The organism is Cereibacter ovatus (genome assembly GCF_900207575.1).
In the GTDB taxonomy this organism is placed as follows: Bacteria; Pseudomonadota; Alphaproteobacteria; order Rhodobacterales; family Rhodobacteraceae; genus Cereibacter_A; species Cereibacter_A ovatus.
On record NZ_OAOQ01000007.1, the window covers coordinates 1 to 110,345 of the forward strand.

At 67.5% G+C, this 110,345-nt stretch carries 107 protein-coding genes and 1 pseudogene (1 of these 108 running past the window's edge); 59 read left to right on the forward strand and 49 right to left on the reverse strand.

Going from position 1 to position 110,345, the window contains the following annotated elements; translation table 11 throughout:
- Positions 1 to 130: 130 nt before the first annotated feature.
- Positions 131 to 211 (forward strand): annotated as a pseudogene (locus tag CRO07_RS18900) (ATP-binding protein); the annotation flags it as partial.
- 20 nt (positions 212 to 231) lie between these two features.
- On the opposite strand, the gene CRO07_RS09370 reads toward CRO07_RS18900, so the two are convergent.
- The 4 genes from CRO07_RS09370 to CRO07_RS09385 form a co-directional block, all read right to left on the reverse strand.
- The gene (locus CRO07_RS09370) at positions 232 to 729 is read right to left on the reverse strand and encodes a hypothetical protein (RefSeq protein ID WP_097030435.1); all 498 of its coding nucleotides are present in this window, start codon (positions 727 to 729) and stop codon (positions 232 to 234) included.
- 411 nt (positions 730 to 1,140) lie between these two features.
- Positions 1,141 to 2,580 (reverse strand): heme biosynthesis protein HemY, encoded by a 1,440-nt coding sequence (locus CRO07_RS09375; RefSeq protein ID WP_097030436.1) that lies wholly within the window; start codon positions 2,578 to 2,580, stop codon positions 1,141 to 1,143.
- 9 nt (positions 2,581 to 2,589) lie between these two features.
- Positions 2,590 to 3,840, reverse strand: coding sequence for a hypothetical protein (locus CRO07_RS09380; RefSeq protein WP_097030437.1), 1,251 nt, complete (start codon positions 3,838 to 3,840; stop codon positions 2,590 to 2,592).
- A gap of 76 nt (positions 3,841 to 3,916) precedes the next feature.
- Positions 3,917 to 4,648: a uroporphyrinogen-III synthase gene (locus tag CRO07_RS09385; RefSeq protein WP_097030438.1), complete on the reverse strand. Its 732-nt coding sequence runs from the start codon at positions 4,646 to 4,648 to the stop codon at positions 3,917 to 3,919.
- A 45-nt stretch (positions 4,649 to 4,693) separates the two neighbouring features.
- Here CRO07_RS09385 and tsaD point away from each other — a divergent pair, with 45 nt between their 5' ends.
- The 6 genes from tsaD to CRO07_RS09415 all read left to right on the forward strand — a co-directional run bounded on the left by tsaD (position 4,694) and on the right by CRO07_RS09415 (position 10,139).
- Positions 4,694 to 5,788, forward strand: a complete 1,095-nt coding sequence (gene tsaD, locus CRO07_RS09390) for a tRNA (adenosine(37)-N6)-threonylcarbamoyltransferase complex transferase subunit TsaD (RefSeq protein WP_097030439.1) — start codon at positions 4,694 to 4,696, stop codon at positions 5,786 to 5,788.
- Positions 5,785 to 6,702 (forward strand): NAD(P)H-dependent glycerol-3-phosphate dehydrogenase, encoded by a 918-nt coding sequence (locus CRO07_RS09395; protein WP_097030440.1) that lies wholly within the window; start codon positions 5,785 to 5,787, stop codon positions 6,700 to 6,702. The genes tsaD and CRO07_RS09395 overlap by 4 nt, the downstream gene beginning before the upstream one ends.
- 3 nt (positions 6,703 to 6,705) lie before the next feature.
- Positions 6,706 to 6,978: a YciI family protein gene (locus tag CRO07_RS09400; RefSeq protein WP_097030441.1), complete on the forward strand. Its 273-nt coding sequence runs from the start codon at positions 6,706 to 6,708 to the stop codon at positions 6,976 to 6,978.
- Positions 6,978 to 7,403: an EVE domain-containing protein gene (locus CRO07_RS09405; RefSeq protein ID WP_097030442.1), complete on the forward strand. Its 426-nt coding sequence runs from the start codon at positions 6,978 to 6,980 to the stop codon at positions 7,401 to 7,403. The genes CRO07_RS09400 and CRO07_RS09405 overlap by 1 nt, the downstream gene beginning before the upstream one ends.
- A 543-nt stretch (positions 7,404 to 7,946) precedes the next feature.
- Positions 7,947 to 9,152 (forward strand): tryptophan synthase subunit beta, encoded by a 1,206-nt coding sequence (gene trpB / locus CRO07_RS09410; protein WP_097030443.1) that lies wholly within the window; start codon positions 7,947 to 7,949, stop codon positions 9,150 to 9,152.
- Positions 9,153 to 9,212: 60 nt separating this feature from the next.
- Positions 9,213 to 10,139 (forward strand): hypothetical protein, encoded by a 927-nt coding sequence (locus CRO07_RS09415; RefSeq protein ID WP_141400048.1) that lies wholly within the window; start codon positions 9,213 to 9,215, stop codon positions 10,137 to 10,139.
- Here the strand turns inward: CRO07_RS09415 and ahcY are convergent.
- Positions 10,133 to 11,524 (reverse strand): adenosylhomocysteinase, encoded by a 1,392-nt coding sequence (gene ahcY / locus CRO07_RS09420; protein WP_097030581.1) that lies wholly within the window; start codon positions 11,522 to 11,524, stop codon positions 10,133 to 10,135. The genes CRO07_RS09415 and ahcY overlap by 7 nt on opposite strands.
- Before the next feature lie 116 nt (positions 11,525 to 11,640).
- Here ahcY and CRO07_RS09425 point away from each other — a divergent pair, with 116 nt between their 5' ends.
- Both CRO07_RS09425 and CRO07_RS09430 read left to right on the forward strand, forming a co-directional pair.
- Positions 11,641 to 12,600: a glycosyltransferase family 8 protein gene (locus tag CRO07_RS09425; RefSeq protein WP_097030445.1), complete on the forward strand. Its 960-nt coding sequence runs from the start codon at positions 11,641 to 11,643 to the stop codon at positions 12,598 to 12,600.
- Between the two features lie 17 nt (positions 12,601 to 12,617).
- Positions 12,618 to 13,190 carry an HD domain-containing protein gene (locus tag CRO07_RS09430; RefSeq protein WP_176504542.1) on the forward strand — a complete coding sequence of 191 codons (573 nt, stop codon included), beginning with the start codon at positions 12,618 to 12,620 and terminating at the stop codon, positions 13,188 to 13,190.
- A gap of 2 nt (positions 13,191 to 13,192) precedes the next feature.
- Here CRO07_RS09430 and CRO07_RS09435 read toward each other — a convergent pair whose 3' ends face one another.
- The 3 genes from CRO07_RS09435 to CRO07_RS09445 form a co-directional block, all read right to left on the reverse strand.
- Positions 13,193 to 13,507 carry an H-NS histone family protein gene (locus CRO07_RS09435; RefSeq protein ID WP_097030447.1) on the reverse strand — a complete coding sequence of 105 codons (315 nt, stop codon included), beginning with the start codon at positions 13,505 to 13,507 and terminating at the stop codon, positions 13,193 to 13,195.
- A gap of 247 nt (positions 13,508 to 13,754) precedes the next feature.
- Complete coding sequence (locus tag CRO07_RS09440; protein ID WP_097030448.1) at positions 13,755 to 14,309, reverse strand: ActR/PrrA/RegA family redox response regulator transcription factor; 555 nt, start codon at positions 14,307 to 14,309, stop codon at positions 13,755 to 13,757.
- Between the two features lie 42 nt (positions 14,310 to 14,351).
- Positions 14,352 to 14,996: an SCO family protein gene (locus CRO07_RS09445; RefSeq protein ID WP_097030449.1), complete on the reverse strand. Its 645-nt coding sequence runs from the start codon at positions 14,994 to 14,996 to the stop codon at positions 14,352 to 14,354.
- 98 nt (positions 14,997 to 15,094) lie between these two features.
- Between CRO07_RS09445 and regB the strand changes: the two genes are divergently transcribed.
- From regB to trxA, 8 genes are all read left to right on the forward strand, one after another.
- Positions 15,095 to 16,483 carry a sensor histidine kinase RegB gene (gene regB / locus CRO07_RS09450; protein ID WP_097030450.1) on the forward strand — a complete coding sequence of 463 codons (1,389 nt, stop codon included), beginning with the start codon at positions 15,095 to 15,097 and terminating at the stop codon, positions 16,481 to 16,483.
- A 93-nt stretch (positions 16,484 to 16,576) separates the two neighbouring features.
- Positions 16,577 to 18,142, forward strand: coding sequence for a PAS-domain containing protein (locus CRO07_RS09455; RefSeq protein WP_097030451.1), 1,566 nt, complete (start codon positions 16,577 to 16,579; stop codon positions 18,140 to 18,142).
- A 71-nt stretch (positions 18,143 to 18,213) separates the two neighbouring features.
- Positions 18,214 to 18,696: a tRNA (adenosine(37)-N6)-threonylcarbamoyltransferase complex ATPase subunit type 1 TsaE gene (gene tsaE, locus CRO07_RS09460; RefSeq protein WP_176504537.1), complete on the forward strand. Its 483-nt coding sequence runs from the start codon at positions 18,214 to 18,216 to the stop codon at positions 18,694 to 18,696.
- Positions 18,689 to 19,693 (forward strand): aminoglycoside phosphotransferase family protein, encoded by a 1,005-nt coding sequence (locus CRO07_RS09465; RefSeq protein ID WP_097030453.1) that lies wholly within the window; start codon positions 18,689 to 18,691, stop codon positions 19,691 to 19,693. Before tsaE ends, CRO07_RS09465 begins: the two co-directional genes overlap by 8 nt.
- Positions 19,675 to 20,346, forward strand: a complete 672-nt coding sequence (locus CRO07_RS09470; protein ID WP_097030454.1) for a nucleotidyltransferase family protein — start codon at positions 19,675 to 19,677, stop codon at positions 20,344 to 20,346. Before CRO07_RS09465 ends, CRO07_RS09470 begins: the two co-directional genes overlap by 19 nt.
- On the forward strand, positions 20,339 to 23,296 hold the full coding sequence (addB, locus tag CRO07_RS09475; protein ID WP_097030455.1) for a double-strand break repair protein AddB: 2,958 nt from the start codon (positions 20,339 to 20,341) through the stop codon (positions 23,294 to 23,296). The genes CRO07_RS09470 and addB overlap by 8 nt, the downstream gene beginning before the upstream one ends.
- Entirely contained in the window at positions 23,293 to 26,607 is a 3,315-nt protein-coding gene (addA, locus tag CRO07_RS09480) for a double-strand break repair helicase AddA (protein WP_097030456.1), read from the forward strand. Before addB ends, addA begins: the two co-directional genes overlap by 4 nt.
- A gap of 59 nt (positions 26,608 to 26,666) precedes the next feature.
- Positions 26,667 to 26,987: a thioredoxin gene (trxA, locus tag CRO07_RS09485; RefSeq protein ID WP_097030457.1), complete on the forward strand. Its 321-nt coding sequence runs from the start codon at positions 26,667 to 26,669 to the stop codon at positions 26,985 to 26,987.
- Positions 26,988 to 27,464: 477 nt separating this feature from the next.
- Here the strand turns inward: trxA and CRO07_RS09490 are convergent, their stop codons facing one another.
- Positions 27,465 to 28,373: a hypothetical protein gene (locus CRO07_RS09490; protein ID WP_097030458.1), complete on the reverse strand. Its 909-nt coding sequence runs from the start codon at positions 28,371 to 28,373 to the stop codon at positions 27,465 to 27,467.
- A 124-nt stretch (positions 28,374 to 28,497) separates the two neighbouring features.
- Here CRO07_RS09490 and hslV point away from each other — a divergent pair, with 124 nt between their 5' ends.
- The 3 genes from hslV to hslU are packed head-to-tail and all read left to right on the forward strand — an operon-like array spanning position 28,498 to position 30,688.
- Positions 28,498 to 29,055 carry an ATP-dependent protease subunit HslV gene (gene hslV, locus CRO07_RS09495; RefSeq protein WP_097030459.1) on the forward strand — a complete coding sequence of 186 codons (558 nt, stop codon included), beginning with the start codon at positions 28,498 to 28,500 and terminating at the stop codon, positions 29,053 to 29,055.
- Positions 29,052 to 29,390, forward strand: a complete 339-nt coding sequence (locus CRO07_RS18400; protein ID WP_141400049.1) for a hypothetical protein — start codon at positions 29,052 to 29,054, stop codon at positions 29,388 to 29,390. Before hslV ends, CRO07_RS18400 begins: the two co-directional genes overlap by 4 nt.
- A complete protein-coding gene (hslU, locus tag CRO07_RS09500; RefSeq protein WP_097030460.1) occupies positions 29,387 to 30,688 on the forward strand; it encodes an ATP-dependent protease ATPase subunit HslU in 1,302 nt (433 codons plus the stop codon). Before CRO07_RS18400 ends, hslU begins: the two co-directional genes overlap by 4 nt.
- A 231-nt stretch (positions 30,689 to 30,919) precedes the next feature.
- On the opposite strand, the gene CRO07_RS18670 is transcribed toward hslU, so the two are convergent.
- Positions 30,920 to 31,114, reverse strand: a complete 195-nt coding sequence (locus CRO07_RS18670) for a hypothetical protein (protein ID WP_204840003.1) — start codon at positions 31,112 to 31,114, stop codon at positions 30,920 to 30,922.
- A gap of 910 nt (positions 31,115 to 32,024) precedes the next feature.
- Between CRO07_RS18670 and CRO07_RS19325 the strand changes: the two genes are divergently transcribed.
- Both CRO07_RS19325 and CRO07_RS18675 read left to right on the forward strand, forming a co-directional pair.
- Positions 32,025 to 32,159, forward strand: coding sequence for a hypothetical protein (locus tag CRO07_RS19325; RefSeq protein ID WP_268876234.1), 135 nt, complete (start codon positions 32,025 to 32,027; stop codon positions 32,157 to 32,159).
- Between the two features lie 157 nt (positions 32,160 to 32,316).
- Positions 32,317 to 32,472: a hypothetical protein gene (locus CRO07_RS18675; protein WP_176504536.1), complete on the forward strand. Its 156-nt coding sequence runs from the start codon at positions 32,317 to 32,319 to the stop codon at positions 32,470 to 32,472.
- Between the two features lie 131 nt (positions 32,473 to 32,603).
- Here CRO07_RS18675 and purU read toward each other — a convergent pair whose 3' ends face one another.
- The 3 genes from purU to CRO07_RS09525 all read right to left on the reverse strand — a co-directional run bounded on the left by purU (position 32,604) and on the right by CRO07_RS09525 (position 36,138).
- Complete coding sequence (gene purU, locus CRO07_RS09515) at positions 32,604 to 33,488, reverse strand: formyltetrahydrofolate deformylase (protein ID WP_097030462.1); 885 nt, start codon at positions 33,486 to 33,488, stop codon at positions 32,604 to 32,606.
- Between the two features lie 177 nt (positions 33,489 to 33,665).
- Positions 33,666 to 35,045 carry a hypotaurine--pyruvate aminotransferase Tpa gene (tpa, locus tag CRO07_RS09520; RefSeq protein ID WP_097030463.1) on the reverse strand — a complete coding sequence of 460 codons (1,380 nt, stop codon included), beginning with the start codon at positions 35,043 to 35,045 and terminating at the stop codon, positions 33,666 to 33,668.
- Positions 35,046 to 35,232: 187 nt separating this feature from the next.
- A complete protein-coding gene (locus CRO07_RS09525) occupies positions 35,233 to 36,138 on the reverse strand; it encodes a porin (RefSeq protein ID WP_097030464.1) in 906 nt (301 codons plus the stop codon).
- A 302-nt stretch (positions 36,139 to 36,440) separates the two neighbouring features.
- Between CRO07_RS09525 and CRO07_RS09530 the strand changes: the two genes are divergently transcribed.
- Positions 36,441 to 37,439: a helix-turn-helix transcriptional regulator gene (locus CRO07_RS09530; protein ID WP_097030465.1), complete on the forward strand. Its 999-nt coding sequence runs from the start codon at positions 36,441 to 36,443 to the stop codon at positions 37,437 to 37,439.
- 12 nt (positions 37,440 to 37,451) lie between these two features.
- On the opposite strand, the gene CRO07_RS09535 is transcribed toward CRO07_RS09530, so the two are convergent.
- Positions 37,452 to 38,369: a choline/ethanolamine kinase family protein gene (locus CRO07_RS09535; RefSeq protein WP_097030466.1), complete on the reverse strand. Its 918-nt coding sequence runs from the start codon at positions 38,367 to 38,369 to the stop codon at positions 37,452 to 37,454.
- Positions 38,370 to 38,454: 85 nt separating this feature from the next.
- On the opposite strand from CRO07_RS09535, the gene CRO07_RS09540 reads away from it, so the two are divergent.
- Positions 38,455 to 39,084, forward strand: coding sequence for a class I SAM-dependent DNA methyltransferase (locus CRO07_RS09540; protein WP_097030467.1), 630 nt, complete (start codon positions 38,455 to 38,457; stop codon positions 39,082 to 39,084).
- On the opposite strand, the gene CRO07_RS09545 is transcribed toward CRO07_RS09540, so the two are convergent.
- The 5 genes from CRO07_RS09545 to CRO07_RS09565 all read right to left on the reverse strand — a co-directional run bounded on the left by CRO07_RS09545 (position 39,074) and on the right by CRO07_RS09565 (position 46,386).
- A complete protein-coding gene (locus tag CRO07_RS09545; protein WP_097030468.1) occupies positions 39,074 to 41,497 on the reverse strand; it encodes a GcvT family protein in 2,424 nt (807 codons plus the stop codon). The two genes, CRO07_RS09540 and CRO07_RS09545, sit on opposite strands and share 11 nt — an antisense overlap.
- Complete coding sequence (locus tag CRO07_RS09550; protein WP_097030469.1) at positions 41,494 to 42,378, reverse strand: phosphotransferase; 885 nt, start codon at positions 42,376 to 42,378, stop codon at positions 41,494 to 41,496. The genes CRO07_RS09545 and CRO07_RS09550 overlap by 4 nt, the downstream gene beginning before the upstream one ends.
- On the reverse strand, positions 42,375 to 44,318 hold the full coding sequence (locus CRO07_RS09555; RefSeq protein ID WP_097030470.1) for an ABC transporter permease: 1,944 nt from the start codon (positions 44,316 to 44,318) through the stop codon (positions 42,375 to 42,377). The genes CRO07_RS09550 and CRO07_RS09555 overlap by 4 nt, the downstream gene beginning before the upstream one ends.
- Position 44,319: 1 nt before the next feature.
- Complete coding sequence (locus CRO07_RS09560; protein ID WP_097030471.1) at positions 44,320 to 45,366, reverse strand: quaternary amine ABC transporter ATP-binding protein; 1,047 nt, start codon at positions 45,364 to 45,366, stop codon at positions 44,320 to 44,322.
- A gap of 63 nt (positions 45,367 to 45,429) precedes the next feature.
- Positions 45,430 to 46,386, reverse strand: a complete 957-nt coding sequence (locus CRO07_RS09565; protein WP_097030472.1) for an ABC transporter substrate-binding protein — start codon at positions 46,384 to 46,386, stop codon at positions 45,430 to 45,432.
- A gap of 144 nt (positions 46,387 to 46,530) precedes the next feature.
- On the opposite strand from CRO07_RS09565, the gene CRO07_RS09570 reads away from it, so the two are divergent.
- Entirely contained in the window at positions 46,531 to 47,286 is a 756-nt protein-coding gene (locus CRO07_RS09570; protein ID WP_097030473.1) for a DeoR/GlpR family DNA-binding transcription regulator, read from the forward strand.
- Between the two features lie 4 nt (positions 47,287 to 47,290).
- Here the strand turns inward: CRO07_RS09570 and CRO07_RS09575 are convergent, their stop codons facing one another.
- On the reverse strand, positions 47,291 to 48,223 hold the full coding sequence (locus CRO07_RS09575) for a DMT family transporter (protein WP_097030474.1): 933 nt from the start codon (positions 48,221 to 48,223) through the stop codon (positions 47,291 to 47,293).
- 99 nt (positions 48,224 to 48,322) lie between these two features.
- Between CRO07_RS09575 and CRO07_RS09580 the strand changes: the two genes are divergently transcribed.
- Positions 48,323 to 49,984, forward strand: coding sequence for an acyl--CoA ligase family protein (locus tag CRO07_RS09580; RefSeq protein WP_097030475.1), 1,662 nt, complete (start codon positions 48,323 to 48,325; stop codon positions 49,982 to 49,984).
- A 135-nt stretch (positions 49,985 to 50,119) separates the two neighbouring features.
- Entirely contained in the window at positions 50,120 to 51,139 is a 1,020-nt protein-coding gene (locus tag CRO07_RS09585; protein ID WP_097030476.1) for a hypothetical protein, read from the forward strand.
- A gap of 223 nt (positions 51,140 to 51,362) precedes the next feature.
- Here CRO07_RS09585 and CRO07_RS09590 read toward each other — a convergent pair whose 3' ends face one another.
- From CRO07_RS09590 to CRO07_RS09615, 6 genes are all read right to left on the reverse strand, one after another.
- Entirely contained in the window at positions 51,363 to 52,412 is a 1,050-nt protein-coding gene (locus CRO07_RS09590; protein ID WP_097030582.1) for an SPOR domain-containing protein, read from the reverse strand.
- A 64-nt stretch (positions 52,413 to 52,476) separates the two neighbouring features.
- Positions 52,477 to 53,109 carry a uracil phosphoribosyltransferase gene (gene upp / locus CRO07_RS09595; protein ID WP_097030477.1) on the reverse strand — a complete coding sequence of 211 codons (633 nt, stop codon included), beginning with the start codon at positions 53,107 to 53,109 and terminating at the stop codon, positions 52,477 to 52,479.
- Positions 53,102 to 54,085 carry an adenosine deaminase gene (locus CRO07_RS09600; RefSeq protein WP_097030478.1) on the reverse strand — a complete coding sequence of 328 codons (984 nt, stop codon included), beginning with the start codon at positions 54,083 to 54,085 and terminating at the stop codon, positions 53,102 to 53,104. The genes upp and CRO07_RS09600 overlap by 8 nt, the downstream gene beginning before the upstream one ends.
- Positions 54,082 to 55,278 (reverse strand): phosphopentomutase, encoded by a 1,197-nt coding sequence (locus CRO07_RS09605; protein WP_097030479.1) that lies wholly within the window; start codon positions 55,276 to 55,278, stop codon positions 54,082 to 54,084. Before CRO07_RS09605 ends, CRO07_RS09600 begins: the two co-directional genes overlap by 4 nt.
- Positions 55,278 to 56,585 carry a thymidine phosphorylase gene (locus CRO07_RS09610; RefSeq protein WP_097030480.1) on the reverse strand — a complete coding sequence of 436 codons (1,308 nt, stop codon included), beginning with the start codon at positions 56,583 to 56,585 and terminating at the stop codon, positions 55,278 to 55,280. Before CRO07_RS09610 ends, CRO07_RS09605 begins: the two co-directional genes overlap by 1 nt.
- Positions 56,585 to 56,977 (reverse strand): cytidine deaminase, encoded by a 393-nt coding sequence (locus CRO07_RS09615; protein WP_097030481.1) that lies wholly within the window; start codon positions 56,975 to 56,977, stop codon positions 56,585 to 56,587. The genes CRO07_RS09610 and CRO07_RS09615 overlap by 1 nt, the downstream gene beginning before the upstream one ends.
- Before the next feature lie 200 nt (positions 56,978 to 57,177).
- On the opposite strand from CRO07_RS09615, the gene CRO07_RS09620 reads away from it, so the two are divergent.
- The 4 genes from CRO07_RS09620 to CRO07_RS09635 all read left to right on the forward strand — a co-directional run bounded on the left by CRO07_RS09620 (position 57,178) and on the right by CRO07_RS09635 (position 63,701).
- Positions 57,178 to 59,457, forward strand: coding sequence for an NADP-dependent malic enzyme (locus CRO07_RS09620; RefSeq protein WP_097030482.1), 2,280 nt, complete (start codon positions 57,178 to 57,180; stop codon positions 59,455 to 59,457).
- Positions 59,458 to 59,616: 159 nt separating this feature from the next.
- Positions 59,617 to 61,509 carry a propionyl-CoA synthetase gene (locus CRO07_RS09625; RefSeq protein ID WP_097030583.1) on the forward strand — a complete coding sequence of 631 codons (1,893 nt, stop codon included), beginning with the start codon at positions 59,617 to 59,619 and terminating at the stop codon, positions 61,507 to 61,509.
- Between the two features lie 129 nt (positions 61,510 to 61,638).
- Positions 61,639 to 62,250, forward strand: a complete 612-nt coding sequence (locus tag CRO07_RS09630; RefSeq protein ID WP_097030483.1) for an Hpt domain-containing protein — start codon at positions 61,639 to 61,641, stop codon at positions 62,248 to 62,250.
- Entirely contained in the window at positions 62,247 to 63,701 is a 1,455-nt protein-coding gene (locus CRO07_RS09635) for a sigma-54-dependent transcriptional regulator (protein WP_097030484.1), read from the forward strand. The genes CRO07_RS09630 and CRO07_RS09635 overlap by 4 nt, the downstream gene beginning before the upstream one ends.
- Before the next feature lie 257 nt (positions 63,702 to 63,958).
- Here the strand turns inward: CRO07_RS09635 and CRO07_RS09640 are convergent, their stop codons facing one another.
- The 9 genes from CRO07_RS09640 to CRO07_RS09680 form a co-directional block, all read right to left on the reverse strand.
- The gene (locus CRO07_RS09640) at positions 63,959 to 65,686 is read right to left on the reverse strand and encodes a transducer, TlpC (protein WP_235840965.1); all 1,728 of its coding nucleotides are present in this window, start codon (positions 65,684 to 65,686) and stop codon (positions 63,959 to 63,961) included.
- The gene (locus tag CRO07_RS09645) at positions 65,683 to 66,798 is read right to left on the reverse strand and encodes a protein-glutamate methylesterase/protein-glutamine glutaminase (protein WP_097030485.1); all 1,116 of its coding nucleotides are present in this window, start codon (positions 66,796 to 66,798) and stop codon (positions 65,683 to 65,685) included. Before CRO07_RS09645 ends, CRO07_RS09640 begins: the two co-directional genes overlap by 4 nt.
- A gap of 2 nt (positions 66,799 to 66,800) precedes the next feature.
- Entirely contained in the window at positions 66,801 to 67,637 is an 837-nt protein-coding gene (locus CRO07_RS09650) for a protein-glutamate O-methyltransferase (protein ID WP_097030486.1), read from the reverse strand.
- Positions 67,634 to 68,176, reverse strand: coding sequence for a chemotaxis protein CheW (locus tag CRO07_RS09655; protein WP_097030487.1), 543 nt, complete (start codon positions 68,174 to 68,176; stop codon positions 67,634 to 67,636). The genes CRO07_RS09650 and CRO07_RS09655 overlap by 4 nt, the downstream gene beginning before the upstream one ends.
- A gap of 215 nt (positions 68,177 to 68,391) precedes the next feature.
- Positions 68,392 to 68,886, reverse strand: a complete 495-nt coding sequence (locus CRO07_RS09660; RefSeq protein ID WP_097030488.1) for a chemotaxis protein CheW — start codon at positions 68,884 to 68,886, stop codon at positions 68,392 to 68,394.
- A complete protein-coding gene (locus tag CRO07_RS09665) occupies positions 68,883 to 70,856 on the reverse strand; it encodes a chemotaxis protein CheA (protein ID WP_176504538.1) in 1,974 nt (657 codons plus the stop codon). The genes CRO07_RS09660 and CRO07_RS09665 overlap by 4 nt, the downstream gene beginning before the upstream one ends.
- A complete protein-coding gene (locus CRO07_RS09670; protein ID WP_097030489.1) occupies positions 70,853 to 71,218 on the reverse strand; it encodes a response regulator in 366 nt (121 codons plus the stop codon). Before CRO07_RS09670 ends, CRO07_RS09665 begins: the two co-directional genes overlap by 4 nt.
- Positions 71,215 to 71,508, reverse strand: a complete 294-nt coding sequence (locus CRO07_RS09675) for an STAS domain-containing protein (protein WP_097030490.1) — start codon at positions 71,506 to 71,508, stop codon at positions 71,215 to 71,217. The genes CRO07_RS09670 and CRO07_RS09675 overlap by 4 nt, the downstream gene beginning before the upstream one ends.
- A 271-nt stretch (positions 71,509 to 71,779) precedes the next feature.
- A complete protein-coding gene (locus tag CRO07_RS09680) occupies positions 71,780 to 72,028 on the reverse strand; it encodes an accessory factor UbiK family protein (protein WP_097030491.1) in 249 nt (82 codons plus the stop codon).
- Positions 72,029 to 72,132: 104 nt separating this feature from the next.
- On the opposite strand from CRO07_RS09680, the gene lgt reads away from it, so the two are divergent.
- Genes lgt through pgeF form a run of 3 tightly spaced genes read left to right on the forward strand, consistent with a single transcriptional unit; the run spans position 72,133 to position 74,818 of the window.
- Positions 72,133 to 73,011, forward strand: coding sequence for a prolipoprotein diacylglyceryl transferase (lgt, locus tag CRO07_RS09685; protein ID WP_097030492.1), 879 nt, complete (start codon positions 72,133 to 72,135; stop codon positions 73,009 to 73,011).
- Entirely contained in the window at positions 73,008 to 74,069 is a 1,062-nt protein-coding gene (locus CRO07_RS09690) for a class I SAM-dependent methyltransferase (protein ID WP_097030493.1), read from the forward strand. The genes lgt and CRO07_RS09690 overlap by 4 nt, the downstream gene beginning before the upstream one ends.
- A complete protein-coding gene (pgeF, locus tag CRO07_RS09695) occupies positions 74,066 to 74,818 on the forward strand; it encodes a peptidoglycan editing factor PgeF (protein ID WP_097030494.1) in 753 nt (250 codons plus the stop codon). The genes CRO07_RS09690 and pgeF overlap by 4 nt, the downstream gene beginning before the upstream one ends.
- 95 nt (positions 74,819 to 74,913) lie before the next feature.
- Here pgeF and CRO07_RS09700 read toward each other — a convergent pair whose 3' ends face one another.
- On the reverse strand, positions 74,914 to 75,414 hold the full coding sequence (locus tag CRO07_RS09700; RefSeq protein WP_097030495.1) for an Lrp/AsnC family transcriptional regulator: 501 nt from the start codon (positions 75,412 to 75,414) through the stop codon (positions 74,914 to 74,916).
- A gap of 192 nt (positions 75,415 to 75,606) precedes the next feature.
- Here CRO07_RS09700 and trxB point away from each other — a divergent pair, with 192 nt between their 5' ends.
- The 5 genes from trxB to CRO07_RS09720 all read left to right on the forward strand — a co-directional run bounded on the left by trxB (position 75,607) and on the right by CRO07_RS09720 (position 80,346).
- Entirely contained in the window at positions 75,607 to 76,548 is a 942-nt protein-coding gene (trxB, locus tag CRO07_RS09705) for a thioredoxin-disulfide reductase (RefSeq protein WP_097030496.1), read from the forward strand.
- Between the two features lie 187 nt (positions 76,549 to 76,735).
- Positions 76,736 to 78,442 (forward strand): bifunctional sulfate adenylyltransferase/adenylylsulfate kinase, encoded by a 1,707-nt coding sequence (locus CRO07_RS09710; RefSeq protein ID WP_097030497.1) that lies wholly within the window; start codon positions 76,736 to 76,738, stop codon positions 78,440 to 78,442.
- Between the two features lie 415 nt (positions 78,443 to 78,857).
- A complete protein-coding gene (locus CRO07_RS18680) occupies positions 78,858 to 79,244 on the forward strand; it encodes a helix-turn-helix domain-containing protein (protein WP_176504539.1) in 387 nt (128 codons plus the stop codon).
- Between the two features lie 128 nt (positions 79,245 to 79,372).
- On the forward strand, positions 79,373 to 79,594 hold the full coding sequence (locus CRO07_RS18905; RefSeq protein WP_204840001.1) for an acyl-CoA dehydrogenase family protein: 222 nt from the start codon (positions 79,373 to 79,375) through the stop codon (positions 79,592 to 79,594).
- On the forward strand, positions 79,531 to 80,346 hold the full coding sequence (locus tag CRO07_RS09720) for an acyl-CoA dehydrogenase family protein (RefSeq protein ID WP_204840002.1): 816 nt from the start codon (positions 79,531 to 79,533) through the stop codon (positions 80,344 to 80,346). Before CRO07_RS18905 ends, CRO07_RS09720 begins: the two co-directional genes overlap by 64 nt.
- A gap of 31 nt (positions 80,347 to 80,377) precedes the next feature.
- Here the strand turns inward: CRO07_RS09720 and CRO07_RS09725 are convergent, their stop codons facing one another.
- From CRO07_RS09725 to CRO07_RS09735, 3 genes are all read right to left on the reverse strand, one after another.
- On the reverse strand, positions 80,378 to 80,854 hold the full coding sequence (locus CRO07_RS09725) for a cytochrome b (RefSeq protein WP_097030499.1): 477 nt from the start codon (positions 80,852 to 80,854) through the stop codon (positions 80,378 to 80,380).
- Between the two features lie 301 nt (positions 80,855 to 81,155).
- On the reverse strand, positions 81,156 to 81,380 hold the full coding sequence (locus CRO07_RS09730) for a DUF1150 family protein (RefSeq protein WP_097030500.1): 225 nt from the start codon (positions 81,378 to 81,380) through the stop codon (positions 81,156 to 81,158).
- Complete coding sequence (locus CRO07_RS09735; RefSeq protein WP_176504540.1) at positions 81,377 to 81,844, reverse strand: Hsp20 family protein; 468 nt, start codon at positions 81,842 to 81,844, stop codon at positions 81,377 to 81,379. The genes CRO07_RS09730 and CRO07_RS09735 overlap by 4 nt, the downstream gene beginning before the upstream one ends.
- Positions 81,845 to 82,059: 215 nt before the next feature.
- Between CRO07_RS09735 and CRO07_RS09740 the strand changes: the two genes are divergently transcribed.
- From CRO07_RS09740 to CRO07_RS09765, 6 genes are all read left to right on the forward strand, one after another.
- Positions 82,060 to 82,278: a YdcH family protein gene (locus CRO07_RS09740; RefSeq protein WP_097030502.1), complete on the forward strand. Its 219-nt coding sequence runs from the start codon at positions 82,060 to 82,062 to the stop codon at positions 82,276 to 82,278.
- Between the two features lie 72 nt (positions 82,279 to 82,350).
- Entirely contained in the window at positions 82,351 to 82,836 is a 486-nt protein-coding gene (gene purE / locus CRO07_RS09745) for a 5-(carboxyamino)imidazole ribonucleotide mutase (protein WP_097030503.1), read from the forward strand.
- Positions 82,829 to 83,911 (forward strand): 5-(carboxyamino)imidazole ribonucleotide synthase, encoded by a 1,083-nt coding sequence (locus CRO07_RS09750; protein WP_097030504.1) that lies wholly within the window; start codon positions 82,829 to 82,831, stop codon positions 83,909 to 83,911. Before purE ends, CRO07_RS09750 begins: the two co-directional genes overlap by 8 nt.
- Entirely contained in the window at positions 83,908 to 85,260 is a 1,353-nt protein-coding gene (locus tag CRO07_RS09755; RefSeq protein WP_097030505.1) for an aspartate aminotransferase family protein, read from the forward strand. Before CRO07_RS09750 ends, CRO07_RS09755 begins: the two co-directional genes overlap by 4 nt.
- A 5-nt stretch (positions 85,261 to 85,265) precedes the next feature.
- Positions 85,266 to 86,660 (forward strand): glutamine synthetase family protein, encoded by a 1,395-nt coding sequence (locus CRO07_RS09760; RefSeq protein ID WP_097030506.1) that lies wholly within the window; start codon positions 85,266 to 85,268, stop codon positions 86,658 to 86,660.
- 72 nt (positions 86,661 to 86,732) lie between these two features.
- On the forward strand, positions 86,733 to 89,324 hold the full coding sequence (locus CRO07_RS09765) for a hybrid sensor histidine kinase/response regulator (RefSeq protein ID WP_235840966.1): 2,592 nt from the start codon (positions 86,733 to 86,735) through the stop codon (positions 89,322 to 89,324).
- Positions 89,325 to 89,349: 25 nt separating this feature from the next.
- Here CRO07_RS09765 and CRO07_RS09770 read toward each other — a convergent pair whose 3' ends face one another.
- A complete protein-coding gene (locus tag CRO07_RS09770) occupies positions 89,350 to 90,045 on the reverse strand; it encodes a CbiX/SirB N-terminal domain-containing protein (protein ID WP_097030508.1) in 696 nt (231 codons plus the stop codon).
- A 512-nt stretch (positions 90,046 to 90,557) separates the two neighbouring features.
- On the opposite strand from CRO07_RS09770, the gene CRO07_RS09775 reads away from it, so the two are divergent.
- From CRO07_RS09775 to CRO07_RS09790, 4 genes are all read left to right on the forward strand, one after another.
- On the forward strand, positions 90,558 to 91,910 hold the full coding sequence (locus CRO07_RS09775) for a BLUF domain-containing protein (protein ID WP_097030509.1): 1,353 nt from the start codon (positions 90,558 to 90,560) through the stop codon (positions 91,908 to 91,910).
- 109 nt (positions 91,911 to 92,019) lie between these two features.
- Complete coding sequence (locus CRO07_RS09780) at positions 92,020 to 93,198, forward strand: AI-2E family transporter (RefSeq protein ID WP_097030510.1); 1,179 nt, start codon at positions 92,020 to 92,022, stop codon at positions 93,196 to 93,198.
- 172 nt (positions 93,199 to 93,370) lie between these two features.
- Positions 93,371 to 94,906 carry an acyl--CoA ligase gene (locus CRO07_RS09785; protein WP_097030511.1) on the forward strand — a complete coding sequence of 512 codons (1,536 nt, stop codon included), beginning with the start codon at positions 93,371 to 93,373 and terminating at the stop codon, positions 94,904 to 94,906.
- Between the two features lies 1 nt (position 94,907).
- The gene (locus CRO07_RS09790; RefSeq protein ID WP_097030512.1) at positions 94,908 to 95,882 is read left to right on the forward strand and encodes a 2-dehydropantoate 2-reductase; all 975 of its coding nucleotides are present in this window, start codon (positions 94,908 to 94,910) and stop codon (positions 95,880 to 95,882) included.
- Positions 95,883 to 96,112: 230 nt separating this feature from the next.
- On the opposite strand, the gene CRO07_RS09795 is transcribed toward CRO07_RS09790, so the two are convergent.
- From CRO07_RS09795 to uraH, 3 genes are all read right to left on the reverse strand, one after another.
- The gene (locus CRO07_RS09795; protein ID WP_097030513.1) at positions 96,113 to 96,886 is read right to left on the reverse strand and encodes a light-harvesting protein; all 774 of its coding nucleotides are present in this window, start codon (positions 96,884 to 96,886) and stop codon (positions 96,113 to 96,115) included.
- Between the two features lie 13 nt (positions 96,887 to 96,899).
- The gene (locus CRO07_RS09800) at positions 96,900 to 97,055 is read right to left on the reverse strand and encodes a light-harvesting protein (RefSeq protein ID WP_096786656.1); all 156 of its coding nucleotides are present in this window, start codon (positions 97,053 to 97,055) and stop codon (positions 96,900 to 96,902) included.
- A gap of 221 nt (positions 97,056 to 97,276) precedes the next feature.
- On the reverse strand, positions 97,277 to 97,615 hold the full coding sequence (gene uraH, locus CRO07_RS09805; protein WP_097030514.1) for a hydroxyisourate hydrolase: 339 nt from the start codon (positions 97,613 to 97,615) through the stop codon (positions 97,277 to 97,279).
- A gap of 113 nt (positions 97,616 to 97,728) precedes the next feature.
- Between uraH and puuE the strand changes: the two genes are divergently transcribed.
- From puuE to CRO07_RS09820, 3 genes are all read left to right on the forward strand, one after another.
- Positions 97,729 to 99,144 (forward strand): allantoinase PuuE, encoded by a 1,416-nt coding sequence (gene puuE / locus CRO07_RS09810; protein ID WP_097030515.1) that lies wholly within the window; start codon positions 97,729 to 97,731, stop codon positions 99,142 to 99,144.
- Positions 99,141 to 99,983 (forward strand): bifunctional allantoicase/(S)-ureidoglycine aminohydrolase, encoded by an 843-nt coding sequence (locus tag CRO07_RS09815; protein ID WP_097030516.1) that lies wholly within the window; start codon positions 99,141 to 99,143, stop codon positions 99,981 to 99,983. The genes puuE and CRO07_RS09815 overlap by 4 nt, the downstream gene beginning before the upstream one ends.
- A 150-nt stretch (positions 99,984 to 100,133) precedes the next feature.
- Complete coding sequence (locus CRO07_RS09820; protein ID WP_097030517.1) at positions 100,134 to 100,613, forward strand: ureidoglycolate lyase; 480 nt, start codon at positions 100,134 to 100,136, stop codon at positions 100,611 to 100,613.
- A gap of 135 nt (positions 100,614 to 100,748) precedes the next feature.
- Here CRO07_RS09820 and CRO07_RS09825 read toward each other — a convergent pair whose 3' ends face one another.
- Positions 100,749 to 101,069 (reverse strand): VOC family protein, encoded by a 321-nt coding sequence (locus CRO07_RS09825; protein WP_235840967.1) that lies wholly within the window; start codon positions 101,067 to 101,069, stop codon positions 100,749 to 100,751.
- A 7-nt stretch (positions 101,070 to 101,076) separates the two neighbouring features.
- Positions 101,077 to 101,298: a hypothetical protein gene (locus CRO07_RS09830; protein ID WP_097030518.1), complete on the reverse strand. Its 222-nt coding sequence runs from the start codon at positions 101,296 to 101,298 to the stop codon at positions 101,077 to 101,079.
- 52 nt (positions 101,299 to 101,350) lie between these two features.
- On the opposite strand from CRO07_RS09830, the gene bhcR reads away from it, so the two are divergent.
- Complete coding sequence (bhcR, locus tag CRO07_RS09835; protein WP_097030519.1) at positions 101,351 to 102,181, forward strand: HTH-type transcriptional regulator BhcR; 831 nt, start codon at positions 101,351 to 101,353, stop codon at positions 102,179 to 102,181.
- Positions 102,182 to 102,231: 50 nt separating this feature from the next.
- On the opposite strand, the gene CRO07_RS09840 is transcribed toward bhcR, so the two are convergent.
- Complete coding sequence (locus CRO07_RS09840; RefSeq protein ID WP_097030520.1) at positions 102,232 to 102,957, reverse strand: tellurite resistance TerB family protein; 726 nt, start codon at positions 102,955 to 102,957, stop codon at positions 102,232 to 102,234.
- 308 nt (positions 102,958 to 103,265) lie between these two features.
- On the opposite strand from CRO07_RS09840, the gene hemP reads away from it, so the two are divergent.
- From hemP to CRO07_RS09875, 6 genes are all read left to right on the forward strand, one after another.
- Positions 103,266 to 103,427, forward strand: coding sequence for a hemin uptake protein HemP (hemP, locus tag CRO07_RS09850; RefSeq protein ID WP_097030522.1), 162 nt, complete (start codon positions 103,266 to 103,268; stop codon positions 103,425 to 103,427).
- A 246-nt stretch (positions 103,428 to 103,673) separates the two neighbouring features.
- Positions 103,674 to 103,928, forward strand: coding sequence for a (2Fe-2S)-binding protein (locus tag CRO07_RS09855; RefSeq protein ID WP_097030523.1), 255 nt, complete (start codon positions 103,674 to 103,676; stop codon positions 103,926 to 103,928).
- Entirely contained in the window at positions 103,918 to 104,403 is a 486-nt protein-coding gene (gene bfr / locus CRO07_RS09860; protein ID WP_097030524.1) for a bacterioferritin, read from the forward strand. The genes CRO07_RS09855 and bfr overlap by 11 nt, the downstream gene beginning before the upstream one ends.
- Before the next feature lie 194 nt (positions 104,404 to 104,597).
- Positions 104,598 to 105,272: an ABC transporter ATP-binding protein gene (locus tag CRO07_RS09865; RefSeq protein ID WP_097030525.1), complete on the forward strand. Its 675-nt coding sequence runs from the start codon at positions 104,598 to 104,600 to the stop codon at positions 105,270 to 105,272.
- Entirely contained in the window at positions 105,272 to 107,665 is a 2,394-nt protein-coding gene (locus CRO07_RS09870; protein ID WP_097030586.1) for an FtsX-like permease family protein, read from the forward strand. The genes CRO07_RS09865 and CRO07_RS09870 overlap by 1 nt, the downstream gene beginning before the upstream one ends.
- Complete coding sequence (locus tag CRO07_RS09875; RefSeq protein WP_097030526.1) at positions 107,655 to 108,704, forward strand: lipocalin-like domain-containing protein; 1,050 nt, start codon at positions 107,655 to 107,657, stop codon at positions 108,702 to 108,704. Before CRO07_RS09870 ends, CRO07_RS09875 begins: the two co-directional genes overlap by 11 nt.
- 56 nt (positions 108,705 to 108,760) lie before the next feature.
- Here the strand turns inward: CRO07_RS09875 and CRO07_RS09880 are convergent, their stop codons facing one another.
- The 3 genes in view from CRO07_RS09880 to CRO07_RS09890 are tightly spaced (at most 57 nt apart) and all read right to left on the reverse strand, a layout consistent with a single transcriptional unit that may run on beyond the window.
- Entirely contained in the window at positions 108,761 to 109,162 is a 402-nt protein-coding gene (locus CRO07_RS09880; RefSeq protein ID WP_235840968.1) for a DUF1127 domain-containing protein, read from the reverse strand.
- Positions 109,163 to 109,219: 57 nt separating this feature from the next.
- Positions 109,220 to 109,870 (reverse strand): GntR family transcriptional regulator AgkR, encoded by a 651-nt coding sequence (gene agkR / locus CRO07_RS09885; protein WP_097030528.1) that lies wholly within the window; start codon positions 109,868 to 109,870, stop codon positions 109,220 to 109,222.
- Between the two features lie 33 nt (positions 109,871 to 109,903).
- Positions 109,904 to 110,345, reverse strand: partial view of a M48 family metallopeptidase gene (locus tag CRO07_RS09890; protein WP_097030529.1) — the 3' portion only. Its footprint extends 245 nt past the window's final position; 442 of the gene's 687 nt are visible here — the last part of the coding sequence; the start codon falls outside the window, past its right edge; it ends in the stop codon at positions 109,904 to 109,906.

Genomic DNA, 110,345 nt, shown 5'->3' on the forward strand with positions numbered 1-110,345 from the left:
TCTCCCGACGCGTCAGGCCGCTGCTCAGCGCAAGCCGCACCGCTTCACGCCGAAACTCCGGCGTCGGTCTGTTCCCGTTCCCCATAGAACACCTCCTGGTTCCTCAGATGGTGCTCTCCACATTTCCCGGGCAAGTCCAGACCGGCTCACGCACCACTGCGAGATCATCGAGACCGGCAACGAGAGCTGGCGCTTCAAGAACCGCGCCTGACCCTCAGCATGCGAGCCCGATCAGGGCCTGTGGCGCCGGAAAACCACGGCCAGCGCGTCAGATGCCTCGATCAACACCGTGGATCGCGGTTCCATCGGCCCGTCCTGCATCGCCTCGACTGTCTCGCCCGCTTCCGCCGCTTGGCAAACGCCTTCGGACTGGCTTGGTTGCGCGAACGATGCTTGGCGACGTGCATGCTCGTGGCGCGCGTGACGACCTATCCCATCGTTCCTGCTTCCAGTCCTGCGAAAGGGGCACCTTCGATCCGTGGGAGCCGCCACATCATCGCCCGGATCTGACGCAGCATCTTGTGGGCCGAACCGCATGGCGGCAGGCATTGCCGCCGCGGCGATCGGCTCTGCCTCGGCGGTGTCGTTCTTCTGGCGCGTGGCATAGCGGGCGACGCCATGCGGTTTGATCGACCACACCGCATGGCCCGCGCGCAGAAGATTGTGCGCGCCGAACGGCCCGTCCGGACGGGCCTTGATGGCCGGCTGACATGGCGGATACGCCGCCATGACCCGGTTGCAATGCGGGCGCGACCGCGTCTTGCCAAAACTGCCGCCGCGCCATGCAACTGGAGCACGGCTTTGCCGGAGCGTCCCCAGGGGAAAAGAGCATCCTTCAAGGATGCCCTCTGCATTCCGTTGCAAGTGCGGCACCACAAGCGTGGCACATCCTGACGCCGTCGGAAGAAGCGGCATCCGCCCCGTCTTCCTCTCGGCCATCGCGATCGCCGCAACGGTGCGGTTCCGGCCTTGAAACGCCTTCAGGCTGGGGCCTGGCGTCGGTCAGGCTCGGCCGCAGGGCTGGGGCTGGAAAGAATGATCAGGGCCGGACAGGAAGAATCCCGTCCGGCCCCGACTGTTGCATCCGTGGTTCGCACGGGCCTGTGCGCGCCCGCGCTTTGGATGGTGGCAAAGCTGCGCCTATCTCCGGCCCGGCTCGACCGCCGTTTCGTCGATCACCTCACCCTCCGGCCCGCCCGAAGCCGCCTGCGCGCCGACCAGCAGCGGAAGAAGCTCGCTTCCGGATGCGGGGGCAGACTTCTGAACCGGCTCGCGCCAGCTGAGCGTGTCAAACCCGCCGCAGTTGTCGCAGATCGGACCCCAGCTTGCGTGGACGGTCTGACAGTTGTCACAGCACCACTGCGGCCCACGCGGCGCCGACAGCGCCCGCGCCAGCCAACCGCGGACCAGCGCCTCGTCCGACCCTTCGCCACGTTCCACCGCGGCCATGATCGTCAGCGCCCGCTGCGTCGGATGGCGCGTCACCACATCGCCAAGGGCGCGCCGGGCGCCGGGGAAATCCTCGGCCGCCAGCGACAATTCGGCCACCAGCATCCGGGTCTCGTCGTCGTCGGGCCGGATCGCGGTCAGGGTGCGGAACCGCTTCAACCGCTCGGACGGCGTCTCATGCGGTTCGATCTCGGCGAAGGCCGCGGCGAGATCCGGATGGGGCTGGGCCTCCCATGCCTTTTTCAGCACGCGCACGGCGTATTTCTTGTTGCCCTGCGCCAGATAGCTTCGCGCCGCCATCGCCGCGGCCGGGATCAGGTCGGGCGATTTCTTGTTGGCGAGAATGGCCGCCTCGCGCATCTCGATCGAGGACGCTTCGTCGAACACCTCTTTCGCGGTCTGAAGCGCCAGAACCGCATCGCGGCGCTTGTAGACCGCCTTCGGCAGCGCACCGGATTTCACCTTTGCACTCAGCGTGTTGCGTGCGCCGGTCCAGTCGTGGCGATCCGCCTGAAGCTTCAGCAGGATGTCCTGCGTCTCGGAATGCTTCGGGTTGATCTCGAACGCCTTCTGCGCCAGCGCCAGCGCGGTGTCGGCATCGCCTTCGTCCAGCTTCTGCTTCAGCAGGCCGCGGACGCCGACGAACTTGGTTTTCTCATCCAGAAGCAACAGCTTGTAGGATTCGGTCGCCCGCCGTGCATCGCCCGATTGCTGCGCCGCCTGTGCGTTCAGCAGGATCGTCATCGGGTTCTGGCCCAGATATTTACGCGCCCGCGCCGCGCGCGACACCGCCATCCGCGGATCGCCAGCCGCCAGCGCCATCATGCCTTCCGACAGCGCGCGCAGGCCCTTCTGCTCGCGCGAGCGGTCGAAATAGCGCGACACGGCCGTTTCATCCCCGTTCAGGAAATGCAGCACCGCAACGACAAAGCCGATCAGCTTGAAGAACAGCCAGACGGCAAAGATCACCAGCAGCGCCGCGATCACCGCCTGAAGCGGGCCAAGGTTGAACTCCCACGCGCCGACGGCGATGCGCAAGCCGCCGCCGGTGTCCATCAGCAGGCCGGCACCGAAGGTCAGCGCGCCCACAAGCGCCACGAAAATCAGGATCTTGAGCAATGACCAGAGCATGATTTCGACTCACTTCCCTTCTGCGGCTGCGGCAAGGGCCGCCACGGCGTCGGTTGCCTCGATGCGTTGCGCCGCCCGCGCCGTCCAGCCGGCCATCGCCTCTTGCCCCTCGGCGGGCAGGCTGGCGATCTCGGCCAGCGCCTTTTGCAGATCGCCGGCCTGAACAGCGGCATCGGCGCGCGACAGGATCGCGTCGGGGTCGGTGCCTTCACGCGGTTTCAGCGACCTGATCCCCGCTTCGGTCATCAGGAACGCCTTGGCCCGCGATGTCCAGCTGTCGCCCATCGTGGCCCGACGCGACACTGCCAGCGCGGCCCGCGCGGCATCGCCAAAGTCATCTTCCAGCGCCGCAAGGGTCGAAACCCCGCCCTGCGCCCCTTCGATCAGCTTCACCGGAATCTCGACGCCCTTGGCCGCCAGTTCTTCCAGCGGCTCGACATAGGCGATGCCCGCGTCGATCGCCGCCTGAACCTGCCCCACCGATGCGGCGGTGACGGCGGCCCGCGCCGCGGCCTCGACCTCGGCCTTCAGTTGCGCGGCCTGACGTTCGGCCTCGGCCACACGGGCGGCGGCATCGGTCTGGGCCTCGGTCACCGCCGAGCCGGTCGCCTGCGCGATCTGCGCCCGCAGCGCCGCAATCTCGGCCTCAAGCGTGCCTGCGTCGGGCACGTCAGCCGCGGCGGGCTGACTGGCGGCGGCCGCCAGTTGCGATTCGAGTTCGGCCACCCGTGCCTCGGCCGCAGCCGCGCGATCCGCGGCGGCCTTCAGGTCGGCCGCGCTGGCGGCGTCCGCCTTGGGTCGGGCCGAAAGTTCGCCGCGCAGCGCGTCAATCTCGGCCTGAAGCGCGGCGGCCTGTTGGGTCTGACCATAGTTGGCCAGCGGCCAGTCGGACTGGGCGTGGCGGGAATAGGCAAAGCCTCCGGCGGCGCCGGCAATGCCGCCCACCAGAAGCAGGAAAAAGCCCGGAGGCCCGCTGCGCCGGGGCGGTTCGGGTTTGCGCGACGGCGGAACGGCCGCCATCGGCGCGGGATCGGCCTCACCCTCGGATGCGGGGGGCGTTTCAGAGATGACCTCGGCTTCGTCGGGAAGCGCGCGGTCGTCGTTCTGCCGTTCGGCGGACCTGATGTCGTCGGAAGACGTGCCGTCCTCGGCCGGTGCCGTCGCAGCCTCGACGGGCTCGGGCTGGGAAAGGGTCAGCGGCTCGGGCGAATCGTCCTCCCGTTTCTTCACATCAGGTTCGCGGGACTCCGGTTCTGCCATCGCCGTGCCTTCCAGTTTGACGGGTATTGTGACCGTGTCACCCTATCCGCTGCGGCGGGATGCCTCAAGCATCAGACTATGCGTCAAGTAGCGCTTTGATGCTTTCCAGCAGCGATTCGGCATCGGGCCGGGCCGCGGTCCGCATCCGTTCCGCGCCAAGGGTCTCGGCCGCGCCCGCCACGGCGGGGCTGAGCGCCGCAATCCACAGCCGCGCGCCGGGGGCCACCCGCGCCACTTCGGCCGCCAGCAGCCGGGCGGTTCGGGGCGAAAACAGCGGCGCCACGACCGGCGCGCCTTCCTGCAACAGCGCCACCGCCTCGGGCGACAACGGCCGGGGGCGCTGGTCGTAAACGGTGGCCTCGGCGGCGGGGATGCCCGCGGCGGCCAGACGCGGCGCCACCTCGCCGCGCGATTCCGCGCCGCGCAGATGCAGCAGCGGGCCGGCATCGCCCGCGGCCAGAATCGCGGCGATCAGCGACTCGGCATCGCCTTCGGCCGAACGGGCGAAGAGCCCCGCCGCCTCGGCCGCCCGCGCGGTGCGGTTGCCCACGCACCACGCCCGCCCCACCCCCGCCAGCGCCGGCGCGGACAGCCGGCGCCAGCCCTCGACCCCGGTTTCCGAGGTGAAGATCAGCGCGGCCGGGGTCTGGTCGATGGCGGGCGACAGGAACTCGGGCATCATCAAGGGCGCGGTCACGATGCGCAGATCGCCAAGGCCCGCCCGGAGCGATGCGGCAAAGCGTGCGCCCTGTGCCTCGGGGCGGGTCAGAAGAAAGGCCGGACGGGGGGCGCGGGATTGTGGGGCCATGAGCAAGGTGTTACCTGCGGTCAGACCCTTCCGCAACGGCGCCCCATGTCTCACCCGCTGACCTTCCTTGGCATCGAAAGCAGCTGCGACGATACCGCGGCCGCGGTGGTGCGTGCGGTTGGCGACCGGGCAGAGATCCTGTCGTCGGTGGTCGAAGGCCAGACCACGCTGCACGCGGCCTTTGGCGGCGTCGTGCCCGAGATCGCCGCCCGCGCCCATGCCGAGCGGCTGGACCTGTGCGTGGAACGCGCCCTGTCGGACGCCGGCCTGCGGCTGGCCGAACTGGACGGGATCGCGGTGACGGCGGGGCCCGGGCTGATCGGCGGCGTCTTGTCGGGGGTGATGCTGGCCAAGGGGCTGGCCACGGGCAGCGGCCTGCCGCTGGTGGGGGTGAACCATCTGGCGGGCCATGCGCTGACGCCGCGGCTGACCGATGCGCTGGCCTTTCCCTATCTGATGCTGCTGGTGTCAGGCGGGCACTGCCAGTTTCTGATCGCGCGGGGCGCCGACGACTTCTCGAGGCTGGGCGGCTCGATCGACGATGCCCCGGGCGAGGCGTTCGACAAGACCGCGAAACTTCTGGGCTTGCCACAACCGGGCGGCCCCGCGGTCGAGACCGAAGCGGCAAAGGGCGACCCGCGCCGCTTTGCCTTTCCGCGGCCGATGCTGGACCGGCCCGGCTGCGACATGTCGTTTTCAGGGTTGAAAACCGCACTTTTGCGGGCGCGCGATGCGGTGGTGGCGGAAAAGGCCGGGATCACGCTGCAAGACCGCGCCGATCTGTGCGCGGGATTTCAGGCTGCGGTGGTGGATGTGCTGGCCGAAAAGACCCGCCGCGCGCTGGCGCTGTATCTGGCCGGAACGCCCCCCGCGCCTGCGCTGGCGGTGGCCGGCGGCGTGGCCGCCAACGGCCCGGTGCGCGAGGCGCTGATGCGGGTGGCGGCCGTGGCCGGGGTGCGCTTCGTGGCGCCTCCGCTGCGGCTTTGCACCGACAACGCCGCGATGATCGCATGGGCCGGGATCGAGCGGTTCCGCACTGGCGCCCGCGACGGCATGGACCTTCAGGCCCGGCCGCGCTGGCCGCTGGACCGAACAGCACCCGCCCTTCTGGGCTTCGGAAAGAAAGGGGCCAAGGCATGATCGGAATCCTTGGCGCGGGCGCCTTCGGCACGGCGCTGGCGGTGACGCTGGGACGGGAACAGCCGGTGATGCTGTGGGGCCGGCGCGGCGTGGCGGGGCTGGATGTGGCGCTGTCCGAACAGGTCCGGCTGACCGCCGATCTGGCCGAGGTCGAGGCCGAAACCGTGCTGCTGGCCGTGCCGATGCAGGCACTGGGCGGGCTGTTGGGCGCGAATGGGGGCCGGCTGGATGGCCGGGCGCTGGTCGCCTGCTGCAAGGGCGTGGATCTGGCCACCGGGCTGGGCCCGACGGCGCTGATCGCCGCCGCCTGCCCGGCCGCCACCCCAGCCATCCTGACCGGCCCCAGCTTTGCCGCCGACATCGCCCGCGGCCTGCCGACCGCGCTGACACTCGCCTGCACCGATGATGCCGCCGGCGAGGCGTTGCAGCGCCGCCTGTCCACCGCGGCGCTGCGGCTTTACCGCACCACCGACACGGTGGGCGCGGAACTGGGCGGCGCGCTGAAGAACGTGATCGCCATTGCCGCCGGCGTGGTGATCGGCGCGGGGCTTGGCCATTCGGCCCGCGCCGCGCTGATGACGCGCGGCTACGCCGAGATGCAACGCCTTGCGCTGGCCCTTGGCGCACGCCCCGAGACACTGGCCGGCCTGTCGGGCCTTGGCGATCTGGTGCTGACGTGCACCTCGGATCAATCGCGCAATTTCCGCTTCGGTCAGGCGCTTGGCGCCGGTGCGGGTTTTGATGCCCATGTCACCGTCGAGGGGCGCGCCACCGCCACCGCCGTGGTGCGCCTTGCCGCCGCCCACGGGATCGACATGCCGATCACCGCCATGGTCGATGCGCTGGCCGGTGGCCGCGTGACCCTGCCGCAGGCGATCCAGTCGCTTTTGTCCCGCCCCCTGAAACAGGAGTAGCCCATGCGCGTGGCCCTTATCTGCACCGACAAGCAAGGTGCGCTTCAGACCCGGCTCGACACTCGCGCCGCACATCTGGCCTATATCGCCGAAACCGGCGTGGTCGAGATGGCCGGCCCGTTCCTGAACGCCGACGGCCAGATGACCGGATCGCTTGTGGTGCTGACCGTTGACACCCTGGCCGAGGCACAGGCCTGGGCCGCGGGCGATCCCTATGCCAAGGCGGGGCTTTTTGACAGCGTGACCATCACCGAATGGAAGAAGGTGATCGGCTGATGGCCTTCTGGCTGTTCAAGTCCGAACCCGACGCATGGAGCTGGGACCAACAGGTGGCCCGCGGACCCGCGGGCGAGGAATGGACCGGCGTGCGCAACTATCAGGCGCGCAACCACATGCGGGCGATGAAGCTGGGCGACCGCGGCTTCTTCTATCACTCCAACATCGGCAAACAGGTGGTGGGCATCGTCGAGGTCTGCGGCCTGTCCGCGCCCGATTCCACCACCGACGATCCGCGCTGGGACTGCGTGACGCTGCGTGCGGTCGCCCCCCTGCCCCGCCCCGTGACGCTGGAAGCGATCAAGGCAGAGCCTCGACTGAAGGACATGGTTCTGGTCACGAACTCACGCCTGTCGGTTCAGCCGGTGGGCGATGCGGACTGGCAGGTGATCTGCGAAATGGGCGGGCTTTCGACACCGCCGTGACGGCTGCCGCAGGCGACGGATCGCAACCGGGCAACGTGGCGTCGCAGGCGACACGGGACAGCCCGGCGCAGAACCCAGCCAAACAGCAGCGCGGCACAAGGGGCGGCGTAGCGCAGCACCGGCGCAACACAGCCTGAAGCGACACCACAAAATGGCAGAACCCGGCACAGGGGGCGATACGACACCACGGCGCCGCACAGCATCGGGCGAAACGGCAGCCAGAAACGGGGCGCCCCTGACGTCAGCAAACCGTGATCTGTCAGCGGAAATAAAAAATGGAGGGCCCCCACCCCAGAAGGGACCCTCCATCCACCCCACGTGCTCCCGTTGCACCACACGTGTCTCTGAAAAGGTCCCGGGCGTCCTGCCCTGATGATCTGAAGCTAGCCCATGGCGGGATGGCACGCAAATCCCAAGCGCACGGCCTTTGATTAGAATGCTTCAGGCCCGCCCCCCGACGGGCTGCGACCACACCCGGCCTTGGCCCCGCCCGCGGCCGCGGCCATAGTGCGCGCCAAATCAGTCCAGCAAAGGAGGGGCGGAATGAGCGCCTACCTGAAATCCCATCCCACGCGCGAAGGCTTCTTCGGCCCCTATGGCGGCGCCATGCTGCCGCCGCCGCTTGTCCCTCATTTCAACGAAATCCGAGACGCCTACGACAGGATCTCGAAATCGGCCGATTTCATCGCGGAACTGCGCTTCATCCGGAAGCACTTTCAGGGCCGACCCACCCCGGTTTCGTATCTGAAGAACCTTTCGGCGCTGTGCGGCGGCGCGCAGCTTTACGCCAAGCGCGAGGATCTGAACCACACCGGCGCCCACAAGCTGAACCATTGCATGGCCGAGGGGCTTCTGGCCCGCTTCATGGGCAAGAAGAAGCTGATGGCCGAAACCGGCGCCGGCCAGCATGGCGTGGCGCTGGCCACCGCCGCCGCCTATTTCGGCATGGAATGCGAAATCCACATGGGCGAGATCGACATCGCCAAGGAAGCGCCGAACGTCACCCGGATGAAGCTTTTGGGCGCGACGGTGGTGCCCGTGGGCTTCGGCGGCCGGTCGCTGAAAGAGGCGGTGGATTCGTGCTTCCAAAGCTATATCGCGCAGGCCGACACCGCGCTCTTCGCCATCGGCTCGGTCGTGGGTCCGCATCCGTTCCCGATGATGGTGCGCGATTTCCAGCATGTCGTGGGCGTCGAGGCGCGCGAACAGTTCCTTGAACTGACCGGAGAGTTGCCCGACATGGTGACCGCCTGCGTCGGCGGCGGCTCGAATGCGATGGGGATCTTTTCCGGCTTCATCGACGATGACGTGGCGCTTTACGGGGTGGAACCCTGCGGAACCTCGTCCAAGCTGGGCGACCATGCCGCGACCATCGCCTATGGCGAGGATGGCGACATCCACGGCTTCCGCACCATGGTGCTGAAGGACGCCGAGGGGAACCCGGCGCCGGTCCATACCGTGGCCTCGGGGCTCGACTATCCGGGCATCGGGCCGGAACACGCCTATCTGCACCGCTCGGGCCGGGTGACCTATACCGGGGCCGACGACAAAGAGGCGCTGGCCGCCTTCTTCGCCCTCTCGCGGCACGAAGGCATCATCCCGGCACTGGAAAGCGCACATGCCGTTGCCTTCGCCATGCGCGAGGCGAAGGCCCATCCGGGCAAGTCGATCCTTGTCAACCTGTCCGGCCGCGGTGACAAGGATATCGACTACGTCACCCAGACCTTCGGCTTCGGCGAGGGCCGATAACCGCCCCGGCCAGGCAGGGACCGCCCGGACAGGGCGGTCCGACAGAGGAAGCGACCGCCCGTGCAGATGTTCGAGCCCTCGCAGGACGATGCCGCCGGCTTGTCCGACCCCTTCGCCGACGTTGCGGCGCAAGCCCGGGCCACCGGCGGCTTCTTCCATGACCTCGGCCATCATGCCGTGGCGCATCTGCCGATCGGTGCGCCGCGCCTGGTCCTGAGCTTCGACAACCTCGCCTCGCGGCGCGAGGCGGGCAGCCGCTTCCCGTGGGGTCATGCGGCGCTGGCGGCGATGGGCTGGGACGTGCTGGGCATCATGGTCCGGCGCCCGGACTGGTTCCGGGAAGCCGCCCTGTGGGACCTGATGGACAGCCTGCGCGACGAAGGCTTCTTCGCCCGCTACGGCGCGGTTGCCACCTACGGCGCGTCGATGGGCGGCTACGGCGCGGCGGTCTTTGCCCCGATGGCTCCGGGCTGCACGGTCCTGGCCTTCGCGCCGCAAAGCACGCTGAACCCGGCGCTGGCGCCGTTCGAGACCCGCTACCGCTATGGCCGGGGCCTTGGCGACTGGGACGACCCCCGGTCCGACGCCGCCGAGGCCATCCGCGCGGCCGGGCGGGCCTATGTCGCCGCCGATCCGCTGGTGCCCGAGGACGCCTGCCACCTGCGCCGCCTGGACGGAGCGAACGTCCTGCGGCTGGAGATGCCGGGCCTTGGCCACAAGATGCCGCCCGCGCTGCGCAAGATGAATATCCTGAAGCCGCTCGTCGCGGCGGCGCTGTCGGGCGATCTGGACGCGGCCCGGTTCCACAGCCTGTACCGGGCGCGGCGGCAGTCCGTTCCCTGGCTGGTCAGCATGCTGGAGCGCGCGCGGCAGAAGGGCCATGTGGCGCTGGCCCTGCGCGCGGCGGAGCGGGAATACGCCGCCCGGCCGCACTGGAGATTGCGGGCGCAGCGCAATGCGCTGCGCACCGCCGCCGCAGATCAGTAGCGGTAGTGTTCGGCCTTGAACGGGCCTTCGACCTTCACGCCGATATAGTCGGCCTGATCGGGGCGCAGCTCGGTCAGCTTCACGCCGATCTTCTTCAGATGCAGGCGGGCCACCTTTTCATCCAGCGCCTTGGGCAGAATGTAGACACCCGGCTGATACTCGCTGCCGCGGGTCCAAAGCTCGATCTGCGCCAGAACCTGGTTGGTGAAGCTGGCCGACATCACGAAGGACGGGTGGCCGGTGGCATTGCCAAGGTTCAAAAGACGCCCCTCGGACAGCAGGATGATCCGGGCGCCCGAGGGCATCTCGATCATGTCCACCTGATCCTTGATATTCGTCCACTTGTGGTTCTTCAGCGCGGCGACCTGAATTTCATTGTCGAAATGGCCAATGTTACCGACGATGGCCATGTCCTTCATCTCGCGCATGTGCTCGATGCGGATCACGTCCTTGTTGCCGGTGGTGGTGATGAAGATGTCGGCGTCCTTCACCACGTCTTCCAGCACCACGACCTCGAACCCGTCCATCGCGGCTTGCAGCGCGCAGATCGGGTCGATCTCGGTCACCTTCACGCGGGCGCCCGCGCCCCGCAACGAGGCGGCCGAGCCCTTGCCCACATCGCCATAGCCGCAGACCACGGCGACCTTGCCCGCCATCATCGTGTCGGTCGCGCGGCGGATGCCATCCACCAGCGATTCCTTGCAGCCATACTTGTTGTCGAACTTCGACTTGGTGACGCTGTCGTTCACGTTGATCGCCGGGAAGGGCAGCAGGCCCTTCTTGTGCAGGTCGTAAAGACGATGGACGCCGGTGGTGGTTTCCTCGGACACGCCGCGGATCGCATCGCGCTGTTTCGTGAACCAGCCGGGGGTCTCGGCCATGCGCTTTTTGATCTGGTTGAACAGGCAGACTTCCTCATCGCTGGTGGGCACGGCGATCAGGTCGGTCTCGCCCGCTTCGACCCGGGCACCCAGCAGGATGTAAAGCGTGGCGTCCCCGCCATCGTCGAGGATCATGTTGCAGGTGCCTTCCGCGAACTGGAAGATCCGGTCAGTATAGGCCCAGTAGTCTTCCAGCGTCTCGCCCTTGATGGCAAAGACCGGCACGCCCGAGGCGGCGATGGCCGCCGCCGCATGGTCCTGGGTCGAGAAGATGTTGCACGAGGCCCAGCGCACTTCGGCGCCCAGCGCCACCAGCGTCTCGATCAGCACCGCCGTCTGGATCGTCATGTGGAGCGAACCGGCGATCCGCGCGCCCTTCAGCGGCTTTGCGGCGCCGAATTCTTCGCGCAGCGCCATCAGGCCCGGCATCTCGGTTTCGGCAATGTCCAGTTCCTTGCGCCCGAAGTCGGCGAGCGATAGATCCTTGACGATGAAATCGGCCATGGGCATGCGGCTCCTGATGGAAAAATCGGCTCTGCCATAGCATCGACGCGGCACCGGGGCAATGCACGCCCCCTGCGGCTTTCGCGGCACGGGGCCATAAGGGACAAGGGGACACCATGGGGCTAAGCATCGACGCATCCCGCCCGGCGCGGTTTCGTCAGGCGGTGATCTTCTGTTGCGACGAGACCTACCTGCCCTACGCGCTTTTCGCGGCCCATCAGATCGCAGCCCATCACCCGGACCGCACCTTCGATCTGTGTCTTTGCTCGACCCGGCCACTTGCCATTCCTGCGACGTTGCAGAACCTAGACCTTCGGTGTTGCGTCATCCCGCTTGACGAACTGGCCTCCGGCGTCGAAGGCGATGCCCGCCGATCACTTGCGGCTTACCTGCGCATCGTGTTGCCCGAGGTCTTTGCCAAGGATTATCAGCGCATCCTTTATCTCGACTCGGACATTTCCGTGCGACGGGCGGGCCTTGATCGCTTGTTGCAGATCGATCTGGGCACGGCCCCCATCGCGGCCGTCCGTGACAACAGCCAATGGCGCACGCCAACACGGCCGGCCGGTGATCTTGCGCACCTTGGGCTGCCGCAGGGGGCCTATTTCAACTCAGGGGTCATTCTGTTCGACACGCGGAACTGCGACAGGTATCGGCTTGTGGACAAGGCATTGGATCTTGGCCGCCGCTTCGGGACACAGTTGAAGCGCAACGATCAGACGCTTCTGAATGGCATCCTGCACGGCAACTGGGCAGAGATCAGCCCGACCTGGAACTGGCAATTCACATGGGCGTCGCGACTGTTCGCGCCATATGCCGACCCGCACATTGTGCATTTCATCGGCCCCCGGAAACCATGGAACGATTGCACCGGGGATTTCCCCCCGATCTTCGCACGCGAGCTTGACGACTTTCTTGCGCGATATATCCCTGCGCGACAGACCTCTGGCCAACGATCCCACCTTGCCCCCAACCATCCGCTGATGAGGAAGATGCTGGTGAAGCAGTTTCTTTCGGGACGCGCGCTTGCCCGCTATCTGGCGCGCTTTCCCTCTGACATGACGGTGATCCGGTGAAACGGGCGTGGCAAAGGATGTTGTCGGGGCGCAGGCTGGATCTGCTGGACCCCACCCCTTTCGATATCGAGGTCGAGGATATTGCCCACGGGCTGGCCTTTGTGGCGCGCTGGAACGGGCAGACGCGCGGCGATTTCGCCTTTTCCGTGGCCGAACATTCGCTGCTGGTCGAAGAGATCCTTGGCCGGCTGCACCCGCAGACCCCCGCGCGCTGGCGGTTGGCCGCCCTTCTGCATGACGCGCCCGAATATGTGATCGGCGACATGATCAGCCCGGTCAAGGCCGCCATCGGCGCGCAGTATGGCGATCTGGATGCAAGGCTGGCGGTGGCGATCCACATCCGCTTCGGATTGCCGGCGCAATTGCCCGCACAGGTCAAGCGCGACATCAAGAAGGCAGACCGGATTTCGGCCTGGTTCGAGGCGGTTCAGATTGCCGGTTTTACCGTCAGTGAGGCGGATCGTTTCTTCGGCCATCCGCCGCAGTCGGCGCTTGACGGGTTGCAGATCCGTCTTCGCCCGCCGGTCGAGGTGCGGGCGGCTTTCACCGCCCGCCACACTGAGTTGATCGCCGCACTGGACGGGATCTGATTTCAGACCGCCATGCTTTCGGCAGGCTCGCCGGCCTTGATCGCCGCTTCGAACCACCGCGGTTTGCGACCGCGTCCCGACCATGTTTCAGCCGGATTGGCGGGGTTGGCATATTTGGGCACAGCAGCCGAGCGTTTGCGGGCAGCGGTGGTCCCGGTCAGTTCCGCAAGCGAAAAGCCCAATTCGCGGGCCTTTTCTTCCAGTTCCGCAAGGGCGTCCCGCTTCCGTCGGTCCTCGTAGGTCGCGATCGCCTTTGCGACCTGCGTTTGAAGGGATTTCAGTTCCTTGAGGCTGAGGGATTCGAGATCCATGTCCACGATATTCTTCCTACAGTAAGAGATGGCTTATTCATTTTCTCAATTGAACCCCACGTCAATGGAAATGATGTGAAGAATTGGGCAGGACACGTCTGGCTTTTGAATATCGCGGCCAAAGACTGCACTTTTGGCCAAGTCCGCATTGTCAAAAGTCAGGCGACATGGCACCGCCGCGACCGTAACAGACCCCGCAAATGGAAACGGCGGCCCGGTGAAGGGCCGCCATTTCCGATAGCGTTGACAAGGATCAGCGCGGGCTGCGTTTGGCCAGTATCCGTTGCAGCGTGCGGCGATGCATGTTCAGGCGCCGTGCGGTCTCGGACACGTTGCGGTCGCACATCTCGTAGATGCGCTGGATATGCTCCCACCGCACGCGATCGGCCGACATCGGATTTTCCGGCGGCGGCGGCAGGCTTTCGCCCTTGGCCAGCAGCGCGTGGGTCACCTCGTTCGCGTCGGCGGGCTTGGACAGATAGTCGGTCGCACCAATTTTCACCGCGGCGACCGCAGTCGCAATCGCGCCATATCCGGTCAGCACCACGATGCGGCAGTCGGGCCGACGCTCGCGCAGAACCTCGACCACATCCAGCCCGTTTCCGTCTTCAAGCCGAAGGTCCACGACGGCATAGGCCGGCGGCCGGGCCTGCGCGATGGCCTTGCCCTCGGACACGCTCTGCGCCGTTTCGAGAACGAACCCGCGCTTCTCCATGGCCTTCGCAAGCCGCTTCAGAAACGGCTCGTCGTCATCCACAAGAAGCAGGGACCGATCAGCCCCGAGTTCGAATACCAGATCCTCAGCCATGTGTATTGCCCATCTGCTTTCCCTTGACGCTTGATAGGACGTCTAGGGCCGAGCGTCAAAGGAAGTTGACACATGGCTGTCATTCACGAAGCACGAAACGCGCGTGGCCATCGTCTCGGCGGTGTCGTCGCGGTTGAAGAAGTCCACGAACCCCACCCCCGGCAGCATGAGGTAGGTGTAAGTGGAATGATCGATCAGATAATATTCATCCTCGGCATCCTGCACCCGGTAGAAGGTCCGATAGGCCTGCGAGGCCGCCTTGACCTGTTCCGGCGTGCCGGTCAGGGCGATGGTGTCGGGGTGGATCGCCTCGGCGAAGAAGGCCAGCTGGTCCGGCGTGTCGCGCTGCGGATCGATCGAGATGAACACCGGCGTGACCTCGACGCCCCATTCCGACAGGATGTCCACGGCTTCGGCGTTGCGCGCCATGTCGAACGGGCAGACATCGGGGCAGAAGGTGTAGCCGAAATAGACCAGCGACGGCTTTGCCAGAACCTCGCGGTCGGTCACGGTCTGGCCGTGCTGGTTCACCAGCGTGAACGGCCCGCCGATGGCGCCGCCCGCGATGCGGTTGCCGCCACATTCGGCAAAGCGGCCCTCGGGCTGTTTCAGCCAGACCCATGCCGCAGAGCCCGCAAGCAGCGCCACGACCGCAAGTGCTGCCGCCCCCGCATATAGCTTCGTCACAACAACCTTCCTTCTTCCGTCGGATGCGGTTGCCGATTGATCCCGAACCCGTGGCAACCTAACAAGATCGGGATACAGGCAAAACGGCATGTGCTGCAATGATCCTAGGCCCTGACGGAGTTCTCAATCGTGACACCCGCGGCGACTGGGTGCGCCTGCGGACACTGATCCTTTTGCGCTGGATGGCGGTGGCCGGGCAGTTGGCCGCGATCATCGTGACAGACTGGTATCTGGGCGTGCGGCTGCCTATGGGGCTGTGCTTCATGGCGGTGGGCGCCTCGGTCATCGCCAACGTCATCGCGACCTTCGTCTTTCCGCAGAACCGCCGCCTGACCGAGTTTCAGGCGCTGATGATCCTGCTGTTCGACCTGACGCAGCTTTCGTTCCTGCTGTTCCTGACCGGGGGACTGAACAACCCCTTCGCACTGCTGATCCTTGCGCCGGTGACGATCTCGGCGCTGGCGCTGGAGTTGCGCACGACGGTGATCCTTGGCGCCATCGCCATCGGGCTTTTGACCTTCACCGCCTATTTCAACCTGCCGCTGATCCTGTCGGATGGCAGCCGCCTTGCCGTGCCACGCATGTTCGAGTTCGGCTTCTGGCTGGCGATCGTGGTCGGCCTGCTGTTCCTTGGGCTTTATTCGCGCCGGGTGGCGATCGAGATCCGGTCGATGTCGGACGCGCTTCTGGCGACGCAGATGGCGCTGGACCGCGAACAGAAGCTGACCGACCTTGGCGGCGTGGTGGCCGCCGCGGCCCATGAACTGGGCACACCGCTGGCCACGATCAAGCTGGTCAGTTCCGAACTGGCCGAGGAACTGTCGGACCGGCCGGCGCTGAAGGATGATGCCGAACTGATCCGCGCGCAGGCCGACCGCTGCCGCGACATCCTGCGTTCGATGGGCCGGGCGGGGAAGGACGACCTTCAGATGCGGCAGGCCCCACTGGGAGAGGTTCTGCGCGAGGCCGCCGAGCCGCATGTCGGCCGCGGCAAAAGGGTCGAGTTCGACCTTTTCCCCTCGCGCGATGGCGAGGAACGCCAGCCGGTGATCCTGCGCCGCCCCGAGGTGATCCACGGCCTGCGCAACCTGATCCAGAACGCGGTGGATTTCGCCCGTTCGACGGTCTGGATCGACGGCGAATGGACAGGCGACCGGATCACCGTGCGGATCGTCGACGATGGCGAAGGCTACCCGCCCGCGATCATCGGCCGGATCGGCGATCCCTTCGTGCGCCAGCGCCGGGCCGAGGAAAGCCAGTCGCGCCGTCCGGGCTATGAAGGCATGGGTCTGGGTCTGTTCATCGCCAAGACGCTGCTGGAACGGTCTGGCGCGGAACTCAGCTTTGCCAATGCCGCAGATCCGTTCCTGCGCAGCGACGAACGCCCCGAACGCTGCGGCGCCATCGTCGAGGTGGTCTGGTCGGTCGACCGTCTGGTGGTTCTGCACAATGCTCCGCTGGGCGAAAATCTTCCCATACAGGGCTAGGCCATTCGTCTCACACGATCAAAGGGTTAACCATCTGTTAACCTCTGCGCCCCATGGTCGAACCGTTTGACGGAAGGCCGGGAGAGTGGCGGAATGGAATTCGACCTGGGACTTGCGCTGGGGCTTGTCCTGACGGCGCTGGGGGCGGCAGCAGGGGCGGTGCTGCTGTCCGGCGTGCTGCGATCACGAGCAGACCGGCGCGACGGCGCGATCTTTCTGGACCCGCAGGGCGAGACGGTGTTCCTGTTCGATGGCGAAACGCTTCTGGATGCAACGCCGGGGGCACGCGCGCTTCTGGCGCTGTCGCCGGCACGGGGCGGGGCGTGGCTGCGCCTGCTGGCCTATCTCGGCCCAAGGTTTCCGGGGGTCGAGGCGCGAATCACCGAACTTGCCGGCCATGGCCGGTTGACGCTGGCCTCGTCGGACGAAAACGAGCCGTTGCTGCTTCAGGCGGAACTGCGGGGCGGCGTGACCCGGATCACGATCGAGGCGCCATCGGGCACGCAGCGGCCACGGCTGGACCATCTGTCGCAACGCGCCCTTGCCGAGGAACTGGACCAGCTTCGCAACACCGTCGCAAACGCGCCCCTGATGATGTGGCGCGAAAACGCTTCCGGCGATGTGGTCTGGGCCAATGCCGCCTATCTGAAGGAAGCCGCCGACCGGCTGCCCCCCGGCGAGGATCTGAGCTGGCCGCTGCCGCGCCTGTTCGAACGCGCCGCCGCGGCGCAAGGCGCCTCGGGACAGCGCCAGACGCTTGACCGGGCCGAGGTGACGCGCTGGTTCGATCTGGTGGGTTTCCCCGAGGGCGAGGGCCGGCTGCTGTTCGCGCTGCCGGCGGATTCGGCCGTGCAGGCCGAGGCCTCGTTGCGCGACTTCATGCAGACGCTGGCCAAGACCTTCGCGCATCTGCCCACCGGCCTTGCGATCTTCGACCAGCACCGCAAGCTGGCCCTGTTCAACCCGGCGCTGCTGGATCTGACCGCCCTGCCGCCCGACATGCTGGCGCTGAAGCCCACGCTGTTCAGCTTTCTCGATGCGCTGCGCGAGCGACAGATGATCCCGGAACAGAAGGACTATCCCAGTTGGCGCCGCAAGATGCTGGCGCTGGAAAAGGCCGCATCCAGCGGGCTTTACGAAGAAACGTGGTCTCTTCCGGGTGGCCAGACCTACCGCGTCATCGGCCGCCCGCACCCGAATGGCGCGCTGGCCCTGATGTTCGAGGACATCTCGACCGAAATGAGCCGCACCCGCCGGTATCGCGCCGATCTTGAACTGGGTCAGGCGGTGATCGATGCGATGGACGAGGCGATCGCCGTCTTTTCGCAGGCGGGTCAGCTGGTGATGACGAACACCGCCTATGCCGCGCTTTGGGGACACGATCCGGTCGAAACGGTCGAGGCGGGCGGCATCGGCCAGCTTTGCACCCATTGGAGCGAGCGCACGGCCCCCTCGCCGATCTGGGCCGAGGCCGAGCGGTTCGTAACATCGCTGGGCGAGCGTCCCCCATGGAACGCCGAGGCCCGACTGACCGATGGCCGCCTGATCGCCTGCCACTTTTCGTCGCTGACCGGGGGCGCGACGCTGGCGCTGTTCCGCGCAACCCGCCCAGACGAGGCGCCCGCGCGTGACGTCAGCCCGGCGCTGCGCTCGGCCTGAAACGCGCGCGGCGGATCGGCCCCGCTTCGGCGCCCCGCCGATCCATCTTGCGGCCCGCCGCGGCAGTCGGCATGGTCGCGGCCATGCCGATGGATGTCCTTGCCCTGCCCCTGCCCTCCGAGACCGACACCGCCCGCCTTGGCGCGATGCTGGCAGGCCTGTTGCGGCCGGGCGATACGCTGCTGCTGCACGGCCCGATCGGCGCCGGCAAGACCCATCTGGCACGGGCGCTGATCCGGGCCTCGCTGGGCCATGACGAGGACGTGCCCTCGCCCACCTTCACGCTGGTCCAGACCTATGAGGCCCCCGGACACGAGATCTGGCACGCCGACCTTTACCGTCTGTCCCACCCCGACGAGGTCACCGAACTGGGGCTTGAGGCCGCTTTCGCCACCGCGGTCTGCCTTGTGGAATGGCCCGACCGACTGGCCGGGCTGGCCCCGCCCGACGCGCTGCACCTGCGCCTGTCCGCCGAGGGCGAGGGCCGCCGCGCGGATCTGACCGGCGGCCGCCCCGGTCTGCTGGCCGAACTGGATCGGCGCTGGCATGACTGACCGGGCGGCGCTGTCGCGCGCCTTTCTTCAGCAGGCAGGCTGGGGCGCGGCCACGCGGCGGTTTCTGGCGGGCGACGCGTCGGACCGCAGCTATGACCGGCTGACCCTTGGGGACAGGACCGCCGTGCTGATGGACGCGCCGCCGGGCGGCGACGATCCCGCCGCCTTCACCGCCATGGCCACCCATCTGCGCAGCCTTGGCCTGTCGGCCCCCGCGGTGCTGGCGCAGGATCTGGCCAACGGCTTTCTGCTGCTGGAAGATCTGGGCGACGCGCTGTTCGCCCGCCTGCTGCCCGACCCCGCGCAAGAGCCGGCCCTTTACGCCGCCGCCACCGATGTGCTGGTGCATCTTCAGCGGGCGCCTGCGCCGCCGGGCCTGCCCGACCTGTCGGCCGATGACTGGGCCGAGGCCGCAGGCTTTGCCACCGACTGGTATGCCTTTGCCGCGACCGGCGTGCGGCCCGACCGCACCGGCCTGACCGCACGGATGGCACAGGCGCTGCACCGCCATGCCGATGGGCCGCGCGTGCTGATCCTGCGCGACTATCACGCGGAAAACCTGCTGTGGCTGCCCGCACGATCCGGGCTGGCGCGGGTGGGCCTGCTGGATTTCCAGCTGGGGCAGATGGGGCAGCCGGGCTATGATCTGGTCTCGTTGGTGCAGGACGCGCGGCGCGACGTGCCAATGGCGATTGAGTCCGCAATGATCCGCCGCTTTGCCACCGCAACCGGCGCGAATGAGGCCGAGTTCGCCACCGCCGTAGCGGTGCTGGGCGCACAGCGGGCCTTGCGGATTCTGGGCGTCTTTGCAAGGCTTTGCCTTGTGGCGGGCAAGCAGGGCTATGTCGCACTGATCCCGCGTGTCTGGAGCCGGCTTTGGCACAACCTGCGCCATCCGGCGCTGGCGCCGCTGGCCGCCGAATGTCGGGAGCTGCTGCCCGACCCCTCGCCGGCTGTTCTGGAAAGGATCGTGGGGCAATGCGGCCGGATGCGGTGATGATCTTCGCGGCGGGGTTCGGCACCCGGATGGGCGCGCTGACCGCGACCCGCCCGAAACCGATGATCCCTGTCGCCGGCCGGCCGCTGATCGACCATGCGATGGCCGTTGCCGAAGGCGCGGGGATCGCGCGCGTGGTGGCCAACACCCACTACCTGCCCGACAGCCTGCACGCCCATCTGGCCGGCCGCGCGCGGATTTCGCATGAACCCGAGATCCTTGAAACCGGCGGCGGGCTGCGCGCGGCGCTGCCGCTGCTGGGGCCGGGGCCGGTGTTCACGCTGAACAGCGACGCGATCTGGACCGGCGAGAACCCGCTGCACCAGTTGCGCAGCGCATGGCGCGACGGGATGGAGGCGCTGCTGCTGCTGGCGCCCTCGGCCAGCATCGGCGCCCCGCGCGGCGATTTCGTGATGGACGACGCCGGCGGCCTTGCCCGGGCGAACGGGGGCGCGGGCTTCACCTATCTGGGGGCGCAGATCCTGCGAACCGACCGACTGGCAGAGATAACAGCCCGGAAATTCTCGTTGAATCAGGTCTGGGATGCGATGATCGCCGCCGGCACCGCTTTTGGCCTGCTGCATCGGGGCGGCTGGTGCGACGTGGGCCAGCCCGAGGGCATCGCCCGCGCCGAGGCGATGCTGCATGTTTGACCGCGCGCCCCTGTTCGGCCTGCCGCCCGGCGTCGATTTCCCCGCGGCCCTTGTCGCGGGCCTGCGCGCCCGCCTTGCCGGCCAGCCGCCCGAGGCGATGGCGCGGGTAGACCTTTACGTCAACACCCAGCGGATGCGCCGCCGCATCACCGAAATCCTGACCGCCGAGGGCGCAGGCTTCCTGCCGCGGCTGCGCCTTGTCACCGAACTTCCGGCCGAGCCGGGCCTGCCCGCGCCGGTGCCGCCGCTGCGCCGCCGGCTGGAGCTTGCGCAACTGGTGGCGCGGCTGATCGAGGCGCAGCCCGATCTGGCCCCGCGTTCGGCGCTGTTCGATCTGGCCGACAGTCTGGCCGAACTGATCGACGAGATGCAGGGCGAGGGCGTGCCCCCCGAGGCAATCTCGCGGCTGGATGTGGCCGACCATTCGGCGCATTGGCAGCGCACACAGGCCTTCATGGCGATCGTCGCGCCGATGTTTGCCGCCGATGCGCCCGACGCGCAGGCCCGGGCGCGGATGACGGTGGAACGGCTGGCCGCCCGCTGGGCCGAAGCGCCGCCGACGCATCCGGTGATCGTCGCAGGCTCGACCGGATCGCGCGGGACGACGGCGCTGTTCATGCGGGCGGTGGCGCGGCTGCCGCAGGGTGCGCTGGTGCTGCCGGGGTTCGATTTCGACCTGCCGCCAGCGATCTGGGCCGGCATGGACGATGCGCTGACCGCCGAGGATCATCCCCAGTTCCGCTTTCTCCGGCTGCTGTCGGCCCTTGGCGCCGACCCGTCAGAGGTGCGGCCATGGGCCGACCTGCCCGCCCCCAGCCCGGCACGCAACCGGCTGATTTCGCTGTCTCTCAGGCCCGCGCCGGTGACCGATCAGTGGCTGTCCGAAGGCCGCCTTCTGACCGATCTGGCCGGCGCCGCCCAAGCCATGACGCTGATCGAGGCCCCCCACCCGCGGGCCGAGGCGCTGGCGGTGGCGCTGGTGATGCGCCGCGCGGCCGAGGACGGACGGCGCGTGGCGCTGATCACCTCGGACCGCGGGCTGACCCGGCAGGTCGAAGCCGCGCTGGATCGCTGGCGGATCACCGCCGACGATTCCGCGGGCAAGCCGCTGGCGCTGTCGGCGCCGGGCCGGTTCCTGCGCCATGTCGCGCGGCTGTTCGGCCGCCGCCTGACCGCCGAGGCGCTGCTGACGCTGCTGAAGCATCCGCTGACCGCGACCGGCGCCGACCGCGGCAACCACCTGCGCTGGACCCGCGATCTGGAACTGCACCTGCGGCGCCGCGGCCCGCCCTTTCCGACCGCGGCCGATCTGGCCGACTGGGCCGAAGCCCGGCCCGCCGATGGCGTGGCCGACTGGGCGGCGTGGTTGGGCGGGCTGTTCGAAGGCGTCGACTCACCCGCCCCCCGCCCGCTGACCGATCACGTCACCGCCCATCTGGCGCTGGCCGAGGCGCTGGCCACCGGCCCCGCCGGCACCGATACCGGCGAGCTGTGGTTGAAAGAGGCCGGCATCGCAGCCCTTGCCGCCGTTGCCGAATTGCGCGCCGAAGCCGCGCATGGCGGCACCCTGACGTCCGCCGATTACACCGACCTGTTCGACGCGATCCTGTCGCGCGGCGAGGTGCGCGAGGCAGCCCAACCCGATCCGCGCCTGATGATCTGGGGCACGCTTGAGGCGCGGGTGCAGGGCGCCGATCTGGTGATACTCGGCGGGCTGAACGATGGCACCTGGCCGCAGCTTCCGCCGCCCGATCCGTGGCTGAACCGGCAGATGCGGCTGAAGGCGGGGCTTCTGCTGCCTGAACGCAGGATCGGTCTGGCCGCGCATGACTATCAACAGGCCGTGGCCGCGCCCGAAGTGGTGCTGACCCGCGCCACCCGCGATGCCGAGGCCGAAACCGTGCCCTCGCGCTGGCTGAACCGACTGATGAACCTGATGAACGGGCTGACGGCGCAGGGCGGCCCCGAGGCGCTGGCCGCGATGCGCGCCCGCGGCCGCGACTGGCTGGACCTTGCCACGGCACTGGAGACGCCCGAGGTGCCGATGCCGCTGACCCCGCGCCCCGCGCCGCGTCCGCCGGTTGGGGCCCGGCCGCGGCAACTGGCCGTGACCGGCATCCGCACCCTGATCCGCGACCCCTATGCGATCTATGCCCGCCATATCCTGCGGCTGCGCCCGCTGGACCCACTGCATCATGCGCCCGATGCGCGGCTGCGCGGCTCGATCCTGCACCGCATTCTGGAAAGCTTCGTCAAAGACCGCCCCCCGGGCGCCGAGCGGAAAGCCGACCGCGCGCGGCTGATGGCCATTGCCGCGGCGGTGCTGGCCGACGACGTGCCATGGCCGGCCGCCCGCGCGCTGTGGCTGGCGCGGCTTGACCGGGCCGCCGATTTCTTTCTGGAAACCGAAGCCACACTTGGCGGCACGCCGCTGGTGGTGGAAACCGAAGGCCGGGTGGATCTGTCCCCCCTGCCCTTCACCCTGACGGCCAAGCCCGACCGGATCGACCTGTTGCCGGACGGGCGGCTGCATATCCTGGACTACAAGACCGGCACGCCGCCGACAAAGAAACAGCAGGAGCAGTTCGACAAGCAGCTTCTGCTGGAAGCCGCGATGGCCGAACGCGGCGCCTTTGCCGGCCTACCCCTGGCCGAGGTGGCGCGGATCAGCTACATCGGCCTTGGCTCATCCCCCAAGGTCGAGGCGCTGGATACCGACGCCGCCCTTCTTGGTCAGGTCTGGGAGGGGCTGTGCGCCCTGATCGGCCGCTATCAGTTGCGCGACCAGGGCTACCCCTCGCGCCGCGCCATGTTCGGCGAGCGGTTCCCCGGCGATTACGACCACCTGGCCCGCTTTGGCGAATGGGACATGAGCGACCGGCCGGAACCGCAGGATGTGGGGCCTCCAGACCCCGAGGGCCGAACCGCACAGGAAGGGTCCGACGCATGAGGGACGACGCCACCGAACGGCAGGTGCAGGCCGCCGACCCGCGCGCCTCGACCTGGCTTTCGGCCAACGCGGGATCGGGCAAGACGCGGGTGCTGACCGACCGGGTGGCGCGGCTGCTGCTGGACGGGGTGGAACCGCAGCGCATCCTGTGCCTGACCTACACCAAGGCCGCCGCATCCGAGATGCAGAACCGCCTGTTCCGCCGACTGGGCGAATGGGCGATGCTGGACGATGCGCCGCTGGGCCTTGCGCTGGCGGCGCTGGGGGTTGCGGCGGTGGGGCATGACACGCTGGCCCGCGCCCGCCGCCTGTTCGCCCGCGCCATCGAAACGCCGGGCGGCCTTCGTATCCAGACCATCCACTCGTTCTGCGCCACCCTGCTGCGGCGCTTCCCGCTTGAGGCCGGGGTCTCGCCGCGCTTCACGGAACTTGATGACCGCACCGCCCGCCTGCTGCGCGACGGGATCGTCGAGGAAATGGCCGACCGGATCGCGCCCGGGATCGTGGCCGATCTGGCCCGCGCCTATACCGGGGAAGACTTCGGCGCCCTGACCGCCGAGATCGCACGCCACCGCGCGGGCCTGCTGCCACCCTTGGACGCGGTGGCCTGCCGCAGGCTTTACGGCCTGCCCGGCGGAATGGACGCCCGCGCGCTGCTGGATCAGGTGTTCCTGGGCGGCGAAGCCGAATGGATGGCAAGGGTGGTGACGATCCTTGACGCCGGGTCCGCCAACGATCGCAAGGCCGCGGCCCGTCTGCGGGCGCTGCCCCTCGACACCCCCACCCTTGGCACGCTGGCCGATCTGGAAGCCATCCTGCTGACCGGCGCCGCGGCGAAAGAGCCCTACACCGCCAAGATCGGCAGCTTTCCCACCAAGGACAGCCGCGCCGCCCTTGGTCCGCTTCTAAACCCGCTGGAGGCGCTGATGGCGCGGGTCGAAGCCGCACGGCCGCTGCGCTGCTGCCTGCTGGCCGCTGAACGGGCGCGGCTGCTTCATGCCTTCGCCGGGGTGTTCCTGCCGCTTTACGACGCGCGCAAGGCCGAACGCGGCTGGCTGGATTTCGACGACCTGATCCAGCGCGCCAAGGCATTGCTGACCGAACCTTCGGTGGCGCAATGGGTGCTGTTCCGGCTGGATGGCGGGATCGACCATATCCTTGTGGACGAAGCGCAGGACACCAGCCCCGACCAGTGGCGGGTGATCGAACTTCTGGCGCAGGAGTTCACCGCCGGTCGCGGCGCCCGCGAGATCGAGCGCACATTGTTTGTCGTCGGTGACAAGAAACAGTCGATCTATTCCTTTCAGGGCGCCGATGTGGCGGCTTTCGACCGGATGCGCAACGAGTTCAGTCGTCGTCTGTCGGGGGCCGCGCGCAGGCTGGAACAGTTGGACCTGCTCCACTCTTTCCGCTCGTCGCCGGCGATCCTGCGGCTGGTGGATCTGACCTTCGACGAACGCCGAAGGCAGGATCTGGGCGGCGAGGTCCGCCATATCGCCTTTCGGTCGGACATGCCGGGGCGGGTCGAACTGTGGCCGCTGGTGCCGGCCGGCAAAGACCCCGAGCCGGAAAACTGGTTCGATCCGGTGGATCTGCTGTCCGACGAACACCACGCCGCGCGCCTTGCGCGACAGGTCGCGCGCCGCATCCGCGCGATGATCGACGACGGCGTGCAGATCCCGCACGAAGGCGGCTTCCGCCCTGTCACGGCGGGCGATGTCCTGATCCTTGTCCAGCGCCGGTCCGACATTTTCGCCGAGATCATCCGCGCCTGCAAGGAAGCCCGCCTGCCCATCGCCGGCGCCGACCGGCTGAAGCTGGGCGGCGAACTGGCGGTGCGCGACCTGTCGGCGCTGCTGGCCTTTCTGGCCACGCCCGAAGACGACCTGTCGCTGGCGGCCGCCCTGCGCTCGCCGCTGTTCGGCTGGACCGAAGGCCAGCTTTACGATCTGGCCCACGGGCGGCCGGGCTATCTGTGGCGGGCGTTGCGCGACCACGAGGCCGACCACCCCGAAACGACAGCCATCCTGCGCGACCTTCGCGATCAGGCCGACTATCTGCGCCCGTTCGACCTGATCGAACGCGCGCTGACCCGCCACGACGGCCGCCGTCGCCTGCTGGCCCGGCTGGGAGATGAGGCCGAGGACGGCATCGACGAGTTGCTGTCGCAGGCGCTGGCCTATGAGCGGACCGATGTGCCCAGCCTGACCGGGTTCCTGACCTGGCTGACCACCGACGAGGTCGAGGTGAAGCGCCAGATGGAAGGCGCGGGCGGGCGCATCCGGGTGATGACGGTGCATGGCGCCAAGGGGCTGGAAGCGCCGGTGGTGATCCTGCCCGACACCGCCGACCGCACCCCCCGCGAACGGGACGAGATCTTTGCACTGGAGGATGGCGCGCTGGTCTGGAAGACGGCCGCCGCCGACAGCCCGCCGCAGATCGCCGCCGCGCGCGAGGCCCGGCGTGCACGGGCGGCGGCCGAGAACCTGCGCCTGTTGTATGTGGCGTTGACCCGCGCGCAATGCTGGCTGATCGCGGCGGCGGCGGGCAAGCTGGACAGTGGCGAGGCATGGCATGACCTGATCCGGCAGGGGATGCAGGCCGCCGGCGCCACGCAGCACCCCGATGGCAGGATGACGCTGACCGACGGCGACTGGCCCGCCCCAACCCCCGGCATGGCCCCGCCCGAAACGCCGCCGCCCGCCCTGCCCGACTGGGCCCGGCGCCCCGCGGCCGAACCGGCACGCGCTGCGCCGCTGCTGTCGCCCTCGGATCTTGGCGGGGCGAAAGCCCTTCCCGGCGAGGGGCTTGCGGCAGATATCGCGATGGCGCGCGGCTCGGTTCTGCATCTGTTGCTGGAACGGCTGCCGCAGCATCCGGCCGATGACTGGGACAGCGTGGCACGCGGCCTCGCCCCAGATCTGGCGGATCTGCCGGACCTTCTGGCCGAGGCGCGGGCCGTGCTGACCGCGCCGCATCTGGCCGGGCTTTGGTCGCAGGACGCGCTGCTGGAAGTGGCGGTGACGGCCGATCTGGCGGGCCGCAGGCTTCTGGGCACGATTGACCGGCTGATCCTTGGCCCCGACCGGGTGCTGGCCATCGACTACAAGTCCAACGTTGAGGTTCCGGCCACCGCCGAAGCCACCCCCGAGGGCATCCTGCGCCAGATGGGCGCCTATGCCGAGGCGCTGGCGCAGATCTATCCCGGCCGACGGATCGAAACCGCGATCCTGTGGACGCGCACCGCCCGACTGATGCCGCTGCCGCCCGAGATCGTGCGGTCGGCGCTGGCCCGGGCCACGACAACTTGACGCGGCCCGGGGCCATCCTTACCTTTCCACCCAAGCCCATCGCATCAGGAGAATTGAATATGTCCACCGTTGCCGTGACGGACGCCACCTTCGACGCCGAAGTGCGCAAGTCCGCGGTGCCCGTCGTCGTCGATTTCTGGGCCGAATGGTGCGGCCCCTGCCGGCAGATCGGGCCGGCGCTGGAGGAACTGGCGAAAGAATATGCCGGCCGCGTCAAGATCGTGAAGATCAACGTGGACGAGAACCCCGAAAGCCCGGCCCAGCTGGGCGTGCGCGGCATCCCGGCGCTGTTCCTGTTCAAGAACGGTCAGGTGATGTCGAACAAGGTCGGCGCCGCGCCGAAGGCGGCACTGGCGAACTGGATTTCGACCGCGCTTTGACCGGCACCCGGCGCCTGACCGCGCGACCCGCGGGTGATCGCGCCATGACCCGGGCGCGGGAAGCAAGCTTCCGGAAATCGCGCGCCACACCCCGCCGCAGATGAGTGAAATCCGCGACAAGTTCCATTTGCGGGCGCCTTCGGGCGCCCGTTGCATGTCTGGCTCAGACGCAGCGCGGGCCGCAGCCACCCCATCGGGCGCGCAGGCCGTTTGTCACCGACGTCTCGGATCACAAGCGGCCCATCCCGACCGCGGCAACCTGTTGCCCGTGACGCGATTGACCAGTTTGCGGACAAGGCAGAGGCACGCCGGCACAGCCCGGCAGCGCATGCCCCCGCGACACGGGCGGCAGCCATCCTCTGCCTGCTTGTGGTAGGGGTTTTGCATGGCGGCATCCCCTGCCCCCATCAGACCCGACCTTCCTGCCGCCGGGAGGCTTTACCCGGCAGGGTCCGCGTGGCGGTCCCCGGCCGCCCATCAGAACTGCCACCCAAGGCGGGTAAAGCGGCCAAGGATCTTCGCCTCGGCATCGGGGGCGGCGCCGTTGATCGTATTGAGATGAAAGAACCAATACAGATAGGCGGCATGGTCTGGCGTGCTGCACTCGGCGCGCTGGAACGCCTTCGCAATCCCCTCACGCGGGACCGATCCCGCGATATGGTGAAAGTCGATCCCTGCAAACAGAACCGCGGGCTTTTTCAGGAAATAGCCGGTCAAGGCCACTGACGAGTTCTGCGTCACCACCAGATCGCAAGCCGCCAGCAACGGCAGCGGATCGGCCCGGCGCACATCCAGCCGGGGATAGCGGCGGATCAGATCCTCCAGCGCGTGAAGATCGGCGGAATTGTAATGCTCAGCCGGGTGCAGCGTGGCAATGATCGGCCGTGCATCCTGTTCCAGCGTGGCATGAACCATCGAGATTGGGCTCATGGCCTGAAAGGGGCGATGCTCACCCAGACGGCCCTGCAACGGCATGAAGATGAACCCATCGCGCGAGGCCGTCCGCTCGCCCACGATGCGGCGGCGCCACCGCTGGAAGAACGGCCGCGCGGCGGCGGGATCGATCCCGCCGGGATCGAACGGCGCCTGCGCCACATCGAACCACCAGCGTTCGTTGGTGCCCTCGATCTGCCAGAAGGGGAAGTGATAGGCCCGTCGCAGGCACAGACAGCGCGGCCCCACGGGTTCCTGCATGTGAAACAGCGACCAGCCGTGCCGCCGTGCCGGGTCGGCCCGTTCGGCTGCCGTATCGGCATGAATGTCAAGGCGAAGCCCCTGCGAAGCCACCGCCGCCTTGATCCGGTTGACGATATTGACCTTCCCCATCAGCGCATCTTCGCGCAGCGGCGAGGGCAGATAGATGTTGAGAACGCGGGTATGCGGCATCTTTCCCCTTCCGGCTTCCACCGAACATGGGTCAAGAAGTCTAAGGCGGGCTTAACGGCGGCGCGGTTTGCGCGGCTTGTGCGCCTGCGGTGCGGGCTCCATATAGGCCCAAACGGAGGGTTTCATGGCAGAAGACAGGTTTCCCGGCTGGCACGGCACGACCATCCTTGCCGTGCGCCGCGGCGGCGAGGTCGTGGTGGCGGGCGACGGACAGGTGAGCCTTGGCCAGACGGTCATCAAGGGCACGGCGCGCAAGGTCCGCCGGCTGAACCCCGGCGGACGCGAGGTGGTGGCAGGCTTTGCCGGATCGACCGCCGATGCCTTCACGCTGCTGGAACGGCTGGAAAAGAAGCTGGAAGCCAGCCCCGGCCAACTGGCCCGCGCCTGCGTGGAACTGGCCAAGGACTGGCGCATGGACAAATACCTGCGCAACCTTGAAGCCATGCTGATCGTGACCGACGGCGAGACGCTGCTGGTCATCACCGGCGCGGGCGACGTGCTCGAGCCGGAACATGACATCGCGGCCATCGGCTCGGGCGGGAATTTTGCGCTGGCCGCGGCGCGCGGGCTGATGGCGACCGACCTGCCCGCCGAGGAGATCGCCCGCCGCGCCATGGCGATCGCGGCCGATATCTGCGTCTACACCAACGGCAACCTGACCGTGGAACAGATTTCAAAATGACGCTACTTCAGGTTGTTACTGCCGTTTTTGGAGGCTCTTTCTTCGGCTCCTTTCTGGCTCCGCTCCTCTTGGAGGTTTTGCGCAAACGTGCCAACGAACGGGAGTGGGTGAAGCCTCGATTGCAGCTTCTTCGTGCCATGTTCTTACGCGTTGAAGCGCCCGTTATTTCTCTCTTTGATCTAGCACGCTGCTGCGGTTGCCACGAAGACAAAACTAGGGAGTTACTCGTGAAATTGGGAGCCACGGGGACCACTATGAGTGATGGACAAGAGGGATGGTGTCTCGACACCAAACGCTGGATCTTTAACTCAACTGACATGGACAAGCTTAAATGACCGACCTGACCCCGCGCGAGATCGTATCAGAGCTTGACCGCTTCATCATCGGCCAGAAGGACGCCAAGCGCGCCGTGGCCGTGGCGCTGCGCAACCGCTGGCGCCGGAAGCAACTGGCCGATGACATCCGCGACGAAGTCTATCCCAAGAACATCCTGATGATCGGCCCCACCGGCGTCGGCAAGACCGAGATTTCGCGCCGGCTGGCCAAGCTGGCCCGCGCGCCGTTCCTGAAGATCGAGGCGACCAAGTTCACCGAAGTCGGCTATGTCGGCCGCGATGTCGACAGCATCATTCGCGATCTGGTCGATGCCGCCATCGTGGAAACCCGCGCCCGCATGCGCGAGGATGTGAAGGCCCGCGCCGCCCGTGCCGCCGAGGATCGCGTGATCGAGGCGATTGCCGGGCGCGACGCCCGCGACCAGACCCGCGAGATGTTCCGCGGAAAGCTGAAACGCGGAGAACTGGACGCCACTGTGATCGAGATCGAGGTGGCCGACACCTCGAACCCGATGCAGATGCTTGATCCCTCCGGACAGGGCCAGATGGGCATGATGAATCTGGGCGAAATCTTTGGCAAGGCCTTTGGCGGGCGCACCACGCGGCGCAAGATGACGGTGGCCGAAAGCCACGACATCCTGATGAACGAAGAAGCCGACAAGCTGCTGGACGACGAGGTGGTGAAGGCCGCGGCACTGGAGGCGGTGCAGGAAAACGGCATCGTCTTCATCGACGAGATCGACAAGGTCTGCGCACGGTCGGACATGCGCGGCGCCGATGTGTCCCGCGAGGGCGTTCAGCGCGACCTGCTGCCGCTGATCGAGGGCACGACGGTCTCGACCAAATACGGCCCGGTCAAGACCGACCACATCCTGTTCATCGCCAGCGGCGCGTTCCATATCGCCAAACCCTCGGATCTGTTGCCGGAATTGCAGGGCCGCCTGCCGATCCGGGTCGAATTGCGCGCCCTGACCGAAGAAGATTTCGTCCGCATCCTGTCCGAAACCGACAACGCGCTGACCCGGCAGTATGTCGCGCTGATGGGGACCGAGAAGGTTCAGGTCACCTTCACCCCCGACGGGATCGCGGCGCTGGCCGGGATCGCGGCCGAGGTCAACCGCGCGGTCGAAAATATCGGCGCACGCCGGCTTTATACCGTGATGGAGCGGGTGTTCGAGGAGCTGTCGTTCCACGCCCCCGACCGCTCGGGCGAGGCGGTGACGGTGGACGCGGCCTATGTCGAGAAGAATCTGGGCGAGTTGGCACGCTCGACCGATCTCAGCCGCTACGTCCTGTAGCGGCTGCCGGCCGCGGGGGGCGGGACACGCGGGCCGATGGTCCTGTCACGCTGCCGCGCCCCGGGCTGCACGCGCAGCGATTCGGTGGCCGGGATAGAGAGAGCCGGGAAAAGAGATACCCGTCACAGGCCCGGGCGTTGCCGGACAAGGCAAGGCGCCGCCCCGCCACCTCTTGCGGCCTGAAAACGCGAAAGGCCCGCGCATCGCGCGGGCCTTCGGGATCGGTCAGGATCAGTCGTTGTTCGGCGTGGCGGCGAAGAAGGCCGCGACGAGGCCACCCACGACAAGGCCGACAAACCAGTGGCCGCCGGCAAAAGCGAACATGATGCCGACGCCGACGAAGATGACGGCCGCCATCATCAGGCGGAATGCGAGTTCAGAGACTTCGGGCACGTTTGCCTCCTTGATGCAGAGCTGCGCTGACACCCACCGTTGCCGCCCCGCGGGCCGTGCGTCAAGCCACGCGGCGCGCCTTATCGCCATGGGCGACATCACGCCGCCCCCTCTGGGGCTGTGATGGCTGCCGTTCGGCCCCTGCCGGGGGCGAATGGCGGTCTTTGCGCCGCAAGGGCGGGGACCGGCCGGGCCGATCCCGCGGGCGACGGAATCAGGTCGCAGGCGCGACTTCGCCCCGCCGGGGCGCGCAGAGCCTGCCCGTGCCAGCGACCGCATCCGCGCGATGCACACATATTCGTGGGGAACCAAAGCCCGCACTTGCGCGTGACCGCCAGATTGCACCGTCTGCCGCAGGTCTCATACGGTCCCACGCCCAGCAAGCCGATATCCATGACGGCACCAGCGCCTTGCGCCGCGCGAAAGTTCCGACGACCGGGCGCTGTTTCTGGATATCGACGGGACGTTGGTGGACATCGCGGACGGCCCCCCGCACGAGGCGCAGCTGGAACCGGGCCTGCCCGACCGGCTTCGCGCGCGGGCCACGCGGCTGGGCGGCGCGATCTGGTGGCGGAGCTTGCGGCATGACCCGGCTGGTGTCAGACTGGATATCCACTGCCGGATGAGACTGGCACCCTGCCGGGCGGCGGGCCTGCGGTCGCAGTCCATGCCGCGCTACGCGAGAAGGGCGGGATCTGGATGGGCTGGTCTGGACGCTCGACCGGCGATGCCGCACCCCAGGGACTGACCATGATGGATCAGGACAGGATCAGCCATGCGCTGACCGATCTTCACAGGCCGATCTGGATGAATGTTATAGCGGCCTTGCCTACCGGGTGCTGTGGCCGGTCTTTCATTGCCGGCTGGATCTGGCGGAATATGACCGGCAGGAAATGGCGGCTATTTCCGGGGAAACCGGCTGTTTGCCGACCGGCCGGGTCTGATGCTGAAGCCCGACGACGTGATCCGGGTGGATGACGATCACCTGATCCCGCTGGCCGTGGACTTTCGCCGCCGCGGGTGCGGAACCGGATCGGCTTTGTCCTGCATCTCTCATGGCCGCCCGTCGATATCCTGACAGCGATTCCGGTCTATGAGACCATCATGCGCGGGTTGGCCGACCACGGCCTTGTGGTGAAGACGGATATCGCCTCGCAGATCCCGGGGTTCGGTGCTGTCGCGCGAGCTGGGTGGGGCGGCGCTTGTCAACCCCTGCGACACCGGGCAGACCGCCCATGCCGTCGGCCGTGCACTTGGCCATGCCGCTGGACGAGCGGCTGGCCCAGTGGGACGGGATGATGACGCATCTGCGCCGCCATGACGTCGGCGGGTGGTGCCCGACGTTCCTTGACCGGCGGCACGAGGCACCGGAAGAGCGCGCCGCAGGCTGAGGGGGCGCGGTCAGGGTGCGGGCCGGGTGGGAGGCGGAGAAGGCCGGGGGCGCTGCCCCCGGACCCCCGGGATATTTGGGCCAGAATGAAGGAGACGGTGGGGGCGTGGCCCCCGTGCCGTCAGGGGCGGGTCAGCCCATCCGTTCCGAGGCATGGGCACCGGGCGAGGCCGGGAAGACCACGGTCTTGTTGCCGTTCAGGAACACGCGGTGGTGGATATGGGCGTGGATCGCGCGGGCCAGCACCGAGGCTTCGACGTCACGGCCGAGGCTGACGTAATCCTCGGGGCTTTGGGCATGGGTGACGCGGATCGTATCCTGTTCGATGATCGGGCCTTCGTCGAGGTCGGCCGTGACGTAATGCGCCGTGGCGCCGATCAGTTTCACGCCGCGCTGGTAGGCCTGCTTGTAGGGGTTGGCGCCCTTGAACGAGGGCAGGAACGAGTGGTGGATGTTGATGATCCGGCCCGACATCTTCGCGCAGAACGCATCCGACAGCACCTGCATGTAGCGGGCGAGCACGACGAGTTCGGCGCCGGTCTCGTCGATCAGTTCCATCAGGCGGGCTTCGGCCTGCGGTTTGTTTTCCTTGGTGACCTTGACGTGGAAGAACGGGATGTCGTGGTTCACCACCACTTTCTGATAGGTCAGGTGGTTCGAGACCACCCCCGCGATCTCGATCGGCAGGGCGCCGATGCGCCAGCGGTAAAGCAGGTCGTTCAGGCAATGGCCGAAGTTCGACACCATCAGCAGCACCTTGATCTTCTGCGCGGTGTCGAAGATCTGCCAGTCGGCTTCCAGCGTGTCGGCGATGGGGGTGAAGGCCCGGTTCAGCGCATCCAGTGTGGCGCCGGTCTCGGACTTGAAGCCCACGCGCATGAAGAACTTTCCGGTTTCCAGATCGTCGAACTGCGCCGAGTCGGTGATGTTGCAGCCGTTGTCTGCCAGAAAGTTGGCGATGGCGGCGACGATGCCCCGGCGGGTCGGGCAGGTGACGGTGAGGACGAACTGCGGCATGGGCTCCCTCGGGTTGGTCTTGTGGAACCGGGCTATAGCGCCTGCGGCACGACGGCACATCACAAAGCGACAGGGGAGGGCGCAATTCTGACATCGCGTCGCAGGCAGGCCGGGGCGGCCGGACAGACAAAGGGCCCGCACCGGGGTGCGGACCCATCGCGTTCGGGGTGGCCGGGATCAGCCGAAGACGCGGGTCAGCGCGCCGTCGATGGCATCGGTGATCTGGTCGATGTCATCGGGGCGCGCGATCAGCGCCGGCGAGAGGCAGAGCGTGTTGTTGAAACCGGGGATCGAGCGGTTCGTCATGCCGATGATGACGCCCTGGGCCATCACATCGGCCACCACGGCGGCCACGCGCTTTTCGTCGGCGGGTTCTTTCGTCGTGCGGTCGGCCACCAGTTCGGCACCGCAGAACAGGCCCTTGCCGCGCACGTCACCGATCACGGGGTGTTTCTCTTGCAGGGCGCGCAGGTTGTCCAGCACGCGGGCGCCCATCTTCAGCGTGTTGTCGAGCAGCCCCTCGTTTTCGATGATGCGCATGTTTTCCAGCGCCGCCACCGGCCCCGCGGTGCAGCCGCCAAAGGTCGAGATGTCGCGGAAATAGCTGAGCGGATCGTCGGGGGCGTCCTTGAACATCTCGAACACCGCTTCGGTGGTCACGGTGCAGGAAATCGCCGCATAGCCCGAGGCCACGCCCTTGGCCATGGTCACGAAATCGGGCTGCACGCCAAAATTCTGATAGCCAAACCAGGTGCCGGTGCGGCCAAGGCCGCAGACCACCTCGTCGATGTGCAGAAGGATGTCGTATTTGCGGCAGATCTCCTGGACGCGGGCCCAGTAGCCTTCGGGCGGAACGATCACGCCGCCGCCGGCGGTCACGGGTTCAAGGCACAGCGCACCGATCGTATCGGGGCCTTCGCGCAGGATCACGTCTTCGATCGCATCGGCGGCGCGCTCGCCGTAATTGGCCACGTCCCACTGCTTGCGGTATTCCAGGCAGTGCGGGACCATCACGAAGCCCGGCGTCAGCGGCCCGTATTGCTCGGCCCGCTGCGGCTGCCCAGAGGTTGCAAGCGCGGTGATCGTGGTGCCGTGGTAGTCGCGTTCGCGGAACAGGATCTTGCCCTTGCGCCCGCCGTGGTGCCGGTGCGAGATCTGCCGCACCATCTTGAAGACTTTCTCGTTCGCCTCTGACCCCGAATTGGAATAGTAGACCCGCGACAGCCCCGGCATCTTTGAAATCAACCGCTTCGAGAACAGCGACGCCGGGATCGAGCCCGCCGAATGGGCGAAATAGTTCATCTTGATCAGTTGATCGCGCACCGCATTGGCGATGCTTTCGCGGCCGTAGCCCACGTTGACCGTCCAGACCCCGCCCGACACCGCGTCAAGATATTCCTTGCCCGCCGCATCCCAGACCCGCATCCCGCGCCCCTCGACGATGATGCGGGGGTCGACCGTCTCATATTGCTTGTGCTGGCTCAGGTGGTGCCACATATGCGCGCGGTCGGCTTCGATGACCTCGGTCAGGTCGTTCGTCTGCGCCAGGCCTTCCATGATCGTTCGCTCCCCGTGATCTTGTGTTGTTGACCGTTCGGTCCAGTTTGAGACCCGTTCCGGGGGAAAGGCAACAGGTCCGGGGTATCATTTCGCGCTTCGTGAACCACCGCCACTGGCGCAGAAACGAAAAACCCGGCAAGCCAGAGGCTGCCGGGTGTTCCGAACGGAAGGCTGCGCGGCCTTCTTAGTAAGCCGACATCATGCTGGTGCTCATCGCGCTGTGGCGCGGGTTCAGCACCGAATCCGCCACGCTGTTCATCGGCACGGCAAAGCCACGGCTGCCCAGCGGGATGCTGAGGCCAAGGCGGACGCTGGTCTCGTCGCCCTCAAGCCCGGAAACTTCGGTCTCGGACCGTGCGACTTCCAGCGACACCGAAGCATTGGCGCGGCTGACCGCGGACAGGTCATAGCTGACGCCAAGACCCAGCGTGGTCACATCCAATTCCAGCTCATCCAGCGAAATATCGCTGAGACCGCCAAACAGGGTCCATGAAGGGGCGACGGCATAAGACCCGGCAATGCCGGCGAAATCGTAGTTCAGTTCGCGGCCGTTGCTGGAAATCTCGGTCCGAAGCGCGCTGGCGCCCACGGTATAGCCCTCTGCACCGGTGTAGCGGAAGGTCACGCCATAATCCTGCACATCCCCCCCGTTCGGCAATGCGGGATCGGTGTCGCTTTCGCCATAAAAGCCGCCGAGTGCGGCGCCCTCGGCTTCATAGCCCAGCATCAGGCCATAAGACGTCAGCGTCAGATCGTCATCGACATCGGCACGTTCGACATAAAGGCCGGCCGAGGTGCCGTTGGCGAAGCCATAGGCGCCGTAAATCCCGACCACGCTTTGGTCCAGATCGTCGGCGGCGCCATCGATATCGACATTTGCGCCAGAGATGTCGGCGCCAAAGCGCAGGCCATTGCCAAGATCGACGCCAAAACGCCCGTCGAGGGTCAGGATGTTGGCATCGGTGTCCGAGTCAGAGACATCGGTGTGGCCATAACCAAGCGTGACGCCGCCGCTGTATTCCTGTGCCGCAGCAACAACCGGGGAAAGGGCCACAAGAGCCGAAGAAACAAGAAGAACTCGAACGCGCATCTGCCGCCTGCCATCAGTGTTTTCGTTGGCCTGAGAAGTGGCCGCGCAAGACAGGGTCGTCAATACTCTCGCCTCGGTAGAGACGCGGCTGTTGCGCGATAAACACGGCCGGTTGGATGCAGGTTTTCCGCCCCACTCCCGGCGGCGAAAAGACCGCCCTGCAAAGCGACCGGGTGCGACCTGCCGAAGTCCCCGTTACTGAAACGATCACTTCATCAAATGCTGCGGGGACGAATCTCCTCGACAGGCCGCATCCTCAGCAATAGCCTTTGATGGTGTCAGTTCCTGTCAGGATGTGCGTCATGTCATTCGCGAAAGCCTCGGATCTGTTACGTCTGGCCGAAATGGCGGCCTCACGGCATCTGGGTGTGGGGTTGCAAGAGATCGAAACCGAATTTTCGGTCGACCGGCGGACGGCACAGCGGATGACGCGGGCGCTTGAGGACTGCTTTCCCAATGTCGAAACGCTGACCGACGACCAGCGGCGCAAGTTCTGGAAGCTGCGGGGCGAAAAGGCGGGGTTGATGCTGTCACGCGGGATCCGCGACAGCGAGCTGGCCGCCGTGGAAATGAGCATCCGCCGCGCCGAGCGTGAAGGCGCGGTGCTGGAAGCCGAGGCGCTGAAATCGCTGCGCGACCGGCTGTTGTCGGTGATGCCGGGGCCGCACGCCCGCCGCGCCGAGGCCGATGCCGAAGCGGTGCTGGAGGCCCATGGCTTTGCCTCGCGGCCGGGGCCGCGGGTGCGGACCGACCCGCAGATCCTGGCCACCATCGCGCAGGCGCTGAAAGGCCCGCACCTGCTGACCGTCAGCTATGCCGGCAGCCGCGACGAAAGCCCGCGCAGCCGCGTGCTGGAACCCTACGGGCTGCTTCTGGGCACGCGGCGCTATCTGGTGGCGAAGGATCGCGGCGGCGATGACAGGCTGCGCCACTTCCGCCTTGACCGGATCATCTCTGCGCAGCTTCAGCCGGATTCCTTCGCCCGCGATCCTGACTTCAACCTTGAGGCCCACGCCGCCCGCGCCTTCGGATCGTTCCACGCCGAGACCGAACAGGGCGAAGTGGTCTGGCGCTTTTCGCCCGCAGCCGCGGCGACAGCGCGTGAATTTCTTTTTCATCCGCAGCAGGAAGCCACGGATGAACCCGATGGCAGCCTGACTGTCCGGTTCAATGCCAGCGGCTGGCTGGAAATGGCGTGGCACCTGTATCAATGGGGCGAGGGCGTCGCGGTGATCGCCCCCGAACCGCTGCGCCGGATGGTCGAGGACTTTCGCAGGGCCGATTTCCCCGCCTTGCCCTGATCCGGGCCGGCATCACACGCGCCGCCCTGCCCCGGCCAGCCACAGCACATCCAGATGCCGCGCGAAATCCGGCTTTGCCATCAACTGCTTGCAGCGGGCAAACCGGCCATCCGCATAGGCACGGAAATCATCGGCGGGATTTCCGTTCGCAAGCTGGATCAACCCCCACAGGGTCCAAAGCAGATCGCACATCGCCTTGTAGATCACCATGCGCGCACGATCCGCGGCCGGAGCCTCGGAATTGAAATAGGCTTTCAGCAGCACCTCGTCCTGTGCCGGGTCGAAATCGGCCTCGACCGACAGATCGCCCAGATCCCACATCGGGTCGTTCATGCCGGAATATTCCCAGTCGACGATCCACATCCGCTGCCCGGTATCCAGAAAGTTCTCGCACAGCGGATCGCAATGGCAGGCAACCGGGGCGACCGGCGCGGCCTGAAGCGCGGCGCGGACGGCCTCAGCCTCGGCCACCACATCGTGATAGCCGGGGGGCAGCGCCACATCCCGCGTGGACAGCAGCCGCAGGTAATCATCGATCATCGCGAACAGCTCGAACCGGAACGGAAACTGCGCGCCCGAGTCGTGAAGCCTGCGAAACGCCTGCCCCGCCCGCGCGACGGCCCCCGGACGCGACCGGAAGCCGTCCGGCGACATGGTGACGGCCCCCGGAACATATTCGGTGACCATCAGACCGCTGGCCGGATCGACGTAAAGCAGCGCCGGGCTGACACCGGCCTTCGCCGCAAGCTCGGCCGCTACGGCTTCGTTGCCGCGGTCGATGTAATCCGCGGTGCCCTCGCCCGGCACGCGCAGGATGTGGGCCCCCAGCCGGTAGACGCGGTTGGTCAGGCCGCCCAGACGCTCGGCCGGGCCGTCATGACCAGCAAGCAGCGGGATGCGGGCGGCGATGGCGCGAAGGTCGTCGGTCATGTGTCATCCTGCTTTGGAAACGGTTTACGCAACGCGGCAGACCGCTATGTTCATGCCCGGTGGGGCGTGGCGCAAGGAGAGTGCGATGGCACAGCATGAGGGGCATCTGGGTGCGGTCTACGGGGCGGAAGGCCCGCAAGAGGTCGCGGCCCTTTACGATCGATGGGCCGACACCTACGAGACCGAGATGGCCCGGGCCGGCTACCGTCACCCGGCGATCGGCGTGGCGCTTTTGGCGCGGCATCTGCCGCGCGGGGCACGGCCGCTGCTGGATGCCGGGGCCGGCACCGGCCTGCTGGGCGAATGGCTGGACATCATGGGCTATCCCGAGGTCGAGGCGCTGGACATCTCGGCCGGGATGCTTGAGATGGCCCGCGCCAAGGGGGTCTATTCCCGGCTGCACAACCTGCCTCTGGGCGGCGAGTTGCCCTTTGCCGATGGTGCCTATGCCGGGGTGATCTCGACCGGGGTGTTCACCACCGGCCATGTCGGCGCCGAGGCGCTGCCGGCGCTGATCCGGATCTGTCGGCCGGGGGGCGTCATCGTGCTGACGGTGAAGGAATCGCTGTGGCAGGGCGGGTTCGGCGTCGCGGTCGAGGCGCTGGTGGCCGAGGGCGGCGCCAGCCTTGCCGAAATGACCGCGCCCTATGTCTCGATGCCGGGTGAGCCGGGAACCACCCCAAGCCGCGCCGTGGTGCTGCGCCTTAAGCCCTGATGCGCGCATTATCAGGATCGAAAAACGGTTTCGTGGAAAGCGTCGCGGGCAGGATGTCACCCGCCACCACCAGTTCGTAACGCCCTGTGGTCAGGAAATCATTGGTGACACCTTCGGCGCAACGGACATAGCCATAACCCAGCGGCGCCCCGACGGTATGGCCGAACCCGCCCGAGGTCAGATAGCCGACCGGCGTGCCGTTGCGCAGGATGGTCTCTCGTCCCAGAAGGACGGCTTCGGGATCGTCCACCCGGAAACCGACGAAAAGTTTTTTCTGCGGTAGGCCGGCCTGCGCCGCCAACGCCTCGCGGCCACGGAAGGAAATGGTGCCGCCCAGTTTCACCGCCCAGCCAAGGCGGGCCTCGAACGGGGTGTCGTTCGGCGTGATATCCGCCGACCACGCGCGATAGCCTTTTTCAAGCCGCAGGCTTTCCAGCGCCCGATAGCCCGCGGGACCCAGGCCAGGCCGGTCCATCAGTGCGTCATGGACCGCAGGCAAACCCGGCATGGGGACATGCAACTCCCATCCCAGTTCGCCGACATAGGTCATGCGCAGCGCCCGCACGCGCTGCCCGGCGATGGTCAGCACCCGCACATGCCCGAACGGAAAGGCCGCATCCGAGACATCCTCGGCCGCCACCGCCGACAGGATGTCGCGGGCGCGCGGCCCCATCAGCGACAGCGTGCCCCAGCACTCGGTCACATCCTCGAACGTCCAGCCATCGGTCCGGGCATCCAGGAAAAGCCCGGCATCATGGGTGCGAAAGCCGGTGCCGGTGACAATGTAGAAATGATCCTCGGCCAGCCGCGCCACCGTCAGGTCGGCCTCGATCCCGCCACGAGAGTTCAGCAGCTGGGTATAGGTGATCCGGCCCGGCGGCTTGCCGACATCGTTGGCGCACAGCCAATCCAGTGCGGCCTGCGCCCCGGGGCCGCGGATCTCGAACTTGGCGAAGGAACTTTGATCGAACAGCCCCGCGCTGGTGCGGACCTGAGCATGTTCGGCAGCCACCGGCCCGAACCAGTTCGGCCGCCCCATCGACGGCAGATCGTGCGGCGCGACACCTTCGGGGGCGAACCAGTTTGGCCGTTCCCACCCGAGTTTCGAGCCGAACACCGCCCGCTGCGCCGCCAGCCGATCATACAGCGGCGAGACAAGCCGCGGCCGGCCGCTTTCATATTCCTCGTGCGGCCAGGCGATGCTGTAATGCTTGCCATAGGCCTCCAGCGTCCGGTCCTTCACCCAGTCGCGATCCCGATGCAGGTCGGAAAAGCGCCGGATATCGACCGCCCACAGATCCAGCGGCGCCTCGCCCGTCATCGCCCATTCCGCCAGAACCCACCCCGCCCCACCGCCAGAGGCGATGCCAAAGGCGTTGAAGCCCGCACCCACGAACATGTTGGCGCATTCATTCGCGCGGCCAAGGATGAAGTTGCCGTCGGGGGTGAAACTTTCCGGGCCGTTGATCATCTGTTTCACGCCGGCCTCGGCCAGCGCGGGCACGCGGGCGACCGCCTGTTCGACATGCTGGGCGAAATGGTCATAGTCGTCGTCGAACAGCTTGAACTCCCAATCCGGCACGTCGCCCGTGACCCAAGGCTGGGGGTTCGGCTCGTAGCCGCCCATGACAAGGCCGCCGACCTCTTCTTTGAAATAGGTGCGCCGGTCGGGGTCGCGCAGTGTGGGCGCGTCGGCGGCAAGGCCCGCAATCCGTTCGGTCACGATATACTGATGCTTTACCGGCTGAAGCGGCACAGAGATGCCGGCCATCGCCCCCACCTGCCGCGCCCACTGACCGGCGCAGTTCAGCACCGTTTCGCAACCGATCCGGCCGGCCGTGGTCTCGACCGCCACGATCCTGTTGCCCTGCATCTGCAAGCCCGTGACCTTGACGCCTTCGAAAAACCGCGCGCCATGCATCCGCGCGCCCTTGGCAAGGCTTTGGGTGATGTCCGAGGGGCTGGCCTGCCCGTCGGTCGGCAACCACGAGGCGCCGACCAGATCGCCCACGTCCATCAGCGGCCACATCCGCTTGACCTCGGCCGGCGAGATCAGGTGCATCTCCATCCCGAAGCTGCGGGCGGTGGTGGCAAGGCGGCGGTATTCCAGCCAGCGGTCGGCATTGGTCGCAAGCCGCAGGCAGCCGGTCATCTTCCAGCCGGTGGCAAGCCCGGTCTCGGCATCCAGCCGCTTGTAAAGATCGACGGAATATTTCAGCACCCGCGTGATCGACGCGGACGAGCGCAACTGCCCCACCAGCCCCGCCGCATGCCATGTCGATCCAGAGGTCAGCCGCCCCTGTTCCAGCACCACCACCTCGGCCTTGTGGTCACGCGCAAGGTGATACGCGGTCGAGCAGCCGATGATGCCGCCCCCGATGACGACGATCTGGGCGTGGCTGGGCAGGCTCATGGCAGGGATACCCCGTGTCTGTCGGTGAAGGCGGCGCAGGCGTCGCGCAAGGCGGAAAGGTTTTCCAGTGCATAGGCGCCATAATCGACGCCCGGTGCGGCAAGGTGAAGTTCAGAGACCATCGCCCACATCGCCTCGCGCAGCAGCGAGGCGCATTGCATGGCATCGAACGCCCGCATCAGCGCGGGCGCAGGCTCGGCCCCGAAATAGGTGCAAAGCAGCGCCCGCGCCTGCGGGGCATCCATGCCCGCATTCGACGCCACCCCCGCCAGATCGAACAGCGCGGTCGAAAAGCCGGCATATTCATAATCGATCAGCCACAGCCTTGTGCCGTCATCCAGAAAATTCGCAGGCAACAGGTCGTTGTGGGCAAAGACGATCGGCAGCGGCACCTGTGCGGCCTCAAGCGCGGCGCCAAGGGCCAGAAAGGCGGCGTTGCGGACGGCAAAGCGGCTGCCGCCTTCGGTCAGCGTGCGGGCGTAATCGCGGATGACATGAAACACCCAGAACAGACTGGCCTCGCCCGAGACAAACAGCGGCATCCGGTGGTGAAAGTCATGCAGCAGCCGTGCGACCCGTTCCGGGCTGGCCGCGACCTCGGCCCGGGTCCAGGTCTGCGAGGTGATGAATTCGGTGACCATCACCCCCGGCTCGGCGTGGCGAACGGCGGGGGCAAACCCCGCCTGATGCGCGGCGCGGGTGGTCATCAGTTCGCGGGCACGGCTGACATGGTGACAGGGGTAATCGGCGCCCAGCCGCACCACATGGCGGCCCGCGGCATCGGTGACCTTCCAGATCTCGTTCGACAGCCCGCCCGACAGTGGCTCGGCCCGCGGTTCGCCCTGCCAGCAGGGCAGCGACAGGATGCGTTCAGGGATCATGGCAAAAGCCCCAGCCGCGCCCGCGCCCGCGCGGCGCCGGCCTGTATCAGCCGATCCGCGATGATGGCGATGAAGGCCACGCACAGCCCCGCGACAAGGCCGCGCCCGGCATCAGCCTTGGTCAGCGCGACATAGACCTCTTGGCCCAGATCGCGGGTGCCGACCAGCGCGGTGATGACCAGCATCGACAGGGCGAACATGATGGTCTGGTTCAGGCCCAGCAGGATCTCGGGCAGGGCCATCCGCAGCTTGATCCGGGTCAGGATCTGCCAGCGCGTGCACCCCATGGCGCGGCCGGCCTCGATCAGCCGCGGATCCACCCCCCGCAGGCCCAGCGCGGTATAGCGGATCGCGGGGGCCACGGCGAAGGCCACGATGGCCAGCATCGCCGTGAAATCGCCCACCCGGAACAGCATCACCGCGGGCATCAGATAGACAAAGCTGGGCAGCGTCTGCGCCGTGTCGATCATCAGCCGGACCACCTGCCACAGCCCGTCCCGCTCGGCCGCAAGGATGCCGATGGGCAGGCCGATCAGCATCGCCACCGCAACCGACAGCCCGCAGAGATAGACGGTGATCATCGCCTGTTCCCACAACCCGGTGGCGGCGATCAGCACCGCAAGCCCCCCCGCCAGCGTGGCCAGCCGCCAGCCGCCAAGGCGCCAGCCCGCCAGCGCCAGAAGCCCCGCCACCCCCAGCCACGGCAGGCCCAGCAGAAAGCGTTTGACCGGCACCAGAACGCCCAGAAGGGCGGCATCCTTCACCGCCTCAAGGCTGTCGTGAAAGGTGACATTGATCCAGCGCATCACATCCGACCAGAACGGCCCGGTCGACAGCCGCCAGCCGTCGGGATAGTCGCGCAACGCCGGCAGCATCAGCGCGGCCAGCGTCACGCCTGCCAGCAGCCAAAGCCCCGGCCCAAGGCGTCCGCCGCCACGGCCCGCGGCGAATGCCTGCGACAGGCGGTCCATCGCCACCGCCAGCACCACGATGGCCAGCCCCGCTTCCAGCCCGGCGCCGAAGTCCAGCCGCCGCAGCGCGCCCAGAACTTCAAAGCCCAGCCCCCCGGCGCCGATCATCGAGGCGATGATGACCATGTTCAGCGACAGCATGATGACCTGATTGACCCCCACCATCAGCCCGTCGCGCGCCGAAGGCACCATCACCCGCCACGTCATCTGCCGCCGCGTGCAGCCGATCATCCGGCCAAGGTCGTGGGTTTCCGCCGGCATCCGCGCCAGTGCAAGCGTGGTCACGCGCGCCATCGGCGGCAGGGCATAGATCACCGTGGCCACCACCGCAGCGGTCGGGCCAAAGCCGAACAGGATCAGGATCGGCACCAGATAGGCAAAGACCGGGATGGTCTGCATCAGGTCCAGCACCGGCACCAGCGCCCGGTCAAGCCACCGCCAGCGCCATGCCGCAACGCCCAGCAGCAGCCCGCCCGCAACGCCCAAGGGCACCGCGATCAGCACCGAGGCCAGCGTCACCATCGCCGCATCCCACTGGCCGAACAGCGCGACGAAACCGAAGCAGGCGGCGACAAGTGCGGCCAGCCCTGCCCCGCCCGCGCGCCAGCCAAGCAGCGCCGCCGCCCCCACCACCGTCACCCATGGCAGCGCCGGCACCGCAAGGCCCGCAGCCTGACCGCCCTCGGACAGAAGCGCCAGAACCAGCCGGTAGGGAAACTCGACCGCGGCGGCGATGGCGCGGGTCGCCTCGCGGAAGGTGAAAAGGCCAAGATCAGCGTGATTCATCAACCACTTGACCGCATCCGAGATCGGCCGCCGCACCGGCAGCACCGCCTTGCGCGGCCAGTCGAAGGCCCATGGCGCCAGATCGCGCCCCCAAAGCGCAAAGGCGGCAAACAGCGCCAGCGCCCCCGCCCACAGGCCGGGGCCCTGCCAGTGCCGCAAGCGCAGGGGGGACAGCGCCGCCATCTCAGCCCGCCAGCATCAGTTCGATCACCGCCTGCCGGTGCAGGTGGCCGGAAATCCGGCCCTCGGCATCGGTCACCGCCACCGCCTCTGCGCCGGCGGCAAACAGCGGGGCGGCCTCGGCCACGGTGCTGCGCGCGGGGATGCACGGCCCGTCGCGACCCGCCCCCGCTTCGGCGGCATGCCCCGCGACCGGCGCCATGACCGATCCCGCCCGCACCACCTTGGCGCGTGGCACCGCGCGGGTGAACTCGCGGACATAATCGGTGGCGGGGGACAGCACAATCTGTTCGGGCGTGCCGACCTGCACCACCGCGCCGTCCTTCATGATGGCGATGCGGTCGGCCAGCCGGATCGCTTCATCGAAATCATGGGTGATGAAGACGATGGTCTTTTTCAGCACCGATTGCAGGCGCAGGAATTCGTCCTGCATCTCGCGCCGGATCAGCGGATCAAGCGCCGAGAACGGTTCGTCCAGAAACCAAAGCTCGGGGTCGGCGGCAAGCGAGCGGGCAATGCCCACCCGCTGCTGCTGGCCACCGGACAACTGACGCGGCAGCGCCTGTTCGCGCCCAGCAAGGCCCACCAGCGCGATCATCCGGCGCGCGGTCGCTTCGCGCTGGTCGCGCGGCTGGCCCTGCACCTCCAGCGGGAAGGCCACGTTCTGCACCACCGTCATGTGCGGCAACAGCGCGAAATGCTGAAACACCATGCCCATGGTGTGCCGGCGCAGGCGGATCATCTCGGATTCCGATGCGGCCAGCAGGTTCTGGCCGTGAAAGATGATCTCGCCCGCCGTGGGTTCGACCAGCCGCGACAGGCACCGCACCAGCGTCGACTTGCCAGAGCCGGAAAGCCCCATGATGACGAAGATCTCGCCCTCGCCAATCTCAAGATCGACCGCGCGGACCGCAGGCACCAGCCCCAGCGCCGCCAGCCTCTCGGCCGAGACGCCATGCCCCAGCCGATCCAGCGCCGCCGCCCCGTGCGGCCCGAAGATCTTCCAGACGTTGCGGCAGACAAGCTTTGGTTCGGGCTTGGGTCGGGGCAAGGAAACCTCGCATGCGCAGGCCCGGCGCCCGGGGTGGCGGGCGCGGGGGGACGATGGGGGCTGCTACTGGCCGATCCAGCCCTGCCAGCGGCTTTCGTTTGCGGCCATCCAGTCCGCGACCACCTGCTCGACGCTTTGGCCGTCCAGATCGACCTTGCCGATCAGGGCGCCCATCTCGACGCTGTCGATGCTGAAGGCGCCGATGATGCCGTGGGCCTTGGGCCATTTCTCTTTCACGCCGGACCATGCGACCTTCCAGATGTCGCCATGGGGCTTGCCGCAATCGTAGCCAAGGTCGGGATTTTCGCCCCAGCCCGGATCGGCGTAACACGCGGCGGTGTATTCGGGAAATTCGACCCATGCGCCGTCGTATTTGGCCGGCGCCCAGTGCGGCGCATAGATCCACAGCAGGATCGGCGCCTTGCGCTGATAGGCGCTTTCCAGTTCGGCAAACAGCGCCGCATCGGTGCCGGCGTGAACGACCTCGAACGGCAGGTCCAGCGCCTCGACCCGTTCCTCGTCAAAGCCGCCCCATGTCACCGGCCCGCCCAGATAGCGGCCCTTGGGCGAGGTTTCGGCGGTGGCGAAAGCCTCGGCGCAGGCGGGTTCGCGCAGGGCTTTCCAGTCGGGCAGGCCCGGGCAGGCCTCCAGCATATAAGAGGGATACCACCATTCCTCTTTGGCCATCATCCCGGTCGGGCCGATCACCTCGACAGTGCCAGTCGCCACCGCCGCATCCATCGCCTCGCGGCCGGTGGTTTCCCAGATCTCCATCGCGACATGCAGATCGCCGGTTTCCAGCCCGGCGAACTGCGCCAGATAGTCGGCCTGCACATAATCCACCGCGATGCCGGCCTTTTCCAGAACCGCGCCCATCAGTTGCGTGGTGATAAGCTGGCCGGTCCAGTCGTGCAGCGTCAGCTTGATCGGGTCGGATGCATCCTGTGCCGCGGCCGGCAGGCCGCTGACAAGGGCCGCGGCGGCGGCGGCCGTCAGTGTCGATCGTAGGCGGGCAGTCATGGCGAGTCCCCCTGTCGTTTCGGCTGTGGGGTCAGTGAACGGCACAGCCAAGCCACGAGTCAATTGCTTCGTGTGGCTGTTTGTGTCTTTGCTGATCGTATCTGACCGATCCGGTCCGGATCTGACCTGACAAAGGCATTGCAGATGATTTCCAAGCGCCATGCCGACATCCTGAAGATTCTTGACAGCAGCGGCACCGTCACGGTGGCCGAGCTTGCAAACCTGCTGGGCGTCTCGACCGAGACGGTGCGCCGCGACCTGCGCCCGCTGGTCGAAGACGGCGCCGTCCACCGGATGCATGGCGCCGTCAGCCTGACCGGCCCCACCGCCGAGGCGCCCTTTCGCCGCCGGATGCGCGAGAATGCGCCCGCCAAACAGGCGATCGCGGCGCGGGTGGCGGCAACGATCCTCGACGGTCAGACGGTGATGCTGGATACCGGCACGACCACCAGTTTCATCGCCCGGGCGCTGACCGGCCACCGCAGATTGCGGGTGGTGACGAATTCGATGGACGTGGCGCGGACGCTGGCGGTGACAGGCGGGAACCGGGTGTTCCTGACCGCGGGCGAGGTGCGGCCAGACTCGGGCGCGGCGCTGGGACCGGCGGCGGTGGCGCATGTGCTTCAGTTCCGGGCCGATGTGGCGGTGATCTCGGCCGGGGGCGTCGATGCGCTGGCCGTCACCGACTATGACCCCGACGAGGCCGAGTTCGCCCGCGCCCTGCTGACCTGCGCCCCGCGCCGGGTAGTGGCGACCGATGCGACCAAATTCGGGCGGCGCGGGCTGGTCGCCGTGGTGGGGTTTGACGGCATGGACGAGCTGGTGACGGATGCCGCCCCCCCCGCCGTGATCGCCAGCGCGATGGCGGCAGGGGGGGCGCGGCTGGTTCTGGCGGGCTGACGCCCTAGCCGGCCGCCGCCGTGGCCGGTGCGCGGCGCCCGCCGAAGGCGATGATCGCCCCGGCCAGTGCGATCAGCCCCATGCCGCCGGCCGCCGCGGGCGTCAGCGTCTCGGACCACAAGATCCAGCCCCACAGCGCCGAGGCCGGCAGGATGACATATTCGAACACCGACACCCGCGTGGCGGTGGCGACCTGATAGGCGCGGATCATCATCCCCACCGCGAGCAGCGATCCCGCCGCCTGCACAAAGGTCCAGAACAGAAAGGCCTGCGACGGCCAGACAAAGCCGCGCATCACGAAGCCGTCCGCCCCCGCGGGCACCGGCAGCGGCATCAGCGCCAGCACCGCCATGCCCAAAGCCCCCAGCAACCCCAGCGCGGTGAAGAACCCGCCCAGCAGCGTGGCGGCACTTTCCTGCGGGCACCAGCGGCGGGTGGCGATATTGCCCATGCCGTAAAGCAGCCCCGCCAGCACCGGCACCGCCGCCGCGACCGAGGCCCCCGCCATCGCCTCGGGGCCCAGCACCAGCACGACGCCGGCAAAGCCCACCGCCACCGCCAGCACCCGCAAGGGCCCGATCCCCTCGCCATAGACAAAGCGCGAAATCAGCAGCACGAAAATCGGCGCCGTGAACAGCCCCGCCGCCACCTGCGCCACCGGCAGAAACGCCAGCGCGCCGAAATAGATCAGCATCGACGTGCCATGAATGGCCGAGCGCGCCACAACCGCGCGCAAGTTCACCGGCCTCAGCCGCAGCCCCAGCGCCAGCCCCGCCACCGCCAGCAACACCAAGGCCATCACCGAACGGGTGGCATGGAACTGCCACAGCCCGCCCTCGGCCGCGATCACGCGCACATAGTTGTCGGTAAAGCCGATCACGACGGCATAGATGATGATGAAACCGGCAGCAGCCAGCGTCCTGTCCTGCGGATTCATCCGCGTCCCTCCTCGTTCGGCCCTTTCCTTCATGCCGATCCCGCGCCAGACTGCGCGCCGGAAAACGACATATCCGGAACAACGAGGGGAGGCGTTGCAATGGGTTGGCTTGCCGACGAACGCGGCTTGGAAAAATGCGCGGCGAACTTTGCCGCCCTTACGCCGCTGTCACATCTGAAACGCGCGGCCGAGGTGTTCACCGACCGCATCGCGCTGGTCCATGGCGCGACCCGGCTGACCTATGGCGAATATCACGCGCGGGTCAGCCGGCTGGCCTCGGCGCTGGCGGGGATGGGCATCCAGCCCGGCGACGTGGTGGCGACGATCCTGCCCAACATCGCCCAGCAGGCCGAAGCGCATTGGGGCGTGCCGGCCGCGGGCGCGATCCTGAACACGATCAACATCCGCCTCGATGTCGAGACGGTGGCCTATATCTTCGACCATGGTGGCGCCAAGCTGGTGCTGTGCGACACCGCCTTCCTGCCACTGGCCCGCGCCGCCTGCGAAAAGATGGAGGGCAAGCCCCCCACCATCATCGAGGTCTGCGACCGCGAAGCCGGCCACTCGGCCACCGGCGAGTTTCTGGAATACGAGGATCTTCTGGCCAAGGGCAGCCCATGGGCGCCATGGGTCATGCCGGAAGACGAATGGGAAAGCCTTGCGCTGAACTATACCTCGGGCACGACGGGGCGGCCGAAGGGCGTGGTCTATCACCACCGCGGCGCCTATCTGGCGACCTATGGCAATGCCATCGCGTGGCGGATGCAGCTTTACCCGGTCTATCTGACCATCGTGCCGCTGTTTCACTGCAACGGCTGGTGTCACACCTGGATGGTGCCAATGCTGGGCGGCACCGTGGTCTGCTGCCGCGACGTGACCGCCAAGGCGATCTACGCCGCCATTGCGGACGAAGGCGTGACCCATTTCGGCGGCGCCCCCATCGTGCTGAACGCCATCATCAACGCAGGCGCCGAAGACCGTCGCGACTTTGGCCATGTGGTCGAGGTGTTCACCGCCGGCGCCCCCCCGCCCGCGGCAACACTGGCCGCAATCGAGCCGCTGGGCTTCAATGTCACGCAGGTCTATGGCCTGACCGAAGTCTACGGCCCGGCGACGGAATGCATCTGGAAACCGGAATGGGATGCCACGACAGGCGACGAGCGCGCGGCGCTGAAGGCGCGCACCGGCGTCGGCATGGCCACGCTGGAAGGCGCCGAGGTGCATGACACCCACGGCCAGCCGATCCCGCGCGACACCGTTCATCTGGGCGAAATCGCGATGCGCGGCAACATGGTGATGAAGGGTTATTACAAGAACCCCGAAGCCACCGCCGAAGCCTTCAAGGACGGCTGGTTCCGCTCGGGCGACATCGCGTTCCAGCATCCTGACGGCTACATCAAGATCACCGACCGGGCCAAGGACATCATCATCTCGGGCGGCGAGAATGTCAGCTCGGTCGAGGTCGAGGGCGTGATCGCCCATCACCCCGCCGTCAGCCTCTGCGCCGTGGTGGCGCGCCCCGATGACCGCTGGGGCGAAGTGCCCTGCGCCTTTGTCGAACTGAAACGCGGCCGGCAGGCGACCGAGGCCGAGATCATCGCCTTCGTGCGCGAACGGCTGGCGGGCTTCAAGACGCCGAAACAGGTGATCTTCTGCGACCTGCCCAAGACCTCGACCGGCAAGATCCAGAAATTCGAACTGCGCGCCGTCGCGCGGCTGGCCCTGACCGAGGCAGAGGCCGGGACGGAAACCGCCCCGTGACCCGGCCAAGGCGCGACGGCGCGGCGGCGTCCGTCCGCGCCGCCGCCTTTCATGCGGGGCGGCGGGTGATTGTGGGCGCCGGCAAGGCGGGCTATCGTGCCGCGTAACAAGTCAGGGCCGAGGCCGAACCCGCGCATGACGGCGCTGAAGAAATACCAGAAACTGGAATGCACCGGCCTTTGGCGTCCCGCGCCCGAGGATCAGCGGCGCGAGGTTCTGGTGAATTTCGGCGAAGCCTCGTTGACCATGGCCGATCCGCGCACCGAACTGGCGTTGTCGCACTGGTCGCTGCCGGCGGTGGAACGGCTGAACCCCGGCGAGATGCCGGCGCTTTACGCCCCCGGGTCCGATGCCGCCGAAACGCTGGAAATCGAGGACCGCGACATGATCGCCGCGCTGGATACGGTGCGCGCGGCGCTGCGTTCGACCCGGCCGCGCCCGGGCCGGCTGCGCAATCCGGTGCTGGGCGGGCTGAGCGTGCTGGTTCTGCTGCTGGGGGTGTTCTGGATGCCGGGGGCGCTGGTCAGACACACCGCCTCGGTCGTGCCGCCCGCGACCCGCGCCGAGATCGGCGCCATCGCGCTTCAGGATCTGATGCGCCTGACCGGCAAGCCCTGCGCCGCGCCCCTTGGCCGGCGCGCCGCCGATCGGCTGTCGCTGCGGGTGTTCGGCTACGACGGCGTTCGGCTTCTGGTGGTGCGCGACGGGGTGCGCCAGCCGGTCCACCTGCCGGGCCATCAGATCGTGTTCGGTCGCACCATGGTCGAAAGCGCCGACGGACCCGAGGCGATCGCCGGCCATGCGCTGGCCGAACGCATGCGGGCGGAACAGCTGGACCCGTTGATCCCGCTGCTGCGCCATGCGGGGATCGCCGCCACCTTCCGGCTGCTGACAACCGGCGTTCTGCCTGCCGATGCGGTCGAGGACTATGGCCAGACGCTGTTGCAGACCCCGCCCACCGACCTGCCCGATGCCGAACTGATGCCCCGGTTCGAGGCCGCAGGCATCCCGGCAAGGCCCTATGCCTTCTCGGTCGATCCGACCGGAGAGTCCATGCTTGGCCTGATCGAAGCCGACGAGCTGCGCCGCGACAGCCCTCGCACAGTGCTGGCCGATGGCGACTGGATCAGCCTGCAAGGCATCTGCGCCGACTAGCCGCCCCATCAGGGCCGCATCGGCAGGGCAACGGTGGCCCCACAGGACCAACAGGCCAGCGTCGGGGCACCCCCCCGCACAGGCACGGTGACACGGCAACGTCTGGCCATCGGCGGGTCAGCCGGCACGGGCATCGGCCCCGGACATAAGAAAACGCCCCGCCGCCAAGGGGGCGGGGGGCGCCAAGGTTTGTTGCTGCCCGAGGTTCAGGTCGCCTTCTATGTCAGGATCGGATGAATGCGTCGGTATAGCCCGCGCTGCGGGCCGCGGTCAGCGCGGCGCGGATCGCCTGCGTATCGGCAAACGGCCCCGCCATCACCACATCAAGCTGCCCGCGCGACACCGCAGCCGGCAGGCCAAGCGATTGCAGCCGGTCCAGCGCACGCTCGGCATTGGCGGGCACCGAAAAGGCGCCGATCTGCACATAGCGCCGCGCCAGCGGAACGGCCGGGGCCACCGCCGGGCCGGACTTCGGCACGACCGCCGCCGCAAGCGCCGTGTCCAGAGGCGGCAAGACCGGCACCCGGGCGCCGTCCAGCCCATGCCCCGGCCGGGTGCAAAGCACAGTCGAGCCGCCATCCATCAACGCCACCCGCCGCGCCTGCGGCGCCGAGACCGGGCAGCCGACCTTGGCCGGCAGATCCGCCGGCGCCACCACCTCGCCCGGTGCAATGGTCAGACGGCGGAAGGCCTGAAGCTCGGCCGCGCCATGGGCATGGATCACCACCGGCAGGCGCGGCGCCTTTGGCCGCAGGGCAACCCGATGCGGCTTGGCCTTGCGCGGCGGGCGGGCGGTGGTATCGGCCCGCTTTGACGCGGCCTGAGCTGCGGCCGGGGGCGCGGCAGCCGGAACGGCCGGGCTGGCTGCGGGGGCAGCACCCGCCATCAGCGGATCCGTCGCGGCGGCGACGTCCGGCGTGGCCGCGGGCTTGTCCTGCGCAAGCGGCGCGGGTGCGGGGGGCACGATCACCGCAGGGGCCGCGGGTGCGGCCACCTCTTCGACCGCGATGGGCTTGCCCGGTTCGACCAGCCCGGCGATGCTGGGCGGATAGCCGCACAGCGGCTTGCGGTCCGGGGTCACGCGCGGCACCCATGTCACCGATCCGTCCATGCCCGCGCGCAAATAGACGCAGCCGCGGCTGTCGACATATTGCGCGCCGGGGAACCCTTCCGGGGGACGCTCGGCCGGGCCTGCGGGCATATCCTGCGCCGAGCCGATACCGGCCCCGACCACAAGCGCCCACATTGCGGTGGAGACGACCCTGAACAGCATGAACATACTCCGTGAGACGGGGCGATCTTGCCCTGCCCCCGGCCGTATGGCAAGCATTTTCCCTTTATTTAGTGCCGAACATACGGTCGCCCGCATCCCCTAGGCCGGGAACAATATATCCATGGTCGTTCAGGCAGTCATCCACAGCCGCTGTGACGATCGGCACGTCGGGATGCGCCTCTTTCATCCGCGCCACCCCTTCCGGCGCGGCCAGAAGGCACAGGAACCGGATGTTCTTCGCGCCCTTCGCCTTCAGCAGATCGATGGCCGCCACGGACGAATTGCCGGTGGCCAGCATCGGATCGACCGCGATCACAAGGCGGTCTTCCAGCATGTCGGGCACCTTGGCGTAATATTGCACCGGCTTCAGCGTCTCGGGGTCGCGGTAAAGGCCGATGAACCCCACCCGCGCCGCCGGCACCAGTTCCAGAATCCCGTCCAGAAGCCCGTTGCCCGCCCGCAGGATCGAGATCAGCGCCAGTTTCTTGCCGTCGAGGATCGGGGCGTCCATCTCGCAGATCGGGGTTTCGATCCGGGTCGTGGTCATGTCCAGTTCGCGCGTGACCTCATAGGCCAGCAGCAGGCTGATTTCGCGCAGAAGCCGCCGGAAGCCCGCGGTCGAGGTGTCCTTTTTCCGCATGATGGTCAGCTTGTGCTGCACAAGCGGATGGGTGACGACGGTCAGATGGTCAAGCATGGTCGGGCTCCAGTAGCGGGGCGATGCGGGCGCGGGTATCGGGGTCACAGAAGGCGGCGTCAAGGCTGGTGCGGGCGATCTGGCGGAACACGCCGTCATCCCAGTCGAACGCCTCGGCCAGACGGTCGTATTCGCGGGCCATGGTGGTGTGGAAGAACGGCGGGTCATCGGTCGAAATCGTGACCTTCACGCCGCGATGAAAAAGTTCTCTGATCGGGTGCCTGCGCCAGCCGGGATAAAGCCCCAGCGCGATGTTCGAGCCGGGACAGACCTCAAGCACCACGCCGCGCTCGGCCAGTTCGTCGACCAGCGCCAGATCCTCGATGGCGCGGACGCCATGGCCGATCCGTTCCACACGCAGATCGCGCAACGCGTCGCGGATGCTGTCGGGGCCGCACCATTCGCCGGCGTGACAGGTCAGGCGCAGCCCCGCCTCGCGCGCCATGTCGAAGGACCAGGCGAAATCCTTCGGGGTCAGCACCGTCTCATCGCCGGCAAGGCCGAAGCCCACGACGAACGGCCCGGCGGTCTCGGCGGCGCACAGGGCCACCTCTTTTGCGCGGGCGGGGCCGAAATGGCGGATCGGCGTCACGATGGCGCGCAAGGTGATGCCCATCGTTCGCTCGGCCTCGGTCGCGGCTTCGGTGATCGCGTGCAGATATTCGCGCCACGCGCCCAGATCGCGGCCGCCGCAGAAATCGGGGCTGACGAAGGCTTCGGTGTAGGCCACGCCGGAAGCGGCGCTTTGTTCAAGGACGGCCAGCGTCAGGCGGTGGTAATCCTCGGGGCGGGTCAGGACGCTGGTGGCGGCCTCGTAGACCTTCAGGAAATGGGCAAAGTCGCGGAAGGCATAACTGCCGTCAGGGGCGAAGATGCCCGAGATGTCGATCTTCTTTTCCCGCGACAGGCCGCGGATGAAGGCGGGCGGGGCCGCGCCTTCCAGATGCAGGTGAAGCTCGATCTTGGGCAGGGTCACAGGAAGCTCCTTCCCGGGCCGGGCGACAGCAGGCCAAGATGCGCCGAAACCGAGGCCGCCACATCGGCAAAGCCGCACAGCCCGATTTCGCCCACCCCGGCACCGGCGACCAGCACCGGCACCCGTTCGCGCGTGTGCTCGGTGCCGCGAAAGGTGGGGTCGTTGCCATGGTCGGCGGTGAAGATCGCGACATCGCCGGTGCGCAGGCGGGCAAGGAAGGCGCCGGCCCGCGCATCGAACCATTCCAGATGCCGGGCATAGCCCGCCACATCGCGGCGGTGGCCGTAAAGGGTGTCGAACTCGACAAAATTGGCGAAGATCAGCGCGCCGTCTTCGGCCGTCTCGGCCAGCGCATCCAGCTGGTCGAACAGGGCGGCATCGTCGCGACCCTTGTGCAAGCGGCCGATGCCGCGATGCGAGAAGATGTCGCCGATCTTGCCGACGGCATGGGTCGCCCGGCCCGCGCCGGCGGCCACATCCAGCAGCGTCGGCGCCGGGGGGACGATGGCGAAATCGCGCCGGTTGGGGGTGCGGGCAAAGGCGCCTTCGGGGCCGGTGAAAGGGCGCGCGATCACCCGGCCCACCCGCATTGCATGAACCGTGGGCGCCAGCGCCGCGCACAGCGCCAGCAGCCGGTCAAGACCGAACCGTTCCTCATGCGCCGCGATCTGAAGCACGCTGTCGGCGGATGTATAGCAGATCGGCCAGCCCGTGCGCAGATGCGCGGCCCCCAGATCCTCGATGATGGCCGTGCCCGAGGCATGGCAGTTGCCAAGGATGCCGTCGGTTCCGGCAAGGCGGCAGATCTCGGCGGTCAGGCTGTCGGGAAAGGCGGGGTGGGTGTCGGGGAAAAAATGCCAATCCCATGGCACCGGAACGCCGGCCAGTTCCCAATGACCCGAGGGCGTGTCCTTGCCCTTCGAGACCTCGGTCGCGGCGCCCCAGCGGCCCTGCGGCGCGGCGCCAAGACCCGGCGCGCGGGCCCCCGAGGCCAGCCGGATCGCGGCACCAAGGCCCAGCCCGTCCAGCGTGGGCAGCCGCAAGGGGCCCGCCCTGCCCTGATCGGCGCGGCCTTCGGCGCAGGCAAGGGCGATATGGCCAAGCGTGTTGGCACCCGCATCGCCAAAGGCCGCGGCATCGGGGGCACCGCCGCAGCCAACCGAATCCATGACGATCAGGAAGGCGCGCGGCATCAGGCGATCCTTTCGTGGATCAGCAGCGGCTCGGCCGGTTCCTGATCGGCGACGGCATAGGCGGCCTGAATCGCGGCAACGGCGGCATCGGCATCCGCTTCGCTGGCGGCATGAACCATGGCAAGGGGAAGATCCTCGCTGACTTCCTCGCCGATGCCGGCGATGTCGGACAGCCCGACCGAGGGGTTCACCCGGTCGCACTCGCGCAGCCGGCCGCCGCCCAGACGCACCACCGCCTGCCCCAGCGCCGCGGTGTCGATGCGCAGAACGAAGCCCGGCCGCAGGGCCGGCACCTCGCGCATCACCGGGGCCGAGGGCAGCCGGTCAGGCCAGCGTTCGACGAAATCGACCGGCCCGCCCTGCGCGGCCACCATGCGGGCGAAATATTCGGCGGCATGGCCGCTTTCCAGCGCCTGTTCGATCCGCGCGGCGCCGTCGTCGGCGTCGGCGGCGATACCGCCCAGCGCCAGCGCCTCGCCGCCCAGCGCCACCGTCACATCCCAAAGCGCCGCGTTGATCGATGTGCCGGTCAGGGTCTCCATCACCTCGATCACCTCCAGCGCGTTGCCGGCCGCGGTGGCCAGCGGCTGGCTCATGTCGGTGATCAGCGCCGCGGTCATGCATCCCGCGCCCTGCGCGGTCGAGACCAGCGCATGGGCCAATGCGCGGGCCTCGTCCATCGTGGGCAGGAACGCGCCCGAGCCGACCTTGACATCCAGCACCAACCCTTCCAGCCCCGCCGCCAGCTTTTTCGACAGGATCGAAGCGGTGATGAGGTCGATCGATTCCACCGTGCCGGTCACGTCGCGGATGGCGTAAAGCCGGCGGTCGGCGGGGGCCATGCTGTCATCGGCGGCGACGATGGCGCAGCGGACATCCTCGATCTGGGCGCGCAGGCGATCCTCGCCCAGAGTGACGCGGAAGCCGGGAATGGCCTCGAGCTTGTCCAGCGTGCCGCCGGTATGGCCAAGGCCGCGGCCCGAGATCATCGGCACGAAGGCCCCGCAGGCCGCCAGCGCCGGCGCCAGCAGCAGCGAGGTGCAATCGCCGATCCCGCCGGTGGAATGTTTGTCCAGCACCGGGCCGGGCAGATCCCATTCCAGCACCTTGCCGGTGTCGCGCATCGCGCGGGTCAGCGCCACGCGGCCATCTTCGCCCAGCCCGCGCAGGCAGACCGCCATGGCAAAGGCACCCGCCTGCGCATCGGTGACATGACCCGAGGCCAGCCCCTGCGCAAACCATTGCAGTTCCGCGGCCGAGGGAGACTCGCCGCGCCGCAGCCGGCTGTTGATCGAGCGCGCGTCCATCACGCGCGGTCCATATGCGACCGGGTGAAGGTGCCGGGCAGCAGATCCGCCACCGTGGTGTACAGGATTTGCCCGTCGGTGGTGCAAAGTGTGACCGCGGCATCCTGCGGCGCGAATTCCGCGATCTTCTGCCGGCAGCCGCCACAGGGCGGGACCGGCGCCGGGCTGTCGGCGATCACGAGAATCTCGGCGATGCGGGTCTCGCCGGCGGCGACCATGGCGGCGATGGCGCCGGCCTCGGCACAGGTGCCCTCGGGGTAGGCCACGTTCTCGACGTTGCAGCCGACATGGATCGCGCCCGATGCGGTGCGCAGCGCGGCCCCCACCTTGAAGCGGGAATACGGGGCATAGGCGTTCTGGCGCACCGCGGTGGCGGCGTTGAGCAGGGACATGGGGGCCTCGCGGGTTCGACGCCCCGACATTGGGGCGCGGGGCTGCGGGATGCAAGCGGGGTGCGGGGGGCATGGCGCCGGGGGCTTCGCGCCCCCGGACCCCCGCGGGATATTTGGGCCAGACTGAAAGCAGGGGCCGGATCGCGGTTGCGTGGCGTGAGGAATGATTTAGTCGTGGGGCGTCTTTCGGGGAGGACGGAATGGACGAGGTCAGGCAGGACAACGCGCGGCATGCGGCACTGGATTATCACGAGTTTCCCAAGCCCGGGAAGCTGGAGATCCGGGCGACGAAGCCGCTTGCGAACGGGCGCGATCTGGCGCGGGCCTATTCGCCGGGGGTGGCCGAGGCCTGTCTGGAGATCAAGGCCGATCCGGGTACGGCAAGCCGCTATACGGCGCGCGGCAACATGGTCGGCGTGGTGACGAACGGGACGGCCGTGTTGGGGCTGGGCAATATCGGTGCGCTGGCGGCCAAGCCGGTGATGGAGGGCAAGGCCGTCCTGTTCAAGAAGTTCGCCGGCATCGACTGTTTCGATATCGAGTTGAACGAGCCCGATCCGGAAAAGCTGGCGGCCATCGTCTGTGCGCTGGAGCCGACCTTTGGCGCGATCAATCTGGAAGACATCAAGGCGCCCGACTGTTTCATCGTCGAAAAGCTGTGTCGCGAGCGGATGAACATTCCGGTGTTTCATGACGATCAGCATGGCACCGCCATCGTGGTGGGGGCGGCCGCCACCAACGCGCTGCATGTGGCGGGCAAGCGGTTTCAGGACATCAAGGTTGTGTCCACGGGGGGCGGCGCGGCGGGCATCGCCTGCCTGAACATGCTGTTGAAGCTGGGGGTGCGGCGCGAGAACGTCTGGCTGTGCGATATTGCCGGGCTGGTCTGGAAAGGCCGCGAGGTCGAGATGACGGCCCAGAAGGCGGATTACGCCCAGGACACCGATCTGCGCACGCTGGATGAGGTGATCGAAGGGGCGGATCTGTTTCTTGGCCTGTCGGGGCCGGGGGTATTGACGCCGGCGATGGTGGCGAAGATGGCCGAGCGTCCGATCGTGTTCGCGCTGGCCAATCCGGCACCGGAGATTTTGCCCGACGCGGTGCGATCCGTCCGCGCCAATGCGATCATCGCCACCGGGCGGTCGGATTATCCCAATCAGGTCAACAACGTCCTGTGTTTCCCCTTCATTTTCCGCGGGGCGTTGGATGTGGGTGCGACCACGATCAACGACGAGATGCAACTGGCCTGCATCGAGGGCATCGCCAGCCTTGCCCGCACCACCACCAGCGCCGAGGCCGCCGCCGCCTACAAGGGCGAGCAGATGAGTTTCGGCCCTGACTATCTGATCCCGAAGCCGTTCGATCCGCGGCTGATCGGGGTTGTGGCGAGTGCCGTTGCCCGCGCCGCGATGGAAACCGGGGTGGCGACGCGGCCCGTGGCCGATCTTGCGGCTTATCGGCAGCGGCTGGATGGCTCGGTTTTCCGGTCGGCGCTGATCATGCGGCCGGTGTTCGAAGCCTCGTCGCGCGAATCGCGGCGGATCGTCTTTGCCGAGGGCGAGGACGAGCGCGTGCTGCGGGCCGCCAATGCGGTGCTGGAGGAGACCGTCCACAAGCCGATCCTGATCGGCCGGCCCGAGGTGGTCGAGGCGCGCTGCGAGCGGGCGGGTCTGCCGATCCGGCCCGGACGCGATTTCCATCTGGTGAACCCCGAGCATGACCCGCGCTATCGCGACTACTGGGAAAGCTATCACGCGCTGATGGCGCGGCGCGGCGTGACGCCCGACACCGCGCGGGCGGTGATGCGCACCAACACCACTGCGATCGGCGCGATCATGGTGCAGCGGGGCGAGGCGGAAAGCCTGATCTGCGGCACCTATGGCCAGTATCTGTGGCACCTGAACTATGTCACCCAGATCCTTGCACGGGGCGGGCTGCGGCCGGTGGGGGCGCTGTCGCTGATGATCATGGAGGACGCGCCGCTGTTCATCGCCGACACCCATGTGCATCACGAACCCACACCCGAGCAGATCGCCGACACGGTGATCGGCGCCGCGCGCCATGTCCGCCGGTTCGGGCTGGCGCCGAAGGTGGCGCTGTGTGCCTCGTCGCAGTTCGGGAACCTTGATTGTTCCACCGGGCGGCGGATGCGCGCGGCGCTGGAGATCCTTGACGCCCGCCGCCCCGATTTCGCCTATGAGGGCGAAATGCACATCGATGCCGCGCTGGATCAGTCGATCCGCGACCGGATCTTCCCCGGCGGGCGGTTCAATGGCGCGGCGAACGTGCTGGTCTTTGCCAATTCGGATGCGGCCTCGGGGGTACGCAACATTCTCAAGGTGAAAGCAAACGGGTTGGAGGTCGGGCCGATCCTGATGGGAATGGGCAACCTTGCCCATATCGTCACGGCTTCGATTACGGCACGCGGGCTGCTGAACATGTCGGCGCTGGCGGGGACGCCGGTCGCGCATTACGGCTGAACATGTCGAAATGATATTTTTACCGCGGGCGGATGCGGCCGATGGTAGCGCAAAACGTGACCAAAGGCCGCGCCAGAGGATCTGAAACACCCTTGAAACATTCTTGCGCCCCGGAAAGGCGCGGCGTAACAGAACATGCAGATCGAGGGAGGGTATACGATGGCATACGCAAGCCTTTACAAGTGGTCTCTGGAAGATCCCAACGGCTTCTGGATGAAGGCGGCCGAAGAGATCGACTGGGTGAGCCCGCCCTCGAAGGCGCTGTTCGAGGACAAGGCGCCGTTCTACGAATGGTTCGCCGACGGGATGGTGAACACCTGCTGGAACGCGGTGGACCGGCATGTGGAAGCCGGCCGCGGCAAGCAGATCGCGATCGTGCACGAAAGCCCGATCACCCATTCGTCGAAGGGCATCACCTATGCCGAGCTTCAGGCCCGCGTGGCCTCGCTTGCCGGTGCGTTGCGCGCCAAGGGCATCGAGAAGGGCGACCGCGTCATCATCTACATGCCGATGATCCCCGAGGCGCTGGAAGCGATGCTGGCCTGCGCCCGTCTGGGCGCGATCCATTCGGTGGTGTTCGGCGGCTTTGCCGCGCATGAGCTGGCCGTGCGGATCGACGACTGCAAGCCCAAGGCGATCATCGCGGCCTCTTGCGGGTTGGAACCCAGCCGCGTGGTCCATTACAAGCCGCTTCTGGATCAGGCGATCGAAGAAGCCACCCACAAGCCCGACTTCTGCGTGATCTTCCAGCGCGAGCAGGAAGTGGCCAAGCTGGTCGAAGGCCGCGACGTCGCGTGGCACACCTTCCAGTATGGCGTCGAGCCTGCGGAATGTGTCCCGGTCGAGGGCAACCACCCCGCCTATATCCTTTACACCTCGGGCACGACCGGCCAGCCGAAGGGCGTGGTGCGGGCAACGGGGGGCCATCTCGTCGCGCTGAAATGGACGATGAAGGCGATCTACGACATCAACGCGGGCGACGTGTTCTGGGCCGCCTCGGATGTGGGCTGGGTCGTAGGCCACAGCTATATCTGCTATGGTCCGCTGATCGCGGGCGCCACCACCATCGTCTATGAAGGCAAACCCGTCGGCACCCCCGACGCCGGCGCCTTCTGGCGCGTGATGCAGAACAACAAGGTCAAGACCTTCTTTACCGCCCCCACCGCGCTGCGCGCCATCAAGCGCGAAGACCCGCAGGGCAAGCTGATCGAGGATTACAACCTGCGCTCGTTGAAGGCGCTGTTCCTTGCCGGCGAACGCGCCGACCCCGATACCGTGGTCTGGGCGCAGCGGAACCTGAACGTGCCGGTGGTTGACAACTGGTGGCAGACCGAAACCGGCTGGGCGATCGCCGCGAACCCGATCGGCATCCAGCAACTGCCGGTGAAGATCGGCAGCCCGACGGTGCCGATGCCGGGCTATGACGTGCGCGTTCTGGACGAAGGCGGCCACCAGCTTGGCGCGGGCGAACTGGGCGCCATCGCGATCAAACTGCCGCTGCCCCCCGGCACGCTGCCCACGCTGTGGAACGCGGAAGAGCGGTTCAAGAAAAGCTATCTGTCGCACTTCCCCGGCTATTACGAAACCGGCGACGCCGGCTATATCGACGAGGATGGCTATGTCTACATCATGGCCCGAACCGACGATGTGATCAACGTGGCCGGACACCGCCTGTCGACCGGCGCGATGGAGGAAATCCTCGCCAGCCACACCGATGTGGCGGAATGTGCGGTGATCGGCGTCTCGGATGCGCTGAAGGGCCAGTCTCCGCTGGGCTTCCTGTGCCTCAACAAGGGTTCTGGCCGCGAACCGGCGGATGTGGTGAAGGAATGTGTGCAACTGGTGCGCGACAAGATCGGCCCGGTGGCCGACTTCAAGCGCGCCTGCGTGGTGGACCGCCTGCCCAAGACGCGCTCGGGCAAGATCCTGCGCGGAACCATGGTCAAGATCGCCGACGGGCAGGATTTCAAGATGCCCGCAACCATCGACGATCCGGCCATCCTGGACGAGATCCGAGAGTCCCTGCTGGAAATGGGCTATCCCAAGGCCTGACCCTTCCTGCGCGCCGCGGCCCTGCCCGCGGCGCGCTTTTGCTCAACCCAGGGATGAACGCCGGGCTGGACTTTGTTGGCCCAAAGGCTAACCTGCACCGGCAATACGACGCTACTCAGGTTCACACCCATGACGGCCCCTCTCAATGCGCCGAACCTCGGCTCGGACACTGTGGTGGTCTGCGGAGACCGCGCCGGAAGGCTTGCGCTTAGCGGCGAGCTGGCCGCCGGCCTGAACGAGACGATGATCTGCCTGGCCCGGCTTGAATCCGATCTGGGCGCCGACATTGCCGCCTTCGCGCGGCCGCTGCGGCAGGCGCTGACCGACCTGTGCGGCCATGTCGACCGCGCGGCAGCCTTTCTGGCCGAGGCCGCAATGGACGAACCCACCCTCACCCCCGGTTGCATCGACGAAGACCGCTTTCAGCGCCTGCTGGACATCGCCGGCCCCGATACGGCGGCCGAACTGCTGCACCGGATGCACCTTGACCTGCGCGGGGTGCGGGATCGGCTGGACCGTGCCCTGTCGGCCGACGACTGGAACGAGATCCGCGCCCAGACCCATGTGCTGGTCAGCCTTGCCGGAACGGTCGGCGCGGTCGAATTGCAGCGGCTGGCCGAGGTGATGAACGCCGCCGCCCACCGTCACGATCACGAAGGCGCGTCGGTGCTGCACCCCGAACTTCTGGCCCGACTTGACACGTTGCTGGGCTATGTCGCGCAGAAAAGGGACGGCAGATGAGTGCGCCGGTCCGACAAGGCGGGGCCGAGGCGAAACCCCGCACGGCCTCGGCACCGGACAATGCGCGGCCGCGACATATCCTGCTGATCGAGGATACACCTTCGCTTCAGATGGTCTATCGCTCGGTGCTGGCCTCTGCCGGGCACCGGGTCGCGGTGGCGGGGACGGCCGCGGAAGGGCTGGCGCGCTTCCACGAGGTGACGCCCTCGGTGGTGCTTCTGGATCTGATGCTGCCGGACCGCGACGGGCTTGACCTGATGCAGGACATGCTGCGCCTGCGCCCCGAGACCAATGTGATCGTGATCACGGCCAACGGCTCGATCAACAAGGCGGTCGAGGCGATGCGTGCCGGCGCGCATGAGTTTCTGGTCAAACCCTTCGACGAACAGCGTTTTCTTGGCGCGGTCGAGAATGCCTCGCAGGCGCGGACACCGCGCCAGCCCCGCCGGGCCGTGCCCGAACCCGAAGCGCCGGTGGTGCTTTCGGGCAGTTTTCTGGGCTCGTCCGATGCGATGGAGCGGATCCAATCCAAGATTCGCTCGGCTGCGCGGTCGATGGCGACGGTGTTCATCACCGGCGAAAGCGGCACCGGGAAAGAGCTTTGCGCACTGGCGGTTCACGCCAATTCGCCCCGTGCCAGCGGCCCGTTCATCGCCCTGAACTGTGGCGCGATTCCGCAGGATCTGCTGGAATCCGAAGTGTTCGGCCATGTGAAGGGCAGTTTCACCGGCGCGATTGCCGACAAGCCGGGGGCCGCGGCGGCAGCCGATGGCGGCACGCTGTTTCTGGACGAGATCTGCGAGATGGCGCCCGCGCTTCAGACCAAGCTGCTACGCTTTCTTCAGACCTCGACGGTTCAGCCGGTGGGCGCGACGCGGCCACGCAAGGTCAATGTCCGCATCGTCTGCGCCACCAACCGCGACCCGCTGGATGCGGTCCGCCGCGGCCATTTCCGCGAGGATCTGTACTATCGGCTTTATGTGGTGCCGGTTCACATGCCCCCGCTGCGCGAGCGCGGCGACGATGTGATCGAGATCGCCGAAGCCGCCCTGTCGCGCTTCGCCGCCGAAGAAGGGCGCGAATTCACCGGGCTCGATCCCGAGGTGGCGGCACTGTTTCGCCGCCATCCCTGGCCTGGGAATGTGCGGCAAGTGCTGAACGTGATCCGCAACGTCGTGGTGCTGAACGACGGGGGACTTGTCACGCCGCGGATGCTGCCCGATGACTTTTCGGATCAGGATCTGCCGGTGGATGTGGCCCTGCCGGGCGCCCTGCCCACTTCGTCCGAGCCAATTCTGAACGGGCTGATCGGCCGAACCCTGGCCGAGATCGAACAGATCGTGATCGAGGCCACCATCGCCCGCCACGGCGGATCGGTTCCCAAGGCCGCGCGGGTGCTGGATGTGTCGCCCTCGACGCTTTACCGCAAACGGGAAAGCTGGAAGGGCTGAAGGCAACTGACGGCCTCCGGTTGCCCACCGCCGGGTCATAGCCGACGGGGTTGCGCAGGGCTGCCGCATCCGGCCGACATCCTGCCGCCGGATCATATCCTACAGGGTTGCCGCTGCCGGCCGACATCCCACCGCCGGGTCATAGCCGACAGAGTTGCGCAGGGCTGCCGCATCCGGCCGACATCCCACCGCCGGCTGTGGCGGTCGAGAAGCAGACGGACGCGGGCCGCCTTCGCAGGAAACCCCGTGACCGCCGATCAGAAGAAGATGTCTGCAAGATCGTCGCTTGGCTCGGCCGCCGGGTCCACAGGCGGCGCGGACGGGGTGGGCGTACCTTCCACGATCCGGTCGTGAATGTGGCGTTCGTCCGGTACGGTGTAGATCTCCCGGACCGAAGCCAGCAGCGCCGCGGCGTCGGTGTCGGCTTCAACTCTGGTCGCAAGCACCGGCAGGGCTTCGCGGCGACGCGCGGTATGTTCCATGAACACATGAACGCTGGTCAGGTTGCGCCGATAACCGGCCATCAGCCCGGCCGCCGTATCCAGGCTCGCCGTCAGGATGCGCCCCGCCTTGCCAAAGGCATGGCCGGTCTCGCTGTGAACCTGATCGGCTTCGCCCAGAATTTCCTGAATCGCCAGCGCCCCGGCGGCAACGCGGGCCATTTCCTGTTCCAGACCCGCCACCGCCTCGGTGCCGATGGCGGCGGCGCGTTCCTGTGTCACTTCCAGACGGCCGTGCAGCCGGGTGAAAACAGCAGCCGAAACCTGCGTCAGATCCCGAAGCTGACGCGAGATTTCCTGAAGCGCGCGCCCCTCTTGCCCCAGTTTGGCGCAGACGATCACCGCATTCAGGCCGAACAGCCGCACCAGATCCTCGATCCGGCGCATCCGTTCTTCGTGATGGCGGATGGTTTCAAGATGGGCCGCCACCCGCGCGGCATGGGCGGACAGCGCGCGCAGATGTTCGCCGCAACGCCCCAGCCCGCCGACAACGGCCTCGGCGTGGTCGGTCATGCTGTGAATCGCGCTGCCACCGCGACGGGGGCCTTCCAGATACAGGCTGCGGGCCGAGCCGATGGCAAGCGCCGCATTGTCCTGCACATCACGGAAACGCCGTGTCGCCGCATCCAGATCGCCGGCGAGGTGGCGCAGCGCGCCATCGGTCAGCCCCACCCCCAGATCGAGCAATGTCGCCTGCACCCCCGGATCGTCGCCCGCGCGGGCAAACGCATCCGACGTGACATAGCGGACATGTTCCAGCCGCTGCCGCGCACTGTCGCCAGCCTGCAATGCCAGAATCAGTTCCGAAACGGCGGCGAAAATGCCGTCCATGCGCCGCGCCAACGCCTCGTTGCCCTGTCCAAGGCGATGCCGGTCGGCCTGCACCTCGGTCGCGGTGGCGCCTATCGCGGCAAGGCTGGGCAGAACCACCTCGCGCAGCGTCTGCGACAGGTGGATCGCCTCGGCATCCATCGCATCGGTTTCGGCGGCGACCTCGACCATGGCCTCGTCGACTTCGGCCACCAGATCGGCGGCTTCGGCTGCCATTCGGGTCAGGCCGCCGGTGAAGGCTTCGACCCGCTGGCGCGAGCTGGTCAACATGTTGCCGATGATGCGGGCCTGCAACTTGACGATGGAAATGGCCCGGATTGTCGCCATCAGATCCGTCACTTCCGACCGCATCGCCCCGATGGCCGAGCGCAACGCACGGGCCGCCGCCTCGAACCGGGCGAACTCGTCGGCCAGAGCGATGATCTGAGTGCCGGTCTCGGTTGTCAGTTCCAGAAAGCGGCCGTTGCGCGCCGGGCCAAGGGCCGCCTCGAGCCGACCGAAATCCTTTCGCAGACCGTTCAGATGCCCCACCGCCTGCGAGAGCGTCTCGCCCGCGCGCAGAAATGTCTGCTCGGTGCTGAGCAGAACGAAATCCAAGGGATTGGCGGGCTGCGCATGGCCGGTGCAGTCAAGCAGCGAGGGGTCGAATTTCATCGTATCATCCTCTCGGCATTCCGGCGCCCGAACTCGATGATCCGGCTTGCAAGCTTGTCAAGCGGCTCGATCTTCTGGACCCCACCATGGGCAACGGCTTCCCGCGGCATCCCGTAGACGACACAGGTTTCTTCATTCTGCGCAATGGTTTCGGCGCCGGCCGCGCGCATCTCGGCCATGCTCCGGGCGCCGTCATCCCCCATCCCGGTCATGATGATCCCCAGCGCATTGGCTCCCGCCTCTTGCGCGGCCGAGCGGAACAGCACATCCACCGAGGGACGATGGCGGCAGACATAGGCCCCATCCACGACCGAAACCCGATAGCCTTGATTGCGCCGGCGCAGCAGCAGGTGGCGGTCACCCTGCGCGATGATCGCACGGCCGGGCAGAACCTGCATGTCATCTTCGGCTTCAAGAACCTCGATGGCACAAAGCGAATCGAGCCTGCGGGCAAAAGCGCCGGTGAAGCCACGCGGCATATGCTGAACGATCACGATCGGCGGCGCCGAAGCCGGAAGCGCCGTCAGCACGTCGCGCAGCGCCTCGGTCCCGCCGGTCGAGGCGCCGATGCACACCACCGGCATGGTTTCGGGAACGGGACGGGGCGGGCGGGCGGGAAGGATCTCGTCCGCGGTCAGCTTGGGACCCGGGGCAAGCGGGCGCGGTTCGGGCTGGCTGCGACGGCGGCCGGTTTCGGTCGCCGCACGGATGGCGTCGCAGATCCGGATCGAAGCTTCCTGACGTTCGATTTCATTGCGCGCGGCCGGCTTGGCAATCACTTCCTTGGCGCCGAGTTCAAGCGCGGCCACCATCGTGTCCGTGCCCGCCCCGACATGGCTGGAACAGACAACGACCGGAATCGGATGCTGTTGCATGATCTTGCGCAGGAAGGTCAGCCCGTCCATCCCCGGCATTTCCAGATCGAGAAGGATGGCATCCGGCAGTTCGGTGCGCATCGTGCGCGCCGCAGAATAGGCATCCGGAACCGCTGCCATGACCTGCAACGCCGGATCGCTTTCGACGATGACCTTGAACATCGCACGGGCGGCGGCGGAATCATCGACGATAAGAACGCGGGTCGGGCTCTGATGGGCTGCCGGGCGAATGGCCATTGTCAGGTCTTCCGGAAGATGGAGGGCGAATGTTGGGTCATGTGCGGGTGGCTGACCACCATCGATTCCGAGTGGCCGACGATCAGATGGCCACCGGGGCGCAGATGGCTGACCATGCGGGACACCACGGCGGCCTGATCCTCGGGCCCGAAATAGATCAGCACGTTGCGCAGGAAAATCACATCGACATCGCGGTCGACCGGATAGCTGCTGTCCATCAGGTTCAGATGCATGAACTGCACGCGGTCGCGCAGTTCGGGCACGATGCGCGCGGTGCCGGCATGGGCCGGCGCACGCCCCTGCATCGTGTAGCGTGCCCGAAATTCTGCGGGAACCGGCGAAAGCTGTTCCTGACTGTAGATTGCCCTTTGCGCGCGTTCGAGCATGCGCTGCGAGATATCGGTGCCAAGGATCGCATAAGAGAACCGTTTGCCCGCCCGTTGCGCTTCGGCCAGCACGATGGCGGTGGTATAGGCCTCGGCCCCTTCCGAACTGGCCGCGCTCCAGATCTTCAGGCGCGGTGCATGAGGCGAGGCCCGACGGATCGCCTCGGGCAGAATTTCGCGGGAGAGGAAATCGAAGTGACTGGATTCACGAAAGAAATCCGTCTTGTTGGTGGTCAGGAGATCAATGACCAACGGCAGTTCTTCTTCAAGCCGGCCATGATCGAAAAGCTGCGCAAGATAGCCGTCGAACCCCTTGGCACCAAGTGCTGCTATGCGCGGGCGCAGACGGGATTCGATCATCTGCCGCCGGTGTACCGGCAGCTGGATGCCAGTCCGGGTGCGGATCAGGTCCGAGAACCTTTGATCGTGTTGCTGGCGCAGCGGCTGATTCATTGCAGCCCGCCCTGCCGGATGTCCGACCATGCGCTTGGCACAAGGCGGGATGGGTCCATCAGCCGGTCGATATCGAGAAGCGTGACAAAGGCGCCGTTCCGCTTGCCGATGCCAAGAACGGCGTTGTCGGTCCAGTTCAGCATGTCGGCGCCGCTCATCTCCTGCATCCGGCCCTCATCAAGGGCCGTCACCTCGATGACGCGTTCGGTCTTGATGCCGACGACGATCCGCGCATCACCATTCTGCACCCAGGTGACAAGGATCCGGGTCTGCCCCGTATCCTCGGCCGGACCAAGCGCCAGCAGGCTGCGCAGGTCCACCACCGGCACGCCAGCACCGCGGACCTCACACAGGCCGAGAAGATGCGACGGGGCATTGGGCAGCGGCGCGATGGGACGCAGATCAAGGATTTCCTGCACCCGCTCCACCGGCAGAGCGTAAAGCGCCTCGCCGGCGGAGAAGGTCACCACCGGCGGCGTTTCGCCACGGGCGGCGAACTCTGGCTGCAGCGTGGCAGAGGAAGCCGGCATCAAGGTCATCACAATTCTCCGGATCGTGCTCGAGGGTCGAGGCCGCGGGGCGCGGCTCGGGGGAAGTCGGTTGGTGACCTGTCTCCGACAGAGGCCGGAGACAGGTGCGGATGTCGGCCTGCGGACATCAGAGGAGTGGCGGGGTCACCATCCACCCGCAAAGGCATGGCAACGAGACCCGTCCTGAGCCGCCGATACTGGGACGCGCTGCCCATCCGCGGCGATCAGGAGGCAAGCGCCGTGCCCGCGGCCGAAGCCTGGGCTGCGAAGATGTTGCCAAGGTTGGGAAACAGCAGCAGGCCCTTCGGTGTCCGGAACACGCCGTGGACGAAGGCATGTGGCCAGGCGCTGCCTTTCGGCGGCAACGGCTCGATCGTGTGACGGTCGAGTTCGGCCACTTCCAGCACCGCATCGGCACAGACGGCCACCACGATCGGCTCTCCGGCGACATCGACATCAAGCACCAGCATCTTGCTGGCCTCGGTCGCGGGTTCCTCGGGGATGCCGAACGCGAAGCGCAGTTCGGCCAGCGGCACCACGGCACCGCGGACGTTGATGACGCCCCAGACCGAGCGGTCGGCGGTGGGCACGCGTGTCACCGGCAGCGGGTCCAGGATCTCGCGCAGCGCCGAGGCCGGGATGGCCAGCATCTGCCGGCCAAGCCGCATCGTCACGACCGTCATCAGCGAGGCGGTCTTCAGTTCCACGACGTTGTTCATGCCGCCGCTCCTCTTGTGCGATCATCGACCCCCTGCCCCACGCCGGCCAGATGCGGCACGTCGAGGATCAGCGCCACCGTGCCATCGCCCAGAATGGTTGCCCCCGAGAAGGCACGAACCCCTGCATGAAGGCGGGACATCTGCTTGATGACGATCTGGTTGGTGCCGATGATCCGATCGACCACCGCACCCGCGCGGGTGTCACCGGCACGCACGATCACCACGGTCTGATAGGCGTCAGGCTCACCCTGGCTGCCAAACATCCGCCGCAGCCGCACCAGGGGCACCAGCCGGTCGCGCACGTCAAGAAAATCGGCGCCGCCATCGGCCTCGAGCTTGTCAGGCGGAAGCTCGACGATCTCTTGCACCGCCGCGAGCGGGATCGAGAACCGTTCGCCGGCAACTTCGACCAGAAGCCCTTCGATGATCGCCAGAGTCAGCGGCAGACGCAGGGTAAAGGTGGTGCCGCGACCCTCGACCGAATCGACCTCGATCGAGCCGCGCAGCCCTTCGATGGTCTTTTTCACCACATCCATGCCGACACCGCGGCCCGAAAGCTCGGTGATGGCTTCGGCGGTCGAGAAACCGGGTTCCAGGATCAGGGCATTCATCGCCGCATCGGTCAGCAGAGCGTCGGCGCTGATAACACCGTTCGCCACCGCCTTGGCGCGGATGCGGTCGCGGTTCAGACCACGCCCGTCGTCACCGATGCGGATCACCACCTCGGCACCGGAGTATTCCGCCTCGAGCGTAACCTGGCCCTCGGCTGGCTTGCCGGCGGCCTGCCGCTCGGCCGGGGTTTCAAGCCCGTGGTCCATAGAATTGCGCAGCATGTGCACGATCGGATCGGCCAGCTGCTCGATCACGGTCTTGTCAAGTTCGGTATCTTCACCGCGCACGACGAAGTTGACCGGCTTGGCCACGGTTTCGGACAGACCATGGATCAGGCGGCGGAACCGGCCGATCATCGAACGAACCGGCACCATCCTGATCCGCATCGTGGTATCGCGCAGGCCGGCCGCGAGACGGCTGATTTCCTCGGCCGCGGCCATCAGCGCCGGGTCGCGGCTTTGCTGGGCCAGTTGCAGCAGGCGCGCGTCGGCAATCACCAGTTCGCCCACGCGGTCCATCAGATGATCCAGCCGTTCGGCCGCCACACGCATCGTGGCGCCGCCGCGGTCGGCCGTGACCGGCGCGTCCTCGACAGGCTTCTTCGCCGTGGGCACGGGCACCGAAACGGGACGGGCCTCGGCCACCACCACGGGGGCGGCGGGCGCCTCGGCCTCGATCGGATCCAGCCGGATATCAGCCTCGTTGAACAGGAAGATCCCGTCGATCGCATCGCGCGAGGTGCCGGCCGGAAGGCACATCGACCAGCCGATCGTGCAGATTTCCGGGTCCAGCGCATCCAGTGCCGGCACCTGCGAAAGATCGGCACGGATGTCCGTCGCCCCCAGTTCGCGCAGTTCGTTCAGCAACAGGTCGGGGCGGGCGCCCAGCGCAAGGGCATTGCCCAGAAGGCGGAAATGCAGTCGCTGGCCACCAACCGGGACGAGTGCGACCTCGGCCGGGGCCGCAGGGGCAGACGCGGCACCGCCGACGCCCGCGACGGCCGCGCCCAGCGCGGCAAGGATCGCCTCGCGCCGGCCTTCCGGGTCGGGCTGGCCGCCAAGGAAACCGATGATCTCATCGCGCGCCGACAGCGACAGGCGGATGATTTCAGGCGTGACCGCGGCCTGCCCCGAGCGCAAGAGGTCGAAGGCCGATTCGAACACATGGACGAAGGCGGCCATGTCGGTAAAGCCGAACATCGCCCCCGATCCCTTGATCGTGTGCAGGTCGCGGAACACCGCGTTCACCAGATCACGATCCTCCGGCTGGTCTGCGAGGTCGAGAAGTCCACGTTCGAGACTCTCGATCAAATCCGTCGCTTCCTGCCGGAAGACGGTCATCATATCGTCGTCCATCATCCGAGCACCTTCTTGATGACGGCGAGCAACTGCGCCTGGGTGAACGGCTTGACCATCCACCCCAGCGCACCTGCATCGCGGGCCTGTTGCTTGAGACTGTCGGCGGAATCCGTGGACAAAAAGATAATGGGCTTGCCCTTGCTGGACGGATGTTCGCGATATTTCCTGATAAATCCGAGTCCATCGAGGTTGGGCATGTTCTGATCGGTGATGATGGCATCGATCGGATGGGACAGGGCCTTTTCCAGCCCTTCCTGACCGTCGGTCGCCTCGATCACCTGATAGCCAGCCTCGCGCAGGGTCATCGCGACCATGCAGCGGATCGACGGAGAATCGTCGACAGCAAGAACGGTCCTGGTCATGCGGCCACCGCAGCATCAAGCAGGTCGGGCGCGTCATCCGCATCCAGCGCCAGCGCGGCAAAGCGCGCGGCCAGCGGTCCGGCCGCCGCACGCGGCAGCAAAAGCCTGCGCCCCAGCAGGCGGGCGGTTTCGCGCGCCGCCAGCAGCACCTGCACCACAGCGGCATCGGCATCCGTCACCGCCGAGGCATCCACACTGACATCGTCGGCGGCAATCGCCTCTTCAAGTTGCCGCATCAACGGCACGGCATCCTGCAGGCGCAAATCACCCGTAAGAATCAGGGGTGTCATCAATTGTTCCTTCCACTCGCCAGAACGGGGTTCGGCGGATCTGCGGCTTGCGCAGAGGCTAGCGAATGGAACGGCATCGGACGCCCCCGGTTTATGGCCAAAGGCACATGTCTTGCGACGACCCGCGCGGGCCTTTTGTCAGAAATCCATACGAAAGAAGGGGCAAGACAGGGCGGCGCGGACCAAGCGGGGGCGCGCAAAAACACGACGGCCGCGGCGCTGGACCACGGCCGGCAAAACGGCGCCCACGGGCGCCGTCCTGAAGATTCGGTCAGGCGTTCAGCTTCGCCTCAAGCGCGGCGATGCGGGCGGCCAGCGCCTCGTTCTCTTCGCGGGCCTTCTGGGCCATGGCGCGGGCGGCGTCGAACTCTTCACGGGTCACGAAGTCGCGATCGGCGAGCCAGCGGTCCATCAGGCTTTTCATCGCCGTCTCGGCCTCGGCCTTGGCACCCTGCGCCACGCCCATGGCGTTGGTCATCAGCTGCGACATGTCGTCGAAGAATTTGTTGCGGGTCTGCATGCGGTTCCCTCCAGCGATCGGCCCTATATGGTCGGGGTGCCCCCCGCGCGCAAGGTTGACTTCGCCGCAGCCGCGCCGGAAAACCGCGGCCGAAAGGAAAACGCATGTCCTACATCCCGTTTCCCGACATCTCGCCGGATCTGTTCTCGGTCGAGCTTTTCGGCATGACCTTCGCCCTGCGCTGGTATGCGCTGGCCTATATCGCGGGCCTGCTGATCGGCTGGCGGCTGGTGCTGGCGATGATCGCCGCGCCGCGGCTGTGGACGGGCCCGGCGCCAATGACCGCCGATCAGGTCGAGCGGCTGCTGACATGGGTCATCCTTGGGGTCATTCTGGGCGGGCGGCTGGGCTTCGTGCTGTTCTATCAGCCGGGCTATTATCTGGAAAACCCCGGCGACATCCTGAAGGTGTGGGAAGGCGGAATGTCCTTCCATGGCGGCTTTCTGGGCGTGATGGCCGCAATGGTCGGCTTTTGCCTGAAAGAGCGTATCCCCGTGCTGCCGGTGGCCGACCTGCTGGCGGCGGCGACCCCGCCGGGCCTGCTGCTGGGCCGGATCGCCAATTTCATCAACGCCGAGCTTTGGGGCCGGCCCACCGCCCTGCCCTGGGGCGTGGCTTTCCCCGGCGATGCCGCCCAATCCTGCCCCGGGATCGAGGGCATCTGCGCCCGCCACCCCTCGCAACTCTACGAGGCGGCGATGGAAGGCCTTTTGCTGTTCGCGCTGATCACCGTCCTTGTCTGGCGGCGCGGCTGGCTTCGCTGGCCCGGCGCGGTGACGGGGGTCTTCCTTGCCGGCTACGGCTGCGCCCGTTTTGTGGTCGAGTTCGTCCGCCAACCCGATGCGCAATTTGTCAGCGAAGGCAACCCGCTGGGCCTTGCGTGGCAGATCGCGGGCTATGGGCTGACCATGGGGCAGATCCTGTCGCTGCCGATGATCGGCTTCGGGCTTTGGCTGATCCTGCGGAAGGGCCGGCGCGCGTGACGGACCTGGCCGCCCTGCTTGCGCGAAGGATCGCGGCGGCGGGGCCGATGACGGTGGCCGATTACATGGCCGAGTGTCTGCTGCATCCCGACCATGGCTATTACGCCACCCGCGATCCGTTCGGCGCGGGCGGCGATTTCACCACCGCCCCAGAGATGTCGCAGATGTTCGGGGAACTTCTGGGCCTGTGCCTTGCACAGGGCTGGCTGGATCAGGGCGCACCCACCCCCTTCACACTGGCCGAACTTGGCCCCGGCCGCGGCACGCTGATGGCCGATCTGCTGCGCGCGACGCGCGGCGTGCCGGGCTTTCATCAGGCGGCAAGGGTGCGGCTGGTCGAGGCATCGCCCACCCTGCGCGCGATCCAGCGCCAGACGCTGGGCACGCATCCGGTGGACTGGCTGGACCAGACCGCCGACCTGCCTGACGGACCGCTGTTCCTGATCGCCAACGAGTTCTTCGACGCGCTGCCGATCCGCCAGTTTGTCCGCGACCCGATGGGCTGGCGCGAACGCATGGTCGGGCTTGATGGCGACCGGCTGGCCTTCGGCCTTGGGCCCGCGGGGCCGCTGGGCCTGCTGGATCACAGGCTGGCCGATACCGAACCCGGCCAGATGGTCGAGATCTGCCCCGCCGCCGCGCCGATCCTGCAAGAGATCGCCCGCCGGATCGCCACCCACGGCGGTCTGGCGCTGGTGGTGGATTACGGCGGCTGGCATTCGCGCGGCGATACGCTTCAGGCGCTGCGTCACCACCGCTTTGCCGATCCGCTGGACAGCCCCGGCAAGGCCGACCTGACCGCCCATGTCGATTTCGAGGCTCTGGCCGCGGCCGCCGCGCCCTGCGCCACCGCCGTCACCACCCAGGGCATCCTGCTGGGGCGGCTCGGGATCACGGCACGGGCGGCACGGCTGGCGCAGTCGCTTGCCGGCGCGGCGCTGACAAGCCACAAGGCCGCATCACACCGCTTGACCGACGCTGCGGAAATGGGAACGCTGTTCAAGGCGCTGGCGGTGTTTCCGCCGCAGGGTCAGGCGCCAGCAGGATTTGCGGAATGATGGAAATAGTGACGGCCGACGCCTTGGCCCCCCTTCGCCACGGGTTCTTCACCCGCAAGGGCGGCGCTTCCTCGGGGATCTTTTCCGGGCTGAACTGCGGCCCCGGCTCCAGCGATCTGGCCGAGGTGGTCACGATCAACCGCCGGCGCGTGGCCGAGGCGATGGGCGTGACCCCCGATCTGCTGGTGACCGTGGATCAGGTCCACTCGGCCGATGTGGTGCATGTGACCGGGCCGCTGACCACCCGGCCCAAGGCCGACGGGCTGGTGACCGCAACGCCGGGCGTGGCGCTGGCGGTGCTGACCGCCGATTGCCAGCCGGTGCTGTTTGCCGACGCAACCGCCGGGGTGATCGGCGCCGCCCATGCCGGCTGGCGCGGCACGCTGGACGGGGTTCTGGAAGCGACCGTCGCCGCGATGGAGGGCCTTGGCGCCCGGCGCGACCGCATCACCGCAGTGATCGGCCCCACCATCAGCCAGCGCGCCTATGAGGTCGGCCCCGAATTCGTCGAACGGTTTCTGGACGACGACCGCGCCAACGCCCGCTTCTTTGCGCAAGGGCCGGGCGACCGGGCGCTGTTCGACCTGCCGGCGCTGGGACTTGACCGGCTGCGCGCGGCGGGCGTGGGGCACGCGGAATGGACGCGGCACTGCACCTACAGCGATCCCGACCGCTTCTTTTCCTTCCGCCGCACCACCCATGCAGGCGAGGCGGATTACGGCCGGCTGATCTCGGTGATCCGTCTTTGACATGACGCCTGCGGCGCAGGCCGCAGGTCTCGCATCTGCGCGACGGGGGCCGATGTCCCGCCCCGCCGCATGGACGCCGCAGCGCCCGCCCCCCGTCAGGCGCTGCGCTGAAGCCGGGCTTCCAGCACGTCGAAGGGCACGCCGGGGCGGTCCTTGGCACAGCGGATCACAAGGCTGGTCTTGACCGAGGCGACATTCTCGGCCGCCGTCAGTTCCTGGGTCAGGAAGGTCTGAAAGCTGGGCAGATCGGGCGCCACGCATTTCAGGATGAAGTCGATCTCGCCGTTCAGCATGTGACACTCGCGCACCAGGGGCCAGGCGCGGCAGCGGCCTTCAAAGGCCGACAGGTCCGACTCGGCCTGACTGTGCAGCCGCACCATGGCGAACACCTGCACCTCAAATCCCAGTTCGCGCGGATCGATGTCGGCATGATAGCCACGGATATAGCCCGCCTCTTCCAGCGTGCGCACCCGGCGCAGGCAGGGCGGGGCCGAGATGCCGACCCGCTTGGCAAGCTCGACATTGGTCATGCGCCCGTCGTCCTGAAGCTCGGCCAGAATGTGACGGTCGATGGGGTCGAGTTTCGATCCGGCCATAAAGCTCTCCTTGCTGCCGCGAGACTTTAGAGTCTTGCGCCCGCCTGCGCAATAATATTTCGCGAAAGCATCAATTGCCGGACTTCCATTGCGAAATGGCGGCCCTTGGCGCAATGCGGCAAGGGGGCTTCCGGCCCGCGCGTGCAGCTTCTATATGGGTCGCCGGGAAAAGGCCATAAGGGGCGACACGCCATGTCCGACACGCGGCACACAAGGGTTCTGATCATCGGGTCGGGCCCGGCCGGCTATACCGCCGCCGTCTATTCGGCCCGTGCGATGCTGTCGCCGCTGCTGATCCAGGGCCTTCAGCCCGGCGGCCAGCTGACCATCACCACCGAGGTCGAGAACTGGCCCGGCGAGCGCGAGATCCAGGGCCCCGACCTGATGGTGCGGATGGAAGAACACGCCCGGGCGATGGGGGCCGAGGTGATCTCGGACTACATTTCCTCGCTTGATCTGTCGCAGCGCCCCTTTGTGGCAAAGGCCGACAGCGGCATGACCTATACCGCCGATGCGGTGATCCTGGCCACCGGCGCGCAGGCGCGCTGGCTGGGCCTGCCGTCCGAGGAGAAATTCAAGGGCTTCGGCGTCTCGGCCTGCGCCACCTGCGACGGCTTCTTCTACCGCGGCAAGGAAGTGGTCGTGGCGGGCGGCGGCAACTCGGCGGTGGAAGAGGCGCTGTTCCTGACCAATTTCGCCACCAAGGTCACGCTGATTCACCGCCGCGATTCCTTGCGTGCCGAAAAGATCCTGCAACAGCGGCTGTTCAAGAACCCGAAGATCGAGATCCTGTGGAACCACGCGATCGAGGAGGTTCTGGGCACCGAAGCGCCGCTGGGCGTGACCGGCGTGCGTGCGAAGAACGTCCACACCGGCGAGACGGTCGAGGTGCCCTGCGACGGCTTTTTCGTCGCCATCGGCCATGAGCCCGCCAGCGAACTGGTCAAGGACCAGCTGGAATTGCACAATGGCGGCTATGTGAAGGTGGAACCCGGCACCACCCGGACCGCGATCCCCGGCGTCTTTGCGGCGGGCGACCTGACCGACCATGTCTACCGGCAGGCGGTGACCTCGGCCGGGATGGGCTGCATGGCCGCGCTGGACGCGGAACGTTTCCTTTCCGGCGAGGAATGACGGGGAAAGATCCTTCTCTCAGGCCCCTTGCAGGACGCGCGTTTTCCCGCGCGCCGGGAAGGCGGTATTTCCGCCTTATATGGCGTGGGTTCCGTGATCCACGCTTGAAACCGGCCCCCGCGACGGGATAACTCGCCCCCGAAAACCGGGGCGTCCCGGTTCATTCCGGCCAGAGGCTTATTGTTTCATGTCCCTTCCCAACCATGCCCCCGTCCCCGAGCTTTATGTTTCTTACGACTCGGCTCAGAAACTGAAGGTCGATGCGGGCAACCTGCCCTCATGGGATCTGACCGCGCGTCAGGTCTGCGACCTTGAACTGCTGATGAACGGCGGCTTCCACCCGCTGAAGGGTTTCCTGACCGAAGCCGATTATGACGGCGTGGTGGACAACATGCGCCTGGCCGACGGCCGGCTGTGGCCGATGCCGATCACGCTGGACGTGTCCGAGAAATTCGCCGAAAGCGTCGAGCCGGGTCAGGACATCGCGCTGCGCGACGCCGAAGGCGTGATCCTGGCCATCCTGTCGGTCACCGACAAATGGGTGCCGAACAAGGACCGCGAGGCCGAAAAGGTCTTTGGCGCCAACGATCTGGCCCATCCGGCGGTGAACTACCTGCACAATGCGGCGGGCAAGGTCTATCTGGGCGGCCCGATCACCGGCATCCAGCAGCCGGTCCACTATGATTTCAAGGCCCGCCGCGACACCCCGAACGAGTTGCGCGCCTTCTTCCGCAAGATGGGCTGGAGCCGCGTGGTCGCCTTCCAGACCCGCAACCCGCTGCACCGCGCGCATCAGGAACTGACCTTCCGCGCCGCGCGCGAGGCGCAGGCCAACCTGCTGATCCACCCGGTCGTCGGCATGACCAAGCCCGGCGACATCGACCATTTCACCCGCGTCCGCTGCTACGAGGCGGTGCTGGATCAGTATCCGGCCTCGACCACCACGATGAGCCTTCTGAACCTTGCGATGCGCATGGCCGGCCCGCGCGAAGCGGTCTGGCACGGGCTGATCCGCAAGAATCACGGCTGCACCCACATGATCGTGGGCCGCGACCACGCCGGCCCCGGCAAGAACAGCGAAGGCCAGGATTTCTACGGCCCCTACGACGCGCAGGAGCTGTTCAAGCAATACGCGAACGAGATCGGCATCGAGATGGTCGATTTCAAACAGATGGTCTATGTGCAGGAAAAGGCCCAGTATTATCCGGTGGACGAGGTGCCGGAAGGCTCGACCGTGCTGGATATCTCGGGCACCGAACTGCGCCGCCGCCTGCGCGAGGGGCTGGAGATCCCGGAATGGTTCTCGTTCCCCGATGTGGTGCAGGAACTGCGCCGCACCTCGCCGCCGCGCGCAAAGCAGGGTTTCACCGTGTTCTTCACCGGGCTTTCCGGCTCGGGCAAGTCGACCATCGCCAACGCGCTGATGGTGAAACTGATGGAAATGGGCGGCCGCCCCGTCACGCTGCTCGATGGCGACGTGGTGCGCAAACATCTGTCGTCGGAACTCGGCTTCTCGAAAGAGCACCGCGACATCAACATCAAGCGCATCGGCTATGTCGCATCCGAGATCACCAAGAACGGCGGCATCGCGATCTGCGCGCCGATCGCGCCCTATACCGCCACCCGCCGCGCGGTGCGCGAGATGATCGAAGCCTTTGGCGCCTTCATCGAGGTTCATGTCGCAACCCCGATCGAGGAATGCGAAAAGCGTGACCGCAAGGGGCTTTACAAGCTGGCTCGCGAAGGAAAGATCAAAGAGTTCACCGGGATTTCCGACCCTTACGAGGTTCCCGCCAAGGCCGAACTGGTGGTCGACACCACCAATGTCGACGTGGACCACTGCGCGCATCAGGTGATCCTGAAGCTGGAACAGATGGGCCTGATCCGGGCCTGATCCCCGTGCCGGGCAAGCCCGGCCCCCAACGGAAAAAGGCCGGCCCCCGACAGGGCCGGCCTTTGCTGTAAGCGGATGACCCGACCCATTCGGTCGCGACATACCCCACACCTTGCCCGGCGATGAGCAGGCCGCTGAACTAGTCGGCCCTTGGCCCGGTTTGAGGCACAGGATTCACCCCTCCGGCACGACAACGGCGGGGGATATGATGCGCGGGACGAACGAAACGAGCGGGTCGCTGTTCAGTGAACTGGCCCCGCTTTCAGACCCGGATTTGCGGGCCATAGTCGCGCGGCGCCAAATGCTTTTCAAACACCTCGACAGAACAAGATGTTCCCCCCCCCCGACCAAAAGCGGCAGGTGCGATACAACCGCTATCCGACGGCGGAAAACCATTCCAGTTTCAAGGTATCGCATGGCATACAGCCACACCGGCCGCTGCCTTGCCGCGCTTGAACGGCTTGCCTGCACAGCCGAAGGCGCCAGCCTTGCACGGATCGCCGCAGTGCTGAAGATGCCGAAATCCGGCGCCCACCGACTGATGGCCAAGTTGATCCGCCTTGGCCATGTCGCGGTGGCCATCGGCAGCTCTGCCCCCGGGATGTCGGCGCTGGCGGCACCTGTCCGCCATCCCGCCAGCGGCGCCGTTCTGGGAACCGTGTCGATCGGCGGCCCCTCGACCCGGATTGCGCCCGACCGGATCGCGGCGCTGTCCCCTGCCCTGCTGGCCGCCGCCGCCGACCTGTCAGACCGGGTTGCGGGGTCTGCCTATTTCACCGCCGCGCCCCCCGCAGCCAACTGACGAAGCTTCCATGGATTTCTCACTGACGCACGAACAGCGCCTGCTGGTCGATACCGTGACTTCATCGCGGCCGATCTGGCACCGCTGGAAGACGAGGTGGAACGCACCCCCCCAAGACCGCCGCCGCGATGTTTGCAAAGTCCTCGGCACTGGGGCTTCATGCGATGAACATTCCAAAAGCGCATGGCGGCGGCGGGTTGTCGGCCTTCGACATGATGCTGGTCGAGGAACAGTTCGGCCGCACCACCGACATCCTGATCAGCCGCGCCTTCGGCAATGTCTACGGGTGCTTCTGGCCGGCGAGGGCGCACAGATCGACCGCTGGCTGCGCCCAGCGGTGCGCGGCGTAAGGGTCTGTTCCATCGCCATCACCGAACCCGGCGCCGGATCGGATGCGGCCGCAATCACCACCCATGCGACCGAGGACGGCGCCGGCGGCTGGGTGCTGAACGGGGGCAAGCCCTTCATCTCGGACGGGCTGGTGTCGGACTTTTTCGTGGTCTCGGCCGTAACCGATCCGGGCAAGGGGGCGCGTGGCATCTCGTTTTTACTTGTCGACCGCGGCACGCCGGGGCTGACCATCGGGCGCGATCAGCCGATGATGGGTCTGCGCGGCACAAGCCATGTCGAACTCTCGTTCGATAACCTGATGCTGGGTGCCGAACACCTGCTGGGCGCGCGCGGCGAGGGCTTTCGCATGGCGCTGGGCATGCCGGGCCGGGTGCGGCTGGCGCAGGCCGGCGCGCGGGCGGTGGGCAAGGCCACCAAGGTTCTTGACCTGACGCTCGGATATGCCTGCGCGCGGCGGCAATCCTTTCCTTTTGTCCGCCCGAGAACGAGATCAAGGAAATCGAGCGGGGCATTCTGTTCCCCAAGTGGCAGGCCGACCCCGTGCGCCGCTGATCGGGACAGGGCCGGCTGGCTTTTCGCCAAAGCGCGGCCAAAGGCCCTGCAAACAGCTTTTGCCCCACACCCGCCGGGCCGGAAAATGGAAACGGACGCCACACCCAAGGCGGGGCGTCCGTTGATGGCATGGGGCGTGCCCCCCTTGAGGGGCGGCGCGGGTCAAGCGGGGCGCGGTCGGCCCGCGCCTGCCCCATAACGGGGCGCGCGGGGGTCTGCCGGCCGGGGCCTTAGCGCGGGCGCATCATGCGCGTCAGCAGCCCGTCCTTCAGGACGAACTGATGGGCCAGCGCCGACAGCGCATGAACCAACGCCAGCACCATGATCGCATTGGCCGCGATCACATGCGGCGCCGCGGCCCAGCCCTGCCCGCCGCCCCAGGTCATCATGCCCAGCGCCGGCACCAGAAGCGTCAGCAGGTAAAGCACGCCCTGCAACGCCGCCGCCACCTTGTCGCCGCGCGTCGGGCCCTTCCCGGGCGCACCAAGGATGAAGCGGGCGGCGATCCGCACCAGCGACAGCGCCAGCACCGCCACCCCCACAACGATATGAAGGTAATGGCCCACGCCCGCAGGCTGCGCGCCTTCGCGCACGGCGTCATAGGCGGCTTCCATGATGCCGCCGAAAATGAAGTTGAACAGAACCAGCCCCGCGATCGCCCAGTGCAGGGAAATCTGAAGCTTGGTGTATCCCGGTTGTTGCGTCATCGCCTCACCTGAACTTGCCTGGCCGATGCGGCCGGACAGGCCGGCGCATCTTCATCCGAAGGCGGAAAGGCTGACACAGCAGGAACAAGAGAAAAGAGGCCTTGATGTCGCGGCCCCATCGCCCTTCCGCCATGCGACGGGGCGAAACGGCGGCATCAGCGCATCAGCCGGGCAACGCCCCCCCGCCCCTTTGCGGTATGGCTGGACGCCGGGAACCGGCACCACCCCAAAGCCTCGAAAGCCTCGAAAGCCTCGAAAGCCTCGAAAGCCTCGAAAGCCTCGAAAGCCTCGAAAGCCGGTTTCAGTGGACGTTCACCGGCGCAAGGTTGTTCTGACGGGCCAGAATGAAGGCCAGCGCCCGGTCGCGCACCAGCGCAAGACGCTCGCCATCCGCGTCATGGACGGCATAGATCCGGTCCAGCCCGCGGGCCATGCCCTGAACATCCTCGGGCAGGTCCGCGACCGGCACCGGGCGCACATAGACCAGCCGGCCGGTGCCGGGGGGAAAATCGAATGGCGTGTTCATTGTCCGACTCCTTCCGTCACGACCCGCCTGCGCCCGATGGGGATCGTCTGCACCACGGGCTGCGGCACCTCGCGGCGCAGGTCGATGTGCAGCAGCCCGTGTTCCATGGTGGCGCCGGCCACTTCGACGCCCTCGGCCAGCACGAAGCTGCGCTGGAACGCGCGCGAGGCGATACCGCGGTGCAGGAACACCCGGTCGCTCGCGTCCTCGGCCTGCCGGCCGCGGATCACAAGCTGGCGGTCCTCGACGGTGATCGCCATCTCATCCTCGCGGAAGCCGGCGACGGCCAGCGTGATGCGATAGGCATTTTCGGCCACGGCTTCGATGTTGAAGGGGGGATAGCCTTCGCTTGCGGTCTTGGCGGTGCGTTCGACCAGCCGCTCAAGTTGCTCGAACCCGAGAAGGAAGGGGTGGCCGCCGAAATTCAGTTTGGTCATTCCGTCATGTCCTTGCAGAAGCGACATTCGCGCACGCAACCCCGCAAAGGCATCCCGCGCCATCCGAATATGGGCGCTGGGCAAAGGGGCCGCAAGTCCCGCCCCCAAGGCCGGGCCCGCGTTTCGCCCGCGACACTTCGGGCCGTGCAGGTTTCTTCCCGCAAAGGCGCCGGATCTGTATATTGCGGGGACGGCGACTCATCAAAAACATATCCGGCGACATCACCGGCAAGGCCAGAACCATGAATGCGTCCCCTGAAATGAACTTCGAAGACATGCTGCACATCCGGCTTGAGGTGCTGAGGCGAGAGCACAGGGATCTGGACGAAGCGATCGCGGCGCTTGAACACGGGGGCCGCGGCGATCAGTTGACGCTGCGCCGGTTGAAAAAGCAGAAGCTGTCGCTGAAGGACCAGATCGTGAAGCTTGAGGATCAGTTGATCCCCGACATCATCGCCTGACCGATCCCGCCCGCTTGCCCCCGCCCCGGCCGCCGCTATAGTGCGCGCCTTGTGAACTAGGGGGCGGTGTGCATGGCTGTGGACGTTGGAATCATCATGGGCAGCCAGTCCGACTGGGCCACGATGAAAGAGGCGGCGTCGATCCTGGACGCGCTGGGGGTCAGCTACGAGACGCGGATCGTCTCGGCCCACCGCACGCCCGACCGGCTGTGGACCTATGGCAAGACCGCGGTGGACCGCGGGCTGAAGGTCATCATCGCCGGGGCCGGGGGCGCGGCCCATCTGCCGGGAATGATGGCATCGAAAACCCGCGTGCCGGTGATCGGCGTGCCGGTGCAGACCCGCGCGCTGTCGGGCGTCGACAGCCTTTATTCCATCGTGCAGATGCCCAAGGGCTTTCCGGTGGCGACCATGGCGATCGGTGCGGCGGGAGCGGCCAATGCCGGGCTGATGGCGGCGGGCATCCTTGCGATCTCCGATCCCGCGCTGGGCCAGCGGCTGGACGACTGGCGCGCGGCACTGTCGGATTCGATCCCCGAGGAGCCTTCGGATGACTGATCGTCTGCACCCCGGCGCCACCATCGGCATCCTTGGCGGCGGGCAACTGGGCCGGATGCTGTCGGTTGCGGCCTCTCGGCTTGGCTTTCGCAGCCATGTGTTCGAACCGGGCGCCAACCCGCCCGCCGCCGACGTGGCCCATGCCGTGACCACCGCGCCCTATGACGACGAGGCCGCGCTGCGGGCCTTTGCGGCCTCGGTCGATGTCATTACCTATGAATTCGAAAACATCCCCACCGCGGCGCTGGACCTGCTGGAAAGCCTGAAGCCGATCCGCCCGAACCGCCGCGCACTGGCGATCAGTCAGGACCGGCTGGCGGAAAAGGGCTTCCTGACCTCGATCGGGCTGACGGTGGCGCCCTATCGCGCGGTGGACACGCTGGCCGATCTGGATGCGGCGCTGCATGGCATCGGCACGCCCGCGATCCTGAAAACCACCCGGCTCGGCTATGACGGCAAGGGGCAGGCCCGGATCATGGACCCCGCCGACGCCCCCACCGCCTTCGCCGCGATGGAAGGTCAACCGGCGGTGCTGGAAGGCTTTGTGCGCTTTACCCACGAGGTGTCGGTGATCGCGGCGCGCGGGCTGGATGGGTCGGTCGCGGCCTATGACCCCGGCGAGAATGTGCATCTGTCGGGCATCCTGCACACCACGACCGTGCCCGCGCGGCTGACCTCGGCGCAGCGCACCGATGCGGTGCTGCTGGCGGGGCGCATCCTGAACGCGCTGGATTACGTCGGCGTGCTGGGGGTCGAGCTGTTCGTGACCCCCGAGGCGCTTCTGGTGAACGAGATCGCGCCCCGTGTCCACAACTCGGGCCACTGGACGCAGAACGGCTGCGTGGTGGACCAGTTCGAACAGCATATCCGCGCGGTCGCGGGCTGGCCCTTGGGCGACGGCTCGCGCTTTGCCGATGTCGAGATGGAAAACCTGATCGGCCACGATGTGGCGCGGGTGCCTGCGCTGGCGCTGGAACGCAACGCCGCAATCCATCTTTACGGCAAGACCGAGGCCCGGCCCGGCCGCAAGATGGGCCATGTGAACCGCATCCTTCGGCCCGTCGAGGCGCCATGACCGTCCCGGCGGATCGGCTGTCCGCCTTCGCCGCACGCGAACGCGCCGCCTTCCACGCCGCCCGCCCCAGAACCCGCAAGGCGCTGGCCGACGGCGCCGACCGCTTTCTGGGCGGCGTGCCGATGCACTGGATGAAGGACTGGCCCACGCCGTTCCCGCTGGTGGTGGCGCGGGCCAAGGGCGCCCGGATCACAGATATCGACGGCCACCGGCTGGATGACTTCTGCCTTGGCGACACCGGCTCGATGTTTGGCCACTCGCCCGCGCCGGTCGCGCGGGCGATCCGCAAACAGGCCCGCCGCGGGCTGACCTACATGCTGCCGACCAAGGACGCACTGGAAGCCGGCCGCCTGCTGACCGATCGTTTCGGGGATTTCCGCTGGCAGATCGCCACCACCGCAACCGACGCCAACCGCTTTGCGCTGCGCGTCGCCCGCGCAGTCACGGGCCGGCCGAAGGTGCTGGTGTTCAACGGCTGCTATCACGGCACCGTGGACGAGGCGATGGTGACGCTGAAGGACGGCCGCACCGTCGCGCGCCCCGGCCTTGTCGGGCAGGTGGCCGACCTTGGCCTGACCGCCGTCGCGGTCGAGTTCAACGACATTCCCGCCGTCGAGGCTGCCCTTGCCACCGGCGAGGTGGCCGCGATCCTGACCGAGCCGGTGATGACCAACTGCGCCATGGTCCTGCCCGACGCGGGCTTTCACGATGCGCTGCGCAAGCTGTCGCGCCAGCACGGGGCGCTGCTGATTCTGGATGAAACGCACACGATCTCGTCCGGGCTTGGCGGATATGGCCGGGTTCACGGGCTGTCGCCCGATATCCTTGTGGTCGGCAAATGCGTGGCGGGCGGGATGCCCGCGGCGGTCTGGGGCCTTGCGCCCGATCTGGCGGCACGGTTTGCCGCCCATGACGCCGCCCGGCCGCAGGGCCATTCCGGCATGGGCACCACGCTTTCGGCCAATCCGATGCAATTCGCCTGCCTGCGCGCAACGCTGGCCGAGGTGATGACCCCCGAAAACTATGCCACGATGAAGGCCGGCGCCCGCCGCCTTGCCGCGGGTCTGTCGGCCAGCATCGCCCGTGTGGGCGCACCGTGGCATGTGGTGCGTGTGGGCGCCCGGGTCGAGTACATCTGCGCCCCCGGCCCGCTGCGAAACGGCACCGAGGCCGTCCTTGCCCATCGCCCCGAACTGGAAGCCGCGCTGCATCTGGGGCTTTTGAACCGTGGCTGCCTGATCGCGCCGTTCCACAACATGATGCTGGTCAGCCCCGCCACCGGCACGCGCCGGATCGACCGCCTGACCCGCGCCTTCGACGACATCCTTTCCCAGCTTTTTCAGGGATAGCCCCGATGACCGACCTTCCCAGCCCCTCTGGTTCGACCCTTGCCGAAGCCGAAGCCTTCCTTGCCGCCCACCCCGGGATCGAGGCCTTCGACATCGTGCTGCACGATGCCAACGGCATCGGCCGCGGCAAGATCATCCGCCGGCACGAACTGCTGTCGTTCTACAAGGGCGGGCGGCATCTGCCGATCTCGATCCTTGGCCTCGATATCTGCGGCGAGGACGTGCACGAAACCGGCCTGATCTGGGATCAGGGCGACGGCGACCTGCGGGCATGGCCGATCCCCGGCACGCTGGTGCCGCTGCATGGCACCACGCCCCCGCGCGGCGAGGTCTTCATGTGCATGTATGACCTTGACGGCACCCCGATGACATCCGATCCGCGCCATGCGCTGGCCCGGCAGGTCAAGGCACTGGCGGATCTGGGCCTTTACCCCTCGGCCGCATTCGAGTTGGAGTTCTTCCTGCTGGCCAATGACCGCGGCCCCGACGGCCGGGTGCAACCGGCGCGCGACGTGCTGGACGGCCGCGCCTCGGCCAAGACCGAGGTCTATTCGGTGGACCACCTGCACGGGATGATGCCGCTGTTCGCGGATATCTACGCCAGCGCCGCCAAGGCCGGGATCAAGGCCGAAACGATGATCTCGGAATATGCGCCGGGGCAGTATGAACTGACATTGCACTACCGCACCGACATCCTGATGGCGGCCGATGACCTGATGCGGCTGAAGCGGATCGTGCGGGCACAGGCGCGGGCGCATGGCGTGACGGCCTGCTTCATGGCCAAACCCGTGGAAAGCTATGCCGGATCGGGGATGCATCTGCATGTGTCGCTCTGCGACCGCGAGGGGCGCAACATCTTCATCGAGGAAACCGAAGGCCAGTGGTCGCGCGCCATCCTGCACGCGCTGGGCGGCCTACGCGAGACGATGGGCGAATCGATGCTGGTCTTTGCCCCGCACGCCAATTCGTGGCGGCGCTTCGCCAGCCAAAGCTATGCGCCGGTCTCGCCGACATGGGGGGTGAACAACCGCTCGGTCGCACTGCGCATCCCGGCGGGCGACATCGGCGCCCGGCGGATCGAACATCGCCCCGCGGGGGTGGACGCAAACCCCTATCTGGTGGCCGCCACCGTGCTGGCCGGCATCCGCCGCGGGCTGGAACAGCAGATCGACCCCGGCCCGGAAACCACCGGCAACGGCTATGCCGAGGCGCAGGACGCGCCGCCGATCCCCACCTGCTGGCGCAGCGCGATCCTGGCCGCCGAACAATCCGCCTTCCTGCGCGAGGCGCTGGGGCCGGACATGCACCGCACCTTCACCGCAATCAAGGCCGCCGAATACGCCCGTGTCGCGCGGACGATCCCCGATGTGGACTATGACCTGTATCTTCATACGGTCTAAGCCCCGCCTCACAACGCTGGATTGTGCGCCACGGCTGATCTAGGCTGCGCGGCGATGGGGTTCGGACGCAACATGGATGCACTGCGGGCAAGCCCCGCCTCGACCGTCTGGCACAAGCTGCGCCTGCCGGTCGCAGCCCTTGTCGTGGCCACCTGCGCCGCCACCATCATCGCGCTGGCCTTCGACGCGCGACAAAGGTTCTTTCATATCCAGTTCGACCTGAGCGAGACCGTCGAACACGAACTGACCGAGCTTGAATCCGAACTGGCCCGGCTGACCACCATGCTGGCAGGCCCGGCGCCGGCCACCCAGCTTGCCGGGCTGCGCCAGTCGATGGACGGAATCGGCATGCGGATGCGCCGGCTGGATGCCACCTTCGCCGCCGCCGAGATCCTGCGAACCCAGCCCTATGCCGAAGGGCTGGCGGAACTGAACCGTCGCAGCGGCCGGCTTCTGGCCACCGCGACCTTGCAGGACGCGGCGCTGACAGCCGAACTGACGCCACTTCTGACCGAAACCCGCGACATGCTGGACGCGCTGTCCACCCTTGCCGAACAGGCGCGGGCCGACCATCAGGTGCAGATCGCCGCAAACCGGGCCGTGATCGGCGCCGCCCTTCTGCGGCTGGTGGTGCTGACGGTGGTGCTGGTGCTGGTGCTGTCGGTGGTCTCGGTGCAGCTGATGCGGCTTTACCTGCGGTCGCGCGAACAGGCCGATGCGGCGCGGCGCACCGGGGCGCGGCTGGAAACGATCTTCCGCACCTCGGCCGATGCGATCCTTGTCACTGACTGGACCGGGCGGGTTCTGGACTGCAACCGGGCGACGCTGGCCATCTTTGGCCACCCGCGCGAACGGCTGTTCGGGGCCGATGCGATGGATCTGCTGTTTCCGCAGGACGCGCGCGACGAACAGCGGCTGCGGGTGACGCAGGCGCTTCAGACCTCGGACCCGCGGATCGACGGCCCGTTGCGGCTGGAACTTGAGGCGATCCATGCCGACGGCTCGCGCTTTCCGGTCGAGGTCTCGCTGGCGCCGGCGCGCGTCGAGGGCGGCGACATCATCGTGGCGCTGATGCGCGACATCTCGGCCCGCCGCCGGGCGGAACGCGAACTGACCGAAGCCCGCGACCGCGCGCTGGCGGGCGAACAGGCCAAGGCCGACTTTCTGGCGGTCATGAGCCACGAGATGCGCACACCGCTGAACGGGCTTGTCGGCTCGATCGAACTGCTGGCGCAGACCCCGCTGGACCGGCGCCAGCGCGAACTTGTGACCGTGCTGGGGGCCTCGGCCGAGATCCTGCTGGACCATGTGAATTCGGTGCTCGACATCGCCCGCTCCGAGGCGCGGCCCGCGGATGCCGAGTTCATCGATTTCGATTTCGAACGGCTGCTCGAGGATTGCATCGCCAATCAGGCCAGCATTGCGGCCTCGGGGGGCAATGTGCTGGAACAACGCCCGCTGTCGGGGCGCATCGGCGCACTGCGCAGCGAGCCGGCACGCCTGCGGCAGGTCATGCTGAACCTGCTGGGCAATGCGGTGAAATTCACCCGCAACGGTCATATCATCGTCGAAACCCAGATCATCGAAGACTGGCTTGAGATCCGCGTGATCGACAGCGGGATCGGGATCGCACCCGAGAACCACCAGCGGATCTTCGAGGATTTCGTCACGCTGGATTCGGGCTATGACCGGCGCTCGGGCGGGACGGGGCTTGGCCTTGGCATCGCGCGCCGGCTGGCGCGGATCATGGGCGGCGACATCACCGTGACCAGCGCGCCGGGCAGCGGCAGCCGCTTTACCCTGCGCCTGCCGTTCCGCCCCGGCACCGCCCCGGCCGCGGCCCTTGCGCCCGATGCCGCGGACAGTCTGCCCGCGGCGGCCCCCCTGACCGTGCTGCTGATCGAAGACAACGACATCAACCGTTTCATCGCCCAAAGCTTTCTGGAAAGCGCCGGGCACGAGGTCGTGGCCACACGCAGCGGTCTGGAAGGTCTGGCCGAGGCCGACCGCCGGACGTTCGACGTGGTGCTGACCGACATTTCCATGCCCGTACTGGACGGGTTGCAGGTCGCCCGGCGCATCCGCGACGGCGGCGGGCCATCGGCGGGGTCGCGCATCCTTGCGCTGACCGCCCATTCGCTGGCCGCCGAACCCGAGGCGCTGAGCCGGGCCGGGATCGACGTCTGCCTGCAAAAACCGATCGGCCGGGCCGCGCTGCTGCGCGCACTGGTCACCGCACCCGAGCCCACCGCACCGCCGCCGCCTTCGGCCATCGACACCGACCAGATGCGCGAGCTTCGGTCGCAGATCGGCGGGCCGGCGCTGGCGGCGCTGATCCGGCAGATGATCCTTGACGGCGATGCGGTGATGTCGCGCCTGCGCGCACTGGGCAGCGAACCGCCCCCCGATGCCGCGCGCCGGCTGGCGCATCAGATGGCGGGCGCGATCTCGACCTTTGGCAGCGGCCCGCTGCACCAGCGCCTGACCCGTCTGCTGGATGCGCTGCGGCAGGGCGCGCCGGCGGGGGCCGATCTGGCGGCGCTGCCCGATCTGTGGCAGGCGACGCGCACCGCACTGGCAGACGAGGCCCGCGCGCTGCGGCAGGCCGAAGCCCACGCGCCCGACGGGGCAGACCATCACCCCGCGATGGGCGCTCAGGGCTAGGCCGCCGCAGGATCGGTGGCCGGGGTCAGGCCGCCGCCGCCCGAATCGCCGCAGCGATCAGCGCCGGAACCCGCGGATCAAGACCCAGCGGCGGCAGCACCCGGCCCCGAAAGTCCGCGCTGGCCAGTGCGGTGGGCAGATCCTCGACCACATGCCCCCCCCGCGCGGCAAAGAACGGCAGGCACAGCGCGTCGGGCATGGTGCGGGCGATCTCGGCGATCCGTGGGGTCTGGTCGATAAAGCCGGCCTCGCAGGGCAGGCCAAGCGCGGATGCCAGCCGCGCGGCGCAGGCGCGGGCCACCTCGGCCGGGGCGGGGCTGCGGAACGATCCATGCGCCGCCAGCAGGATCGCGGGCGCCGGCGTCTTGGCCAGCGCCTCGCGCGCAAGGGTGACGGCCAGATCCGTCACCGCGGGATCGGTGCCAAAGGGCGCCGCGATCCGCCAGCCCTGCCCCCCCGCCGCCGCAAGGCGCCGCGGCAGGTTGGTCTGCGTGAACCAGCCGCCAGCCATGAACAGGGGATAGACCAGCCCCGGCGCCCCGGCCGCCGCGATCTCGTGCGGCAAGGCGCCGTCCTCGGCCAGCGTGGCCGCCCTGACGCGCCACCCCGGCAGATGTGGTGCGACCTTGGCGGCCAGCGCCGCAATCTCGGCCGCGGCCGGGCCGGGGTCCGAGGGTTGGCCATGCGCCACGATCAGCGCGGTCCGCGGTGCTGGCTGCATCCTTGCCCCTTCCGATAGCCAAGGGTCGATTGGCCGCGATTCCCGGCCCGGCCGCAAGCCCGCAACAGCGCGAACCGATCAAATTCCGGGCGGCCCGCCGCGGCCCGGCCGCAAAGCCCTTCCCGCACCGGCAAGGCTGCGCCGGAAACGATCCATCTGGGGTATATGTTGACGCACCCCCCGTGCGACTTCTTGACTCGGTCCGGGTCGGGTCCGATGCTTCGAAGCGTGGTGATGAGTGTGGCAGGATCGTTGCAGGCGGATGCCTTTTGCATCCCGCAATGGCGCCTTGCCAGACATCCTTGATCGGCTGCGCGATCCGCGGCCCTGACGGACCGCCGGGAAAGCGTTGCCCGGCTACCGGAACATCCGTCCGTCGCGGCATCGCCCGCGCGGGAAGGCAAGGCTCGGACAGCGGCACGGCAGCACAACAAGGGACCAATTGACGCAGGCCGCCGCCTGCGGTATCGGATAACTTGTTTCTGCACCTGCTCGGATTTAAGGGGCGAGGGATGGCACAAGAATTCGAAGGAGAGGTCGCGATGGCGGGCTCGGCACTGATCTCTTGCTGTTATCGCAGCGTTGCGGCCCCTGACCTGACAATGCGCGACGTTCTCGACATCGTCGAAGCCTCGCAGGTCCGGAATGCGGAAGTCGGCGTCACCGGCGTCCTGCTGTATGCCGGGGGACGGTTCCTGCAATGGCTGGAAGGCCCGGCCGATGCCGTCTCAAGCATCATGGGCTATATCAACCGCGACCATCGCCACAGCGAGATCGAGATCCTTTCGCAGGAAGCCATCGACCAGCGCCGCTTTGCCGACTGGCACATGCAACTGTCCTGTGCCGAATCCGACATCCGCTGCATGGCCCCGGACGGGTGCGACCAGGTGGTGACCGTCGGCCGCAGCCTGCTGCCCGACGATACCGGCACCCTGCCGCTGGACCGTGTGGCCGCGGTGCGGCGCTTCCTGTCCGACGTCTGCGCCGCGCAGGGTCTGGTGCGCGAGGATGGCCCCGAGACGCCGACACTGGCGCTGTTCTCGATGCGGGGGCGCCATTCGCAACGCTCGGCGCTGGCTGAGGCAGCGGCGCGGCTGGGCGATCTGCTGCTGGCCGACCCGCTGGGCGCGCTGGCCGAGATCGAGACGCTGCTGCGCACCCACGCCCCCACCGCCACCGATTTCGCAAGACTTTACGAACGCTGCGCCGAGCGGCTGACACAAGACCTTGCCGCAGACCGGATCTCGGCGCTTCAGGTGACGCTGGCGCTGTCGTCGCTTCAGATGGCGCTGCGGCGCATCCACCACATGCCCGATCCGCAAAAGGGCCATGGCGCCGTGACGGTGGCCGCAACCCCGGGGCAGAAGCCGATCCTGGAAGCCGCACTGGCCGGCGAGATGCTGCGCGCGGCGGGCTGGTCCACCGCCGTGCTTTACCCCGAAAGCACCGCGGAACTGGTGGCGCGCCTGAAAGCCACCCGCACCGCGACGCTGGTGATCGTGCCCAGCCTGCTGGATGGGCCGGTGCAGGAGGCGAGCCTTCGCGATCTGATCGCCGCGGTTCGGGCCGGGCAGGATCTGCCGCGCCAGCGCATCATCGTGGGCGGTCGGCTTGGCCGCGCAGCCCCCAAGGTGCTGCAAGAGACCGGGGCCGACGCGGGCTTTCGCAACCTGTCGGATGTGGCGGGCTGCGTCGCCCGCGTGGCCTGCCCCGAGAATGCCGATTGCTGTTCGATGCGGGCCTGCCGGATGCCGGCCATGCAGTTCTGCGACAAACGCATCAACCCGGACTTCCTTCTGGCCAATGTCATGCCCAGTGTCCTGAGCCGGATGGCTGCCCGTCAGGACAGCCGCCGCAGCGCCTGACTTTTTTCGCTCAATCCTTCCGATCCCGGGTGCAACGCGCCCGGCAGTGCCTACATAGTGGCAGGTCGGCCAGCGGGCCGTCCCCACAAAAGGCTTGGCCGGAACGGCGATGAACAAGACCAGATCCGAAAGGCTCTCTCCTGCACAGGCGACGCTTTCCCGAGGCCGCCGCCCCTTGATCACTGACGTCTCTGCCGCGCGCTGGCTGCTGCTTCTGGTGCTGGCCGCGTCGGTCTATTTCTTTCACGGCTTTCTGGTGCCGGTGCTGGCGGCGCTGATCATCGCCTTTGCAAGCTGGCCGCTGCTGTTGCGGCTGGAACAGGCGCTGGGTATCCGTCGCGGCTTTGCCGGGACGGCGCTGATCGTGATGATCCTTGCCTTCCTTGTCCTGCCGGTGATGGGCGCGCTGGTCTATGCCTTCGGCGAGTTGCAGTCCTGGATCGGCTGGGCGATCAACACCAACAGCCTCGGCGCCCCGCCGCCCGAATGGCTGGCCGGGCTGCCCCATGCCGGCCCGTGGCTGGCCGAACAATGGCGCGACTACATCGGCGAGCCGGGCGCGATCAGCGAACTGGTCCAGCTTGTCTCGGGCGCCAATATCGGCACCATTTCCCGCGGAATCCTGACGGCCGGAACCCTGGCCTTCCACCTTGCACTGACATTGCTGTTCACGCTGATCGCGCTGTTCATCTTCTATCGCGACGGCGAACGGATCGCGGCGCAGATCGACCGCGCCGGCAGCCGCATCCTGCCCGGGCGCTGGGACCGGATCTCGCGCGTGGTGCCGGCCACCATCAGCTCGACCGTCACCGGGATGACGCTGATCGCGATTGGCGAAGGCGTGGTGCTGGGCACGGCCTACTGGATCGCCGGGCTGGGCTCGCCGGTGACGCTGGGCGTCATCACCGGCTTTATGGCGCTGGTGCCGGGCGGGGCACCGTTCTGCGTGGTGGCGGTGTCGTCCTATCTTGCGGCCAGCGGGTCGCCCTGGGCCGGGCTGGGCCTGTTTGTCTGGGGCACGGTCGAATTGTTCGTGGTCGACAAGACGATCCGCCCGGTTCTGGTCGGCGGGCCGGTCAAGCTGCCGTTCCTGCCGACCTTCTTCGGCCTTGTGGGCGGGGTGCAGACCATGGGCATCGTCGGCCTGTTCGTGGGCCCGGTGCTGATGTCGCTTCTGGTTGCGATGTGGCGCGAATGGCAACGAGAGCTTGAGTTGACCGAGCCGCCCGCCCTGACGGCCGAAACCCCCGCAAACGCCCTGCAACCACGACAAGCCGAAACCGCCTGACCCGACGGCGCGCGTTTCAACCGGGCGCCGCACCTTCACCTGACAGGCCAAGGCCCGCGGGCCGGCCGATGCTGCTGCGCGGCGAGGATCGGCCCTTGACCGCGCCCGTAATGCGGCGCGACATGGGTGGCAGAGGGCGATCCACGCCCCGCGACTGCCAAGGGAACATCCCATGTCCGCCACGCTTTCCGACCTTATTGCCTTTCACCGCAACGACGCGCTGGCGATCGGCGCACCGGACCGGCCGTGGCTGACCTATGCCGGCCTGCGCGATCTGGTGGAACACACGGTCCATGCGCTGCATGCCGCCGGGATCGGGCACGGCGACCGGGTGGCGATCGTGCTGCCGAACGGCCCCGAGATGGCGGCAGCCTTCGTCGCCATTGCCGAAGGCGCGGTGACGGCGCCGATGAACCCCGCCCACCGGCTGGATGAGTTCGAGTTCTATCTGGCCGATCTTGGCGCGAAGGCGGTGGTTCTGGCCGACGGCTATGACGGGCCGGCGCTGACGGCCGCCACGCGGCTGGGCCTTGCCGTGCTGCGTCTGGGCCATGATGCGGCAGATCCGGCCGGCAGTTTCACCCTGCGCGCAGAAACGGTGGCCCCGGGAGAGCCCGACCGCGCCACCGCGCGGCCCCGCGACATTGCGCTGATCCTGCACACCTCGGGCACCACCTCGCGGCCGAAGATCGTGCCGCTGCGCCACGGCAACATCGCAGCCTCGGCGCATCACATCGCGCAATCGCTGGCGCTGACACCGCATGACCGCTGCCTGAACGTGATGCCGCTGTTTCACATTCATGGGCTGGTGGGGGCGCTTTCGGCCAGCCTTGCCGCGGGCGCCTCGGTCTGGTGCGCGCCGGGGTTCGATGCCCTGCGCTTTTTCGGCTGGCTCGAAGCGGCACGGCCGACCTGGTATACCGCGGTGCCGGCGATGCATCAGGCGATCCTGTCCCGCGCGCGGCACAACGCCGAGATCCTCGAACGGGTGCCGCTGCGCTTCCTGCGATCCTCATCGGCCTCGCTGCCGGCGCAGATGATGCGGGCGCTGGCGGACACCTTCCGCGCGCCGGTGATCGAGGCCTATGGCATGACCGAGGCCGCGCATCAGATGACCGCAAACCCGCTGCCCCCCGGTGCGCAACGGCCCGGATCGGTCGGGGTGGCGGCGGGCCCGGCGGTGCGGATCGCGTCGGAAACCGGGAACTGGCTGGTCGAAGGGCCGGGCGAGGTCGTGATCTCGGGGCCGAACGTGATGCCGGGCTATGAGGGCAACGAGGCCGCCAATGACGCCGCCTTCTTCGAAGCCGAGGGCCTGCGCTGGTTCCGGACCGGCGATCAGGGCCAGCTGGATGGCGATGGCTATCTGACCCTGACCGGCCGGCTGAAAGAGATCATCAACCGCGGCGGCGAGAAGATTTCCCCGCTGGAAGTCGACGGGGTGCTGATGGACCATCCCGCGGTGGCGCAGGTGGTGACCTTCGCCCTGCCCCATCCGAAGCTGGGCGAGGAAGTGGCGGCGGCGGTGGTGCTGCGCGAGGGCATGGCCGCAGATGAGGCGGCAATCCGCGCCTTCTGTGCCGAGCGGCTGGCCGATTTCAAGGTGCCGCGGCGGGTGGTGCTGCTGGACGAGATCCCGAAAGGCGCCACGGGCAAGCTGCAACGGATCGGACTGGCCGAAAAGCTGGGACTGGCAGACCCGGTCTGACATGCGGATCTGCATCTTCGGCGCCGGCGCGATCGGTGGTTATCTGGGCGCGAAACTGGCGCTTGCCGGGGCCGATGTGTCGCTGGTGGCGCGCGGGGCGCATCTGGCAGCGATGCAGTCCCGCGGCCTGACGCTGATCGAGGACGGGCGCGAGGTGAGGGTTCCGGTCCGCGCCTCGGCCGAGCCTGCGGATCTTGGGCCGCAGGATCAGGTGATCCTGGCGCTGAAGGCCCATTCCGTGCCCGCAGTGGTGCCGCAGGTGGCCCGGATGCTTGGGCCGGACACCACGCTGGTATCGGCGGTGAACGGGCTGCCGTGGTGGTATTTCCACCGCCACGGCGGCGCATTGGAAGGGACGCGGCTGGACAGCGTCGATCCGGGCGGGCAGCAGTGGCAGCAGTTCGGGCCAGACCGGGTGCTGGGTTGCGTGGTTTATCCCGCCGCCGACGTGCCCGAGCCGGGCGTCATCCGCCATATCGAGGGCCGGCGGTTTTCCCTGGGCGAGCCGTCAGGTGCGATTTCGGACCGCGCTCTGGCGCTGTCGGCGGCGCTGACCGCGGCAGGGTTGAAGGCGCCGGTCCGACCGCGGCTGCGCGACGAGATCTGGGTGAAGCTGTGGGGGAACCTGTCGTTCAACCCGATCTCGGCGCTGACGCAGGCGACGCTGGATGTGCTGTGCACCGACCCCGGCACGCGGGGCGTGGCGCGGGCGATGATGCTTGAGGCCGAGGCGATCGCCCTGCGGCTGGGGGTGAAATTCCCGGTGGACGTCGAGCGGCGCATCGATGGCGGCGCGGCGGTGGGCGCGCACCGCACCTCGATGTTGCAGGATCTGGAGGCGGGCCGGCCGATGGAGATCGACGCCCTTGTGGGATCGGTGGCCGAAGTCGGACGTCTGGTGGGGGTAGCCACGCCCACCATCGCGACGGTGCTTGCCCTTGTGCGGCTGCGCGCGAAGGTGGCGGGTCTGGCCTGACCTTGGACGGATCCGGCAGACTGGACGCCGCCGGGGCGCTGCCCCGGACCCCGGGATATTTGGGCCAGAATGAACAACGAGAGGGCGGCGTTCCGAAGTGGAACGTGGCACGGGCAGTTTTTTTCAGCCGGACGGGTGGCGGACATCGCATGGCGAAACCCGCGGCGGGATCATGGATGCGAAAAGGCCGCCCTTTCGAGCGGCCTTCCACAGATCGGCCCGGAGGTCGATTACTGGGCGGCCACGACCGGAAGGCCCGTCACCGGGTCCAGCGTGGCAGCGACCGGCATGCCGTTCGCATCGGTCATGTTGACCACATAGCCGGTTTCGGTCTTCGAGACCGACGACACGGTGTAGCCAAGCGCGTTCAGGCGGGCCGCGATGTCGACCAGCGACATGGCTGCCGGGGCAGCTTCTTCGGCCGGGGCAGCAGCTTCTTCAGCAGCCGGGGCAGCGGCTTCTTCAGCGGCCGGAGCAGCGGCTTCTTCAGCAGCCGGAGCAGCGGCTTCTTCAGCCGGAGCAGCGGCTTCTTCAGCGGCCGGAGCGGCTTCTTCGGCCGGGGCAGCGGCTTCTTCAGCGGCCGGAGCAGCTTCTTCAGCCGGGGCAGCGGCTTCTTCAGCAGCCGGAGCGGCTTCTTCAGCAGCCGGAGCGGCTTCTTCAGCCGGGGCAGCAGCTTCTTCAGCGGCCGGAGCAGCTTCTTCTTCAGCCGGGGCAGCAGCTTCTTCAGCAGCCGGAGCGGCTTCTTCAGCCGGGGCAGCGGCTTCTTCAGCGGCCGGAGCGGCTTCTTCAGCCGGGGCAGCGGCTTCTTCAGCGGCCGGAGCGGCTTCTTCGGCCGGGGCAGCGGCGACCGGCTTCGGAGCCGAGCCCTGATAGTAGTCGGCCAGCCACGGCGTGGTGTTCAGCACCGCCGCATGCACGGCGAGCGAGCTGATGGCCACGGTGCCCAGCAGCAGCGGAACGCCAACGGTCGGACGGACCACCAGCCACATTTTCGAGTTGTTCATCGTTACTCCTCCCTCAGCCGAGCCACGGCGTCGCCGCCGCCGCCAGGAAATGCGCGATCAGCGCCATGCCGCCGAAAACGCGGGTTCCCAGGATGAGCTGCTTCTGCACCTCTTCCGCTTCAGCGATCGTCAGGCCGCTCGGCCAGACTTTTTTCGGATCATCGGTCAACTTGGTACTCCCGAATATTCATCCATCATGCGTGTAGGGCCTGCACGCTGGCTTCGAAAACGGCAGATCCCGCTGGCTTGGGTGTGTGATCCACTTGCCGCCCGGCGCCCTTACCGAATTCTCGACAGTGTGAACCTGTAACGATTCTTGGACATCCGCAATGTCAACCTGATGAGACACCCCCGGAATCGGGTGCGACTTATTTGCCGGCGGTGCCTGCCTCAGCTGCCGCGATAGGTCGAATAAGCGAACGGCGAGAGCAGAAGCGGGACGTGATAGTGCCCGTCCGGGTCAGCGATGCCGAAGCGGATCGGGATCTGGTCGAGAAACGCCACCCCCTCGGCCACCTGCCCGGTGGCGCGAAGATAGTCGCCGGCGGCAAAGACCAGCTCGTAAATCCCGGGGGCCAGGTTGCCAGCCAGCAACGGCGCATCGGTGCGGCCGTCGGCATTGGTCACCGCTTCGGCCAGGGGTTCGCCCGCGCGGGTCAGCGCGATCCTGATCCCGGCGGCGGGGCACCCCCGCGCGGTATCCAGCACATGTGTCGTCAGTCGTCCCATGCGATCCTCCTTCTGCCGCATCCAGCTTGCCGAGTTTCCCGAACGGATGCGACAGGGACTTGCAGGCGCCCGCTTTCGGGGCTTTCCTGAACCGTGAAGACGGAGAGCCTCCCATGAACCGATACCCCCGCGACCTGCGCGGCCATGGCCCGAACCCACCCGATGCAGCCTGGCCCGGCGGCGCGAAAATCGCCGTCTCGATCGTGCTGAACTATGAAGAGGGCGGCGAGAACTGCCTGCTGCATGGCGATGCGCAATCCGAGGCATTCCTGTCCGACATCGCCGGCGCCCAGCCTTGGCCGGGTCAGCGGCACTGGAACATGGAATCGATCTACGACTACGGCGCACGCGCGGGCTTCTGGCGTCTGCACCGGCTGTTCACCTCGATGAACATCCCGGTCACGATCTATGGCGTGGCCACCGCGCTGGCGCGGTCGCCCGAACAGGTGGCCGCGATGAAGGCTGCGGGGTGGGAGATCGCCTCGCACGGGCTGAAATGGGTCGAGCATCGCGACATGCCCCCCGAAGAGGAACGCCGCCAGATCGCCGAGGCCATCCGCCTGCATGCCGAGGTGGTGGGGGAACGCCCGCGCGGCTGGTATACCGGACGCTGTTCGATGAACACGGTGCGACTGACCGCCGAGGAAGGCGGTTTCGACTGGATCTCGGACACCTACGACGACGATCTGCCGTATTGGCTGGAACTGGGCGACCGCGACCAACTGGTGATCCCCTATACGCTGGAAGCCAACGACATGCGCTTCGCCACCGCCCCGGGCTATATCGAGGGCGAGCAGTTCTTCACCTACCTGAAGGACAGTTTCGACACCCTCTATAGCGAAGGGCTTTCGGGCAGCGCCAAGATGTTCTCGATCGGCCTGCATTGCCGCCTGATCGGCCGCCCCGGCAAGATCGCCGGGCTCAGGCGGTTTCTCGACTACGCCCGCGGCCACGATGGCGTCTGGTTCCCCCGCCGCGCCGATATCGCGGCCCACTGGAAAGCCACCCACCCCCACCGCCGGATCGAGCGCCCCTCGCAGATGGATCGCGCCCGCTTCATCGCGCTTTACGGCGGGATCTACGAACATTCCCCCTGGGTGGCCGAACGCGCCTGGGCGCTGGAACTGGGGCCGGCCCATGACAGCCCGGCGGGGCTGGCCAGCGCCCTTGCCCGCGCCTTCCGCTCTGCCCCGGACAAGGACCGGCTGGGCGTGCTGCAAGCCCATCCCGACCTGGCCGGCAAACTGGCCGCCGCCCGCCGCCTGACCGTGGCCTCAAGCGCGGAACAGGCCAGCGCCGGCCTCGACGCGCTGACCGACGCCGAACATACCGCCTTCACCAAGATGAACGCAGCCTACACCGCAAAACACGGCTTTCCGTTCATCATCGCGGTCCGCGACCACGACAAGGCCGGTATCCTCGCCGCCTTCCACCAGCGCCTCACCAACGACCGCGCGACCGAATTCGCCACCGCTTGCCGGCAGGTGGACCGCATCGCAGAACTCCGGCTTCAGGACATGTTCAAATGACCAGCTACTACGCCCCCCCCGGCGGCCTTCCCCCGCAAAGCCAGCTGATGACCGGCCGCGCCACCTTCACCGAGGCCTACGCCTTCATCCCGCGCGGCGTCTTCTCCGACATCGTGACCAGCGCCCTGCCGGGCTGGAGCCACACCCGGCTCTGGCTGATCGCCCGGCCGATGACAGGCTTTTCCGAAACCTTCTCGCAATATGTGATGGAGGTCGCCCCCGGCGGCGGCTCGGACATGCCCGATCCCGAACCGGGCGCGCAGTCGGTGCTGTTCGTCACGCATGGCGAGGTCTGGCTGTCCATCGACGGCCAGGAACACGAACTCGGTGCCGGCGGCTATGCCTATATCCCGGCCGGAACACGCTGGCGCCTTCACAACGGCAGCCACGAACCCGCGCGCTTCCACTGGATCCGCAAACTCTACGAACCCGCCCCCGGCATCGCCCCCCCCGCAGCCTTCGTCACGAATGAATCCGAAATCACCCCCATCGCGATGCCCGACACCAACGGCCGCTGGGCGACAACCCGCTTCGTCGACCCGGCCGACCTTGCCCATGACATGCATGTGAACATCGTCACCTTCCAGCCCGGAGGGCTGATCCCGTTCGAGGAAACCCATGTCATGGAACACGGCCTCTATGTCCTCGAAGGCCGCGCGGTCTACAAACTGAACCGCGACTGGATCGAGGTCGAAGCCGGCGATTTCATGTGGCTGCGCGCCTATTGCCCGCAGGCCTGCTACGCCGCCGGCTCCGGGCCGTTCCGCTACCTCCTCTACAAGGACGTGAACCGCCACGCCCGCCTGCGCGGCCCCGGCGCCTTCGGCCCCCCGCGCTAAGCCCCCGCACCTCGTCTCCAAAAAACGGGCCCCTCTTTCATTCTGGCCCAAATATCCTCGGGGGGAGGCCCGGCCCCCGGCCGGGCCCGGGGGGCAGACAGCCCCCCGCCTTGGCCAAACGGACCGCCTTCGCCAACAGGAACCCCCCGCATGATCCGCATCGAATCCCTGAGTGCCAAGACCTTCGCCCCGTTCGGGGATGTGCTTGACACGTCAGGCCCGCCAGACCGGATGATCAACGCCGGCCTCTGCGGCCGCTGGCACGACCGGGCCCGGCTGGATTTCGGCGCAGGTGGCCGGGCGGGACTGTCGATCTTTCAGGCCCAGCCCCGCAGCCTGCCCTACCCCCTCGATCTGGTCGAGCGTCATCCGGATGGCTCGCAAGCCTTCCTGCCGATGACGCAGAACCCGTTTCTGGTGATCGTTGCCCCCGACGAGGCCGGCCGACCCGGCCGCCCGCGCGCTTTCCTGACGGCCGCCGGACAGGGGGTGAACCTGCTGCGCGGCACATGGCACGGCGTTCTGACGCCGCTTGCCGCGCCCGGCCTGTTCGCCGTGATCGACCGCATCGGCCCCGGCACCAACCTTCAGGAACACCGCTTTCCCACCCCGATCCTTGTCACCGCCTGACAGGCGGTCTGCGCCCGTCCCCCCCGGGGTCAACCTTGCCACGCTCGACCAGGCCCGTGCCTGCCACGGATCCCCACGCGCGTTGCGGACCTCGCCCGACGCGCGGGCCCCCGGGGCGCGCAGACGGGTCGGGCGTCACCAAGGCGCCTGACAGGCCGCCTCGATCCGGTTCCCGTCGGGGTCCAGCACCAGCGCCGCGGAATGGTTCGGGTGGTCGCCCGGCCAGACGCCGGGATCGCGGTCACTGCGGCCGCCCGCGCGCAGGGACGCCGCATGAAACGCATCCACCGCCGCGCGAGAGCGCGCGACAAAAGCCAGACGGGCCTCGGGCTGATGGCATGTCCCGGACCCCGGCCGGATCTCGTCGATCGACAGCGCCCCGACGCCATCCCCGGCCCAGCAGACGCGATCGCGCGCGGACTGGCCCGAGGCCCCCCAGCCGCCCCAGCGCGGCATCGTAGACCTATCGCGACCGTTCAAGATCGGTCACATGCAGCCAGCAATTGCGGTCGATCATCCTTGCTCCCAGATGCGATGGCACCAACCGAACAACCTTGGATTGAAAAAAGATTCCCGCCGCGGCAATAAACATCCAGCCCGCCGCAAATAGCGGGAAAATCCGCCCCGAAGGCCGGATTTCGCGCCACAGGCCGCTTTCCTGCTTGCCAAAACGGGGGGCCTGCATTTTTCATGCTCCGGAACGCTTTTTTGCGAAATGGCCGACGAAGGAGCCCGCGATGGTCCAGACCAGCCCCGCCACCAGTCGCCGCGCCCGCGGTCGCCCCCGGGCGGCCGAGGACAAGACCGAACAGAACACGGTTCAGTCGCTTGACCGGGCGCTGGCGCTGCTGAAGCTGCTCAGCGCGTCAGAGGGCATGACACTGTCGGAACTGGCCACCGCCGGAGGCGAGGCCGCAGCCACCGTCTACCGCGCCCTTGTGACGCTTCAGGCGCATGGCATGATCGAGATGGAGGAACCCGGACAGGTCTGGCACATCGGCGCCGGCGCCTTCCGCATCGGCTCGGCCTTTCTGCGGCGTGCCAATGTGGCCGAACGCGCACGCCAGCCGATGGACCGGCTGATGCAGGCCACCGGCGAGACAGTGGCGCTGGGGATCGAGGCCGACGGCCGGGTGATGCATCTGGCACAGATCGAAAGCCGGCAGGCGGTGCGCGCCTATTTCCCCGAAGGCTCGCCCGGGCCGGTCCATGCCTCGGCCTTGGGCAAGGCGTTGCTGGCCTGGTATCCCGAAGACCGTGTCGAGGCGATCCTGGCCCGCGAGGGGCTGGAAAAGTTCACCTCGCTGACCATCACCTCGGAATCGACGCTGATGCGCGATCTTGTGCGCATCCGCGACCGCGGCTTTGCGGTGGACGATCAGGAAGGCGCCGACGGGATGCGGGCCGTGGCCGCCCCGATCTTCAACGCCTTTGGCGAACCCGTCGCGGCAATCGCCGTGGCCGGTCCCGCCTTTCGCGTCAGCCTGTCCGACAGCACCCGCTTCGGCGCCATGGTCCGCGCCGCCGCCGATGAGGTGACGGCCGCAACCGGGGGCGTCGCGGGCTAAGCCTACCCGCCCGGCCGCTGCGACATGGCAGCGGCCGGGCGGCAGCGCAATCAGCCCAGCGCGTCGTCCTGCGCGTTCAGATGCGCCACCAGTTCGGGCTGAAGCCCCAACCGGGCCGCCAGCATCGCCAGATAGCCTTTTTCGGCCGCGCCATCGCGATCCACCACCAGAAGCGAGGCGGCATAGATCTCGGCCGCCTCCTCGGGCGACCGGGCAAGTCCCGCGATCCGCCCGGGATCAAGCGGCGAATCGAGTTCCGCCGCCACCAGCGCCTGCGCCTCGGGGCCCATGCCAAGTTCGGCCATCTGCCGATCGATGCGCAGCCGTTCGGCCGGGGTCACGCGGCCGTCGGCCTTGGCTGCGGCCACCATCGCCTGCAACAACCGCTCGGACAGGTCGTCGGCCTGATTTTCGTCGGCGGGCAGGAACGGGGTGCCCTGCGGTGCGGGCAGCGCCGAGGGCGCGGCATCGGGGCTTTTGCCGGCCTGCCAGTCCTGCCAAGCGCGATAGGCCAGCGCCCCCACCAGCGCCACGCCGCCGGTTCGCACCGCTGTCCTGGCCAGCTTGCGCCCCCCCTTGCTGCCCAGAAGCAGCGCGGCAAGGCCGCCCGCAATCGCCCCTTTGCCCAGCGCCGACTGGCCGTCCCAAGTCTCTTTGGCCTTGCGTGCCGCGCCCGACAGGCCGTCCTGCACCGACTGCCCGCCCACAAGGGACTGGCCGCCCAGACCGGACTGGCCACCCAGAAAGCCCTCGATCAGCCGTCTTGCATCCTTCATCCGACATCTCCCGGTGCTGTTGACTGTTTCGATATGGGCAGCCTGCGCCCCGCTTCAATGCGCCGCGCCGAATCCCCATACCCGAGCGAAAGAATCAGACTTTACAAGCCTGACCAAATCAGTCACCTTTGCTCCATCATCCAAGCCAGCCCCCAAGGGTCAGCCCGGAGTCTTCAGTCCATATCGGAGGTTCCCATGCGACCCCTGCCCGAACCGGGATTTCACGAACTGCTGCGCCAGGCCCTGGAAGGCTTTCTTCCGGCCGGTGGCGGCCTGACATCTTACCTCGACCGGATGGAGCGTCAGGCATGAACGCGATGTCCGATCCGATCGAGTTGATCGAAGCCGGGATCCCGGTGCATGACGCCCGCCTGCTGACCGATGGCGGCACGCAGGCGCGCATTCTTCTGGACGGGCAGGTCTACTGCCTACGCATCACCCGCGCCGGCAAGCTGATCCTGACCAAGTGACAGTCCGGGCGCGGGCACCCCGCCCGCCCCAAGACCCCGAAAGACCGAGAGACTGATGAAAGCCAACCCGTTCGCCCTTGCCACCGCGCCCCTCGCCCTGCTGCCGCAGAGCAGCATCGGCTTTGAAAACCCGGACAGGCTCGACAATCCGACCACCGTCTTTCCGTGAACCCTTTGCCGGGGCGCAACGTCCGTGGACGGTGCCCCTGCCAGTCATAGGCGGCAAGACACCCGCCGGGGGCCAAGATGATCGTCTGCCACTGCATGAGCATCACCGACAAGGACATCCGCGCCGCCATCGACTGGATGCGGGCGTCCGATGCCGAAACCATCGTCACCCCGGGCAAGATCTACCGCGCCCTTGGCAAACGTGCCGATTGCGGCGGCTGCATGCCGCTTTTCCTTGACACCATGCGCAAGTGCGACAGTTTCGAAGTGCCAATGAACCTGCGCGGCCTGCGCCGCGCGACAAATTCGGGGATGAACGGACATGCAGGGTGATGCCAAGGTCATCGACTATCTCAACGCGGCGCTTCGGTCGGAACTGACCGCGGTCAGCCAGTATTGGCTGCACTTCCGGCTTCAGCAGGACTGGGGCTTTGGCAACATCGCCGCCAAATCGCGCGAAGAAAGCATCGAAGAGATGCACCACGCCGACAAGCTGATCGAGCGGATCATCTTCCTTCAGGGCCATCCCAACCTGCAACGGCTTGACCCGCTGCGCATCGGCCAGAACCTGCGCGAGACGCTGGAAGCCGACCTTGCCGCCGAACACGACGCGCGCACCCTGTATATCGAGGCCCGCAACCACTGCGATCAGGTGGGTGACTATGTGTCGAAAAACCTGTTCGAGGAACTGATCGCAGACGAGGAAGGCCATATCGACTTCCTGGAAACCCAGATCGACCTGATGGGCGCGATCGGCGAGCAGAACTACGGGATGCTGAACGCCAAACCGGCCGACAAGGCGGAATGATCCGCGCCCCGCTGCCCCCCCGGGGGGGGCAGCCCCCCGCGGTCGGGTCACGCCTGCGCCCGCCGGCCCGCGCCGCGGTGGCATGGAACAAGCCTCTGATCCACTCTGGCCAGCGCCGCCCTGCGCCCTAGCTGTTGACAGCCGGTCGCCGGGGCATAAGCCTTCGGCGTGGCACGGGGCCGGGGGTGGTATAAGTGAACGAAGGTTCGGAAACCTTGCTGCGCCTGACGGGCGTACGAAAAAGCTATGTCACGGGCGAAGGCCCGATCGAGGTTCTGGCCGGCGTTGACCTGACGCTTCAGGCCGGGAAAAGCCTTGCACTGACAGGCGAATCCGGCAGCGGTAAAAGCACGATTCTGCACCTTGCGGCAGGGCTGGACGAGGCTTCGGCCGGCCGGATCCTTGTGGCCGGAACAGAGATCACCCACGCCCCCGACAGCCTGCGCGCAAGGCTGCGCCGGGACACGGTGGGCCTTGTGTTCCAGCAGTTCAACCTGATCCCCTCGCTGGATGTGGCGGCGAATCTGGCGTTTCAGGCCCGACTTGCCGGACGACACGATCCGGCATGGCAGGCGGAACTGGCCGAGGCCCTGGGCCTGAAGGGCTGCCTGCACCGCTACCCCGAACAGCTTTCCGGCGGCCAGCAACAGCGCGTCGCCATCGGCCGCGCGCTGGCCGCGCGCCCCCGCCTTGTGCTGGCGGACGAGCCGACCGGCAATCTGGACGAGGCCAGCGCCGATGCGGTCATGGCGCTGCTGCTGCGGCTGGTGGCGCAGACCGGGACGGGACTTTTGATGGTGACCCATTCGATGCGGCTGGCGGCGCGGCTGGGCGGGCGGCTGCATCTGTCGGCGGGGCGGCTGGCATGATCGCGGCGGCACTGTCGGCGCTTTTGTCACACTGGCGACGGCAGCCCCTGCAACTGGCGATGCTTTTGGCGGGGCTGGCGCTGGCCACCGCGCTCTGGTCCGGGGTGCAGGCGATCAACGCCGAGGCGCGGGCCAGCTACGACGCGGCCGCCGCCACCCTTGGGCAGGACCGGCTTGCCCGGATCGAGGCCGAAGGGCCGATCCCGCAGGATGTCTACATCGCCCTGCGCCGCGCCGGCTGGCCGGTGACGCCGGTGGTCGAGGGCCGCTTGCGACTGGACGAGGGCCGCAGCCTGCATCTGATCGGCATCGACCCGCTGACGCTGCCCGCCCCGGCGCAACAGGTCGATTTCGGGCAGGGCGACGCGCTTTTGCCGTTCCTGCGCCCGCCCGGCCTGCTGTTTGCCAATGCCGAGACGCTGGCCCGGATCGACGGCGCCGCCCTGCCGCCGCTGCGGCTGGCCGATCGCCTGCCCCCCGGAACGGCGCTGGGCGACATCGGCCAGATCCAGCGCCTGCTGCGGATGGAGGGCCGGATCTCACATCTGCTGCTGGACCCCGAGGCAGCCCCCGGGCCGCTTCCGGCGCTGGCGCCGGGGCTGCGCCTGCTGCCCCCCGATCAGCGCAACGAGGTTGCCCGCCTGACCGACAGTTTCCACCTGAACCTGACCGCCTTCGGGCTGTTGTCCTTTGCCGTTGGGCTGTTCATCGTCCATTCCGCCATCGGCCTTGCGTTCGAGCAACGCCGCCCGGTGTTCCGCACCCTGCGTGCGCTGGGGCTGACGGCGCGGATGCTGACCGGCCTGCTGCTGGCGGAACTGATGCTGCTGGCGGGGGTGGCCGGGCTGGCCGGGCTGGGCCTTGGCTATCTGGTGGCGGCGGCCCTGCTGCCCGATGTGGCGGCAACGCTACGCGGCCTGTATGGGGCGGAAGTGCCGGGAACGCTGACATTCCGGCCGGGATGGGCGGCGGCGGGGCTGGGGATTGCGGCGCTGGGAACGCTGGCCTCGGCCGCGCAGGGTCTGTGGCGGGTGGCGCGCCTGCCGGTGCTGGCGCCGGCGCAGCCGCGGGCCTGGGCCATGGCCTCGGCGCGGGCGATGCGGCGGCAGGGGCTGGCGGCGGGGGCGCTGCTGCTGGCGGCACTGGGCCTGCTGATCTGGGGCACGGGCATTGTCGCGGCCTTCGCGCTCTTGGCGGCGCTTTTGCTGGGGGCGGCGCTGCTGTTGCCGCTGATCCTGTCGGCGCTGCTGCGGGGGGCGACGCGGCTGGCGCGGGGGCCGATTGCGGAATGGTTCTGGGCCGACACGCGCCAGCAGCTTCCGGGCCTGTCACTGGCGCTGATGGCGCTTTTGCTGGCGCTGGCGGCGAATATCGGCGTGGGCACGATGGTATCCAGCTTTCGGCTGACCTTCACCGGCTGGCTGGACCAGCGCCTTGCGTTCGAGCTTTACCTGTCCGCCCCCGACGAGGCCACCGCCGCCCGCGTGACCGACTGGCTTCAGCCCCGCGCCGATGCCGTGCTGCCGATCTTTCGCGCCGAAACCGAGGTGGCCGGCCGCCCCGCCCAGCTTTACGGCATGACCGACCATGCAACCTATCGCGACAACTGGCCACTGCTGGCCGCGGTGCCCGATGTCTGGGACCGGCTGGCCAGTGGCGACTGGGCGCTGGTGAACGAACAACTGGCCCGGCGCGAGGGGCTTTCCCCCGGCGACCCCCTGCACCTGCCGGGATGGCAGGGGCGGATCGCCGCGATCTACAGCGATTATGGCAACCCCTCGGCGCAGGTGATCGTCTCGACCGCGCGACTTCTGGCGCTTCACCCCGAGGTCGACCGCCGTCGCCACGGCATCCGCGTGGCCCCTGACCGCGCCGCGGCCCTGGCCGACGACATGCGCGCCACCTTCGACCTGCCCGAGGCCGCGCTGATCGATCAGGCCAGCCTGAAGGGCTTTTCGGTGCAGGTGTTCGAACGCACCTTTGCGGTGACGGCGGCGCTGAACGTGCTGACGCTGGGGGTGGCGGGGCTGGCGATGTTTGCCAGCCTGATGACGCTGTCGGGGATGCGGCTGCCGCAGCTGGCGCCGGTCTGGGCGATGGGGCTGACGCGCAACCACCTGGCTTGGCTTGATTTTCTACGCACCCTTCTGCTGGCGGCGGCAACGATGGTGGCGGCGCTGCCGCTGGGGCTGGCGCTGGCATGGGTGCTGCTGGCGGTGGTGAATGTGCAGGCGTTCGGCTGGCGGCTGCCGATGCATGTGTTCCCGCTGGACTGGCTGCGGCTGGGGGCACTGGCGCTGTTGGCGGCGGCACTGGCGGCTGCGGTGCCGGTGCGGCGGCTGGCGCGGCTGGCGCCTGCGGATCTTCTACGGGTGTTTGCGAATGAACGTTAGGATACTTGCGCTGTGCCTGTTCGCCAGCCCCGCCTTAGCGCAGGGCTTTGCCGGTCTGGGACAACAGGCCGAGGGCTTTGCCCTGCCCCGCCGCGGGGACGAGTTGACCTTTCCCCGCGATCATGGGGCGCATCCCGACTATCGCATCGAATGGTGGTATCTGACCGCCGTTCTGACCGGCGCCGATGGCGCCGACTATGGCATCCAGTGGACGCTGTTCCGGTCTGCCCTTGCGCCCGAGGCAGGCGAGGGCTGGGAAAGCCCGCAACTCTGGATGGCCCATGCGGCGCTGACCACGCCCGACGCCCATCATGTGGCCGAGAAACTGGCCCGCGGCGGCATCGGTCAGGCCGGGGTGACGCCCAGCCCCTTCGCGGCATGGATCGACGACTGGCAGATGCAGGGCCGGGCCGCCGCCGGCACGGATGCGATTTCGGCGCTGGATCTGACCGCCGGGGGCGCAGGCTTTTCCTATCGGCTGGCGCTGGACGCGCAGGGGCCGCTGGTGGCCCATGGTGACGGCGGCTATTCGGTGAAATCGGCGGCCGGGCAGGCAAGCTGGTATTATTCGCAACCCTTCTATGCCGTCACCGGCGATCTGGAGGTGGATGGCCGCGCGATCCCCGTCACAGGGCAGGCATGGCTGGACCGGGAATGGTCGTCGCAGCCTCTGGCCGAGGATCAGATCGGATGGGACTGGTTCTCGTTGATCTTCGACGACGGCGCCCGGTTGATGGGGTTTCGGCTGCGCGATGCGGGCGCGGGCTTCACCAGCGCAACATGGATCGCCCCGGACGGCACCCCCGAACCCATGGCCCCCGGCGCGTTGCGGGTCACGCCGCTGCGCAAGGCGCAGGTGGCCGGGCGGCAGATCCCGGTGGACTGGCGGGTGGAACTGCCGGACAAGGCGGTGGATGTCACCGTATCGGCACTGAACGATGCGGCATGGATGGGCACCACCGTGCCCTATTGGGAAGGGCCGATCGCGGTCACCGGCAGCCATTCGGGGCGCGGCTATCTTGAGATGACCGGCTATTGAAAGGGCGCCTCGGCACGGTGCCGGGCGCCCCTTTCGCCTGTCCGGGCAACGGTTGGTCAGTGCAGGACCGGATGCCGGGCCATGTAGTCATAGGTCCGGGCGTTCGGGCAAAAGCCGCAATCCTCGGGGCGCAGATGATCGGCATCGGCCAGCGCGCATTTGCAGGCCTTCACGCTGCCGCAATGGGTGCAGACCTCCAGCAGGTCCAGATAATCGGCATAGTCATGTTGCAGCGCCACCGGATCAAGGCCGAACACCTGCGCCATCTGCAACAGACGGTCGCCGACATTCTCGGGCATCCGGGCAAACTGTTCGATCTGCCAGCGCGTGATGCCAAGATCTTCCAGATCGCGGTCGGTCAGCGCGTGAACCTCTTGCAGCCGGTGCCATTGATCGAAGAAGGCGCGAACTCGTTCCAGCATGGCGATTCCCCTTGGGTCATTCTGTTTCGTCGCCATCGAAGTACCCTTTTCTCACACCGGGAAACTTGATCCTGGTCAAGAAAGTTTACCAATTTAGCCGGTGAGATGTCGCAGCCCCTGCGTCACATCCGTGCGGACCGCCAGCCGCAAACCCGGCTCATCCCCCGCGCGCAGCGCGGCCAGGATGCTGCGGTGATGCTGGGGCGGCTCGTTCCGGCGCAGGCGGCCATACAGCGCCCGCATCGTGGGGCCCAGTTGCAGCCAGACCGTTTCCGCAATGGCCAGCATCGCCGGCGCCTGTGCGCGCAGGTAAAGCGTGCGGTGAAATTCCAGATTGGTGCGGATATAGGCCACGGCATCGGCCTTCACCACCGCCTCGGCATTGGCGGCATTGATCGCGGTCAGCCGGTCGATCAGCGCGAAATGCGCCCGCGGCAGGGCGCGGGCGGCCAGTTCCGGCTCCAGCAGGGCGCGAATCGCGGACAACTCCTCGATCCGCTCGGGCGACAGTTCCGGCGTCGCCACCCGCCCGGACGAAGACAACGACAGCGCCCCTTCGGCCACCAGCCGGCGAACCGCCTCGCGCGCCGGGGTCATCGAGACGCCAAAGGTCTTGGCCAGCCCGCGCAGCGTCAGCGCCTGCCCCGGCGCGATCTCGCCATGCATGACCTGTGCGCGCAGGCTGCGGTAAAGCCGCTCATGCGCCGAAGCGGTCAGGTCGGAAGGGCGGACTTGGGTCACCATGCGCGCCAGCCAAGCACCGCCCTGCCGCTGCGGTCAATCCCCGAAACGGAAGCCGTGCAGCACCTGCCCCTGCCGCTTCAGCCAGATCCGGTGCGGCTGATAGCCCGGCATCAGCCGCCCGACCACCGCCCAGAACGCGGGCGAATGGTTCATCTCGGCCAGATGGGCCACCTCATGCGCGGCGACGTAGTCCAGCACCTCGGGCGGGGCAAGGATCAACCGCCACGAGAACATCAGGCTGCCATCCGCGGTGCAAGACCCCCAGCGCGACCGCGTGTCGCGCAGGGTCAGCCGCGCATAGGGCCGCCCCAACGCCGCCGCGTGGCGGTCGCAGGCCGCGGCCAGCCGGTCGCGCGCCCGCAGGCGCAGAAAGGCCGCCAGCCGCGCCGCCACCCGGTCCGGATCGCCCGGCACCAGCAGCGAATCGCCCTCGATCCGCACCAGACGGCCGGTTCCCGGCTGCACGAGAAGCGCC

What these genes read in the sequence shown, in the direction of transcription:
- CRO07_RS09370 (WP_097030435.1), bottom strand. Translation starts at nt 729, where the DNA reads ATGGCGGCGTATCCGCCATGTCAGCCGGCCATCAAGGCCCGTCCGGAC.
- CRO07_RS09375 (WP_097030436.1), bottom strand. Translation starts at nt 2,580, where the DNA reads ATGCTCTGGTCATTGCTCAAGATCCTGATTTTCGTGGCGCTTGTGGGC.
- CRO07_RS09380 (WP_097030437.1), bottom strand. Translation starts at nt 3,840, where the DNA reads ATGGCAGAACCGGAGTCCCGCGAACCTGATGTGAAGAAACGGGAGGAC.
- CRO07_RS09385 (WP_097030438.1), bottom strand. Translation starts at nt 4,648, where the DNA reads ATGGCCCCACAATCCCGCGCCCCCCGTCCGGCCTTTCTTCTGACCCGC.
- tsaD (WP_097030439.1), top strand. Translation starts at nt 4,694, where the DNA reads ATGTCTCACCCGCTGACCTTCCTTGGCATCGAAAGCAGCTGCGACGAT.
- CRO07_RS09395 (WP_097030440.1), top strand. Translation starts at nt 5,785, where the DNA reads ATGATCGGAATCCTTGGCGCGGGCGCCTTCGGCACGGCGCTGGCGGTG.
- CRO07_RS09400 (WP_097030441.1), top strand. Translation starts at nt 6,706, where the DNA reads ATGCGCGTGGCCCTTATCTGCACCGACAAGCAAGGTGCGCTTCAGACC.
- CRO07_RS09405 (WP_097030442.1), top strand. Translation starts at nt 6,978, where the DNA reads ATGGCCTTCTGGCTGTTCAAGTCCGAACCCGACGCATGGAGCTGGGAC.
- trpB (WP_097030443.1), top strand. Translation starts at nt 7,947, where the DNA reads ATGAGCGCCTACCTGAAATCCCATCCCACGCGCGAAGGCTTCTTCGGC.
- ahcY (WP_097030581.1), bottom strand. Translation starts at nt 11,524, where the DNA reads ATGGCCGATTTCATCGTCAAGGATCTATCGCTCGCCGACTTCGGGCGC.
- CRO07_RS09425 (WP_097030445.1), top strand. Translation starts at nt 11,641, where the DNA reads ATGGGGCTAAGCATCGACGCATCCCGCCCGGCGCGGTTTCGTCAGGCG.
- CRO07_RS09430 (WP_176504542.1), top strand. Translation starts at nt 12,618, where the DNA reads ATGTTGTCGGGGCGCAGGCTGGATCTGCTGGACCCCACCCCTTTCGAT.
- CRO07_RS09440 (WP_097030448.1), bottom strand. Translation starts at nt 14,309, where the DNA reads ATGGCTGAGGATCTGGTATTCGAACTCGGGGCTGATCGGTCCCTGCTT.
- regB (WP_097030450.1), top strand. Translation starts at nt 15,095, where the DNA reads ATGATCCTAGGCCCTGACGGAGTTCTCAATCGTGACACCCGCGGCGAC.
- CRO07_RS09455 (WP_097030451.1), top strand. Translation starts at nt 16,577, where the DNA reads ATGGAATTCGACCTGGGACTTGCGCTGGGGCTTGTCCTGACGGCGCTG.
- tsaE (WP_176504537.1), top strand. Translation starts at nt 18,214, where the DNA reads ATGGTCGCGGCCATGCCGATGGATGTCCTTGCCCTGCCCCTGCCCTCC.
- CRO07_RS09465 (WP_097030453.1), top strand. Translation starts at nt 18,689, where the DNA reads ATGACTGACCGGGCGGCGCTGTCGCGCGCCTTTCTTCAGCAGGCAGGC.
- CRO07_RS09470 (WP_097030454.1), top strand. Translation starts at nt 19,675, where the DNA reads ATGCGGCCGGATGCGGTGATGATCTTCGCGGCGGGGTTCGGCACCCGG.
- addB (WP_097030455.1), top strand. Translation starts at nt 20,339, where the DNA reads ATGTTTGACCGCGCGCCCCTGTTCGGCCTGCCGCCCGGCGTCGATTTC.
- addA (WP_097030456.1), top strand. Translation starts at nt 23,293, where the DNA reads ATGAGGGACGACGCCACCGAACGGCAGGTGCAGGCCGCCGACCCGCGC.
- trxA (WP_097030457.1), top strand. Translation starts at nt 26,667, where the DNA reads ATGTCCACCGTTGCCGTGACGGACGCCACCTTCGACGCCGAAGTGCGC.
- CRO07_RS09490 (WP_097030458.1), bottom strand. Translation starts at nt 28,373, where the DNA reads ATGCCGCATACCCGCGTTCTCAACATCTATCTGCCCTCGCCGCTGCGC.
- hslV (WP_097030459.1), top strand. Translation starts at nt 28,498, where the DNA reads ATGGCAGAAGACAGGTTTCCCGGCTGGCACGGCACGACCATCCTTGCC.
- CRO07_RS18400 (WP_141400049.1), top strand. Translation starts at nt 29,052, where the DNA reads ATGACGCTACTTCAGGTTGTTACTGCCGTTTTTGGAGGCTCTTTCTTC.
- hslU (WP_097030460.1), top strand. Translation starts at nt 29,387, where the DNA reads ATGACCGACCTGACCCCGCGCGAGATCGTATCAGAGCTTGACCGCTTC.
- CRO07_RS19325 (WP_268876234.1), top strand. Translation starts at nt 32,025, where the DNA reads ATGCTGAAGCCCGACGACGTGATCCGGGTGGATGACGATCACCTGATC.
- CRO07_RS18675 (WP_176504536.1), top strand. Translation starts at nt 32,317, where the DNA reads ATGCCGTCGGCCGTGCACTTGGCCATGCCGCTGGACGAGCGGCTGGCC.
- purU (WP_097030462.1), bottom strand. Translation starts at nt 33,488, where the DNA reads ATGCCGCAGTTCGTCCTCACCGTCACCTGCCCGACCCGCCGGGGCATC.
- tpa (WP_097030463.1), bottom strand. Translation starts at nt 35,045, where the DNA reads ATGGAAGGCCTGGCGCAGACGAACGACCTGACCGAGGTCATCGAAGCC.
- CRO07_RS09525 (WP_097030464.1), bottom strand. Translation starts at nt 36,138, where the DNA reads ATGCGCGTTCGAGTTCTTCTTGTTTCTTCGGCTCTTGTGGCCCTTTCC.
- CRO07_RS09530 (WP_097030465.1), top strand. Translation starts at nt 36,441, where the DNA reads ATGTCATTCGCGAAAGCCTCGGATCTGTTACGTCTGGCCGAAATGGCG.
- CRO07_RS09535 (WP_097030466.1), bottom strand. Translation starts at nt 38,369, where the DNA reads ATGACCGACGACCTTCGCGCCATCGCCGCCCGCATCCCGCTGCTTGCT.
- CRO07_RS09540 (WP_097030467.1), top strand. Translation starts at nt 38,455, where the DNA reads ATGGCACAGCATGAGGGGCATCTGGGTGCGGTCTACGGGGCGGAAGGC.
- CRO07_RS09545 (WP_097030468.1), bottom strand. Translation starts at nt 41,497, where the DNA reads ATGAGCCTGCCCAGCCACGCCCAGATCGTCGTCATCGGGGGCGGCATC.
- CRO07_RS09550 (WP_097030469.1), bottom strand. Translation starts at nt 42,378, where the DNA reads ATGATCCCTGAACGCATCCTGTCGCTGCCCTGCTGGCAGGGCGAACCG.
- CRO07_RS09555 (WP_097030470.1), bottom strand. Translation starts at nt 44,318, where the DNA reads ATGGCGGCGCTGTCCCCCCTGCGCTTGCGGCACTGGCAGGGCCCCGGC.
- CRO07_RS09565 (WP_097030472.1), bottom strand. Translation starts at nt 46,386, where the DNA reads ATGACTGCCCGCCTACGATCGACACTGACGGCCGCCGCCGCCGCGGCC.
- CRO07_RS09570 (WP_097030473.1), top strand. Translation starts at nt 46,531, where the DNA reads ATGATTTCCAAGCGCCATGCCGACATCCTGAAGATTCTTGACAGCAGC.
- CRO07_RS09575 (WP_097030474.1), bottom strand. Translation starts at nt 48,223, where the DNA reads ATGAATCCGCAGGACAGGACGCTGGCTGCTGCCGGTTTCATCATCATC.
- CRO07_RS09580 (WP_097030475.1), top strand. Translation starts at nt 48,323, where the DNA reads ATGGGTTGGCTTGCCGACGAACGCGGCTTGGAAAAATGCGCGGCGAAC.
- CRO07_RS09585 (WP_097030476.1), top strand. Translation starts at nt 50,120, where the DNA reads ATGACGGCGCTGAAGAAATACCAGAAACTGGAATGCACCGGCCTTTGG.
- CRO07_RS09590 (WP_097030582.1), bottom strand. Translation starts at nt 52,412, where the DNA reads ATGCTGTTCAGGGTCGTCTCCACCGCAATGTGGGCGCTTGTGGTCGGG.
- upp (WP_097030477.1), bottom strand. Translation starts at nt 53,109, where the DNA reads ATGCTTGACCATCTGACCGTCGTCACCCATCCGCTTGTGCAGCACAAG.
- CRO07_RS09605 (WP_097030479.1), bottom strand. Translation starts at nt 55,278, where the DNA reads ATGCCGCGCGCCTTCCTGATCGTCATGGATTCGGTTGGCTGCGGCGGT.
- CRO07_RS09610 (WP_097030480.1), bottom strand. Translation starts at nt 56,585, where the DNA reads ATGGACGCGCGCTCGATCAACAGCCGGCTGCGGCGCGGCGAGTCTCCC.
- CRO07_RS09615 (WP_097030481.1), bottom strand. Translation starts at nt 56,977, where the DNA reads ATGTCCCTGCTCAACGCCGCCACCGCGGTGCGCCAGAACGCCTATGCC.
- CRO07_RS09620 (WP_097030482.1), top strand. Translation starts at nt 57,178, where the DNA reads ATGGACGAGGTCAGGCAGGACAACGCGCGGCATGCGGCACTGGATTAT.
- CRO07_RS09625 (WP_097030583.1), top strand. Translation starts at nt 59,617, where the DNA reads ATGGCATACGCAAGCCTTTACAAGTGGTCTCTGGAAGATCCCAACGGC.
- CRO07_RS09630 (WP_097030483.1), top strand. Translation starts at nt 61,639, where the DNA reads ATGACGGCCCCTCTCAATGCGCCGAACCTCGGCTCGGACACTGTGGTG.
- CRO07_RS09635 (WP_097030484.1), top strand. Translation starts at nt 62,247, where the DNA reads ATGAGTGCGCCGGTCCGACAAGGCGGGGCCGAGGCGAAACCCCGCACG.
- CRO07_RS09640 (WP_235840965.1), bottom strand. Translation starts at nt 65,686, where the DNA reads ATGAAATTCGACCCCTCGCTGCTTGACTGCACCGGCCATGCGCAGCCC.
- CRO07_RS09645 (WP_097030485.1), bottom strand. Translation starts at nt 66,798, where the DNA reads ATGGCCATTCGCCCGGCAGCCCATCAGAGCCCGACCCGCGTTCTTATC.
- CRO07_RS09650 (WP_097030486.1), bottom strand. Translation starts at nt 67,637, where the DNA reads ATGAATCAGCCGCTGCGCCAGCAACACGATCAAAGGTTCTCGGACCTG.
- CRO07_RS09655 (WP_097030487.1), bottom strand. Translation starts at nt 68,176, where the DNA reads ATGACCTTGATGCCGGCTTCCTCTGCCACGCTGCAGCCAGAGTTCGCC.
- CRO07_RS09660 (WP_097030488.1), bottom strand. Translation starts at nt 68,886, where the DNA reads ATGAACAACGTCGTGGAACTGAAGACCGCCTCGCTGATGACGGTCGTG.
- CRO07_RS09665 (WP_176504538.1), bottom strand. Translation starts at nt 70,856, where the DNA reads ATGATGGACGACGATATGATGACCGTCTTCCGGCAGGAAGCGACGGAT.
- CRO07_RS09670 (WP_097030489.1), bottom strand. Translation starts at nt 71,218, where the DNA reads ATGACCAGGACCGTTCTTGCTGTCGACGATTCTCCGTCGATCCGCTGC.
- CRO07_RS09675 (WP_097030490.1), bottom strand. Translation starts at nt 71,508, where the DNA reads ATGACACCCCTGATTCTTACGGGTGATTTGCGCCTGCAGGATGCCGTG.
- CRO07_RS09680 (WP_097030491.1), bottom strand. Translation starts at nt 72,028, where the DNA reads ATGCAGACCCGCAACAAATTCTTCGACGACATGTCGCAGCTGATGACC.
- lgt (WP_097030492.1), top strand. Translation starts at nt 72,133, where the DNA reads ATGTCCTACATCCCGTTTCCCGACATCTCGCCGGATCTGTTCTCGGTC.
- pgeF (WP_097030494.1), top strand. Translation starts at nt 74,066, where the DNA reads ATGATGGAAATAGTGACGGCCGACGCCTTGGCCCCCCTTCGCCACGGG.
- CRO07_RS09700 (WP_097030495.1), bottom strand. Translation starts at nt 75,414, where the DNA reads ATGGCCGGATCGAAACTCGACCCCATCGACCGTCACATTCTGGCCGAG.
- trxB (WP_097030496.1), top strand. Translation starts at nt 75,607, where the DNA reads ATGTCCGACACGCGGCACACAAGGGTTCTGATCATCGGGTCGGGCCCG.
- CRO07_RS09710 (WP_097030497.1), top strand. Translation starts at nt 76,736, where the DNA reads ATGTCCCTTCCCAACCATGCCCCCGTCCCCGAGCTTTATGTTTCTTAC.
- CRO07_RS18680 (WP_176504539.1), top strand. Translation starts at nt 78,858, where the DNA reads ATGGCATACAGCCACACCGGCCGCTGCCTTGCCGCGCTTGAACGGCTT.
- CRO07_RS18905 (WP_204840001.1), top strand. Translation starts at nt 79,373, where the DNA reads ATGTTTGCAAAGTCCTCGGCACTGGGGCTTCATGCGATGAACATTCCA.
- CRO07_RS09725 (WP_097030499.1), bottom strand. Translation starts at nt 80,854, where the DNA reads ATGACGCAACAACCGGGATACACCAAGCTTCAGATTTCCCTGCACTGG.
- CRO07_RS09730 (WP_097030500.1), bottom strand. Translation starts at nt 81,380, where the DNA reads ATGAACACGCCATTCGATTTTCCCCCCGGCACCGGCCGGCTGGTCTAT.
- CRO07_RS09735 (WP_176504540.1), bottom strand. Translation starts at nt 81,844, where the DNA reads ATGTCGCTTCTGCAAGGACATGACGGAATGACCAAACTGAATTTCGGC.
- CRO07_RS09740 (WP_097030502.1), top strand. Translation starts at nt 82,060, where the DNA reads ATGAATGCGTCCCCTGAAATGAACTTCGAAGACATGCTGCACATCCGG.
- purE (WP_097030503.1), top strand. Translation starts at nt 82,351, where the DNA reads ATGGCTGTGGACGTTGGAATCATCATGGGCAGCCAGTCCGACTGGGCC.
- CRO07_RS09750 (WP_097030504.1), top strand. Translation starts at nt 82,829, where the DNA reads ATGACTGATCGTCTGCACCCCGGCGCCACCATCGGCATCCTTGGCGGC.
- CRO07_RS09755 (WP_097030505.1), top strand. Translation starts at nt 83,908, where the DNA reads ATGACCGTCCCGGCGGATCGGCTGTCCGCCTTCGCCGCACGCGAACGC.
- CRO07_RS09760 (WP_097030506.1), top strand. Translation starts at nt 85,266, where the DNA reads ATGACCGACCTTCCCAGCCCCTCTGGTTCGACCCTTGCCGAAGCCGAA.
- CRO07_RS09765 (WP_235840966.1), top strand. Translation starts at nt 86,733, where the DNA reads ATGGATGCACTGCGGGCAAGCCCCGCCTCGACCGTCTGGCACAAGCTG.
- CRO07_RS09770 (WP_097030508.1), bottom strand. Translation starts at nt 90,045, where the DNA reads ATGCAGCCAGCACCGCGGACCGCGCTGATCGTGGCGCATGGCCAACCC.
- CRO07_RS09775 (WP_097030509.1), top strand. Translation starts at nt 90,558, where the DNA reads ATGGCACAAGAATTCGAAGGAGAGGTCGCGATGGCGGGCTCGGCACTG.
- CRO07_RS09780 (WP_097030510.1), top strand. Translation starts at nt 92,020, where the DNA reads ATGAACAAGACCAGATCCGAAAGGCTCTCTCCTGCACAGGCGACGCTT.
- CRO07_RS09785 (WP_097030511.1), top strand. Translation starts at nt 93,371, where the DNA reads ATGTCCGCCACGCTTTCCGACCTTATTGCCTTTCACCGCAACGACGCG.
- CRO07_RS09790 (WP_097030512.1), top strand. Translation starts at nt 94,908, where the DNA reads ATGCGGATCTGCATCTTCGGCGCCGGCGCGATCGGTGGTTATCTGGGC.
- CRO07_RS09795 (WP_097030513.1), bottom strand. Translation starts at nt 96,886, where the DNA reads ATGAACAACTCGAAAATGTGGCTGGTGGTCCGTCCGACCGTTGGCGTT.
- uraH (WP_097030514.1), bottom strand. Translation starts at nt 97,615, where the DNA reads ATGGGACGACTGACGACACATGTGCTGGATACCGCGCGGGGGTGCCCC.
- puuE (WP_097030515.1), top strand. Translation starts at nt 97,729, where the DNA reads ATGAACCGATACCCCCGCGACCTGCGCGGCCATGGCCCGAACCCACCC.
- CRO07_RS09815 (WP_097030516.1), top strand. Translation starts at nt 99,141, where the DNA reads ATGACCAGCTACTACGCCCCCCCCGGCGGCCTTCCCCCGCAAAGCCAG.
- CRO07_RS09820 (WP_097030517.1), top strand. Translation starts at nt 100,134, where the DNA reads ATGATCCGCATCGAATCCCTGAGTGCCAAGACCTTCGCCCCGTTCGGG.
- CRO07_RS09825 (WP_235840967.1), bottom strand. Translation starts at nt 101,069, where the DNA reads ATGCCGCGCTGGGGCGGCTGGGGGGCCTCGGGCCAGTCCGCGCGCGAT.
- CRO07_RS09830 (WP_097030518.1), bottom strand. Translation starts at nt 101,298, where the DNA reads ATGCAGGCCCCCCGTTTTGGCAAGCAGGAAAGCGGCCTGTGGCGCGAA.
- bhcR (WP_097030519.1), top strand. Translation starts at nt 101,351, where the DNA reads ATGGTCCAGACCAGCCCCGCCACCAGTCGCCGCGCCCGCGGTCGCCCC.
- CRO07_RS09840 (WP_097030520.1), bottom strand. Translation starts at nt 102,957, where the DNA reads ATGAAGGATGCAAGACGGCTGATCGAGGGCTTTCTGGGTGGCCAGTCC.
- hemP (WP_097030522.1), top strand. Translation starts at nt 103,266, where the DNA reads ATGAACGCGATGTCCGATCCGATCGAGTTGATCGAAGCCGGGATCCCG.
- CRO07_RS09855 (WP_097030523.1), top strand. Translation starts at nt 103,674, where the DNA reads ATGATCGTCTGCCACTGCATGAGCATCACCGACAAGGACATCCGCGCC.
- bfr (WP_097030524.1), top strand. Translation starts at nt 103,918, where the DNA reads ATGCAGGGTGATGCCAAGGTCATCGACTATCTCAACGCGGCGCTTCGG.
- CRO07_RS09875 (WP_097030526.1), top strand. Translation starts at nt 107,655, where the DNA reads ATGAACGTTAGGATACTTGCGCTGTGCCTGTTCGCCAGCCCCGCCTTA.
- CRO07_RS09880 (WP_235840968.1), bottom strand. Translation starts at nt 109,162, where the DNA reads ATGGCGACGAAACAGAATGACCCAAGGGGAATCGCCATGCTGGAACGA.
- agkR (WP_097030528.1), bottom strand. Translation starts at nt 109,870, where the DNA reads ATGGTGACCCAAGTCCGCCCTTCCGACCTGACCGCTTCGGCGCATGAG.